86 protein-coding genes, 13 tRNA genes and 1 pseudogene are annotated in these 94,689 nt (G+C 35.5%); 37 read left to right on the top strand and 63 right to left on the bottom strand.

Annotated elements, in window-relative coordinates; genetic code table 11:
* From NYG92_RS05000 to NYG92_RS04985, 4 genes are all read left to right on the top strand, one after another.
* On the top strand, window positions 1–1,037 hold a 1,037-nt coding region (locus NYG92_RS05000), incomplete at its 5' end, for a hypothetical protein (protein WP_289233698.1).
* 496 nt (window positions 1,038–1,533) lie between these two features.
* The gene (locus tag NYG92_RS04995) at window positions 1,534–2,088 is read left to right on the top strand and encodes a Coiled-coil domain-containing protein (protein ID WP_289233697.1); all 555 of its coding nucleotides are present in this window, start codon (window positions 1,534–1,536) and stop codon (window positions 2,086–2,088) included.
* Window positions 2,089–2,101: 13 nt separating this feature from the next.
* The gene (locus tag NYG92_RS04990; protein WP_270976970.1) at window positions 2,102–2,458 is read left to right on the top strand and encodes a hypothetical protein; all 357 of its coding nucleotides are present in this window, start codon (window positions 2,102–2,104) and stop codon (window positions 2,456–2,458) included.
* A gap of 11 nt (window positions 2,459–2,469) precedes the next feature.
* The gene (locus NYG92_RS04985; protein ID WP_270976968.1) at window positions 2,470–2,799 is read left to right on the top strand and encodes a hypothetical protein; all 330 of its coding nucleotides are present in this window, start codon (window positions 2,470–2,472) and stop codon (window positions 2,797–2,799) included.
* Here NYG92_RS04985 and NYG92_RS04980 read toward each other — a convergent pair.
* From NYG92_RS04980 to guaA, 3 genes are all read right to left on the bottom strand, one after another.
* Window positions 2,776–3,336, bottom strand: coding sequence for a hypothetical protein (locus NYG92_RS04980; RefSeq protein WP_270976966.1), 561 nt, complete (start codon window positions 3,334–3,336; stop codon window positions 2,776–2,778). The genes NYG92_RS04985 and NYG92_RS04980 overlap by 24 nt on opposite strands.
* A gap of 120 nt (window positions 3,337–3,456) precedes the next feature.
* Window positions 3,457–4,065 (bottom strand): DNA cytosine methyltransferase, encoded by a 609-nt coding sequence (locus NYG92_RS04970; protein WP_270976964.1) that lies wholly within the window; start codon window positions 4,063–4,065, stop codon window positions 3,457–3,459.
* A gap of 3 nt (window positions 4,066–4,068) precedes the next feature.
* Window positions 4,069–5,622 carry a glutamine-hydrolyzing GMP synthase gene (gene guaA / locus NYG92_RS04965; protein ID WP_289233695.1) on the bottom strand — a complete coding sequence of 518 codons (1,554 nt, stop codon included), beginning with the start codon at window positions 5,620–5,622 and terminating at the stop codon, window positions 4,069–4,071.
* Window positions 5,623–5,757: 135 nt separating this feature from the next.
* On the opposite strand from guaA, the gene NYG92_RS04960 reads away from it, so the two are divergent.
* The 9 genes from NYG92_RS04960 (at window position 5,758) to NYG92_RS04920 (ending at window position 16,800) form a co-directional block, all read left to right on the top strand.
* Window positions 5,758–6,219, top strand: a complete 462-nt coding sequence (locus NYG92_RS04960; protein ID WP_004277716.1) for a hypothetical protein — start codon at window positions 5,758–5,760, stop codon at window positions 6,217–6,219.
* Window positions 6,212–7,996, top strand: coding sequence for an excinuclease ABC subunit UvrC (gene uvrC, locus NYG92_RS04955; protein WP_289233694.1), 1,785 nt, complete (start codon window positions 6,212–6,214; stop codon window positions 7,994–7,996). Before NYG92_RS04960 ends, uvrC begins: the two co-directional genes overlap by 8 nt.
* Entirely contained in the window at window positions 7,996–9,162 is a 1,167-nt protein-coding gene (locus NYG92_RS04950; protein WP_289233693.1) for a hypothetical protein, read from the top strand. Before uvrC ends, NYG92_RS04950 begins: the two co-directional genes overlap by 1 nt.
* Window positions 9,163–9,171: 9 nt before the next feature.
* Window positions 9,172–10,197 (top strand): pseudaminic acid synthase, encoded by a 1,026-nt coding sequence (gene pseI / locus NYG92_RS04945; RefSeq protein ID WP_289233692.1) that lies wholly within the window; start codon window positions 9,172–9,174, stop codon window positions 10,195–10,197.
* A gap of 6 nt (window positions 10,198–10,203) precedes the next feature.
* Complete coding sequence (locus NYG92_RS04940; protein ID WP_289233691.1) at window positions 10,204–11,925, top strand: motility associated factor glycosyltransferase family protein; 1,722 nt, start codon at window positions 10,204–10,206, stop codon at window positions 11,923–11,925.
* Between the two features lies 1 nt (window position 11,926).
* Window positions 11,927–13,573: a motility associated factor glycosyltransferase family protein gene (locus NYG92_RS04935; protein ID WP_289233690.1), complete on the top strand. Its 1,647-nt coding sequence runs from the start codon at window positions 11,927–11,929 to the stop codon at window positions 13,571–13,573.
* Window positions 13,540–13,869, top strand: coding sequence for a hypothetical protein (locus NYG92_RS04930; RefSeq protein WP_027303656.1), 330 nt, complete (start codon window positions 13,540–13,542; stop codon window positions 13,867–13,869). Before NYG92_RS04935 ends, NYG92_RS04930 begins: the two co-directional genes overlap by 34 nt.
* Before the next feature lie 2 nt (window positions 13,870–13,871).
* On the top strand, window positions 13,872–15,776 hold the full coding sequence (locus tag NYG92_RS04925; protein ID WP_289233689.1) for a motility associated factor glycosyltransferase family protein: 1,905 nt from the start codon (window positions 13,872–13,874) through the stop codon (window positions 15,774–15,776).
* A 79-nt stretch (window positions 15,777–15,855) separates the two neighbouring features.
* Window positions 15,856–16,800, top strand: a complete 945-nt coding sequence (locus tag NYG92_RS04920) for a hypothetical protein (RefSeq protein WP_270965919.1) — start codon at window positions 15,856–15,858, stop codon at window positions 16,798–16,800.
* Between the two features lie 4 nt (window positions 16,801–16,804).
* Here NYG92_RS04920 and NYG92_RS04915 read toward each other — a convergent pair whose 3' ends face one another.
* Both NYG92_RS04915 and NYG92_RS04910 read right to left on the bottom strand, forming a co-directional pair.
* Window positions 16,805–17,377, bottom strand: coding sequence for a YceI family protein (locus NYG92_RS04915; RefSeq protein ID WP_270976954.1), 573 nt, complete (start codon window positions 17,375–17,377; stop codon window positions 16,805–16,807).
* 57 nt (window positions 17,378–17,434) lie between these two features.
* On the bottom strand, window positions 17,435–17,800 hold the full coding sequence (locus NYG92_RS04910; protein ID WP_270965921.1) for an HIT family protein: 366 nt from the start codon (window positions 17,798–17,800) through the stop codon (window positions 17,435–17,437).
* A gap of 74 nt (window positions 17,801–17,874) precedes the next feature.
* On the opposite strand from NYG92_RS04910, the pseudogene NYG92_RS04905 reads away from it, so the two are divergent.
* Both NYG92_RS04905 and NYG92_RS04900 read left to right on the top strand, forming a co-directional pair.
* Window positions 17,875–18,518 (top strand): annotated as a pseudogene (locus NYG92_RS04905) (putative metalloprotease CJM1_0395 family protein).
* The gene (locus tag NYG92_RS04900; RefSeq protein ID WP_289233688.1) at window positions 18,518–19,390 is read left to right on the top strand and encodes a DMT family transporter; all 873 of its coding nucleotides are present in this window, start codon (window positions 18,518–18,520) and stop codon (window positions 19,388–19,390) included. Before NYG92_RS04905 ends, NYG92_RS04900 begins: the two are co-directional and overlap by 1 nt.
* A 13-nt stretch (window positions 19,391–19,403) precedes the next feature.
* Here NYG92_RS04900 and tupA read toward each other — a convergent pair whose 3' ends face one another.
* Window positions 19,404–20,210 carry a tungstate ABC transporter substrate-binding protein TupA gene (tupA, locus tag NYG92_RS04895; RefSeq protein WP_270976950.1) on the bottom strand — a complete coding sequence of 269 codons (807 nt, stop codon included), beginning with the start codon at window positions 20,208–20,210 and terminating at the stop codon, window positions 19,404–19,406.
* Between the two features lie 77 nt (window positions 20,211–20,287).
* Here tupA and tupB point away from each other — a divergent pair, with 77 nt between their 5' ends.
* Together tupB and tupC are read left to right on the top strand one after the other, a co-directional pair.
* On the top strand, window positions 20,288–20,977 hold the full coding sequence (gene tupB, locus NYG92_RS04890; RefSeq protein WP_289233687.1) for a tungstate ABC transporter permease TupB: 690 nt from the start codon (window positions 20,288–20,290) through the stop codon (window positions 20,975–20,977).
* Window positions 20,974–21,918, top strand: a complete 945-nt coding sequence (gene tupC, locus NYG92_RS04885) for a tungstate ABC transporter ATP-binding protein TupC (RefSeq protein ID WP_270965926.1) — start codon at window positions 20,974–20,976, stop codon at window positions 21,916–21,918. The genes tupB and tupC overlap by 4 nt, the downstream gene beginning before the upstream one ends.
* A gap of 78 nt (window positions 21,919–21,996) precedes the next feature.
* Here the strand turns inward: tupC and NYG92_RS04880 are convergent, their stop codons facing one another.
* Genes NYG92_RS04880 through NYG92_RS04865 form a run of 4 tightly spaced genes read right to left on the bottom strand, consistent with a single transcriptional unit; the run spans window position 21,997 to window position 25,865 of the window.
* Window positions 21,997–23,019, bottom strand: coding sequence for a DNA adenine methylase (locus tag NYG92_RS04880; RefSeq protein WP_270965927.1), 1,023 nt, complete (start codon window positions 23,017–23,019; stop codon window positions 21,997–21,999).
* Window positions 23,016–23,507, bottom strand: coding sequence for a hypothetical protein (locus NYG92_RS04875; RefSeq protein WP_289233686.1), 492 nt, complete (start codon window positions 23,505–23,507; stop codon window positions 23,016–23,018). The genes NYG92_RS04880 and NYG92_RS04875 overlap by 4 nt, the downstream gene beginning before the upstream one ends.
* Window positions 23,456–25,048, bottom strand: coding sequence for a hypothetical protein (locus NYG92_RS04870; RefSeq protein WP_289233685.1), 1,593 nt, complete (start codon window positions 25,046–25,048; stop codon window positions 23,456–23,458). Before NYG92_RS04870 ends, NYG92_RS04875 begins: the two co-directional genes overlap by 52 nt.
* 10 nt (window positions 25,049–25,058) lie before the next feature.
* Window positions 25,059–25,865, bottom strand: a complete 807-nt coding sequence (locus tag NYG92_RS04865) for a DNA methyltransferase (protein ID WP_270983551.1) — start codon at window positions 25,863–25,865, stop codon at window positions 25,059–25,061.
* A gap of 239 nt (window positions 25,866–26,104) precedes the next feature.
* Between NYG92_RS04865 and acs the strand changes: the two genes are divergently transcribed.
* Window positions 26,105–28,069 (top strand): acetate--CoA ligase, encoded by a 1,965-nt coding sequence (gene acs / locus NYG92_RS04860; RefSeq protein ID WP_432264803.1) that lies wholly within the window; start codon window positions 26,105–26,107, stop codon window positions 28,067–28,069.
* On the opposite strand, the gene NYG92_RS04855 is transcribed toward acs, so the two are convergent.
* Window positions 28,056–29,360, bottom strand: coding sequence for an MFS transporter (locus NYG92_RS04855; RefSeq protein WP_289233684.1), 1,305 nt, complete (start codon window positions 29,358–29,360; stop codon window positions 28,056–28,058). The two genes, acs and NYG92_RS04855, sit on opposite strands and share 14 nt — an antisense overlap.
* Window positions 29,361–29,462: 102 nt before the next feature.
* Here NYG92_RS04855 and rdgB point away from each other — a divergent pair, with 102 nt between their 5' ends.
* A complete protein-coding gene (gene rdgB, locus NYG92_RS04850; RefSeq protein ID WP_289233704.1) occupies window positions 29,463–30,074 on the top strand; it encodes an RdgB/HAM1 family non-canonical purine NTP pyrophosphatase in 612 nt (203 codons plus the stop codon).
* Between the two features lie 39 nt (window positions 30,075–30,113).
* On the opposite strand, the gene NYG92_RS04845 is transcribed toward rdgB, so the two are convergent.
* The 7 genes from NYG92_RS04845 to mqnE are packed head-to-tail and all read right to left on the bottom strand — an operon-like array spanning window position 30,114 to window position 40,134.
* A complete protein-coding gene (locus NYG92_RS04845; protein WP_289233703.1) occupies window positions 30,114–32,564 on the bottom strand; it encodes an efflux RND transporter permease subunit in 2,451 nt (816 codons plus the stop codon).
* On the bottom strand, window positions 32,561–33,130 hold the full coding sequence (locus tag NYG92_RS04840; RefSeq protein WP_289233683.1) for an MlaC/ttg2D family ABC transporter substrate-binding protein: 570 nt from the start codon (window positions 33,128–33,130) through the stop codon (window positions 32,561–32,563). The genes NYG92_RS04845 and NYG92_RS04840 overlap by 4 nt, the downstream gene beginning before the upstream one ends.
* A gap of 8 nt (window positions 33,131–33,138) precedes the next feature.
* Window positions 33,139–33,831, bottom strand: coding sequence for an MlaA family lipoprotein (locus NYG92_RS04835; RefSeq protein WP_432264802.1), 693 nt, complete (start codon window positions 33,829–33,831; stop codon window positions 33,139–33,141).
* A gap of 8 nt (window positions 33,832–33,839) precedes the next feature.
* Entirely contained in the window at window positions 33,840–34,280 is a 441-nt protein-coding gene (locus tag NYG92_RS04830) for a phosphoribosyltransferase (RefSeq protein WP_214146026.1), read from the bottom strand.
* Between the two features lie 5 nt (window positions 34,281–34,285).
* The gene (locus tag NYG92_RS04825; protein ID WP_289233682.1) at window positions 34,286–35,641 is read right to left on the bottom strand and encodes an NCS2 family permease; all 1,356 of its coding nucleotides are present in this window, start codon (window positions 35,639–35,641) and stop codon (window positions 34,286–34,288) included.
* A 46-nt stretch (window positions 35,642–35,687) separates the two neighbouring features.
* The gene (locus NYG92_RS04820; RefSeq protein WP_289233681.1) at window positions 35,688–39,047 is read right to left on the bottom strand and encodes a S8 family serine peptidase; all 3,360 of its coding nucleotides are present in this window, start codon (window positions 39,045–39,047) and stop codon (window positions 35,688–35,690) included.
* Between the two features lie 22 nt (window positions 39,048–39,069).
* Entirely contained in the window at window positions 39,070–40,134 is a 1,065-nt protein-coding gene (gene mqnE / locus NYG92_RS04815; RefSeq protein WP_270982016.1) for an aminofutalosine synthase MqnE, read from the bottom strand.
* 108 nt (window positions 40,135–40,242) lie between these two features.
* Between mqnE and NYG92_RS04810 the strand changes: the two genes are divergently transcribed.
* Window positions 40,243–42,546: a [protein-PII] uridylyltransferase family protein gene (locus NYG92_RS04810; protein ID WP_432264801.1), complete on the top strand. Its 2,304-nt coding sequence runs from the start codon at window positions 40,243–40,245 to the stop codon at window positions 42,544–42,546.
* 2 nt (window positions 42,547–42,548) lie between these two features.
* A complete protein-coding gene (glmS, locus tag NYG92_RS04805; RefSeq protein ID WP_289233680.1) occupies window positions 42,549–44,345 on the top strand; it encodes a glutamine--fructose-6-phosphate transaminase (isomerizing) in 1,797 nt (598 codons plus the stop codon).
* Window positions 44,346–44,369: 24 nt separating this feature from the next.
* On the opposite strand, the gene fumC is transcribed toward glmS, so the two are convergent.
* The 15 genes from fumC to NYG92_RS04730 all read right to left on the bottom strand — a co-directional run bounded on the left by fumC (window position 44,370) and on the right by NYG92_RS04730 (window position 56,707).
* Complete coding sequence (fumC, locus tag NYG92_RS04800) at window positions 44,370–45,761, bottom strand: class II fumarate hydratase (protein ID WP_270976934.1); 1,392 nt, start codon at window positions 45,759–45,761, stop codon at window positions 44,370–44,372.
* A 387-nt stretch (window positions 45,762–46,148) separates the two neighbouring features.
* Window positions 46,149–46,225: transfer RNA gene (locus NYG92_RS04795), tRNA-Arg, on the bottom strand.
* Window positions 46,226–46,363: 138 nt separating this feature from the next.
* Complete coding sequence (locus NYG92_RS04790; RefSeq protein ID WP_289233679.1) at window positions 46,364–46,513, bottom strand: hypothetical protein; 150 nt, start codon at window positions 46,511–46,513, stop codon at window positions 46,364–46,366.
* Window positions 46,491–46,622 (bottom strand): hypothetical protein, encoded by a 132-nt coding sequence (locus tag NYG92_RS04785; protein ID WP_289233678.1) that lies wholly within the window; start codon window positions 46,620–46,622, stop codon window positions 46,491–46,493. Before NYG92_RS04785 ends, NYG92_RS04790 begins: the two co-directional genes overlap by 23 nt.
* 13 nt (window positions 46,623–46,635) lie before the next feature.
* A complete protein-coding gene (gene fusA, locus NYG92_RS04780) occupies window positions 46,636–48,711 on the bottom strand; it encodes an elongation factor G (protein WP_289233677.1) in 2,076 nt (691 codons plus the stop codon).
* A 9-nt stretch (window positions 48,712–48,720) separates the two neighbouring features.
* Complete coding sequence (rpsG, locus tag NYG92_RS04775; RefSeq protein WP_115633150.1) at window positions 48,721–49,191, bottom strand: 30S ribosomal protein S7; 471 nt, start codon at window positions 49,189–49,191, stop codon at window positions 48,721–48,723.
* A 68-nt stretch (window positions 49,192–49,259) separates the two neighbouring features.
* Complete coding sequence (rpsL, locus tag NYG92_RS04770; protein ID WP_034958830.1) at window positions 49,260–49,643, bottom strand: 30S ribosomal protein S12; 384 nt, start codon at window positions 49,641–49,643, stop codon at window positions 49,260–49,262.
* A gap of 139 nt (window positions 49,644–49,782) precedes the next feature.
* Window positions 49,783–51,222, bottom strand: coding sequence for an aldehyde dehydrogenase (aldA, locus tag NYG92_RS04765; protein ID WP_289233676.1), 1,440 nt, complete (start codon window positions 51,220–51,222; stop codon window positions 49,783–49,785).
* A 10-nt stretch (window positions 51,223–51,232) separates the two neighbouring features.
* On the bottom strand, window positions 51,233–51,550 hold the full coding sequence (locus NYG92_RS04760) for an L-rhamnose mutarotase (protein WP_027304867.1): 318 nt from the start codon (window positions 51,548–51,550) through the stop codon (window positions 51,233–51,235).
* Window positions 51,526–52,320, bottom strand: coding sequence for an amidohydrolase family protein (locus NYG92_RS04755; protein WP_289233675.1), 795 nt, complete (start codon window positions 52,318–52,320; stop codon window positions 51,526–51,528). The genes NYG92_RS04760 and NYG92_RS04755 overlap by 25 nt, the downstream gene beginning before the upstream one ends.
* A gap of 1 nt (window position 52,321) precedes the next feature.
* The gene (fucP, locus tag NYG92_RS04750) at window positions 52,322–53,566 is read right to left on the bottom strand and encodes an L-fucose:H+ symporter permease (RefSeq protein ID WP_270976923.1); all 1,245 of its coding nucleotides are present in this window, start codon (window positions 53,564–53,566) and stop codon (window positions 52,322–52,324) included.
* A gap of 10 nt (window positions 53,567–53,576) precedes the next feature.
* The gene (locus NYG92_RS04745; RefSeq protein ID WP_270976921.1) at window positions 53,577–54,362 is read right to left on the bottom strand and encodes an SDR family oxidoreductase; all 786 of its coding nucleotides are present in this window, start codon (window positions 54,360–54,362) and stop codon (window positions 53,577–53,579) included.
* 14 nt (window positions 54,363–54,376) lie between these two features.
* On the bottom strand, window positions 54,377–55,543 hold the full coding sequence (locus tag NYG92_RS04740) for a UxaA family hydrolase (RefSeq protein ID WP_027304863.1): 1,167 nt from the start codon (window positions 55,541–55,543) through the stop codon (window positions 54,377–54,379).
* Window positions 55,521–55,802: a UxaA family hydrolase gene (locus tag NYG92_RS04735; RefSeq protein WP_270960966.1), complete on the bottom strand. Its 282-nt coding sequence runs from the start codon at window positions 55,800–55,802 to the stop codon at window positions 55,521–55,523. The genes NYG92_RS04740 and NYG92_RS04735 overlap by 23 nt, the downstream gene beginning before the upstream one ends.
* Window positions 55,799–56,707 carry a dihydrodipicolinate synthase family protein gene (locus NYG92_RS04730; RefSeq protein ID WP_270976920.1) on the bottom strand — a complete coding sequence of 303 codons (909 nt, stop codon included), beginning with the start codon at window positions 56,705–56,707 and terminating at the stop codon, window positions 55,799–55,801. The genes NYG92_RS04735 and NYG92_RS04730 overlap by 4 nt, the downstream gene beginning before the upstream one ends.
* A 222-nt stretch (window positions 56,708–56,929) precedes the next feature.
* Here NYG92_RS04730 and NYG92_RS04725 point away from each other — a divergent pair, with 222 nt between their 5' ends.
* Window positions 56,930–57,703 (top strand): IclR family transcriptional regulator, encoded by a 774-nt coding sequence (locus NYG92_RS04725; protein ID WP_289233674.1) that lies wholly within the window; start codon window positions 56,930–56,932, stop codon window positions 57,701–57,703.
* 20 nt (window positions 57,704–57,723) lie between these two features.
* Here the strand turns inward: NYG92_RS04725 and rpoC are convergent, their stop codons facing one another.
* The 20 genes from rpoC to NYG92_RS04625 form a co-directional block, all read right to left on the bottom strand.
* The gene (gene rpoC, locus NYG92_RS04720) at window positions 57,724–62,277 is read right to left on the bottom strand and encodes a DNA-directed RNA polymerase subunit beta' (RefSeq protein WP_289233673.1); all 4,554 of its coding nucleotides are present in this window, start codon (window positions 62,275–62,277) and stop codon (window positions 57,724–57,726) included.
* Window positions 62,270–66,403: a DNA-directed RNA polymerase subunit beta gene (gene rpoB, locus NYG92_RS04715; protein ID WP_289233672.1), complete on the bottom strand. Its 4,134-nt coding sequence runs from the start codon at window positions 66,401–66,403 to the stop codon at window positions 62,270–62,272. The genes rpoC and rpoB overlap by 8 nt, the downstream gene beginning before the upstream one ends.
* Window positions 66,404–66,503: 100 nt before the next feature.
* On the bottom strand, window positions 66,504–66,881 hold the full coding sequence (rplL, locus tag NYG92_RS04710) for a 50S ribosomal protein L7/L12 (protein ID WP_139454754.1): 378 nt from the start codon (window positions 66,879–66,881) through the stop codon (window positions 66,504–66,506).
* Between the two features lie 14 nt (window positions 66,882–66,895).
* On the bottom strand, window positions 66,896–67,378 hold the full coding sequence (gene rplJ, locus NYG92_RS04705) for a 50S ribosomal protein L10 (protein WP_082199261.1): 483 nt from the start codon (window positions 67,376–67,378) through the stop codon (window positions 66,896–66,898).
* A gap of 143 nt (window positions 67,379–67,521) precedes the next feature.
* The gene (gene rplA, locus NYG92_RS04700) at window positions 67,522–68,223 is read right to left on the bottom strand and encodes a 50S ribosomal protein L1 (RefSeq protein WP_139454753.1); all 702 of its coding nucleotides are present in this window, start codon (window positions 68,221–68,223) and stop codon (window positions 67,522–67,524) included.
* 53 nt (window positions 68,224–68,276) lie between these two features.
* A complete protein-coding gene (rplK, locus tag NYG92_RS04695; RefSeq protein WP_131936996.1) occupies window positions 68,277–68,702 on the bottom strand; it encodes a 50S ribosomal protein L11 in 426 nt (141 codons plus the stop codon).
* Window positions 68,703–68,725: 23 nt separating this feature from the next.
* On the bottom strand, window positions 68,726–69,259 hold the full coding sequence (gene nusG, locus NYG92_RS04690; RefSeq protein WP_289233671.1) for a transcription termination/antitermination protein NusG: 534 nt from the start codon (window positions 69,257–69,259) through the stop codon (window positions 68,726–68,728).
* Window positions 69,260–69,271: 12 nt separating this feature from the next.
* Window positions 69,272–69,451 carry a preprotein translocase subunit SecE gene (secE, locus tag NYG92_RS04685; RefSeq protein WP_270976907.1) on the bottom strand — a complete coding sequence of 60 codons (180 nt, stop codon included), beginning with the start codon at window positions 69,449–69,451 and terminating at the stop codon, window positions 69,272–69,274.
* Window positions 69,452–69,469: 18 nt separating this feature from the next.
* Window positions 69,470–69,545, bottom strand: a tRNA-Trp gene (locus NYG92_RS04680).
* A gap of 10 nt (window positions 69,546–69,555) precedes the next feature.
* The gene (gene rpmG, locus NYG92_RS04675) at window positions 69,556–69,714 is read right to left on the bottom strand and encodes a 50S ribosomal protein L33 (RefSeq protein WP_004275236.1); all 159 of its coding nucleotides are present in this window, start codon (window positions 69,712–69,714) and stop codon (window positions 69,556–69,558) included.
* Between the two features lie 50 nt (window positions 69,715–69,764).
* Window positions 69,765–70,964 (bottom strand): elongation factor Tu, encoded by a 1,200-nt coding sequence (gene tuf, locus NYG92_RS04670; RefSeq protein WP_289233670.1) that lies wholly within the window; start codon window positions 70,962–70,964, stop codon window positions 69,765–69,767.
* A 62-nt stretch (window positions 70,965–71,026) separates the two neighbouring features.
* Window positions 71,027–71,101: transfer RNA gene (locus tag NYG92_RS04665), tRNA-Thr, on the bottom strand.
* 91 nt (window positions 71,102–71,192) lie between these two features.
* Window positions 71,193–71,269 (bottom strand) — tRNA-Gly (locus tag NYG92_RS04660).
* Between the two features lie 7 nt (window positions 71,270–71,276).
* Window positions 71,277–71,361, bottom strand: a tRNA-Tyr gene (locus NYG92_RS04655).
* Between the two features lie 50 nt (window positions 71,362–71,411).
* Window positions 71,412–71,487 (bottom strand) — tRNA-Thr (locus NYG92_RS04650).
* Window positions 71,488–71,555: 68 nt separating this feature from the next.
* Complete coding sequence (locus NYG92_RS04645) at window positions 71,556–72,008, bottom strand: glycosyltransferase family 25 protein (protein ID WP_289233669.1); 453 nt, start codon at window positions 72,006–72,008, stop codon at window positions 71,556–71,558.
* The gene (locus tag NYG92_RS04640) at window positions 71,959–72,324 is read right to left on the bottom strand and encodes a glycosyltransferase family 25 protein (RefSeq protein WP_289233668.1); all 366 of its coding nucleotides are present in this window, start codon (window positions 72,322–72,324) and stop codon (window positions 71,959–71,961) included. Before NYG92_RS04640 ends, NYG92_RS04645 begins: the two co-directional genes overlap by 50 nt.
* 16 nt (window positions 72,325–72,340) lie before the next feature.
* Window positions 72,341–73,078: an amino acid ABC transporter ATP-binding protein gene (locus tag NYG92_RS04635; RefSeq protein WP_289233667.1), complete on the bottom strand. Its 738-nt coding sequence runs from the start codon at window positions 73,076–73,078 to the stop codon at window positions 72,341–72,343.
* A 1-nt stretch (window position 73,079) separates the two neighbouring features.
* Entirely contained in the window at window positions 73,080–73,736 is a 657-nt protein-coding gene (locus tag NYG92_RS04630) for an amino acid ABC transporter permease (protein ID WP_289233666.1), read from the bottom strand.
* Window positions 73,729–74,430 carry an amino acid ABC transporter permease gene (locus NYG92_RS04625; protein ID WP_289233665.1) on the bottom strand — a complete coding sequence of 234 codons (702 nt, stop codon included), beginning with the start codon at window positions 74,428–74,430 and terminating at the stop codon, window positions 73,729–73,731. Before NYG92_RS04625 ends, NYG92_RS04630 begins: the two co-directional genes overlap by 8 nt.
* Before the next feature lie 148 nt (window positions 74,431–74,578).
* On the opposite strand from NYG92_RS04625, the gene folD reads away from it, so the two are divergent.
* The 9 genes from folD to NYG92_RS04580 all read left to right on the top strand — a co-directional run bounded on the left by folD (window position 74,579) and on the right by NYG92_RS04580 (window position 76,978).
* Window positions 74,579–75,436, top strand: coding sequence for a bifunctional methylenetetrahydrofolate dehydrogenase/methenyltetrahydrofolate cyclohydrolase FolD (gene folD, locus NYG92_RS04620; protein ID WP_289233664.1), 858 nt, complete (start codon window positions 74,579–74,581; stop codon window positions 75,434–75,436).
* Between the two features lie 8 nt (window positions 75,437–75,444).
* Entirely contained in the window at window positions 75,445–76,272 is an 828-nt protein-coding gene (gene lepB / locus NYG92_RS04615; protein ID WP_004277770.1) for a signal peptidase I, read from the top strand.
* Window positions 76,273–76,390: 118 nt separating this feature from the next.
* Window positions 76,391–76,466: transfer RNA gene (locus tag NYG92_RS04610), tRNA-Lys, on the top strand.
* Window positions 76,467–76,471: 5 nt separating this feature from the next.
* Window positions 76,472–76,547, top strand: a tRNA-Val gene (locus tag NYG92_RS04605).
* Window positions 76,548–76,560: 13 nt separating this feature from the next.
* A tRNA-Asp gene (locus tag NYG92_RS04600) sits at window positions 76,561–76,637 on the top strand.
* A 5-nt stretch (window positions 76,638–76,642) separates the two neighbouring features.
* Window positions 76,643–76,718: transfer RNA gene (locus NYG92_RS04595), tRNA-Lys, on the top strand.
* 13 nt (window positions 76,719–76,731) lie between these two features.
* Window positions 76,732–76,807 (top strand) — tRNA-Arg (locus NYG92_RS04590).
* A gap of 5 nt (window positions 76,808–76,812) precedes the next feature.
* Window positions 76,813–76,888, top strand: a tRNA-Val gene (locus NYG92_RS04585).
* A gap of 13 nt (window positions 76,889–76,901) precedes the next feature.
* Window positions 76,902–76,978 (top strand) — tRNA-Asp (locus NYG92_RS04580).
* 4 nt (window positions 76,979–76,982) lie between these two features.
* Here the strand turns inward: NYG92_RS04580 and NYG92_RS04575 are convergent.
* Window positions 76,983–79,538, bottom strand: a complete 2,556-nt coding sequence (locus NYG92_RS04575) for a YhdP family protein (RefSeq protein ID WP_289233663.1) — start codon at window positions 79,536–79,538, stop codon at window positions 76,983–76,985.
* On the opposite strand from NYG92_RS04575, the gene mltG reads away from it, so the two are divergent.
* Window positions 79,453–80,448 (top strand): endolytic transglycosylase MltG, encoded by a 996-nt coding sequence (mltG, locus tag NYG92_RS04570; RefSeq protein ID WP_289233662.1) that lies wholly within the window; start codon window positions 79,453–79,455, stop codon window positions 80,446–80,448. The two genes, NYG92_RS04575 and mltG, sit on opposite strands and share 86 nt — an antisense overlap.
* Window positions 80,449–80,451: 3 nt before the next feature.
* Window positions 80,452–81,615 (top strand): MFS transporter, encoded by a 1,164-nt coding sequence (locus NYG92_RS04565; RefSeq protein ID WP_289233661.1) that lies wholly within the window; start codon window positions 80,452–80,454, stop codon window positions 81,613–81,615.
* On the opposite strand, the gene NYG92_RS04560 is transcribed toward NYG92_RS04565, so the two are convergent.
* From NYG92_RS04560 to rplI, 8 genes are all read right to left on the bottom strand, one after another.
* Entirely contained in the window at window positions 81,608–83,389 is a 1,782-nt protein-coding gene (locus tag NYG92_RS04560) for an aminopeptidase P family protein (protein ID WP_289233700.1), read from the bottom strand. The genes NYG92_RS04565 and NYG92_RS04560 overlap by 8 nt on opposite strands.
* Before the next feature lie 13 nt (window positions 83,390–83,402).
* Window positions 83,403–84,956 (bottom strand): peptide MFS transporter, encoded by a 1,554-nt coding sequence (locus NYG92_RS04555; RefSeq protein WP_289233660.1) that lies wholly within the window; start codon window positions 84,954–84,956, stop codon window positions 83,403–83,405.
* A gap of 105 nt (window positions 84,957–85,061) precedes the next feature.
* Window positions 85,062–85,616 carry a hypothetical protein gene (locus tag NYG92_RS04550; protein ID WP_270969067.1) on the bottom strand — a complete coding sequence of 185 codons (555 nt, stop codon included), beginning with the start codon at window positions 85,614–85,616 and terminating at the stop codon, window positions 85,062–85,064.
* Window positions 85,609–86,706, bottom strand: coding sequence for a hypothetical protein (locus tag NYG92_RS04545; protein WP_289233659.1), 1,098 nt, complete (start codon window positions 86,704–86,706; stop codon window positions 85,609–85,611). The genes NYG92_RS04550 and NYG92_RS04545 overlap by 8 nt, the downstream gene beginning before the upstream one ends.
* On the bottom strand, window positions 86,696–87,571 hold the full coding sequence (gene era, locus NYG92_RS04540; RefSeq protein ID WP_270976865.1) for a GTPase Era: 876 nt from the start codon (window positions 87,569–87,571) through the stop codon (window positions 86,696–86,698). The genes NYG92_RS04545 and era overlap by 11 nt, the downstream gene beginning before the upstream one ends.
* Window positions 87,568–88,887 (bottom strand): ATP-dependent protease ATPase subunit HslU, encoded by a 1,320-nt coding sequence (gene hslU / locus NYG92_RS04535; RefSeq protein WP_289233658.1) that lies wholly within the window; start codon window positions 88,885–88,887, stop codon window positions 87,568–87,570. Before hslU ends, era begins: the two co-directional genes overlap by 4 nt.
* Window positions 88,884–89,429 (bottom strand): ATP-dependent protease subunit HslV, encoded by a 546-nt coding sequence (gene hslV / locus NYG92_RS04530; protein WP_270976861.1) that lies wholly within the window; start codon window positions 89,427–89,429, stop codon window positions 88,884–88,886. Before hslV ends, hslU begins: the two co-directional genes overlap by 4 nt.
* Window positions 89,429–89,872, bottom strand: a complete 444-nt coding sequence (gene rplI, locus NYG92_RS04525; protein ID WP_289233699.1) for a 50S ribosomal protein L9 — start codon at window positions 89,870–89,872, stop codon at window positions 89,429–89,431. Before rplI ends, hslV begins: the two co-directional genes overlap by 1 nt.
* Window positions 89,873–89,989: 117 nt before the next feature.
* On the opposite strand from rplI, the gene pseB reads away from it, so the two are divergent.
* The 4 genes from pseB to NYG92_RS04505 are packed head-to-tail and all read left to right on the top strand — an operon-like array spanning window position 89,990 to window position 94,215.
* Window positions 89,990–90,988 carry a UDP-N-acetylglucosamine 4,6-dehydratase (inverting) gene (gene pseB / locus NYG92_RS04520; RefSeq protein ID WP_270965951.1) on the top strand — a complete coding sequence of 333 codons (999 nt, stop codon included), beginning with the start codon at window positions 89,990–89,992 and terminating at the stop codon, window positions 90,986–90,988.
* Entirely contained in the window at window positions 90,988–92,112 is a 1,125-nt protein-coding gene (gene pseC, locus NYG92_RS04515) for a UDP-4-amino-4,6-dideoxy-N-acetyl-beta-L-altrosamine transaminase (RefSeq protein ID WP_289233657.1), read from the top strand. The genes pseB and pseC overlap by 1 nt, the downstream gene beginning before the upstream one ends.
* Window positions 92,093–93,442, top strand: coding sequence for a DUF4910 domain-containing protein (locus tag NYG92_RS04510; RefSeq protein ID WP_432264800.1), 1,350 nt, complete (start codon window positions 92,093–92,095; stop codon window positions 93,440–93,442). Before pseC ends, NYG92_RS04510 begins: the two co-directional genes overlap by 20 nt.
* Window positions 93,439–94,215 (top strand): AAC(3) family N-acetyltransferase, encoded by a 777-nt coding sequence (locus NYG92_RS04505; protein WP_289233655.1) that lies wholly within the window; start codon window positions 93,439–93,441, stop codon window positions 94,213–94,215. Before NYG92_RS04510 ends, NYG92_RS04505 begins: the two co-directional genes overlap by 4 nt.
* A 4-nt stretch (window positions 94,216–94,219) precedes the next feature.
* Here the strand turns inward: NYG92_RS04505 and NYG92_RS04500 are convergent.
* On the bottom strand, window positions 94,220–94,689 hold a 470-nt coding region (locus NYG92_RS04500; protein ID WP_289233654.1), incomplete at its 5' end, for a DUF2920 family protein.

The raw sequence follows: 94,689 nt of genomic DNA, 5'->3' as shown, positions 1-94,689 counted from the left end.
AAGCCGAGCGAAAGCTAGTTAATGAAAACTTTAAAGAAAGCGTTTTGACGCGTTTGCAAAATACAAATTCAAATATTACCATTTTAATGCAAAGATTAGGCTACGAGGATTTATGCGGATTTTTGCTTGATAAACGCAATTTTGAGGAAAATATCATAAACGAGTGGAAAATCCTTAAACTTGAAGCCTTAAATAAGGAAGCTAAGATTTATCAAATAGGAAGCTTTTCTTATGAAAGAAAGGCTAATGAACCACTTTTTGCTAAAAAGCACGACTTAGCACAGTTAAAAGAACTTGAATTACAAATGGGAATCGATGCCTTTACGACCCAATATCAACAAGAGCCTCAAGCAACAGAAGCGGGCTTTTTTGAAGCGGTGTATTTTAAAGAAATACCAAGCTATGAGCTAAATTTGCATAATGAATACATCTTTATCGATAATGCTTTAAGCGTGGAGAAAAATGCCGATAATAGAGCCGTTGTAGTGATAGGTGTGGATAAAAACGAGCAAATGGAGCGTTACATCGTAAAAGACTGCTTTTTTGGCGTTTGGGACGAGGAAAAGACTTTAAGCGTGATAATTGAGGCTTTAATCAAATATAAAAAAGCAAAATGCTACATAGAAAACGAGGGGGGAGGAATACTACTTACAAGGCTTTTAAATAAGGAAATCATAAAGGTCAATGAAAAGCTTAAAAGGCAAAATTTAGAAATAATAACAAATGAAATAATCCCTTATAATGCAAATAGAAAAATAAGCAAGGTGGAAAAAATCAAGGCGATGAAGCCTTATTATAATAGTGGTGCTTTGCTATTTTTAAACACGGCACAAGGCTTAGGACAGATAAAAAAAGAATTGCTAGGCTTTAATCCCGCAAAGCCTTTCAGAAAAGATGACTGCATAGACTGCATTGCTAGTGCGATGAGTTTAAGCGAAGTAAAAAGCCCTTATATTGATGAAAATAAAGAGTATGAAGAAAGTCCTATGCAAAAATTAAGAAAAAAAAGCTATTATGAAAGTAGGTGGAATATTTAACAAAATATGCTATAATTAAGCGTTTAGGCTAGAACTTCTGAGCTTATAAGCTAAAGGTTGAATAAGATAACTAGAATTATCGTTTTATGGTAGTCTTAGTTTGCCTTATTTTAGTGTTAAAAGCTAAAATAAGAGACTAAAAGTAAAACAAAAAATTTTACTTCACTCTACTTAGTTAAGCCTAACGCAATCTTTTTGTCTCTTTGTAGAGTGGGAGGCAATCTGTAAATTTTTAAAAATCCTTAAAAAATCTTAATTTTCTTAACCCTTTTTTTCTTTTGCACTTTTTTCTAAGATTTTAAAAAATGTTTTACTGCGTTATTAGGTCGCTTCGGCTTTAAAAGCTTTGTAATGACGGACGGCGTGGGTGGATTTGAGAGTTGTGGGCGTAACGCGTGGCTTTTGCGTTAGCAAAAGGGTGGGCGCCCTTAGGTTTATTACTTTAACGGTGCTTTACTTCACGGTGAAAGTAAATTAAAAAAAGGAAAGGATAATAATGGAGGACTTTAACACAAATATCGAGGAGCAAGAATTAAGCGCCTTAGAAAATGAAATAAGTCAAGCAGAGGCGAGTTTGGAGCAAGATTTCGCAAAATATGTCGCAGAAAAATTAGCTAATGATGAAACTTTAGAAGAGTTATTTTTCGAAGATAAAGAGGACTTTGTCTTGCAAATTTTACAAATGCAAAATGACTTTTTAAACGAGGGCTTAAGAGCAAAAATGCAAAGAGCTAATAGCTTAAAAAGTGATATTGAGGGCAAAAAGCAAATGCAAGGCATTGAAGCGGCACAAAAAGAGTTTTTGCAAACGCATCCAGACGCCAATATGGACGCTTTAATGGAATTTTACGAGGAGGAATTGGGAACAAAATATAAAAAAGAATTAGACAAATTAGAGCCAAAAGACTTTTTTACGACCCTTTATGAAATTTATCAAATGAGAAATAAAAAGGGCGGTGAGGAGCATTTGCCTAGAGAGCTTGAAGCAAATGAGGCAGATGCAAGTTTAAGCAGTGTGGGCAGTGATGATATGCCTATGAATAGATTATAAAAAAGGAGTAAAGATGTATCGACAAAGGGTTAAAAATGTATCTTACCTTTCTAAAATCGTTGTAGATTTAGATAGCGTTGGGACGGAGTATGAAGCCTTAGTTTTACCAAGAGGGGCGGAAGTTTTACAAGTGAGCCTTGAGGTTTTAGAGGAAGTTAGTGGAACTTTAGATGTAGGTTTAAATGAAACGCAAGATTTTTTCATAAATGATTTAAACTTAAATCAAAAAAATGTTAGCGTGAGTGCTAAGGTGTGTGAGATTAAGGAAGTTAGTTTTGTAAAACTTAAATTAACTAATGAGGTGGCAAGTGGTAAGGTGGCTTTAAGGGTGCTTTACTTCTTACCTAGTGAAGTTATGACTGAATATTAAAAGGAGTGAAAATGCCATTAAGCGATTTGAATAAGATAAATTTGAGCGATTGGAAAAACGACCCGAGCGTTGGGGTAAATATAGGCAAGGTGATAGAAAAAGCCTCTTGGAAAAAAAGCATTTGGCAGCCTTTCGTGGGTGCGGGTAATGATAGAGGGATAAGAACCTATAAGGTAAGCGATGACCAGCCTTACAGACCGCGCTTAAAAGCACAATTAACGGGAAGCGGTGTTAAGGGGAATGCGGATTTTGATACAAATTTCGATAATTTAGAAATTTTAAGTCAAACGGTATTTCCAGAAGTGATAGGTAATGCGCTAAAAAGTAAGCTTTCTACTTAACTCTAAAAGCTCTTTAGAAACTAAGCTTTTAGGCTTTTTAATTAATTTTGTCTGAATGTTCCTTTGTATATGGATTTGGCATATTTGAAATGGTATAGGATATAGTATTTTAGTAAGTCCTTTAAAGCCATCTGCTGCTATTACTACTTTAATGACATATCCTTGTTCTAAATACCACAAAAAGCCTAATACATAATCTTTTATTTTTTCTTTATGCTCTATAAAATTCCACCATATAAACTTCTTAGATATAGCGTCTTTAAATACAACTACTCCAAAGTTTAATCCCCAGTAAGTTACATCTATTAAGAGTATTATTTCTTTTAGATTTAGTTTTGATGGCTTTGGTGTTTCTATGCTTTTTATGTAATTTTGAAGCGTTTTCATACAGATATTATTTTCTTTAGCAAGAATACTTAGGATTTTCTTTTTTGCAATGTATGAATTAAATAATTTTTGGCTTGAAATTGTGCTTTTAAATACAAATATTTTAGAGCAATTTTTGCATTTATATCTTTGTGAATTACTTTTAGTCAAACCATTTTTTACTACTAAAAAACTACCGCAATTTGGACATTTTTTTGTTCATATTTTTCAAGCCCCTTAAATGATGAATTTAAGGGATATTTTAGCAGTTTTTATCAACACTTTTTACCATTAAGCCGAAATTTGTGGCTTTTTTAAAATCAATAAATCAAAATCAAAAACTTTTTTTTGTGAAGCAATAATAATAATGCGTTCCCTATTTTGCGGCACACCAAAATCTTTGGCATTTAGTAATTTAAAGCTCACTTCATAGCCTAAATTTTGTAAATTTTGTAAAATAATCTTTAGTGTTTGCCCCTTATTGTGGTGGATTAAATGCTTTACATTTTCAAGCAAAACTACCTTTGGTTTTTTCTCATCAATAATCCTACAAATATCAAAAAATAGCGTTCCCCTTGTATCTTCAAAACCTTTTTTCTTACCTGAAATGCTAAAAGGCTGACAAGGAAACCCAGCACAAAGCAAATCAAAATCAGGCAAAGATTTAGCTTCAATTTGTGTAACATCACTTAACGGACTTTCTTTAAAATTTGCTTCATACACTTTCGCAGCTTTTTCATTGATTTCACTTGAAAACACACATTTACCACCAGCATTTTGCACCCCCATTCTAATGCCACCAATCCCAGCAAACAAATCAATAAAGCTAAAATCTTTTTGTATAAAATCACTTTTTTTTCTTTGCTCCAAAATAGCGTTAGAAAATAAATTTGCAGTCATTCCCTACTCCCACTCAATAGTCCCCGGGGGTTTTGAGGTGATGTCATAGACTACGCGGTTAATCCCTGCTACTTCGTTGATTATGCGGTTTGAAACGGCTTCTAAAAATGCGTGGGGTAAGTGTAAGAAACTCGCCGTCATTCCATCCATTGCTTCTACCGCTCTTACACAAATAGTATTATCATAAGTGCGGTTATCGCCCATTACGCCTACACTCCGCACATTTAAAAGCACGCAAAATGCCTGCCACACGCTATCATACAAGCCCCATTTATGCAGCTCTTCTATGAAGATAGAATCCGCTTCTTTTAATAGCTCTAAATCCGCCGCATTTACTTCACCCATAATGCGTATGGCAAGTCCGGGTCCTGGGAATGGGTGCCTCATAAGCATAGATTCTGGCATTCCTAATTCCCTGCCTAACGCCCTTACCTCGTCCTTAAACAGCTCTCTTAAAGGCTCGATTAGCTCAAACTTCATCCACTCAGGCAATCCGCCGACATTATGGTGGCTTTTTATCGTCTTACTTGGTCCCTTCACGCTCACAGATTCAATCACATCTGGGTAGAGTGTGCCTTGTGCTAGAAATTTTATCTCGCCTTTTGTATTGTGCTTTTTAGCTTCAGCTTCAAAGACTTCTATAAAGGTTTCGCCGATGATTTTTCGCTTTTTTTCTGGATCTGTAACGCCCTTTAACCTTCCTAAAAATAGCTCTCTCGCATCGGCTACAATCAAAGGCACTTTTAGATTTTCCCTAAACATCGCTTCTACCGCTTCTCTCTCCCCCTTTCTTAAAAGCCCGGTATCTACAAAAACAGGGATTAGATTCTCTCCTATGGCACGATATAAAAGCGTTGCCACCACGCTAGAATCTACTCCCCCACTCACAGCACATAAAACCTTGCCGCCATTGCTGACCTTTTCTCTCAATCTCTCAATCTCACTTTCTGCAAAATTGTGCATATTCCAGCTTGTATCTGCTCCGCAAATTTTCACAGCAAAATTTTTTAGAATCTCCCCGCCGCACTCACTATGCACCACTTCTGGGTGAAACTGAAGCGCATAAATTTGCCGCTTAAAATCCGCAATAGCACAATAATGCGTATTTCCACTTTTGGCTAACTCCACAAAGCCACTAGGTAAAGACTCCACTTTATCCGCGTGGCTCATCCACACGATAGAATCTTGCTTGATATTTTCAAACAATGGCGTGTGCAAATCGCTAATTTCTAGCACCGCTTTGCCAAATTCCTGTGCCTTAGCTCTCACCACGCTTCCACCAAAAAAATGTGCGATATATTGCATACCATAGCAGATTCCAAGCACAGGCACACCCATATCAAACACGCCAGAATCCGGCTTATACGCCCCCTCTTCATACACACTCGCAGGTCCGCCACTAAGGATAATGCCCTTAGGATTTTTGCTTTTTATAGAATCTAGCTTTTCAAAGTAAGGAACAATCTCCGTATAAACGCCATATTCACGCAATCTTCTAGCGATGAGTTGTGTGTATTGTGAGCCAAAATCTAAAACCAAAATTAAACTATTCATCATCTACCACCTATTTAAAGTTTCATATTTTTTAATACTTTTTACCGAGCCATTTTGCTCATAACTTGTATAAGTTGGCTCTCCTTTATATCCACAAGCACTTAGAAATATTAAACAAAAAAATGCTAAAATTCCTTTATGAAAAAGATAAAAACCGCGACCAATGTTATTGTTGAAATGGCAAATCAGCCTCATTATACTCCCCTAAAAGATCGATTTTACTATAAAGATTTTTTACTCTTAATGCCAGAAAAACACAGGCGCCACATTGCTAAGATTTTCATCAAAAATGACACTCTAAACATCATAACGCTTAATCACATAGGCTACCAAGAATTAAACCACGATGATAGCAAAAATTACATTAAAATTCTTATAAAGCTTTACGCGAAAGAAAATCCAAACAGCAAATTTATCGATGTGAAAAATCTTAGAATTTTTTCCCAGCGTTATGAAAAAACTAAGCTAAAATTAGAAAATAGTCCTAAAAAAATTCGCCCCTATATCGAGCTTTCTTTAGGGAAATTTAAAAATCCTTTCGAAAATAAGACTTTATATGACAAATTTGAAGCCTTGAGAAAAGTAATACAAAATGCTTGAAAAAGACCTTATGAGTTTGCCAGAAAGTGCGGGAGTTTATCAATATTTTAACAAAGAAGGGAAACTCCTTTATGTCGGTAAGGCTAAGAATTTAAAAAAACGCGTTAAAAGTTATTTTAGCTTTAATCCTCTAAGAGCAAATTCTAAAAATAGTCTAAGAATTCAAAAGATGATTAATGAGGCAGCACATTTAAAATTTATCAGCACTAAAACAGAAGCTAACGCTCTCATTTTAGAAAATTCTCTCATCAAACAACTGCACCCAAAATATAATATTTTACTAAGAGATGATAAAACCTATCCTTACATTTATATAGATTTAAATGAAAAATTTCCGCGTTTTGAGCTGACGCGTAAAATTATCAAAAAGCCCAAAATTAAATACTATGGACCCTTTTTTAAGGGAGCAAAAGAGCTTTTAAACGCCCTTTATCTTTACTATCCTTTAAAACAAAAGAAAAATTGTAAAAAACTTTGTATTTTTCATCAAATTTCAAGGTGTAGTGGGGTTTGTGAAGGTTTAGTGAGTGAGGAAAATTATAAAGCAATTTTAACAAATGCCACAAAAGCCCTTTTAAATCCCAGTCTTTTAATCAAAAATTTAGAACAAGCTATGCTTAAATACGCTCACAATGAAAATTACGAAGAAGCCGCTAAAATCCGTGATGAAATTAACGCCATAAAAGCCTTAGAAACAAAAGTTCAAATTGATTTAGCAAGGCTTGAGGATTTTGAAATTTTTGCCCTTGCTAGTGAAAATGGTATTTGCTCCACTTTGCGTTTTATTATACAAGAGGGTAAAATCATCAGCACCCATTCAAAAATTCACATTTTAAAAGAAAAAGAAATCAATACAAATGAAATTTATAAACAAGTGCTTTTAGAAAGCTTTAATCAAGACAGCCCCCTCGTCTCAAATCAAATCTATACTTATGAGGACTTTGAGGATAGAAAGCTTTTAGAGGAATTGTTAAGTGAAAGATTTGCTAAAAAAATTCATATCCAAGTCCCACAAAAGGGTGAAAAAAGAAAAATTTGCGATCTTGCTTTTGAAAATGCCTTGCTTAATATCAATATCCATCTTAAAAATAATGATTTAAGCTTAATAGAGGAATTAAAGCATTATTTTGAGCTTGAAAATGTGCCTCATTGCATAGAAATTTATGATAATTCTCACCTACAAGGCGTAGCAAAAGTGGGTGCTATGGTGTGTTTTAAAGACGGCAAATGGGAAAAGAAACATTACCGCAAATTTCATCTTCAAGGCAAAAGCGATTATGAGCAAATGAAGGAAGTTTTAATAAGAAGAACGAAAGACTTTGAAAGCCTTTCACCTCCTGATTTATGGCTCATAGATGGAGGTAAAGCCTTGCTTGATTTAGCAAATAACATTATCAAAAGCACAGGTGCAAATGTCGATGTTTTAGCTATTTCAAAAGAAAAAATCGACTTTAAAGCACAGCGTTCAAAGGGAAGTGTTAGAGATAAAATCCACTCGCAAAAAGGCGAATTTTTACTTAAAACAGATGATAAAAAGCTACAATTTTTACAAAAATTAAGAGACGAAGCGCATCGCTTTGCTCTTTCTTTTCACAAAAATACTAAGAAAAAACAGGATTTAAAAAGCTCTAAACTCTTAAATTTAGGCATTAGTGAGGGGTATTTGCAAAAACTACTTGCTTTTTATGGAGATTTTGAGAGTATTTATGAGGCAAATTATGAGGAACTAAAAATGCTTACAAATGCAAAAATAGCTCAAAAAATTAAGGATATGTAATGATATTAAGCTTTTTGATTTTAATTTTAAGCACTTTTTCACTTTTTTTAAGTGTCGATTTTAACGCTCTTGCTAACACAGACGAACAGCTTAAACTTAGTATTTTTCTTAGCATTTTACTTTTGGGTGGGGTTTTGTGCGTTACGCTTTTTAGAAAAGAGCGTTTTTTGCAAAGACTATTTTATAAAATTTCCCTCCTTGAAAAAAGCGAAAATGAAAGCGTAGAAAGGGCTTTAGACGCCTTAAAAGAACGCTTAGAAATGCAAAAATACCACATCAAAAAAGCAAATTTAGAAAAACAAGAAAAGCTTTCTTTGCTAGAAGAGCTTTATTATCATCTAGGTAATATTCAAAACGCTCTTTATTACATAGAGGCTGATGAAAAATCTCTCTCTCTTTTGCTAAATGCCCTACATAAGCAAAAAGAAACACTTCGACTAGCTATCAATCACCCCATAAGCTATAACAAAAGCTTAGGCGGACATAAGGATAAATTTTTGCGTTATGAGGCTAAAATCGCCCTCGTTAATAATGATGATTTAGAAAATTTTCTTATCCAAAATATCTTGGCGTATTTTGGGATACAAAGCGTTTTTTTTAAAGAAATTAGCTTTGATAGAAATGATTATCATCTCGTTTTCATTAAAGACGAACTTTATCAAAAATTAGTCAAAAAGGAGGAGGATTTTATCGTTTTTGGGAGGGATAAAAATTTAAGTTATCCTTGCTTTTTACCTATGCCACTTGATAAAAAAATGCTCGAAATTCTTCTTAAAAAACGGCTCGAAAAATTAACACCAAAGCAGTTTGAAAAAGGCGTTTTAAACAATGTGCTTTTGTTTAAGCAAAATGAATTTGATGCGAATTTATTTTTTAGCATTATAGAAAAACAATGCTCGCAAAATACTTTAGTAAATTCTTTATCAAAGCTTAAAGAGTGCTTGAGTAAAGAGAGTTACCGCCTCGTTTTGCTTGATTATGATGTGATTAAATTTGATTTAGAACAAGTTAAAATTTTACTTCATATCTATAAAAATCACAACCCACAAAGCCACATCATACTTTTTACTCAGGAAAAAATCACTGAATTTGACTGCATTAGCGAGGTTTTAAGCTCCATTAGCAAAAATGAGCTTATCGCACTTTTACGCAAGTATTTAAATTAAGGACTTACGATGCTTATTAGAGATTTTGACACGACAAAAGGTGTTTTCATCATCGCAGAGCTTTCAGCTAATCATTCTGGCAGCTTAGAACTTGGACTAAAAACCATCAAAGCCGCCAAAGAAGCAGGGGCAAATGCAGTTAAAATTCAAACCTACACGCCCCACAGCCTTACCCTAAAAAGTGATAAAGACGATTTCATTATTAAAGGAGGACTTTGGGACAAAAGAAGCTTTTTTGAGCTATATGAAAAGGCACAAACGCCTTATGAGTGGCACTCCCAGATTTTTGAAGCCGCACAAAATGAAGGACTACTATGCTTTTCAAGCCCCTTTAGCGAGGAGGATTTAATTTTCTTACGCCGTTTTGACCCACCAGCCTATAAAATCGCCTCTTTTGAGGCAAATGATGAAACTTTTGTGCGTTTAGTAGCAAGAGAAAAAAAGCCCACTTTTGTCTCCACAGGGGTGATTGATGAGAGTGAAATTGCAAGAATTTGCGAAATCTTTAAGGAAGAAGAAAACGAAAATTTATGCCTTTTAAAATGCACCTCCGCCTACCCTGCCGAGTTAAAAGATATGAATTTAAACGCCCTTTTAAGCCTTAAGCAATTTGGCTATGAGGTGGGATTAAGTGATCATAGCAAGGGGCATTTAGCGGCGACTTTAGCAGTAGCTTTGGGGGCTAGGGTGATAGAAAAACATTTCATACTAGATAAAAGTATCAAAAGTGAGGATAGTGCTTTTAGTCTTGATTTTAGCGAATTTAAAGCCTTGGTTAAAATGATAAGAAATGCCGAGCTTTGTTTAGGGAAAAAAGATTTAAATTTAGATGAAAAAAGCTTAGAAAATAGGCGTTTTGCGAGAAGTTTATATGCGAGTAAGGACATTAAAAAAGGCGAAATTTTTACTAAAGAAAACATAAAATCCGTGCGACCTAGCTTTGGCTTACACCCTAAATTTTACCCACAAATTTTAGGTAAAAAAGCAAAAAGAGATATAGAATTTGCCACGCCTTTAAAGGAATGGGATTTATAAAACACAATGAATTTAGCTAAAAATATCAAAGCTCTAAAGCAGAGCAACCCTAGCCTAAATTTACCTCAAAAGCAAGATAAATTCAGCCTTGATGAAAGCTTAAATCTCTGCTTTCAAGAGGGTAAAATGTATTATAATGTCAAAGAGGAGCTTAGCCAAAAGCTTATTTATATCAAGCAAAACTATGCGTATTATCCCCTGCTTTATTTTTACGGCTTTGGTAATGGCACGCTTTATAAAATTTTATGTCAAACACAGACTAAAATCGTTGTTTTTGAGGACGATTTAGAGCTTTTAAGCCTTGTGTTTAGTTTGATTGACTTTAGTGAAGAATTGCAAGATAAAAGACTTGTTTTAATCACAAATTTAGAAGAGCTTAACGCCCTTTTTGAGGATGAGCTTATTCAAACAAGTTATAAAATTTACACGCTTTTTTCACATTGTGCCTTTTATGAAAATGAGAAATTTGAGCTATTACACGCTAAATTTAAAGAGCATTTTGACTTTTTGCTTTTACAAAAGGGTAACGACCCCGAGGACACGCTCGCAGGTATGAAACACACGCTTATCAATCTTAAAACTATGCTTGAAAAACCTAAATTTAAGGACTTTTTAAACACTTACCGCTTTCAAAATCAAAATGCTATCATTGTCAGCACAGGACCAAGCCTTTCTAAACAACTTCCGCTTTTAAAAGAAGTGCAAGAAAAAGCCGTGATTTTCGCCGCAGATAGTGCCTATGCTATCTTAAAAAAAGAGGGCATAAGGGCGGATTTTGTTTTTTCTTTAGAAAGGCTAGAGCTCACAAGTGAGTTTTTTAACGAAAACTCTACAAAATTTGATGAAGATACCCTTTTTATCATCTCTTCCCTGACTCACCCAAACACCTTAAAATATCTTAAAAATCAAAATTTTCTCCTTGTTTTGCGACCCTTTTATTTTGAAAAGGCTCTAAAATGCGATGAATTTGGCTATTTGGGTGTGGGGGCTAGTGTGGCAAATATGGCTTATGAGTGTGCGGCGGCTTTAAGGTTTGAAAATATCATCTTCATAGGACAGGACTTAGCCTACGATGATATGGGACTTTCACACGAAAAAAGCTATACCTTACTTTCCTACCATAAAAATGACTTTCAAAACGATAAAGATAAATTTTTATGCGAGGCTTATGGCGGGCAGGGTTTGGTGCAAAGCTCTTTGGCTTGGACTCTTTTTAGACTAGGACTTCAAAGAGATATACTAAATGCTAAAAAGCTAAATATCAACACCTACAACGCCACAGAAGGCGGTGCGAGGATAGAGGGTTGTATAGAAAAAAACTTTGCTTGGTGTTGTGAAAATTTACTTCAAATAAAAAAGAAAAAACTCCCCATAAAAAGCGTAAAAATATCCACTACAAACGCTTTTTTAAGCCTTAAAAACTTACTTGAAAAAGGAGAAAAATTTGAAGCTAAACTTGAAACAATTTTGTGTGATTTAGAACAAGCTCTAAGTAAAGAACAAAATTTGGAATACTTTTTGCATAGTTTAGAAAAATTAAGCGAGGAATTTAAAAAGCAAGAAATTTGCACGGATTTATTCTTAGCCTTGCTTTTTGATTTAGAAAGCGAAAGATTAAAGTTAAGGGCAGAAAATGCCGATATTTTAACAAATTTAAAGACACAAAAAGGCTATTTTGCCAAGCTTTTAAGACTTTTAAAGAAGCAAAATGCACTTTTAAAGGAGTAAAATGAGCTTATATGAAAAAAATTTAAAGGCACTTAGAAACATCGCCTTAAAAGAGGCTTTAAGCAAGATAAAAGCACCAAGGCATTTTAAGCTTATCACGGGAAGCGATTCTTTGGATATAAATTTACAGGATTTAAGGGATAATTCTTTGCTCTATCAAAACCCTATGCAAGAATTAAACGAGGCTATAAAGCTTTATAATGAAACTTATCCGCTTTATCCTGTGCTTTATTTTTACGGCTTTGGTAATGGGCTTTTGTATAAGGTTTTAGCGCAAAATGAAAATCATCTTTTATTTGTCATTTTTGAAAGCGAGATTGAAATCATTTATCACATTTTTCATCTTGTCGATTTTAGCAAAGAGCTAGAAAAAGGTAAATTGATATTTTTAAATCCAAAAAATGATATTAATTTAGAAGTGCAAGCTTTATTGGGCGAATTTATGCCCGCTTTTTACTCTTCTAGGGTGTATTTTTTAGAGCTACACTCAAAATATTATGAAAAATTTAAAGAAAATGTTAAGCAAACAAATGAAATCCTCACTCTTACCATTAAAAATACTATCAGTGCTTATGGCGATGATCCTTATGATGCTTTGCTTGGCATCAAGCAACATAGCTTTAATTTAGTCGAAATGATAAGCCACCCCACCATACAAGAATTACACACAAAAAGAAAAGGCGAATTTAAATCCTGTGTGATAGTTAGCACGGGACCTAGCCTTACTAAACAGCTCCCGCTTTTAAAAGAAGTGCAAGATAGGGTTGTGATATTTGCAGCGGACTCGGCTTATCCTATCTTAATGCAAAATGACATTGTGCCTGATTATGTGTGTATGGTGGAGCGCACGGATTTTACAGCGGAATTTTTTAAGCACGATTTTGGAAATAAAGATGATAAAACGACCTTTTTACTCGCCTCCCTCGTGCATCCAAACGCTATAAGCTACTTGGAAGCACGAGGGAAAAATTATATGCTCCTTGAAAGACTACTAGCCTTTCACGCCTATACCGCATTAAAACAATGGGGCTATATCAACGAAACCATAAGTGTCGCACATATGGCTTTAAGTGTGGCGAGTTCTTTGGATTTTAGAAATATTGTTTTCATAGGGCAGGATTTAGCCTTTGCTAAAGACGGAAGCTCTCACGCTAAAAATTATCAAAATGGAGAAAATTTTGAAAGCGGATATTATGAAGATGAATTTGAAGTAGAGGGTTATGGCGGAGGGAAAGTAAAAACGCACTTTTTATGGTATATGTTTAAACATTTTTTAGAAAAACATATTAGTGAGTTGGCGAAAAAATATATATTTTTTAACGCCACCGAAGGGGGCGTTAGGGTGCAAGGGACTATAGAAAAGCCTTTTAAGGAATGCTGTGAAGAATTTTTCACAGAAGAAAAGGGTGATTTAGAAAAGTTAGAGAGCCTAAATCAACAAAAGCAAAATGAATTACTTCTTAAAAGCTTATATAAACTTTATCAAGCTAAAAAAAATTGCTTAAAATTTAGAACATTTTTAAATGAGAATTTAGATGAGCTTAATGAGCGTCTAAAGCCTTACGCAAATCAAATCAATCCTAGCTTATTACACGGGGGGGGGGGGGTAGTATTATGCAACAAAGTATCGAACAGATTATGCAAATAAGAGAAGAAATACAAGGCGTAGGACTTGAGATTATAGAGCTAATCCAGCCTCTAAAGGCACAATTTGACCTAAATTTAGGGCGTTTAGTTAGCATAGTTGTAAAGGATAATGAGACAAATTTGCAAAAAAATCTTTTTTGGATTAAGGAGCATTTGTATTATTTTGAACTCATTGCAAAATATGTCAAAGATGAGGAAAAAGAGCTTCAAGCCGCCATTTTAAAACTTGAAAATGAGCTTAAAAATAGAGGCTTAGAAAAAAGAGTAGAAAAATTAAAAACTAAATTTAAGGATTAACAATGCTAAAGAGTGAATTTTTTGACAAAAATATCAAGGCTATGAAGATGAGTTTTAATGCTGAACTTGGCAAAAAACTCGGCAAGATAAAAGAAGCTAAAAAATTTGACCTCATCTTTAACAAAGACCCACTTAATCTCAACATCATCGAACTAAAAACGAGAGAAAAAATATATCAAAACCCTCTTAAAGAGCTGGAAGAAAAGCTAAAGTTTATCGATGAAAAAAGGTCGCTTAATCCTGTTTTATTTTTTTACGGAGTGGGAAATGGCTTTTTATATAAAGCCTTGTTGCAAAATAAAACACATCAAAAAATTATCATTTTTGAAAAGGATTTAGAGCTACTTTTTCTAGCCTTAAATCTTTCTGATTTTAGCGAGGATTTAGCAAATAATAGGCTCATTTTTATCCAAAATAAAGAAATGAGCACGAATCCTTTAAGAGCTTTCCAACTCTTTCAATACCATATGTCATCTTTACTTTACCGCTCTTATTTTTTAGAAATTCATAGCATTTATTACGAAAAACAAAGAAAGGACATTTTAGAACTTAACCGCATTAATAAAAACGCCATCATAGACCTTTCTTTAAGAAATGGCAATGATCCAGGCGATGCCACTCAAGGCATTAATCAATTTATCCAGCACCTCCCTAAAATGCTAACGCACCCTACCCTACACAACCTACTTGACAAAAGACAAAATAAGGCTGAAACCGCCATCATAGTCGCCACTGGACCAAGTTTAACCAAACAACTTCCCTTACTTAAAAAATATGCCAAAAGAGCCAGTATATTTTGTCTTGATGCAAGTTATGCAATTTTAGCAAAAGAAAACATTAAGCCTGATTATGTATTAAGCCTTGAAAGAGTGGAGGCGACTAGCAAATTTTTTGATAATGATTTTAAAGAATTTGACAAAGATGTGCTTTTTATCCTACCCACACTAACGCACCCAAAAACGCTTAGTTTCATAGAAAAAAACCGCAGGGAATATATGCTAGTGCCAAGGCTTCTCCCCCTAGCACAAGAGCTCAAACTAAAAGAATTTGGCTTTGCAAATGGCTGGAGCGTCGCACATATGGCTTATTCTTTAGCGTGGGCTTTAGAACATAAAAATATTATCTTAATAGGACAGGATTTAGCCTTTGCCAAAGACGGAACCACACACTCAAAAAACTATCCAAGAGGCTTAGACACAGCAAAAAGAGAAATTAGCACTTTAGAACAGAGAGAACTTAAGGCTTACGGAGGCAAGGGTAAGGTTAAAAGCACGAAAATTTGGAGTCTTTTTAGGGATTTTTACGAACAACTTATCTATCTTTCTAAAAATCAATGCACGACCTACAACGCCACAGAAGGCGGTGCGAGGATAGAAGGAGCGATAGAAAAGCCCTTTAAAGAGCTTTGCGAAACCTTATTAACAAAGGACATTAAAAAACCTCTTCCTAAGCCAAAGGCTCTTCCAAGAAATAAGCAAAATGAACTTATGTTACAATCTTACAAAAAGCTTAAAAGCTTTATAAAATCAAGTGAAAATTTAGGCAAAGAGTGCAAAAGACTCTCTAATCAAATCAAGACAATCACGCAGGGTAACACACAAAAGCACTCCCTTGAAAGCATTTGTCAAAATATCGAAACCTTTAAAAACAAAATAGGACAAAAAAGATATTACTATCTTAGTGAAATTTTAGGTCCTAGCACCTTTCATAGCGAAAGTTTACTCTCCCCACTTTATCTAAGCTCGGTAAAAAACGACTCCGATAGGCAAAATAAGCTTGTAGCGTGGATTTATGCTAATGAGGCGTGGGTTGATGAAATTTATAATCTTATCTTTATGCAAAATGGCGTGATAAAAAGAGCCGTAGTGCCCTTAAGAGAGACTTTAGAAAAGAGAAAAGTGCTTTAATTTGGCTAGGTTTTATCCTAGCCTTTCACATCTTCATTTAAAAAATGCTGTTAAAATTAGCAAAAATTAAAGGTATGTTTTGGATTTTCTTTTCATTTTTAGTTTATTTTTTGAATTTCTTGCTTTATTTTTGGCATTTTATTTTCACGATGTAAGAATTTTCTTTTTAAGTCTTAGTTTGCTTGTTTTAAGAGTAGCTTATCTTTTTAGCCCTGTGTTTCAGGCACATTTGTTTTTAAGTTTGTTTTTGCCACTTATTTTTTTACTTTTTTATCTTAAGAATTTTTCCAAATTCATCTTTTCTAGGCAAAATATTCAAGCTTTTTTATTCCTTATTTTAGTGGGAATTTTAGCCTTTATCTTACCGCAAAACACACATTTTAATGCGACAAATTTAAACTATGAGCTTTTTAGTTTTTACACTCCGCTTAATGAGCTTGGCTTTGTGTTTTTTCTCTTAGCCTTATTATTTTTAGGTTTAAAAGGACTTAAAAATTTAGATTTTACTCCGCTTTTAACGCTTTTTGGCGCTTATGTAAGCTTTTTAATCAAAGAGTTTTGGAGCTTTAAATATTTTGAATTCGCAAGTTTTATTTTTTGCTTTATCTTGCTTTTTAACGCCTATAAAATGCTTTTTTTTGATAGTCTTACTAAATTTGGGAATGAAAAAAAACTCTCCCTTTATCTTAAAAATAAAGAAGAGTATTTTATAGCCTTACTTCATTTTGACGAACTTAGCAAGGCAAAAGAAAGTTATCAGTCTCTCATCTTAAAGCAAATCGCTAAAATTCTAAAGCGTCTTAAAGCTCAAATTTTTTTTATTGATAAAGATTTTATTTTGATTTTTAAAGATGAAGAAAGTGCGTTAAGGCATTTGGGCTATTTAGAGTCTTTACTCAAAAATACAAATTTAAATTTAGAAAATGAAAATTTTAAGCTTGAATTTAAGCTCGTTTGGCAAAAAAATGAAGGGGGTCTTTGGCAGAATTTACAAAGCCTCAAGGACAAACTCCTTAAGGCTTAAAGGCTTATTTTTCGTTAGCTTCAACCTCAACGCTAATTTTCACTTCATCGCCTAAAGTAAGATTTGAAGTGCTTGGAGCGAATTTAAAATCGCTTCTTTTAATCTCACTTTCCAAAGTAAAGCCAACCTTCTCTTTACCATCTTTACCCTTAGCTATGCCACCTATTTCAGTGTCAAAAACGATATCCTTAGAAACGCCAACTATGGTTAAAGTGCCGCTCATCTTACCTTCGCTATCGCTTGTTTTTTCATATTTTTTCATCACAAAACTCATTTCAGGGTGGCTTTTAGCTTTGAAAAAATCATCTTGCAAGAGGTGATTATCTCTTGTTTTATTATCTGTATCCACAGAAGCGATCTTAACTTTTGCTTCAAATTTTTTAAATTCATAAGTCGCAGGGTCAAAGTCAATCACCGCATCATAATCCTTAAAATTTCCCTTAACATTACTAATTTGCAAATGCTTAATCTTAAAGCCAACATCAGTATGAGTCTTATCAAGCACATAATCCTTAGCCATAAGAGCAGGACTTAGCAAAGAGACTACCAAGAGCGAACTAAACAACATTTTTTTCATTTTTTCTCCTTTATAAATTAAATTATAGAAATTTTAATCTATTTTAAATAACAAATGTTATTTTTTTAACCTTGCTCTTAAAAATTCCTCAAATTCCTCAAACGAAGGCAAATTAAGCTCCTTAAATTCCCTTTGCTGCTTTCCCCACATACACTCAGGGAAAAAAGCGTCTTCTTTAAAACGCGCCATAATGTGAAAATGGACTCTTGGGACATAGTTTGCAAAAGAAGCGATATTAATCTTTTCAGGCTGATAAAATTCCAACATTGCTTTTTCGCAAAGCAAAATCGTATCAAAAAGCTCTTTTTGTAGGGGCGTAGGACAATGGCTTAATTCCTTGTAATTTTCTTTTGTAAAAATTTTAATCCAAGGCACTTGCGACTCTTCTTTTTCTATATAAATTAACGCATTTTCATAAAGCATTATTTCTCCTTTTTGTATATTTTATAGTAATTTAAATAATTTGATGTAAAATATAAAAAATAAAGGATGTAAAGGTGATTATTAGTTCAAATTATTCAAACTATAATTATTACAAGCCTCAAAGCTATGAAAAAAATGCAAATTCTTCACAATTTAACACCGAAAATTCAAACGAAAAAGATTTTGATGAAAAAGATCAAAATTCCGCTGAAAAAAACAGCAAACGCAGATGATTAACGGCGTAGAACTTACGATGAAGGAAGTGCAGCTTGTAAGAGAGCTTCAAAGTATAGACAGAAATGTCAAAGCCCACGAAGCGGCACACCAAGCAGTGGGTGGGGGCTTGGCTGGAGCGGCTAGCTTTAGCTACACTAAAGGACCTGATAATCAAATGTATGCCACAGCCGGTGAAGTGCCAATAAGAATGCAAAAGGGCAATACGCCCGAAGAAACCATAGCCATAGCTCGTCAAGTCGTAGCTGCTGCTATGGCACCAGCTGATCCTAGCCCTCAAGATTATAAAGTCGCAGCTAATGCGACAAAAATGGAAATTGAGGCAAGAGCCGAAGCGACTAAACTAAAAGCCGAAGAAGCAAAAGAAAAAAACAAAGAAGAAGAAAAAAGACAAGAAGAAAGTGAAAAAAAAGGCTTTAAAGAGCAGATTCAAAAAGCTTATGATTTAAGCGAAGATTCCTTAGGGCTTAACATCGCTTCTTAATGAAACAAAGCTATCTTTACCTCTCTCTCATCATCGCTATGTTTTTATGGGGTATGTCCTGGCCCACTTCTAAAATTTTAAGCTCTTATGCTAATGTGGAATTTGTTGTTTTGTGGCGATTTTTCTTTGTGCTTGTGGGATCTTTGCCTATCTTATTGTTTTTAAAAATTTCCTTAAAAATTTCTAAAAAGACACTCAAATGGCTTTTCATGGCAGGAGGCTTAAATGCCCTTTATGCTTTTATCTTTTTTCTAGCCTTGCGTTATGGCACGGCTGGTAAAGGCGGAGTTTTGGTTACGACTATGGTGCCTATTTTTTCCTATCTTTTTTTATTTTTAGGTTTAAAAAAAAGCTATAAACTAAGCAAATATGAAATTTTTGGACTTTTCATAGGCATTATTTCAGGGCTTTTTTTGCTCAATTTAAATTCTTTCGAAGAGCTTTTTGGACGCTTTAATGTGCTATTTTTACTTTGTGCTTTTATTTGGGCTTTGATGAGTCTTTGCACACATAAAACTAAAGGTGAGCATCCTTTGAGTGTGAATTTTTATGTTAATTTTATTTCCTTTTTGCTTTTTACCCCACTTTTTTTAAATGATGAAAGTTTTTTTATTTTAGAAGCAGATATGAAATTCTGGCTTAATATGTTTGTCGTGGCATTTTTATCCACTGTGGTGGGAACGAGCATTTATTATTATGGAATTCACATTTTAGGAAGTGTAAGGGCAAATTCTTTTATACTCGTAACGCCTGTGAGTGCTTTATTTACAAGTTTTTTAATCTTAGATGAAGTGCCAACGCCTCTTACCTTAGTGGGCGGTGCTTTGGCTATTGTGGCGATTTATTTTATGGGAAAAAAGGGTAAGGCTTAAGCCCTACCACAAATTATTCTTTTCTGCTCTTTGCATCAACGATAAATAAAGGCTTATTGAGTAGTTTAAAGTCTTCAATCGCCTTTAAAGTGCCATCACTCACAAGCCATTTTATAAATTTGCTCGCTTCTTCATAATTGACATTTTGGCAATGCTTAGGACTTACTGCTATAACGGAGTAAAAATTCTTTAAGCTATCATCACCCTCACTCACAATAACTAAATTTGGATTAGCTTTTGCGTCTGCTTCATACTTGATATAAGTGCCGCGGTCTGTTAAAATCACACCCTTTTTCTCTTCGGCTATCTTAATGCTAGCTAACATTCCCTGTCCGCTTTGTATATACCAGCTTTCTTTTTCAGGCACACCTCCTAAATTTTTCCACAAACCTTTTTCTTTATTATCAGTGCCTGATTTATCCCCTCTTGAGATAAAAGGCATTTTTTCAGCTTTTATAAGCTCCAAGCTTTCTTTAAGATTCTTGCCCTTAAATTTCTTAGCCAAGCTCTTATCAGCCACGATAATAAAGTCATTATACATCACAGGCGTTCTATCGACACCAAAACCCTTGCTAACAAATTCCTTTTCTACCTTAGGAGAATGCACAAAAAGCACATCAGCATTACAGTCTTGTCCAAGCTTTAAAGCTGCTCCTGTTCCCACAGCAACCCATTTTAAGGTATTGCCACTCTCTTTTTCATAAAGAGGTTTTAAGGCGTCTAAAAGTCCTGTATTATCAGTGCTTGTAGTTGTCGCCATCTTTAATTCTGCTGCACTAAGGCTTAGTGCTACTAAAGCGGATAGAAGAATTTTTTTCATCGCTTTTCCTTTCTGTTTAAAATAAAATGCAATTTTAGCATAATTATGCTAAAATCACGCCTATTTAAGGATACATTTTGGATTATATATTTAACGCCTTTAAAGAAGCTTTAAATTTACTTTTCAATGCCGATGAAAGCGTCATTTCAGCCATTAAAACAACGCTTTTAAGCTCAAGCACTTCTATCATTTTAGCTCTTATGGTAGGCTTTCCACTTGGCTTTTGTTTAGGATTTTTTAATTTTAGACTTAAATCGAGCTTAAAACTACTTGTCAATACCAGCCTCTCCTTTCCTACTGTGGCTGTTGGACTTATCATTTATGCCTTTATTTCTAGTAGGGGACCTTTGGGGGAATTTGGCTTACTTTTTACTATAAAAGCTCTCATTTTGGGGCAGTTTGTTTTAGCCCTACCCATTGTCATCGCCCTCTTTTCAAATTTAATAGAAAATATGGACAAAAAGCATTTTTTACTCATAAAATCCTTTCATTTAAGCGCATTTAAGCTTGTTTTAACCATCATTTATGAATTACGCTTTGCACTCATTAGCATTATAGCTCTAGCTTATGGCAGGATAGTCGCTGAAGTGGGCGTAGCGATGATAGTAGGGGGGAATATCAAATACCACACCAGAACCATAACAACAGCCATTTCCCTTGAAGCAAATAAAGGCGAATTTGAACGCGGCATAGCCTTAGCCTTAGTTTTAATCAGCATAGCCTTTGTGCTAAATTTTCTTATCCACAGCTTAAAGAAAAATCGATGATAGAAATTAAAAATCTTAGCTTTTCTTATGGGACAAAAGGCATTTTGAAAAATCTTAATCTAAACCTTGACACTAGCAAAATAAGCATTTTAATGGGTGCAAATGGGAGTGGGAAATCAACTTTTTTAAGGATTCTTAATTTTTTAGAAGGCGATTTTCATCAAAATATTAGCTATTTTAAAAAAAACATCTTAAACCGCGAGGAAAAAAGATGGCTTTATTTACTTTTTGCAGAAGCTTGTTTGCTAAATAGAAGTGTCGAAAATAATCTTAAATTTATCCAAAAAACCTACCAAATCAAGGGCGATTTAAAGGGCTTTTTAAGTGAAATTTACACACTTTTGGAGCTTGATAAAAGCTTGCTTAAAAAATATCCCGGAGAACTCTCCTCAGGGCAAAGACAAAAAATAGCCTTTGCTATGGCTATGGCGGCTAGGGCGCGTTATTATTTACTTGATGAGCCGAGTGCTTTTTTGGATAAAAAGACCTCTTTTTTACTTAAAAACGCTATCTTACATCTTAAAAAAAGTCTAAATTGCGGTTTTTTAATTGCAAGTCATGATAAAGAATTTTTAGATTCTTTGGCTGAAGTGAAACTCTATCTTAGTGATGGAGTGATTTTAGAATTTGAAAATACAAATATTTTTGAATTAAATCATCAAATTTTACATTTTGAAAATCCAATTAAATTTGACAAAATAGCTGACAAAATAGCCCTTAATCCTTACAAAATCAGCCTTTTTTCAGGACAAAAATACTGCATTAAAAATGCTAAAATCATAGCCTTAAGAACGCGTCAAAATGATGTTTTCATTAGAATTATTTCAGGGGATAAAATTTTAGAATTTGCCCTCGAAAACGAAGCGTTTAAAAAAGCAAATTTAAATCTTTATCAAAATTTAAGTCTGGGCTTCAATGAAGACGCACTTTGCTTTTTATGAAAAATTATTTTCATAATGCTAACTTCATTTTCATAACATTTTGTTCTATAAATTTTTATAAAAATTGTTTATAATTACCTATTTTTTAACTATAAACAAATGCTCTATTGTTTTATCATCACATTGTTTATATTGTCGTTTTTCATGATTTTTTTCAGTGCGAAATCTTCGATAATGTGTCGTATATTCTTTTACTTGACCAATGGCATTTAGCGTTTTTAAAATATGCTCTCGTGGGATTATGCCCTCATTATTGTAACTTAAAATAATATATTGTGATTGTATATTGCTTATCAAATCACTAAATACTTCCATTGCTTTGCCTTTTTGACAATAAAGAGATTTTTGATGCTCATAATCTCTAAGTCCGCCTTTACCTTTTAGCTCTTGCTTGTCCCACACGGCTAAACTCTCTAAAAAATGAAAATTTGGAGCATATTGTCTATGATTATAGGGTGGGTCTATATAAACAATATCACCACTAAGCTCTCGCACAAAAGCATTTGAGTCTAATTGAAAGCTTTTATTATTTAAATGATTGTTTGTTATATTTGGTGGCAAAAGCTTTATGTCTTTTAATGCCATACTTCGCCAAATTTTTAAATAAGCTCCGTAAGTTCCAGAAATATTAGCAACAAAATCTGCCGCATCTATTAATGAAACCAAAAGCACTAAAAATTCATTTTCATCTATTATATTTTCTCTTAACCATTGTTGAATTTTCTCTCTAATAAAGTCAATTCTCATAGCATTTTTATCGCTAAAATACTGCCTATTAAATTTACCGCCTGGAGCATAGTTTTCATACACATATCCTTTTAAATAATGCTCTTTATTTAGCAAATTTAACGCCTCATCTAAGCCATTTAGTTTGGTAAATTTTGGCATTTCGTTTAATTCTATAAGCACTTTTGAAAAAATATATGAATATGCCATAAAATCATTTGTGATTACTTTATATCCTTTATTTTTAAAATGCTTTGCTACCGAATTAGTCCCAGCAAATAAATCAATAAATATGCCGTTTTTACAGACACCAAAATTATCCATAGATTCACTAATAAAATTTAAAAGTCTAGTTTTATTACCTATGTATTTCATAGAAACTCTTTTATTAATTTATCTTGCAAATTCTTATCAAAATCATTAGAGAAAACTAACTTAAATTTTGTGTGATTACGCGAATCCAAATACACAATAATAATTACAAAATCTTTATGAAAAACAATATCATTAAAATGCCCCATTTTTATCGCTCCTAAAATTGTATTAGCTTTGCAGTCTGCATAATACTCAGGATCTTTGCTGGGTGTAGTCGCTAAATTAAAAATCAGTGCATCAAATTGTAAGTTTTCCCCATCATACATTTGATTTATAATTGCACTTGAATTTTTCATAGCACTTTTAATTTTACTATCTTTTAAAATCTCGTTATATTGATTTTTGCCTTCAGCCAACATAAACACATTTTTATCTTGCATAATCAAATCTAATTTAGTGGAAACTCTTGGTATTTTTTCTTGCTTATTATTTATCGTTATTTGTTGCCACGATGAGTGATGTGTGTGTGTATAAAGCATAAATTCCACTCTGCTTTAATAGTGCTTTGATTTAGATATGTAGAGACTATTGCTACTTCTTCATTTATATTTTTTGGAGCTATGTTTAAATTGCATGGATAATAATTGTTTTGAATGGGCAATGAAATTTCAAAGCTAGTAATAACTTCTTTATCATTTAAAATTAAAATATCAATATAATTTGCTAACGCTTTATAAATTTTAGTATCCATCTTTTTAGCAAAATCAAAATCACTGGATGTATCTACAAAACAATAACCGATAATTTTATACCGCTTTTGCCCATCCAATCCATAGCCAAATAACTCGCTATAAGCTACAATTTCGCCACTTTCTGGATCTGGCAAAAGTGTTAATTTGCCATTAGAATTTTTGTGGATTCTAAGTGGTAATAATAGTGATGATTTTGAAATTAAAATAGACTCAATCTCTGCTTTTTTGTGTCGAAATTTATCACCTAAAAACTTAGCGGTTAATTTAGAATCTACAAAGCCTATTTTTGCCCTTGAAATGTAACTTTTAGCCGCATTATTATTTAGCTTTAAAAATGTTAATAAATTCCCCAAGTATTGATATGATTTATAAAATGTCCATTCTTTTAACTTATCAAAATCAAAACTTGAAACATCAAATTGTGCCATAAAATCATCATTATTATTGTAAATATAATCCATCAAGCTATTTACAAAATTTTCACTATCTCTTAAAATACCTTGCCTTATACTATTTGTCATTATAGGCAAATCGCTAATAATGCGTGGCTCGTTAGAAACAATCTCCTTTTTATCACTATACTTTCCCTCTTTTAAATAGTTGATAATATGCATAAAAAATTCTTTTTCTAGCTTAATCTTAGTGTTTAAAAATTGCGGATTTACACTAGATAGCAAAACAGACTTAATATATTTTATAAATAATTCTTGTGAATCAATGGGATTTCTTATCCTTGTGGTAGAGCCGTGAAAATTATTTTCAAAATATGCTATTAAATTTGGTGATTTATATCGTGCTGAATATAAAATAGCATTATACGCTTGTAAAGCATTTGGCTCCCTTATCGTATCTAGAGATTCATCTTTTCCGCTATAAAATGTTTGATAAATAAAAGGGACTCTAAGCTTTGCTGCTGCAATTTTTCTACCCTCTCTCTGCCACTGTGAATTACCAACTGAAGCCGTTTCGGTATTTTCTCCTGCTAAAATTACCTTGCTATGCTGTATAGAGTAAAAAATGTAATCAGGTAAATCAACAAATGATTTTATAAAACTAACATCATTTGGCAAATTCCATTTATCATAATGTCCGCATATTTTAATAGCATAAAAATTATCAGACTCTCTAAAAATATATATAGGACTATCATAAGGCTCATAAACAACGCCATAAAATGCCAACAAATCATCATTTAGCGTTAAATTATTTAAAAGAGATATGCCCTCCAAAATGTTGTCGCCATAAAGTATAAATTCAAATGGTTTGCTTAATTTTTCATAATCTTTTAGCGTTATTATTTTGTCTTTTATGCGTGGATTTACTAATAAATCTTGCATTACAAGTTCCTTAACTTTCTTTTCTAAAGATCAAAATATGCTGATGAATTAAAGACGGTATATAAGCAAAAGGATAGCCGTAAATATGCAGCATTTTTGTATTATCTTGCCAAATAATATCTGCCTTTAAAGTAAAACCACTAATTTCACTAATACTTTTTGCTAAATCAGCAGATAAAAAATGAAACTCCTTGCCGCGATACATATCGCCAATAAATACTGCCATATAGCCATTATCTTTAAGCGTTGGAGCTACATTGATAAAAATTTGCTTCATCTCACTTAGCCAATCTTCCTTGCTTTGCAAATCTTTATCATTAAATTTTGTTAGCTTAGATTCGCGAATGGAAGACTTTGAGCGAGTTTTTTCTAGCTTATCCATTATCCAATATGGCACATCAGTTAGCACAAAATCTACACTATTTCTATCAATTTCTTTTAACTTATCATTTGCATCTCCTAACAACACACTAAATTCTTTTAAATTTTCTAGTCTCGCTACTTGTTTATAAATATCTATCCATTGCTGATTTATTTCAATCCCCAATGCTTCCCTATCACATAACGCAGCACCTAGCAATGAACCTCCCACACCACAAAGTGGATCAAGCACAAGTTGCCCCTTTTTTGTAAAAACTTGTATCAAATCGGCACATAATTGCGGTGGCTTTTGTCCTCCGTGCTTTGAGCGTAGATTATGTTGCATATTTGATGGATAGTTTGTATTAATGACGCTTTTTGTGAAAAACTGCCACTGTGAGCCATTTAAATCGTTTAACTTGTTGCGTGGATCATATTGCCCTTTTGTTTTTGTCATAAAATTCCTCTATATTAATCGCCATAGTTAGGTCTATTATATAGTTGTTTTCATAGAATCACTATAACAAAATGGAACTTAAAATTCAACATTTACATAGAAACAGAGACGATTTGTTACCAAAATTAACATAAAGATAAATTTTTTCTTAAATAAGTCTAAAAATACTCAATAAATCCATTAAACTTTCATACAATTAATTTTAATTATATATAAAATAAATTTTTTAGGAGTGGATAATGTATCAAAACGACACACAACTCATCAAGCCCAATAAAGAATTTGCAAAAAAGGCACGCATTAAAAATATCTGTGAATACTATGAACTTTACGAAGAGGCTAGTGAAAATTTTGAAAATTTTTGGGGGAAAATGGCTTTGGAGAAAATCGACTGGTTTAGTCCTTTTTCTAGAGTTTTAAATGAGAATAATCCTCCATTTTATAAGTGGTTTGAAGGGGGGACTCTAAATGTAAGCTATCAATGTCTTGATCGTCATATGAAAACAAGGCGTAATAAAGCTGCCATAGTATTTGAAGGAGAGATGGGCGATTATGAAGTTTATACTTATAGAAGACTTTTTCACGAAGTGTGTAAGGCAGCAAATTTACTAAAGCGTTTTGATGTCAAAAAGGGCGATAGAGTCGTGCTTTATATGCCTATGATACCAGAAAGTGCGATTTTAATGCTAGCTTGTGCGAGGATAGGGGCTATTCATAGTGTTGTATTTGGCGGTTTTTCTCCAGAAGCTTTGAGAGATAGGATTATCGATGCGGGCGCAAAACTTGTCATCACAGCAGATGGAGCTTTTAGACGCGGTAAGCCTTATATGCTAAAACCTGCCGTGGATAAGGCTTTAAGTGAGGGGTGTGAGTGCGTGGAAAAAGTGCTTGTTGTCATACGCAACAATGAGCCTATTAACTATGTTAAAGGGCGTGATTATGTTTATAATGAACTAGTCAAAAATGAATCTTATAAGTGTGAGTCTGAAATTATGGATAGTGAGGATCTGCTATTTTTACTTTACACTTCAGGCTCGACAGGTAAGCCTAAGGGCGTAATGCACGCAAGTGCTGGCTATATTTTATGGGCTCAAATGACTATGGAGTGGGTTTTTGATATAAAAGATTATGATAATTATTGGTGCAGTGCGGATATAGGCTGGATTACAGGGCATACTTATGTCGTTTATGGACCTCTAGCTTGTGGAGCGACTACGATAATGTATGAGGGAACGCCAACTTATCCAAATTCTGGTAGATGGTGGAGAATGATAGAGGAATATCAAGTGAGTAAATTTTACACATCGCCCACTGCCATTAGAATGCTTTACGCAGATGCACCAAATGAGCCTAAAAATTACGATTTAGGCACTCTTGAAGTTTTAGGGACTGTGGGAGAACCGATAAATCCTAGTGCTTGGAACTGGTTTTATGAAGAAGTTGGAAATTCAAAATGTGCGATTGTAGATACTTGGTGGCAAACAGAAACTGGAGGACATATGATCACGCCTTTGCCCGGTGCTACGCCTTTAAAGCCTAGTTGTGCGACTCTACCTTTACCGGGAATTTTTACTGAAATCATCGATGAGGAAGGAAATAAAAAGAGCATAGGTGAGGATGGTTTGCTTTGCATTACCAAGCCTTGGCCTTCTATGATAAGAGGAATTTGGAAAGATGAGGAGCGTTATAAGGAAAGCTATTTTTCTCAAGCTAAAAAAGATGGAAAGCCTGTGTATTTTAGCGGGGATGGAGCTTTTTATGATGAAAGAGGCTACATTACCATTACAGGACGCACGGATGATGTGGTTAATGTCGCTGGACACCGTATAGGCACAGCAGAGGTTGAGTCAGCACTTGCCAAACATAAAAATGTCGCAGAATCTGCTGTTGTGAGCGTTTTAGATAGTATTAAGGGTGAAAGTTTATTCGCCTTTGTTGTTTTAAATTCTAATGCAAGTTGCGATTTAGGAAGTGAGCTTGAAACCTTAAAAGAACTCAATGACATTTTAAGAGCAGAGATAGGACCTATCGCTAAAATAGAGCAAATTCTTTACACGCCGGGCTTACCAAAAACAAGAAGCGGTAAGATTATGCGAAGAATCTTACGCGCCATAGCAAGAAAAGAGGAATTAAAACAAGATATTTCTACCCTAGAAGATTCTGCTATTGTAGCAAGTATCATCAAATTAGCTAATGAGCAATGACCTTGCCCATTAGCCCCTCTAATTCTTTTTGAGAAAGTTGTGCTTTATCAAATTTTACCACTAAATGATGGTGATTTTTATACACTTCCAAAACGCCCTTTAGCTTTGAAACAGCGTTTATATCGAGCTTGGTATCAAGGGGCAAATAAAGATTTTTAAGGTCAAATGGATTTTTTAAGAAAAATAAAGAAAAAAGCCAAAAAAACGCCAAAATAATCATAATCAAAGCTAAAATTTTCAACGCATCAAAATGTAAAAATATCCCACCTATTACGCCGCCACTAAAACTTCCCGCATAACCAAAGGCATTAAATGCACCTAAAGCTTTGCCTTTTTCATTGACCTTGCAAAATTTAGAAGCACAAGATTGCATAATAGGCTCGTGCAAATTAAAACCTAGAAAGAAAATCACTACAGCAGCGATAAAAATTGTTAAATGGTCAAAAAAGGCAAAAAGTATGTAAGAAAAAATGAAAAAAACAACCCCAGCTAATAAAATGTGCTTTGCGAGTCCTCTTTTCTCTCCCAAAGCCCCAGCAAAGCCCATAGCCACGAATCCCACAAGCATAGAGGCAGTATAAACAAGCCATAATTTATCATAATGAAAACGCTCAACCAAAATAATAGGGATAAGCAAAAAGGCTATGGACATAAGCATTTTTTGCATAAAATTTGTCGCATTCATTAGGGCTAAATTTTTTTCTTTAAGCAAAGCTAAAAGTGGAGTTTTGCTATTTTCGTGTGTGATTTTAGGCTCTTTTGGCACAGCAGTATAAAGCAAAATAATGCAAAGAAGAGATAAGGCAGCACTTAAATCAAACAAACTTGAAAGCCCATATTTAGCACTCATTATAGGTGCTAAAACCATAGAAAGTGCAAAAGCTATACCTATAAAACCTCCCATCATCGCCATAGCCTTGCCTCTTTGCTCTTCGCTTACAAAATCGCTTATCATCGCACTTGCCACAGCACCTATCGCACCAGAGCCTTGCAAAATGCGTCCTAAGAGCATAGTATAAATGTCATTTGCCAAAGAACAAATTAAAGAACCGATGATAAAAAGCATTAAACCTAAAAGCATCGTTTTTTTACGCCCTATTTTATCACTAAGCATCCCAAAAGGCACTTGAAATATGACTTGCATTAAGGCATAAACACCCACAAGCAAACCGACCAAAAAATCGTTTGCATTTTCAAGTTTTAAGGCGTATAAACTCAGCACAGGCAAAACGATAAAAAGCCCAAAAAATCGACTCGCAACAATGAAAGAAAGAACTAAAATACTACGCATTGCTTATCCTTGATTGAAAAGGGCTTATTTTACTTAAAAAGCTTTAACGCTTTATTAAGTTTAAAAAAGTAAGATTAAGCCTTAATAAAATAAGGATAAATGATGAAAATTATTTTAGCAAGTTCCAACGCACATAAATTAAAAGAATTCAAAGAGCTTTTAAATGACTATGAAATTTATAGCTCAAACGACTTCATTGCACCTTTTGAGATAGAAGAAAATGGCAAAAGCTTTAAGGAAAATGCCAACATCAAATCAAAAGCAGTTTTTGAAAAATTAAACTCAAAGGAACAAGAAAAAAGCATAGTTTTAAGCGATGATAGTGGAATTTGCGTTAAGGCTTTAAATAATGCACCCGGAATTTACTCGGCGCGCTATTCTTTAAAAGCCGATGATAAAAATAACCGCTTAAAGCTCATTGAAGAATTAGAAAAATTAAGCCTTAAAGAAAGTCTTGCGTATTATGTTTGTGCTTTAAGTCTTAGTTCTAAATTTGGCACTTTTAGTCTAAGTGCTAAAATGTATGGTAGGGTTATCACTGACGAAAGGGGTGAAAATGGCTTTGGTTATGATAGTCTTTTTATCCCTGCAAATTATGATAAAACCTTAGCTCAGCTAAGTAGCTTGGAAAAAAATGCCATTTCCCACCGCTTCAAAGCTCTAAAACTTGCTAAAATTTTCTTAAAAACACTCAAAAAGGCTTATCAATGCTAACTTTTTTAAAATATCTTAGTATAGCCACCGTTGCTTATATTATTTTAGCACTTTTGGCTTATTATTTCTCTTAGCATAAAAGCTAATTAAAAGACTAGGTAGCAAAAATAAACTGCCAAACAAAAGCAAAATCATCACCAAAGTCGTTAAAATCCCAAAATAAATGGTCGGGATAAAATTACTACTCATCATCACGCTAAAGCCCAAAACAATGCTAATACTCGTATAATAAAGTGCCGTCCCTATGAAAAGATGTGAATTGACAATGGCTTTTTTCACACTATTATGCTTAAGCTCTTCTTTAAAGCGGTAAATATAATGCAAAATATCATCAACCCCTATGCCTATGGCAATTGCAGCTATGGTAATGCTCATTAAATCAAGAGGGATATCTAAAAAGCCCATAAAAGCAAAGACTAAACTTAGTGGGATAAGGTTACAAATTATGGCTATGGTAGCTATTTTAAAACTTCTAAAAATAAGCACAAAAAGCATAAAAATCGCCAAAACCACAAAGGCTAAAGTATCAAACTGCGAGGAAAAAAGACTTTGAAGCATATTATTATAAAGGAGCATTATGCCAGTGATTTGCACCTCTACGCCTTCATTTTTTAAAAGCTCATTAAGCTCATTTTCCAAATTCTTTAAAAAGGTATCGCGTTTTAAATTGGGATTAGAATCAATGACGCGTATGCTAAATCTAAGCTCATTTTGCTTGATATTTACAAAAGGAGAAAGCAAGTCTTGCTTAAAATTCGGTGGTAAATTTTCATTTAAAAACGCCAGAGCAAAATCGTCCAAATCTTTACCATTATTAATACTTTTGCCTAAACTTAAAAGACTATTAAGGCTCAAAACAGAGCCTACAAATTCTTTATTTTCCAAAAAATGATGCACCTTCTTAGCAATACGCGTTTTTTTAGAATCAAACCAGTAAGTATCTTTTAAGGCAAGACTTTCAAATTCATCTTCAAAACTATCTAAATTTTCGCCCTCTTTCATTTGACTTTTTTGCTGCTCTTTAAAACGGATAATAATATCAAGCGGCAGGGTTCCACCCAAATCTTTATCGATGACAAGTAAGCCCTCTTTAATGGCACTGCCATCTTTAAAATAATTCACAAAAGAATTTTCCACCTTCAACTTAGGAATTCCTATAAAGGCTAAAATAAGCGTTATAAGAGCTAAAGCATAAATAAATTTCTTGCGTTTTATGCTGACATTAGCACACCAAAGCAAAAAGGAAAGTTTAAATTCTTTTTGCGTGAAATTTTGCTTTTTTAAAAGCATTAAAGCACTAGATAAAAAAAGATAAGATAAGATAAGTCCCAAGCCTATGCCAAGACTCATCATAATCCCAAGCTTAATAATAGGCTCAATATGCGAAAAAATCAAAGAAAAAAAGCCTATCATAGTCGTAAAAATGGCAAAAAAACTAGGTTTTGCCTTAGCAAGTAAGGTCTGTAAAACAAGTCTTTTTTGCGTAGTATTTGGGTAAAGGCGTGAAATTTCTATAAAATGCGTTATCAAATGCACAACAACAGAAAGCGTGATGATGAGCATTAATGGGGCATAATTAGACGAAATAACAGTTACAGGAAAATCAAGCAGAGCAAAAAGCCCGCTAGCCGAGCTTAAAGAGATAAAACAAATAAAAAGCGATAAAATCATCAAAGAAAAGGAGCGGAAAAAATACCAAAGTGCAAATCCTAGCAAAAATACTAAAGAAATTCCATAAAGCTTTAAATCGTCCTTAATGTAGCTTATCATATCATCGCTTATCATATTCACGCCACCAAGATAAAGCCTCGCTCCATCTTTTTCATAGCCGCTCATTATGGTGCGAATTTGTGTTAAAAGTGCTTTATTAAAAGCATTTTGCGTTTCTTGGTGCGTTTTAATTTGCGTCCTTAAACGCTCTTTTTCATTTTCATCTTTTGCCCCATCTCTTGCTTCGATTAAATCGATATAGGTCAAATCGGGCTTAAGATAGATAATTAAAGCTGTGGTTTTTCCGTCTTTTGCGATGATGTTATTTTGATAAAAGGGGCTGGTGAGAATTTCATCTTTTGCCCTGCTTTGATTAATGTCCTTGCTTGTGATATTTGGGATATTTTGCATTAATTCTTTTAAGTCTTTATTTTCACTACTTAAAAGCAAGGGTGCATTAATAATGCTAAAAACCCTCTCCACGCCCCTCACACCCTCAAGTTTTTGATGTAAGCTTTCTAAATTCTTTAAGCTTTCCTCGCTAAAAGGATTTTTATCATTTGGCTTAAAGGCTAACATTAAAAAATTATCACTCTTATAATGCTTAGAAAGCTCTCTAAAAATCTTTAAATCTTTGTCATCTTCTAAAAGCAAACTTTCAGCACTCGCATCAATATGCAGTTTAAAAGCGAAAAAGCTTAAAAACACACAAAAAAGCAAGGTAAGCAAAAAGGTGCTTTTGGGATGATTAATGAGAAATTTTAAGAAAAAAGCCATTATTTGATGACGATGTCATTAAGCTTGTTTAATAAATCTTTAAAGGTGCCATTTTCTAAAATATCGCCAAATTGCGAACGATAGGTTTGTATAATGCTAACGCCCAAAACATCGACATCGTAAATCAGCCAATCATCATTTTCTTTATAGAATTTAAAAATAATAAATTTTTTTTCTCCATCGACTAGCATAGAACTTGTGAGAAAATAACGCTTTTCATTTTTCTGCTCTCCGCCTTCAACTTTTAAAATTTGATCCTTATAAAGCTCGAGCTTATCAGTAAAGCTTTTTTTAAGACTTGCCTCAAAAGCCTTGTTAAATTCCGCCACTTCATCTTGGCTTAATTTTTGATAATATTTAGATAAAGACAATTTTGCCATTAATTTATAATCAAAAACTTCGTCAAAAAGCTTAAAAATATTCTGTGCGGCGACTTTTTTATCGCCTTTTGTGTTTTGTAAGATTTTTAAACTCTCATTGATATTGTTTTGCATAAAACTTTCAATTTCATTTAAATTAAGTGCAAAAGCACTCAACGCTACTATGAGTAATAATAAGATTTTTCGCATTTTTCTTCCTATTTGCTAAGTTCTTTACGCCTTTGCTCGTAAGCATCACGCAAAAACGGATATAAATTCGGCGTATTATAATAAATTTCATCAATTTCATCAAGACGGAAGGAAAGCTCATTGGCAAAGCCGTAAGCCCCCACCAAAAAACTAGCATAATCAGGCTCAATATAAGCCGTAGGCATAGCATACCAAAGTGCTGGTAAGCTTAAAGTATCTCTTAAATTACTCGGTCCTAAAATAGGTAAAACGATATGAAAGCCCTCACCCACTCCCCAATGTGCCAAAACAAGTCCTAAATCTGCAGGATGCTTTTCTATCCCCATTTCACTAGCGATATCCCTAAGCCCACCAAAGCCCATAATGGAATTTGCGATAAAACGCTTAAGCTCATCACCAGCATTATCAAATTTAAGTTGCAAAACATTTCCCACTACACGAAAAGGTGCTAGTAAATTATCAAAAAAATTCCTCACACCAGAGCGCACGAAACTGGGTATTATAGCATTATAGCCCTTTAACGCAGGACGCATTACATAAGTATAAAGTCCGACATTAAATTCTGTTATCATTTTATTATAACCAGAAAGAGGGTCGCTAACTTCATATTGTTGATACTCTTTTTCAAAATCTTCCAATTTCTCAGCCACACTAACGCTAACAAAACCACAAAATAATAATAAAAATAATATCTTTTTCACACTTTTCCTTAAAGTTCAATATCCCAATAAAACTCCACCCATTCACTAGCCTCCTTAACGCTAAATTCAGGTTGTAAAAGGGCAGTTTTTTTGTAAAAAATCGTCGCAATTTTAAGCTCTATATGTGGAAATTTCGCCTTTAAAATTCTCTTAATTTCGCTCAAACTTTCCCCACTATCAACAATATCATCGATCAATAAAACTCTCTTATAAGCACTTAAATTTGGGATATTAAAAACCTCAACGCTATCAAGTTTTTTCGTATCATCATAATGGATACTATTTAAAGCAAATAAATTTCTAGTCTTTAGTGCTACCGCTAAAGAATGTCCAAGACTAAGTCCTCCTCTAGCTATGGCGACTAAGGCATCTGGTGCAAATTCCTCTTTCACTTTTTTTGCTAAAAATTTCACATCTTTTTCGAAATCTTCATAAGCGTAAAACATCATTTTCCTTAATTTAAAGCAATTAGTAAGAAATTTCCTAAAGAAATCAAGCTCAAAACGACAATCCCTACATTAATCTTATCCCACTCTCTTTTAAAAATTCTCACTAGCAAAAAGCTAATAAAACCAAAAGCAAAGCCCGAAGTTATCGAATAAGTCAGTGGCATCATAATGATAGTAAAAAAAGTGCCAACCACAATAGCACTATCACTAAAATCAATATTTTTCACTTCCATAAACATCAAAATTCCTACCATCACAAGCACTGGATAAATGGCATTTGGCGGTATAGCCTTAAAAAGTGGCAGTAAAAAAAGTGTAAAAGCAAAACAACAAGCCACGACAATAGCAACAAGCCCTGTCCTACCTCCACTCTCAACCCCTGTCGTGCTTTCCACAAAAGCCGTAACGGTCGAAGTGCCAACACCAGCCCCCAAAACCGAACTTGCCGCATCAGCCATTAAAGTTTTACCAAGCTTTTTTTCTCCCTCTACAGGCTTATCAAAAATTTTTCCCCTTGCCCCAACACCTGTAATCGTGCCAATGCTGTCAAAAAGCTGCGTAATAAAAAAAGTTAAAATCACAGGGATCATTGCCACGCTTAAAGCGCTTTTAATATCAAGCTCAAAAGCGATAGCGCCAAGTCCATTTTCTCGGCTAAAATTTGGTAAAGAAAAAATTTCATTAGGAAAAATTGCCCCTTCGATATTTAATTTTACTCCGTAATTTTGCATTAAATAAAATGCCACACTCCAAAGTGCTAAAGAGCTTAGTAAAACACCCAAAATAAAAGCCACTCTAAGTTTTAACGCCCAAAAAAATACGACTAAAATTAAAGAAAAAATTCCAAAAAGCACACTAGGATCTTTAAAATTTCCCACACCCACTAAAGTTGCATCATTTTTAACAATAATGCCCATCTTTTGAAGTCCCAAAAATGCTATAAAGCATCCTATACCAGCACAAATAGCAAGGCGTAAATCTTTAGGGATATTGCGTATGATCCAAAGGCGAAAATTTGTAAAAGAAAGAATTAAAAAAATAAAGCCTGATAAAAACACCGCCCCCAAAGCACTCTGCCAAGGAATTTGCTGTGCTATACAGACTGAAAAAGTGAAATAAGCGTTCATTCCCATACCCACACTCATCGCCACAGGGGTGTTTGCAAAAAGTCCGTTAAGTGTGCTTGCAATGATGGTGATTAAGGCAGTAGCGGTAATCAAAGCCTCCAAAGGCATACCTGTATTACTCACAATGTGAGAATTAACAGGGACAATATAAATCATCGTCAAAAAGGTCGTAATACCTGCTAAAAGCTCTGTTTTTACATTTGTGCCATTTTCTTTAAGCTTAAAAATACTCATTGATAATCCTTACATAAACTACACATCAATTTTGACATCAAAAGACTTAAAAATAAAAACCAAATTGACCCAAAACATTAATATTATATTGATCGCTAGCAAATTCATTAACTACATTAAATCCATAAAAAAACGAATTAGGATAAATAAAATGCGAAGTTAGCCCCCAAGTGATAAGATTAGAGTTAAGACGGTGATACTGCACGAAATCTTGATTAGGAAAATCTTTGAAACGCACATTATTTTCAATCGTTTTCCCACTTAATTTATATTCATAAATAAAAAAACTTCCAAGCTTTGTTTGCATCGCTTCTTGTGCTAAAAGATAAGACAAATTTAATCCACCAGCCAAAGAAGTGGTATGATGATTGATCGTATCGTAAGATTTAGCAAAGACAAGATTACCATTTTCACTAAAAGCATCTTGCTTGATAAAATTATAATTAAAATACGCCAAAGGCGTCAAAGTCAAATTATTAAAAACTTGAAAGTCCTTAGCTAGTCCTAATTGTAAGGAGCTAAGTAGATTGTCATAATTTGAGCTTAAAGAGCCATTTTGTCCTATAATTGTTCTTGTCATATCATTACTTGCTCTTGCTAAACTCGCACCGCTTAGAATTTTAAAATTTTGCAAATCTAAAATGTGATTAAATGAAAAATTAAAATATTTATTTTTCAAATTTGCATTTTCAAAATCAAGCCTAGTATCACTCACATCTAACCCAAAGCTTAATAGGGAATTTTCATTAACTGCCCCGCCTATGGTAAGATTTAAGCCCGTGCTTCGTCCGTGAAAATCATCGCCGTTAATTTTTTTGTAATTAGGGCTAAGATTCCAAATATACCTTTTATCAGCTCTATCCAGCAAGCCCAAATCCATAAAAACATCACTCTCAATACTAGCTGTTAATAAAGGATTTTTTTCTAAACTTGCCATTAAATTCCCGGAAGTAAAGCTTGGATTAAGAGCGCTCATCATATTTCTTTGTGCCAAAATGTGCTGCTGATAATAAAGTCCGGAAGCACTTTGCATATAGCTATTAGCCTCCAAACTTTCTAAAGTTTTCTCCATAGTTTTCGTATCTGTATTATCCAAAAAGGCAAAATAGTCTTTATATCTATCTTGTAAATTATGAATAGAGCGAATGCTTCTTAAGGATCGCCCTATAGTGCTATTCGCACTCTCATATGCGTCTTTTTTAATAACTGGCTTAACAATGATATGATTAGGTGGTGGCGTGGTCGTTGGTGGAGTAGTTGTTGGTGGTGGTGTAATTGGGCTTGGCTGGGGTTGTGGAGGCTTTGTAATGTCTGGTTGCGGAGTTGGCTGGGGTTGCGGAGCCGGTTGGGGCATTTTATCTTTATTAATGCTTGTTTTATCATTATCCAAAACAGCTACAAAATCCACAGCATTATTGCTTACTACCTCAACCGCTCCAAAACTACTTAAATGCGTTCCTAAATCTCCCAAATCAATGCTAACATAATGCCCACTTGTAAAAAATTTCGGCAAAGGGATATATTCTAATTTTCCGCCTTTAATCTCATAAGAATTTGCGATAAGCTTGGAATTTTTATCATTGCCAAAATCAAGTTGCAATTTAGAATTTTGCCCCTCTTGCGTGTATTTACCCTTAACGATCAAATCACTCAAATCTTCATTTCCAGCCCTTACTATGCCTTTATTTTCGAGGTTTTTACCCACTTCGCCATTACCGCTAAATAAGCCTCCCTCTAAAACTTTAACATCACCTGCTATTCTAGCTTTTTCCTTTTCGCTTTTATTATTTAAAGCTAGGCTACCATTTTTAATAATGGTCGCTCCCTCATAGCTATTATTCCCCGTTAAGATGAGCTTACCGCTACCCTCTTTGATAAATCCTACATTAAGATTTGCTAAATTTGTCGGTAAATTGATTGCGTCTTTTTTATGTAAGCTTTCGTCCCACTTTTTTTGGCTAATGTCATTACTAAAAGTTGCGTTGTGATTTTGCGTATCAAGGGTATAATACACCTCATTTTGCCCAGCGTAAGTGTTTGAAACATCGCTATCATTAAGGCGGTTAGCGTCCAAAGTCGCCAAGCCTTTCATAGCCTTAGCCACATCTAAAATTCCCTGCCCAAAAAGACTTTCTTTGCTGACTTTTTGAATAGAGGCATATTTGCTTTCGTCCACTCCGTAATATTCTGTGATGGGAGTATAAAATCTAGAATAACCCGCTTGAGAAAGGTCTCTTTTGACTTGATCTTTATCGATACTGCCGTCTGCTTTTTTAGGAATTTCTGTATCAATGTAAAAAATGGTATGAAAAGTTTTTTCCATAAGTATAGGTCTTTTACCAAGATATTCTACAACCTTTAATTTTGTCTCTTTTACCGTGAGTTTAGGAGCTATATAGTCTTTATTTGCCGTGCTTAAAAGCACATCGGCAATTTGTTTGCCATTTAAAAAAGGAAAGCGTTGTGCCACCAAAGCCGCTCCTCCACTTACCATAGGCGCTGCCATTGAAGTCCCACTTTGTGTGCGGTATAATTTTTGATCCACACGCCCAAAACTAGGTTTTTGCATATAAGCAGCATTAACATTGCTAATATTAGAACCCGGTGCAACTAGGCTAAAATTTTCCGCTCCCAAAAGTCCATTACTAAAACCAGACAAACCTTTACCATTAACCACAAGTTTGCCATCTTGATTTTTTGTAATTTGCGAAGAATCCACAGAACCCACTGCTAAAAAAGAACGCAATTCCTCATTATAAAGAGGGCTTAAAGCCATAATGCCAGGACTTATAATACCCTCATTACCCGCCGCAAAAACAACGAGAGTTTTATTTTCTTTTGCGAGTTGATTGAGTTGCTTGGCTGTAGAGTTTTGCTGAATTTGCTCAAAAAGCTCGTTAGAAGACTTATTTTTATAGGCATCAAGATAAAGCCCTGTTTGAGTCATACTTACAACAGGATAATTGGTTGAATTCCAGCTATTATTGATGATTTTGACATTTTTATCTTTAAAATAATCATAAACATTAGGGGCATTAAAGCTTCCACTACCCTTATTATTGCCAAAAATTTGCACCCCATAAAGTTTAGCATTATAGGCTACGCCGTGAGGATTATTCTCAGCTATATACTTAGCCCCTATAATGCCTGCGACATGGCTTCCGTGCGTATCTACGGAGTAATTAGGCGTGTAAGTCTTGCCATTAACCGTAGAAAAAGTTTGCTCTAAAACCTTATCTTTTAAGCTAGGATGCTCACCATTGATCGCCGAGTCTATAACCCCAACCCTAATCCCATCTCCGGTAATCGTTAGCTCATAAGCCTCTTTTGAGCCGATAAGCTCTTGATCGCTAAGGGCGTGAAGATTTAGAATTGTTACAAAAGATAAAAAAATACTTTTTTTCATTATTTCATTATGTCCTTATGTTTTAATAAATTTTAAGCTCGTTATAAAGGCTATCCCTTTCCACAGGGATTAAATTTGAGGTTTTAATCAGCTCAATGAAAGTCTCAAGCTTTGTCCCTTTAGCACTCTTAGCCCCACCCGCACTCTGTATGCTTTCTTTTTCTATCGTGCCGTCTAGATCATTTGCTCCAAATTCCTGTGCTACCATAGCTAAATTTAAACTCATAGTCGCCCAGTAAGCCTTAATATTTTTGATATTATCAAGCACCAGACGCGAAATGGCTATGGTTTTAAGAATCTCTTCGCTATCAAGCTGTTCTTTAACATCTAAAAAGCTATTATCCTTTTGCCATACAAGTGGGATAAAGGCGTTAAAACCACCCGTTTCATCTTGCAAGGCTCTAAGCCTTAGCATATGATCGATTCTATGTTCTCTTTTTTCTATATGCCCATAAAGCATAGTGGCATTACTTTGCCTACCCTTTTTATGCCAAATTTTGTGAATTTTAAGCCAATTTTCACTACTTACTTTACCTTTGCAAATTTTAGCGCGTATCTCTTCGTCAAAAATTTCAGCTCCTCCTCCGGGCATAGAATCTACGCCGTATTCTAGCATTTTCTCGACCACTTCTTCATAACTAAGTCCCCACCTACGATGGATAAAGTCAATTTCCGCTGCTGTTAGAGCTTTGATGTGAATTTGTGGGTAATTTTGTTTGATTTTTTGAAAAATTTCTAAATACCACTGCCAAGTTGTGTCCTTATTGTGTGCTGAGACGATATGCACTTCCTTTGTGCCGCGTTTTTGTGTGTCAGCAACGATGTTTAAAATTTCTTCGTGGCTCATTAGATAAGGATTAGGATTTTTCCTATGGGCTGAAAAGGCACAAAATTTACAAGTATCCGCACAAATATTTGTTGGGTTAATATGACGATTAAGATTAAAATACACCTTTTTGCCGTGTAGGGCGGTGCGTTTTTGATGAGCGAATTTTGCTAGGGTAAATAAGTCTAAATCATAAAGCCTATAAGCATCTTCTTCGCTAAGTCTTTCTTTACTTTCTAATTTTTGTATTAAATCACGCATTGCTTTCACTTTTATTTTTTTAAAAGCCTTATTATAAATTTTTCTTCTTAATAAAAGTTCATAAAAAGAATTTTGCTAAAATAATTTCAAATTTGAAAAAGGAACAATTTGCCAAGACAAAAATTAAAAGACGAGATTAAGCATTACAAAAGCTCCTGCCATAAGCTTTTTTTAAAGCAAGGTTTTTTTAGTATGCATCATAGTAAGCATATAGATGATTTTATCAACCGAGCTTTTATGATTGTTTTGGAGGAATTTTTTGAAGATTTTTTGCCGACTAAGGAGTTTGTGCCTTTTTGCATAGTGGCGAGGGATTATTATGCGAAAAATCATTTATGTTTTGATGAACCTATACCCTTACTTTTTGTGTATAAAAATTTAAAAATTTATCATTTAAAGCCTCTCATTAAAGCCTTGATTGAACTTTTAAATGATGTAGGTTTAAGGCTTGATTATATGATTTTAGAAAATGAAGGCTTAGGATATATTAGCGAAAAAGAGCTTTTAAATTCTCTCATACAAATGCGTTTTATAGGTGGCTCAAAGCTTTTATTTAAAGAAAGTAAAGCAAGGGTTCATTTGACGCTTAAAAAGCACTTAAACGCCCTTGCCTCAAATCTTTTTAAACCTTGCAAATTAGCCTTTTTAAAGCAGGATTTTAATATCCAAAAAGAGGACGGAGGATTGCAGGATTTAAGAAATTTAGATAATCTACTCACGCTTTTTAAAAAAGATAGTTCTAATTACGCACTTGCTTTCATCAATGAAAAAAATCTTAGCGAACTACGGCTAGCAAGTGAGTTTTTACTCTCTTTTAAATCCGCCCTTAATCTTCAAAGTCAAAAGGATAATAATGAATTTTCCCTTAATCACTCTCAAGATTTAGCAAATTTAATGTATAAAAGAGAAAAGAAAAATTTAAAAGCTAAAGAAAATTTAGTGCAAAAAATCTTAAATTCTATGCACACCATAAGCCTTTACAACGCCTTTTTAACGCAACAAATTCAAAATGAATTCGTTGGAGAAACAAATCAAAAGTATCATTTTTCTAGCTTTTTAAAGGCTATGGAATTTTTAAACTCACTTAAAGATGAACCGCATCATTTAAATATCAATTTAATTTTCGCACTCAAAGAAACACCCTTTTTAAAGGAAGAAAATGAAAAAATCCTAGAGCTTTTTAAAGGATTTTTTGAAAGAAAACATAGCTTTTTTATCTTAAAAATTTTGCTTGATAGTGGGAAATTAAAAGAGCTTTTTAAGCCTATGGTAAGGTTTTTAAGTAACGAAGAAAGTGATTATTGCTTCGATGTGGAGGCTTTTTTGGTGCTAGAAGAATTTGAAAAAAGGGATTTAGCACTTAAAGAAAATGCTCTTTTAAAACTCGTCATACTTTTTAGCAGCGTTAAAGAAGAAAACGAACTTTCTATGGGCGGGGTTTTTAGGGCGTTTGGTGCGAAATTGAAATTAGAAAATAAAGCATTAGAATTAGGACTTAAACTTTATAAAAATTTTGGCGCCTTAAAAGAGCTGGTCGAAAAAGAAGATATTTATAATCCTCTCATTTTATCCGCCCTACTTTCTAAGCTAGAAAATCTTAAAATCTTAGAGCTTTTAGCCCTTTTAACCAAAACAAAAGCACAAATTTCAAATGCCTCGCCCTTTTTTTACAAAGCCTTAGATAAGCTTTTAATCAATGCCAAATACGGCTTTGAAGATGCTAATTTACTAGAAGAAAGCACAAGAAGGGTTAAAAAAGAGCAAACCCTTAGAAGAACTAAGGCTTTTTTAGACTTAAATCCTCTTTTGCAAGATAAAATCACACATATTAAATCCAATCTTTTCATCATCAAAAACCCTTTTGAAGATATTATCAAAATCGCCCAAATTGCCCTTCATCAAAATTTTAAATTCTGGCTTAATACAGAAAGTAATTTAAGCCTTGAAATCATTTGTCAAAAAGACTTTAAAATCGAGCATTTTTTATATGCTTTGAGCGAATTTAATCTCATTTTTATGAGCTTTTATGAGCTTTTCGGTGATAAAATTTATCTTAAATTTGAATATGAAAATATCATCAATCAAACGCAAAAAGAAAGACTTTTAACACTTTTAAATGCAAATTTAAATTTAAATCACAAAAGAAAGATGAAAAAGCCAATCATTAAAAAAGATGAAGTAAAATTGGATTTAAATTATTCTAAAACTTATGCGAAATTAAATCTTAATACTAAAGACCAACAAGGTTTAATGGCATTTATAATGAATATTTTTCGTGGCTATGGCTTGCATTTAAGCACGGCTAAAATTCAAACCATACGCCAAAGGACACGCAATAGCTTCATTTTTGAAAAAAACGAAGCTATTTTGCAAAATCAAGACAAAATAATAAATTCTTTAATAAGCGAGTGAAAATGTGTGGGATAGTCGGCTACATCGGTAAAAATGAAAAAAAGCAAATCATACTAAATGGACTTAAAGAGCTAGAATATAGAGGCTATGATAGTGCGGGTATGGCTGTGATGAGTGAGGGTGAGCTTAGCTTTTTTAAAGCGGTTGGTAAGCTTGAAAATTTGGCAGATAAATGCAAAGAATTTCATAGCGAGGGCTTTGGCTTTGCCATAGGACACACAAGATGGGCGACACACGGAAAACCCACAGAAATCAACGCTCACCCACATTTAGGGCAGTATTCTTGCGTGATACACAATGGCATTATTGAAAACTACAAAGAGCTTAAAGACGAACTTGAAAAAGAGGGAGTGCAGTTTTTAAGCCAAACAGATACCGAAGTCATCGTGCAGCTTTTCGAATTTTACGCACACCATTTAGAAGCAAAAGAAGCCTTTAAAAAAACTATTTCGCGTTTAAAAGGAGCTTTTGCGACCTTGCTAATTAGCAAAAAAGAGCCAAATACTATCTTCTTTGCCAAAAATGCCGCCCCGCTTATCATAGGTAAAAACGCTCAAAATGAACTTTATTTTGCTAGTGGGGACGCTCCATTAATAGGCAATGTTGATGAAGTGATTTATTTAGAAGATTTAAGTTATGGCTATGCGGGGGAAAATGAACTTGTCATTTTTGAAAATGACAAATCGCTAAAACCTAGCTTTGTCAAACTTTCAGGCGATAAAGCTTATGCGAAAAAAGACGGCTTTCGCTTTTTTATGGAGAAGGAAATTTATGAACAAAGTCGCGTTTTAAGCGAAGTTTTAATGGGACGCATTGAGGGCGATAAGGTCGTTTTTGATGAACTTGAAAAAGAGGATTTAACACACTTTAGCGAAATCACTCTTTGTGCTTGTGGGACAAGCTATCACGCCGCTTTGGTAGGAAGCTATCTTTTAGAAAGAGTGGCTAAAATTCGCACAAAGGTAGAGATAGCAAGTGAATTTCGCTACCGCGAAGCTTTAATCGACCCTAACTCCCTTTTCATCGTCATCTCACAAAGCGGCGAGACAGCCGACACCCTAGAAGCCCTTAAAATCGCCAAAAATGCGGGAGTTAAAAGCCTTGCTATTTGTAATGTAGATAATTCCAACATCGTGCGTTTAGCAAATTTAAGCCTACTTACGCGTGCTGGCATAGAAAAGGGCGTAGCTTCCACTAAGGCTTTTGCGACACAGGTTTTAACGCTTTGGATGTTAGCCATTTTCATCGCACAAAAGAAAAATTTACCGATACAAGAGGATATTAAAGCTCTTTTGCATACGCCAAATTGTGTGCTTGTGAAGCAAAATTTACACGAAAGAATTCATCGCCTTTCTAAACGCTATTTAGACGGACACGGCTTTTTCTTCATCGGGCGTGATGTTTTCTACCCTTTAGCACTTGAGGGTGCTTTAAAGCTTAAAGAGCTTTCCTATCTTCACGCAGAGGGCTATCCAGCTGGAGAGATGAAGCACGGACCCATAGCCTTAGCAGATTCTAAACTCTACACCATAGCATTAATGCCTGAAAATTTACTCTATGAAAAAACGAAATCTAATGTCGAAGAACTCATCGCTAGAGATTCCACTCTACTTTGTATCTCACCTCTTGATTTTGACTTAAGTGATGATTTTATCAAAACAAAACAGCAAAGCCACTATATGTGTGAATTTTTCGAAATGATGCTTATCACGCAACTTTTAGCTATGGAAATTTCTATCCGCTTGGGTAATGATGTGGATATGCCGCGTAATCTTGCAAAAAGTGTAACGGTAGAATAAGCCCCAAAAAGGGGCTTTATAAAACTAAGCCTTAGGTCCTATCATCTTGCTAGGATCGACAAATTGGTTAAAATCTTGTTCACTCACAAGCCCTAATTCCATAGCACTTTCTTTAAGAGAAATGCCCTTTTTATGTGCGTTTTTAGCGACTTTAGCGGCATTTTCATAGCCTATGTGAGGATTAAGTGCGGTAACTAGCATTAAAGAATTATGCAAATTATGATCGATCCTTTCGCGATTTGGCTCTATACCCACAGCACAATGGATATTAAACGAATGTATAGAATCGGCTAATAAATCAAGACTTTGCAAGAAATTATAAATAATCACAGGCTTAAAGACATTTAGCTCAAAATTCCCTTGCGAAGCAGCAAAGCCTATCGTAGCGTCATTTCCCATTACTTGCACAGCGACCATAGTAAGAGCTTCACACTGGGTAGGATTAACTTTTCCCGGCATAATAGAGCTTCCCGGCTCATTTTCTGGGATTAAAATCTCGCCTAAACCACATCTAGGACCACTTGAAAGCCATCTTACATCATTAGCGATTTTCATCAAATTTGCCGCCAAGCCCTTCATCGCTCCGTGTGTGAAATTAATCGCATCGTGGCTTGTGAGAGCGTGGAATTTATTAGGACTTGAGACGAATTTCGTGCCTACAAGTTTTGTTAGCTCTTCGCTCACTTTTTCACTAAGCTCAGGATGTGCATTAAGCCCTGTGCCGACAGCCGTCCCACCGATAGCAAGTTCTCTTAAAGTAGGCAAAGAAGCGATGATTTGCTCTTTTGAGTGTAAAAGCATAGACAAATAGCCGCTAAATTCCTGTGCTAAAGTGAGTGGAGTAGCGTCTTGAAGGTGCGTTCTGCCTATTTTGATAATGCCATCAAATTCCTTCACTTTCTTTTCGAAAGTCGCAATCAAACCATCAAGAGCTGGGATAAGCTTTTTCTCCACTTGCTCCACAGCCACTATACTCATAGCCGTTGGGAAAGTATCGTTTGAGCTTTGACTCATATTAACATGATCATTAGGATGCACTAATTTTTCTTTACGAAAATCCCCACCCATAAGCTCTGTCGCTCTATTTGCAATGACTTCGTTCATATTCATATTGCTTTGTGTGCCAGAGCCTGTTTGCCAGATAGCGAGAGGGAAATTATCGTCAAATTTACCAGCTATGATTTCATCACAAGCTTTAATAATGGCATTTTTTTTAGCTTCATCAAGTTTGCCTAGCTTATGATTAACGATAGCAAGAGATTTTTTGAGATTTGCAAAAGCATAAATTAAAACCTTAGGCATTTTTTCGCAGCCTATTTTAAAATTCTCAAAACTTCTTTGCGTTTGTGCGCCCCAGTGCTTATCATTTGGCACTTTAATCTCACCCATAGTATCATGTTCGATTCTATATTCCATTTTCACTCCTTGTAAGAAATTCCTTAAATTTTAACACAATAAAGTTGAGTTTGTATAAATCAAACAAACAAACAATGAGATTAAATTTCTCATCATTTTATTTAAAAAATCCTATTTGCCCTATGAAATTCATCTATATTTACGAAAAAATTTTCATCAATTCCTCATCATTTTTTATATCTAACCACCACTTAGCATACCCTTTTGACACTTCCTTATCATCTGTGATAAACCATAATTGAACTTGAATTTTTTCTTTATTTTTATCACATTTATCTTTATCTCGCTTGTCATTTTAACTCCTGCTTAATAACTGACATTGTGGGTATTTTGGCAAATAGGCTTAAATGCTGAGGATTTTTTAAGATAAATTTTAGAATTTATAAATGGTGTCCACGGCGAGATTCGAACTCACGACCTCAAAATTAGGAATTTTGCGCTCTATCCAGCTGAGCTACGAGGACACAGGGTTGTAAAACAACCCTTAGTAAAGCTCTAAAGCCTTAAGCTCATCTTTTAAAATATCTTTTTGAGCTTTTAGCTTTTCTTTTTTAAATTTGTATTCTGCCTTAGGCATAGAATCTTGATTATCGCTTAATGTATCAAGCTCCTTTTTCTAAGGCTTCTAGTTTTGTGAGCTTATCTTGCTTGATTTGCAAAAGCTCTTTGTAAAAATTTGGATTATCCTTGCACTTTGTCTTCAGCGTAACAATGGCATTTTCCAAATCTCTAGCCCTTAAATTCGTTATCATATTTTTTAGCGTATTCTAATTCTTTTTCAAGCTTAAGAATTTTCTCTTCGCACTCATTTGCAAAGCTAAAACCCAACGCACACAATAAAAAAATAACAAATTTCATCATAGGCTAAATTTCCCTATCCGTTTCTTTTTTTAATGATTTCTTCAGAAACATTTTTAGGCACTTCATCATAGTGATCAAATTCCATAGAATAAGTCGCCCTGCCTTGAGTTTGAGAACGCAAATCGGTAGAATAGCCAAACATCTCAGCCAAAGGACAAAAGGCTGTGATGACCTTATTTCCACCACGCTCGTCCATAGAATTCACCTGACCGCGTCTTTTATTCAAGTCGCCTATCACATCGCCCATATAATCCTCAGGCGTTTCCACCTCCACCTTCATCATGGGCTCTAAAATCACAGCTCCAGCCTTCCTAGCACCCTCTTTAAAGCCCATTGAGGCAGCAAGTTTAAATGCCATTTCCGAAGAATCCACCTCGTGATAGCTCCCATCATAAACGCTCACCTTGACATCTTCCACAGGATAGCCCGCCAAAACTCCATTTTGAAGGGCTTCTTGTATGCCCTTATCCACGGCTGGAATGTATTCTTTTGGGATCACCCCGCCCTTGATGTCATTGACAAATTCATACCCACTACCCGGCTCCAAAGGCTCAAGACGCAAGAAAACATGCCCATACTGACCCCGACCACCCGATTGCTTGGCGTATTTGTATTCTTGCTCTACGGCTTTTCTTATAGTTTCTCTATAAGCAACTTGTGGCTGTCCGACTTCGGCTTCGACTTTAAATTCTCTAAGCATTCTATCTACGATAATTTCAAGGTGCAATTCACCCATACCAGAAATGATCGTTTGCCCGCTTTCCTCATCTGTTGAAACCCTAAAGCTTGGATCTTCTTGGGCGAGTTTATTGAGAGCGATGGACATTTTTTCTTGATCTGCCTTAGTTTTAGGCTCAACGGCTACGGAGATAACCGGGTCTGGGAAGTCCATTCTCTCTAAAATAACCTTATCTTTCTCACTGGCTAAGGTATCTCCTGTGAGCGTATCTTTAAGCCCCACCACCGCGCCGATTTCACCCGCATAAAGCACCTTTATCTCTTCTCTTTTATTAGAGTGCATTTTCAAAAGTCTGCCTATACGCTCTTTTTTATCCTTGGTGGAATTATAGGCATAAGAGCCACTTTCAAGGCTTCCGCGATAGACGCGCACGAAAGTCAGCTGTCCCACAAAAGGATCAGTCATTATTTTAAAAGCGAGTCCTGCAAATTCGCCATCATCAGTAGAAGTTACTGAAACTTCGCTTCCGTCTTCATACTCGCCTTTAATGTTAGCCACCTCATCAGGTGCTGGTAAATAGGCTATGACTGCGTCAAGTAGGGGTTGAACGCCTTTATTTTTAAAGGCTGTTCCACAAAGCATAGGCACCATAGAAAGGCTCAAACAGCCGGCTTTTATCCCTGCTTTAATCTCCTCAAGGCTTAAATCCTCGCCCCCCAAATACTTCTCCATAAGCTCATCACTCGTCTCGCTTACTGCTTCTATCATTTTAACGCGGTATTCTTCAGCCTTTTCCTTAAGCTCGGCTGGAATTTCTTTCTCTACATAGTCAGTTGGCTTGCTTTCATCCTCCCAAACAAGAGCCTTCATCGTGATCAAATCAATCACGCCCTTGAAATTATCCTCCGCACCGATAGGAATTTGAAGAGGGACAGGATTTGCCTTAAGGCGGTTACGAATTTGCTCCTCCACATTGTAAAAATTAGCACCGATTCTATCCATTTTATTGACAAAAACTATTCTTGGAACGCCGTATTTGTTCGCCTGCCTCCAAACGGTCTCACTTTGAGGCTGCACCCCGCCCACAGAGCAAAACACTGCCACAGCTCCGTCCAAAACACGCATCGACCTTTCAACTTCGATAGTAAAATCCACATGTCCGGGAGTGTCTATAAGATTGATTTGAAAATTTTTCCAAAAACAAGTGGTCGCTGCGGAAGTTATCGTAATGCCTCTTTCTTTCTCTTGCTCCATCCAGTCCATAGTCGCAGCCCCATCATGCACTTCGCCTATTTTATGACTCATACCTGTGAAAAAGAGTATCCTCTCGCTTGTCGTTGTTTTGCCCGCATCGATGTGAGCAGCTATGCCTATATTTCTAACCTTTTTTAAAGGGGTCGTTCTTGACATCTTAGCCTCCTACCAGCGATAATGTGCAAAAGCTTTATTTGCTTCAGCCATTTTATAAGTGTCCTCTTTCTTTTTGAAAGATGCACCCTTAGAATTTGCCGCGTCCATTAATTCGCCAGCTAACTTTTCTATCATCGTTCTTTCGCTTCTTTTTCTAGCAAAAGAAATAATCCAGCGAATCGCCAAGGCTTGTTGCCTAGCAGGACGCACCTCAACAGGCACTTGGTAAGTCGCACCACCCACACGGCGTGATTTAACTTCAAGTAAAGGCTTAATGTTTTCAATAGCATCGTTAAAAATATCAATGCCCTTTTTCTCGCCACCTTTTTTATCAATAGCCTCTAAAGCACCATAAAGTATAGTTGTAGCGGTGCTTTTTTTACCATCATACATTAAAGAATTAATAAATTTTGTAATGATTTTATTACCATAAATTGGGTCGGGTAAGATTTCCCTTACGGGAGCTTTTCTTCTTCTCATTTTTTTCCTTCAAATTTAAAATTTTACTCAAACAAAATCAAATCAAACGGATTTGCCTGTTTTAACAATTATTTCGCGGCAGCTTTTGGACGCTTCGCACCATATTTAGAACGAGAAACCGTTCTCTTAGCCACGCCAGCAGTATCTAAAGCACCACGCACGATGTGATACTTCACACCCGGTAAGTCTTTCACCCTACCGCCACGCACTAAAACGATGCTATGCTCTTGGAGGTTATGACCCTCACCGCCGATATAGCTTATCACTTCAAAGCCACTAGTAAGTCTTACTTTGGCAACTTTTCTTAAAGCGGAGTTTGGTTTTCTAGGGGTTGTAGTATAAACCCTAGTGCAAACGCCTCTTCTTTGCGGACAATTTTTAAGCGCTGGAGACTTAGACTTTTCTAAGACCTTTTTACGCTCTTTACGAACCAACTGATTTATGGTAGGCACAATCATTCCTTTCTTAAAATGTAATAAAACTTGCGATTGTAGCTAAAATTTTCTTACAAAAATATAAACTATGATGAATTTGCAATAAGTTTTGGTATATTTGGATAAAATCCTATCTAAATTTAGATAGGATTAAAGATTATTGCTTGTTGGTATTATACTGCACATAAACCATATGAGTGGCTAAGTATTCCTCAAGTCCGTGCTTACCGTCAGCTCCACCTATGCCACTTTTACGCCAACCAGCGTGAAATCCTTGCATAGCTTCAAAATTTTCGCGGTTAATATAGGTTTCACCAAATTTAATTTCCCGACTAGCTCTCATCGCCACATCTAAATTTTGCGTATAAATAGAGCTTGTGAGACCATATTCGCAATCATTTGCCATATCAATAGCCTCATCAAGCGTGTCAAATTTAGCAATAGGCAAAATCGGTGCAAAAATTTCTTTTTGCATAATCTCATCTTCGTGTTTGACATTTGTAAGAACACTTGCAGGAAAATAATAACCACTCTCATCTGTAATTTTTCCACCACACTCTACCACAGCTCCTTTAGCTTTAGCTCTTTCAAGTATAGCTAGAGCATTATCGACTCCTGCTTGATTGACAAGCGGACCCATATCAAAATTTCCTTTTAGCGTATTTCCAACACTTACCTTACTCATAGCCTTGACAAATTTATCAACAAATTCATCATAAACGCTGCTATGCACATAAGCCCTTTCAGCGCAATTACAAACTTGACCATTATTACAAATTCGACTCGCCTTAATTGCTTCCACAGCTAAGTTAATATCCGCATCCTTACACACTATGGCAGGGGCTTTTCCTCCAAGCTCTAAAGAAACTTTGATGATATTTTTTGCGGCAGCTTCCATAACCCTCACTCCCGCCTCAACACTTCCCGTAAGGCTTACCATTCCTATATTTTCATTACTTGATAGTTCTTGTCCTACTACACTACCCTTACCTACGACCAAATTAAACACGCCTTTTGGCAAGGAGCTTTGTGAGACAAGTTTTGCAAATTCAAAGGCGTTGTTTGGAGTTTCACTACTTGGCTTGATGACTATAGTATTACCCGTTAGTAGAGCTGGAGCTAATTTCCTAACTATCAAAAAGAAAGGAAAATTCCAAGGCAAAATTCCACCTATTACGCCTATGGCACTTTTATACAAATAAATATGCTCATTAGCCCTATCACTTTGTATAATTTCACCCTCATATCTCCTAGCCCATTCAGCTGTATAATCCATATAATCAGCACTAAAAAGAATCTCCACACTAGCCAAAGCCCTAGTTTTCCCCTGCTCTTGCATTAAAACATTTGTCAAAAAATCAGCATTTTTGCGTATCAAATTTGCAATTTCTCTTAGATGATTTGCCCTCTCAATGGCAGGCTTTGCCTCCCAAGCTTTTTGTGCTTTTTTAGCCGCGTCAATAGCCCTTTGTGTATCTTCTAAAGAAGCACTAGCTACCCTTGAGATAAGCTCCTTTGTAGCAGGATTTAACACCTCGATAAATTCACCCTTATGTGGCACAAATTCCCCATCAATAAAATTATAATAAGTTGTCATTTTCTCTCCTTTAATCTAAATGAAACACTTCTTCCATATTAAGCCATTTTTGACCAGCATAACCTAAAGAGATTTGGCAAGGATCGGTTATTTTCCACCATTTTTGTGTGTTTTCGTCCCTTGCCATTTTAGCCATATCTGCTTCAAAATCAGCACCCACATACTCAAAATACGCAAATAAATATTCTCCAAATAAATAAATGGAGTAATTTTGGATATTACACGCCTTAATCATCTCACAAACGCCCTCATAAGGTTTTGCGTGAAGGGCTTTATATTCTGCTATTTTTTCCTTTTTGATTTTTATGATTTGACCGTATCTTTGCACCTATCCTCCTTGTAAAGTGATAAAGCATTTTTGTAAAAAATCTTATCTAAATTTTCAAAAATCCCGCTTTGTATGATAAAACTAGCCCATAAACTAGGGCTTAGTTTAGATACTGGATAATTACTCCCGAAAAGCAATCTTTCCTCACTGAAATTTTCCTTCAAAAAAGCAAAAAGCTCGAAAACAAATTCCTTTGAAATTTGAGGGCAAAAATCATCAGGAGCTGAAAGCTTAATGTATAAATTTGGGAAATTTTTTAAAAGACTTAAGGTTTTTTTATGCTCGTTAAGATGATTGATTTTAGGGTTTCCTAGATGATTTAGAATGACTTTTAAGCTTTTATTTTCTCTCAAAAAGGCTTCTAAATGATCGAGCTCGTCATTTTTCATACAGGCTTCAAAAGGAATTTGAAAGTTTTTTAAAATTTCTATTTTCTTTTTAAAATCTGCTTCAAATAGCCTTTTAGCACCCTTTTGACTGGTATGTAAAACCTCTCTAAATGAGCTAAGATTTTCTTTGTATCTTAAATCCGCCAAGCAAAGTAAAAGGCTATGAGTTTGCTTTAAAGAAAGAGCGTAAAGGCTTTCCTTATCTATATCATCGCCATTACACTCCACATATAAAGCACCTAAAAACTCGTAATTTTCATATTCTTTTTTCATCCTTGAAAAATCATAATTTTGATTGAGCCTTTCATCATCTTTTAGCCAAGAAATGGGAACTTCGTTTAAGTCCCAAAGATGCAAATGTGCATCGAAAATCTTTTGCATCTTAGGTCCTTATTTTAGAGCCAAAAAAGCCATACCAAGCCACATATAAAAATAAAGGCGCTAAAGATAAATACCCCATACTTGTGCCAAAACTATCATTAATCGCTCCCACAATAATAGGCATAATCGCCCCACCAACTATACTCATCACTAAAAGTGAGCCGGCTAATTTGACTTGATTAAAGGGAAGATTTTTAGTAGCAACGGCAAAAATAGTAGGAAAAGAAATACTCATAAAGAAAAATAAAGCTATGAGCAAAATAACACTTGAAATTCCACTTGAAAAATAAAGCCCCACGCAAATGAAAACATTGATTAAAGAATAAAGCCCTAAAATATACTCTCCTTTAATCTTTTTCATCAAAGGCGTAGAAACTATCCTACCAACCATAAAAGCAACCAAAGCAAGAGAAAAATAATAAGCCGCCTTTTCATCACTTAAGCCCTCATAATGCTCGGTAGCATAATTGATAAAAAATGCTCCTGCGGTGACTTGATTGGCAATGTATAAAAATTGTGCTAAGAGTCCTTTATTAAAATGACTATGCTTAAATACACCCAAAGGCTTAGAATCATCTTTTAAAGCATATTCATCACTCACCGCAGCACCTTCTGGAATTTTATTAAAAGCAAAAAGCGCAAGGATTAAAAGCACAATGATCGCAATACCAACATAAACAAGCTGGACATTACCCATATTTGCGACTAAGGCTTGCTCTATCATTTCCTTACTAGCACCTTCTTCTTGCTTAGTGATGGATAAAAATAAAGCACCGCCGATTAAAGGTCCTACAAACTGCCCTAAGCCGTTAAAACTTTGCGCGGCATTGATTCTAAAGCTGGCATTTTTTTCATCGCCAAGCTTTACCATATAAGGATTTGCACTTGTTTCTAAAGAGCCTATGCCACAAGCTAGAACAAAAAATGCAAATAAAAACAAATGAAAACTTGCTAAATTGGTCGCTGGTATAATGAGTAAAGCCCCTAAAGCATAAAGGGCTAAACCGAAAATAATGCCTATTTTGTAAGAAAATTTAGAAGCAATATAACCTGCTGGTAGGGCGATAACAAAATAAGCCCCAAAATAAGCAAGCTGTAAAAAGCCACTTTCGTGCTGGGTGATGTGAAGGTGATTTTGAAAATTCTTATTCATCACATCGATTAGTCCATAACTCACTCCCCATAAAAAGAAAAGCGAAGTAACTAAGATAATAGCGATTTTGATATTTTTTGATTGTGTTGTCATCTTTTCTCCTTTAGTTGAAATTTAAAGCCCTATCTAAATGCACATAGCCCCCATCAACAAAAAGAATTTGCCCAGTGGTGTGCGAAGCTAGGGGACTTAGCGTGAAAACTGCGGTATTTGCTATTTCCTCTATGCTAGTAAAACGCTGTCCTAGCGGTATGGTTTTAGCTATTTTTTCATATTGCTCTTTAGGATTAGGGAAATTTTGAAGCCATTTTTCATAAAGTGGTGTCATCACTTCAGCGGGTGCTAGGGCATTGACACGCACTTCATCTTTAGCAAAAGCACAAGCCCACTCTCTTGTAAAGCCTATTTGAGCGGCTTTTGCTGAAGCATAGGCGCTAGTTCTGCCCTGTCCTGTGAGTGCTGTTTTACTGACTATGTTTAAGATGCTACCTTTTTCTTTTTTGATATAGGGTAAGCATTCTTTTGCTAAGGTGTAGTAATGAAAGAGATTGTTTTCATAAGATTTGATTAAATCCTTAGTGCTTGTATTTTCTATGTGGAGATTATCATTTGCTCCGGCATTATTTACAAGGGCGTAGATTGAGCCGTATTTTTGATGAATTTCTTTGATGAGACTTTCGATTTTTTCATATTCTTTTAAATCGATTTGATAAAATCCAAATTTCCCACATTCTTCTTTAAATTCTTTTTCCAAATTCTTATCTATAGATGAGCGTGATAAAATCACAGGGATTCCTCCTTCTTTCGCCCAAAGTCTAGCTATACCAAGTCCTATGCCCTTAGCACCACCGCTAATGATACAAATTTTATCTTTAATCTTTAAGTCCATATATCCTCCTTTAATTAGCAAGTTGTAGCAAGTCGCCACACGGAAAAGTCATTTTGCTCGTTAAGCTCTGCTTTAACTAAATGTCCATCGCCTATTTTGACAATAAGCTCTATGAGTTCATCTCTTATATCTTCTTTAGTTTTCGCTCCGTCTAAAATTTCTCCTGCGTTAATGTCAATACAATCGTTCATATTTTGATAACAAAAGCTATTTGAACTCATCTTAATCGTAGGCACTATGGCTGATCCTGTTGGTGTGCCTCGACCTGTGGTAAAAACGCAAATATTAGCCCCGCCAGCGACCATAGCACTAAGCTGCTCTATGTCATTACCTGGAGTATTCATAAAGGTAAGCCCCTTAGAAAGCACAGGCTTAGCATAATCAATCACATCCATTAAGGTTCTTGTCCCAGCCTTATAAACACAGCCTAAAGATTTCTCCTCTATGCTACTTAGCCCTCCTGCTATATTTCCTGGGCTTGGATTTGCTCCTCTTATATCAGCGTGAAAAGATTTAACTAAATTCTCATAATTTAAAATCGTATCATAAACTTTTTTCGCCACTTTATCATTTTTTGCTCTTTTAGCAAGTAAGGCTTCACAGCCTATAAGTTCCGTAGTTTCTGCTAAGATAACTGCTCCGCCTTCATCGATGATAAAATCACTCAAACTCCCCAAAGCGGGATTAGCACTAAGTCCGCTATAACTATCACTTCCGCCGCACTCCGTGCCTAAAATCAAATCGCTAAAATCGCCTTCGCTTTTTTGAAAATTCGCCGCTTCTTTTAGCATAGCATTGATTATTTTTACTCCTTTTTCTATGCTTTTTTGGGAGCCGCCTTCTTCTTGTATGACTAAAAATTCGACCTTTTTATAGGGCGTGGCTTCTTTGATTTTTAAAGCAAGCACTTCAGCTTGTATGACTTCACAGCCAAGACCTACGATTAAAACGCCAAAAACATTAGCATTTGTGCCATGACCTATTAAAACATCTCTTGTTTGTAAAGCGTCAAATTCAAGCTGGGAGCAGCCGTGCTGGTGATTGATATATACAGCACCATCGCATTTTTTAGCGATATTTTCGCAGACCTTATTCGCACAATGCACGCTAGGTATGATGATGACTTTATTTCTTAGTCCAAATTTGTCATCTTCTCTTCTATAACCCATTATTTTTTTCATTTTTATCTCCTCGACCTCTAATGCCACTGGTATTATGGATATGCACCCATTCCCCCGCTTTAATATCACAATTTGCGCTTGCTATTGCTTGAGCGTATTTAATGACCTCTTCATTTTCTTTAATATCCCTTAAAGCAAATTTATGTCCGCTTGCTATATCGTTTAAAAGTTTTATGTTTTCTAGGATTTCTCCTTTTTGTAAATTGCGTAAAGCAGTGGCGACATTATCCTTTTCATTGATAATAATATAAGCTTTCATAATGCTACACCCGTTTCTTTTTCTATGCTTTTAATAAGAACTTTAGCCTCATCTAAACGCAAATTTAACGCCTCTTTTGTGCTAGGCGATAAAGGATGGACACTAGTATTTGCAAAGTCAAAGCCTCTTGCCTTTAAAAGCAGAGCAAAGCCCATAGGAAAAGTCAAGCTCATAGCAAATCTTATAGCCTTTAGTAAGCTTTTTTGCACTAATAAGGCTCTTTCGTAATTTTTTGTATCCATAGCACGATAAATTTCACTCATCAATTCAGGGAAAATCCCACCCATACTCGTCATAGAGCCTTTAGCGCCAGCTAATAAAGCTCCGGCATAAAATTCCTCCCTCCCCACAAATACATCAAAATTTGTAGGAACGACATCCAAGATATGATTTAAAAGCAGTGCATCTCCGCTACTATCTTTAATCCCAACAACTCCATCAAGCTTTGATACTTTTTCGATCAAATTTAAGCTCAGTGCTGGAGCAAACAAAGGGATATTATAGATATAAAGGGGGAGTTTAATGCTTTGTGTTAAATTTTTCACATATTCAAAAAGCGTTTCTTCATTGAGTTTGTAATAATAGGGCATAGCAAGCAATAAAGCATCAAGTCCTAACTCATAAGCTTTTTGAGCTAAAATAAGCGTATTTTGATACACAGGCGAAGCTATACCTGTAATGATGGGCTTATCATTTTTAGCAACTTTTTTAGTTAGCTCCATCAGCTTTACTTGTTCTTCTAATCCCAAAGCTTGAGAATCGCCAACGCTACCATTACAGAACAAGCCATCTAAACCCTTAGAAATTCCAAATTCGCAATAACGCATAAATTCTTTTTCATTAATGCTTTTGTCATTTTTGTAAGGTGTTAGTAAGGCTGGTAAAGTTCCTTTTAAAATTCTCATTTTGTATTCTCCTTTTGTATATACAAAAATATATTTATATACAAAAAATATAACAATTTTTTTTAAAAAATACAAATGAAATCAATCAAGCATTTTTTACTATTTTTAAATTCAATGTGCCTAAAATAAGCACTTGACTAAAATAATAAAAAAATAAATTTTTGTGAAATAATGTTACTAAAAGTAAAATATGCTAAAATTAACAGCAAAAAAAGGAGTATTTTGAGCTTACATCAACCCACTTTAAGAGTATTAAAAATTTTAGAACTTCTTGCTAACTCACAAGAAAGACTTACTTTAAGCACCATAGCCAAAAAACTAAACATTCCCACAAGCACCATTTATCCTATTTTACAAACCCTACAAGAAAAACAATATATTCAGTGTGATTTAAAGCATAAAACTTATCATTTAGACTTTCAAATTCTTGCTTTATCAAATCACATCAAAAGCGAAAATAAAGTCCTTGAACTGATTAAAAAGCATATGAAAACCATAAGAGATTTAACGCAACAAACTTGTCAAATGGGAATTTTAAAAGAAGGCAATGTGCTGTATTTGGAAAAAATAGACGCTAATAATCAAGTCCAACTCAAATCCTTCATAGGCACTTCTTACCCAGCTTATGCGACCTCTTTAGGCAAGGCTTTACTAGCAAATAAAAATAAAAATGAATTAAAAAAACTTTACCCACAAGCTTTTCAAAAAATCACAACAAAAACACTCAATAACATCGAGGAATTATATCAAGAATTAAAAAGCATCAAAAAAAATAAAATCGCCTTAGAAAGTGGCGAAATGAATCCGCAAATTGAATGTATGGCTATAGGGATAGAGCATAAAGGCAAGATTATAGCCGCCATTAGCATTTCATATTTGCTTTATTATTCTAATGAAAAATTTAGAGAAACAAATAAAAAAATTTTACAAGAAGAAAAAAATAAGATAGAAAAAGAGCTTAGCTTTAGTTTTCCGGATTTAGATGCTATTTATTAAAATAGCCCAAAAAAGGGCTATTATTCTTGTTCTTTAAGTTTTAAATTTTGCTCACCATAAAGTCCCGTTCCAACAGGGATAATACGACCCAAAATGACATTTTCCTTCAAGTCCTCTAAATAGTCAAATTTACCCGCTATACTTGCTTCTGTTAGCACCTTAGTCGTTTCTTGGAAAGAGGCTGCTGAGATGACACTATCACTTCCTATGGCTGCTCTAGTTACCCCTAAAAGCACAGGCTCTGCTATGGCTGGTTCGCCGCCCATTTTGACGATTTTTTCATTTTCTTCGCGGAATTTACGGCGTGAAACTAAATCTCCCTCGATAAATTTAGTATGCCCGCTATCGACCACCCTAACCTGCCTTAACATTTGAGAAACGATAACTTCAATATGTTTATCAGAGATCACAACACCCTGTCCGCGATACACTTGCTGAATTTCGCTAATAAGATAATAATGCAAAGCCTTTTCGCCTAAAATTTTAAGCACATCGTGGCTTGAAATCAAGCCGTCTGTAAGCTTTTCTCCAGCGTGGATAAATTCGCCATCTCTCACTTGGATATGCTTTGACTTATCGATAAGGTATTCTGCACTTGAACCATCTTCTGCCTCAATAATAATTCTTTCTTTAGAACGCAAAGGCTTGTCAAAACGCACAACTCCGTCAATCTCTGCTATCACAGCGGCATTTTTAGGCTTTCTCGCCTCAAAAAGCTCACTTACACGCGGCAAACCACCTGTGATGTCTTTAGATTTAGCCACCGCTTTTGGCGTTTTAGCTAAAACATCAGCTTGTGAAACTTTGTCTCCATCGTGGATAAAAATCACCGTTTTTGGCTCAAGCTGATAACGCGCAACTTTATCTCCCTTTCCAGCTATAAGTAAGGTAGGACGCACTCCACTTGGCAAATATTCATTAATCACCAAAGAACGCTTACCAGTCGCCTCGTCTAACTGCTCATCTGCACTATATCCAGCTTCAATATCCTCAAAGCTCACCACCCCATCAATCTCCGCTATGATAGTATTATTATACGCATCCCACTCGGCTATCACGCTTTTATCTTTTTTTGCCGCACTAGCTATAATGGCATTCACATCGTCTATAACCGCACTATCATCAAATTCTATTTTAGACTCTCTAGGGATATAATGCCTTTTTGCCTCTCTGTCATTTTCATCGGCAATGACAACAAAAAAGCCTTTTTCTTTGACTATATCGCCCTTTTTAACCTTACGCACTCTATCAAGCCCATCGCCTTTAAGAATGTAAAATTTCAAAGTTCCTGTTTCACCCGCTTTGATATCTTGCACGATAGGATCGCCATCTTTGACTAAAATTTCACTTGCATAAGGAATACGATTTGGCACATTCCAGCCCTCTTTAATCACCTCCACTATACTCTCATTTTCATTGACTTCACTGCCATTTTGGTAAGGCAAATAAAGCTTTCCGTCTATATTTCCGCTCACACCAGCTAACTCATTTGGCTTAGCCAAATCATATTTTCTTAATATAAATTTAGCCTCTTTTTTCTTATCTTTTATCGAAACAATCACATCTTCGTGAATGCTTTCTATGCTAATAGTTCCTTTAAATGGTGCTTTGATTTTTGGCTCCACAAGTAAAATCGCCGCATTTCTACGATTTGCAACGATATTTTTACCCTCTTTATTTTTATAGGTTTTAAGATTATAAAATCTTATAAAGCCCTCTTTTTGCGCACTTACTTGTCTATCCTGTAAGTCTGTGCTAGCCGTTCCACCGCTGTGGAAGGTTCTAAGCGTAAGCTGAGTCCCCGGCTCACCAATAGATTGTGCCGAGATAATGCCCACCGCCTCGCCCGGCTTGACAAGCTTACCTTCACCCAAATTCACACCATAGCACTTCGCACAAATACCCTTTTTAGCCTTACAAGTGATAGGAGTGCGGATATTTACACTCTTAATTCCACTTTCAGTAAGCACTCTAGCCTTCTCTTCGTCAATCAAAGCTCCCTCAGCAAAAAGAACAAAATTTGTAATAGGGTCAATCACATCTTCAGCCAAAACCCTACCCAAAATACGCTCTTCTAAAGTTTCTACTATGGAGCTATCAGCGGTGATTTCGTTAATCTCAATGCCCTCATGAGTGCCACAATCATAAGTTGTAATTTTAACATTTTGTGCCACATCGATAAGTTTTCTTGTCAAATACCCTGCATTTGCTGTTTTAAGTGCGGTATCAGCGAGTCCTTTTCTAGCTCCGTGTGTTGAGATGAAATACTCAAGCACATTAAGCCCTTCACGGAAATTTGAAATAATAGGCGTTTCAATAATGCTACCATCAGGCTTAGTCATCAAGCCTCTCATAGCGGCAAGTTGTGAAATTTGTGCTGCACTACCTCTTGCACCACTATCTGCCATCATATAAATAGAATTAAAACCCTCTTTGTCTTTTTGTACAAGCTCCATCATCTCTTTTGACAAAATATTATTCGTGCTTTTCCAAATATCTATAATTTTATTATATCTTTCGCCGGAAGTTATCAAGCCCAGATTGTAAGAATTTTGAATTTCTCTTACTTGCTTTTTAGCTGCATCAATCGCCTTTTGTTTTTCATTTGGCACGATAATATCAGCTATGGAGATAGAAACGCCTGCCTTAGTCGCATATTCAAAACCTAAATTTTTAAGCTTATCCAAAAAGCTTGCAGTGATCTTTAAGCCACCTTGCTTATAAACATAATCCACCAAAGCGGCAATGTCTTTTTTCTTTAGCACCTTATTCCACATATTTTCAGGGACAAAATCAGGCAAAATAGACTTAATAATCAAACGCCCAGCCGTAGTCGCACATTTACGCCCATCGATAATGGTTTGGATATTTGCATGAATATCAAGGCAATTTGACTCCATCGCCATTACAACCTCATCAATGCCTGTGCAAATTTTATGCGCTCCTTTTGCACCCACTTTTTCTAAAGAAAGATAATAAATTCCTAAAACCATATCTTGAGAAGGCACGGTAACGGATTTTCCACTCGCTGGTAAGAGGATATTCATAGAAGAAAGCATTAAGACCTTACATTCAGCAATAGCTTCTTGAGAAAGTGGCACATGCACAGCCATTTGATCGCCGTCAAAGTCCGCATTAAACGCCGCACACACTAAGGGGTGTAGCTGGATAGCCTTACCCTCGACTAAAACAGGGTGAAAAGCTTGGATAGAAAGCTTATGTAAAGTTGGGGCACGGTTAAGCATTACAGGGTGTCCTTCAACAACCTCTTCAAGGCACTCCCAAACTTCATTTGTTTTATTTTCTATCATTTTTTTAGCTTGCTTAACAGTAGTCGCATAGCCCTTTTCCTCAAGCTTAGCTAAAAGGTGTGGTTTAAAAAGCTCTAAAGCCATTTTTTTAGGCAAACCGCACTGGTCCATTCTAAGCTTAGGTCCTACAACGATAACGCTACGACCAGAGAAATCCACCCTTTTTCCCAGCAAATTCTGTCTAAAACGCCCTTGCTTGCCCTTAATAATCTCACTCAAAGACTTAAGCGGTCTTTTGTTTGCTCCCTTGACGGCATTTGCACGGCGACCATTATCAAATAACGCATCAACTGCTTCTTGAAGCATTCTTTTTTCATTTCTAATGATAATTTCAGGCGCGTCAAGTTCGATGAGTTTTTTAAGTCTTGTGTTTCTATTAATCACGCGGCGATACAAGTCATTAACATCACTAACCGCAAATTTACCTCCATCTAAAGCAACAAGAGGGCGTAAATCAGGTGGCAAAACGGGTAAATTTGTAATCATCATCCACTCAGGGCGATTTGGCACTGCGTCTTCGCTGTCAATATTTGCATTAAGATTAGAATTTAAGAAATTTTCTACCACTTTCAAACGCTTAATAATAGTCTTTTTCTTCGCTTCGGAATTTGTCGCTTGCATTTGCTCTTTGAGTTGATTTAATAAAGCAACTAAATCTAAATTTGCAAGCAAATCACGCACGACCTCTCCGCCCATTCTAGCTTTAAAATCGGTATTTTCATAGCGTTGCATTAAGCTTTGATACTGCTCTTCATTTAAAACATCACAAAATTCGACTTTTTTGGAATTTTCATTGTCATAATAAGCCTCGCCCGGATTCTCTACAATGTAAGCTTCATAGTATAACACACGCTCCAAATCCTTCATCTTAACACCAAGCAAAGTTCCTATACGACTTGGCAAAGAATTAACATACCAAATATGAGCCACAGGTGTTACAAGCTCGATATGCCCCATTCTAGAGCGACGCACTTTAGAATTTGCGACTTCAACACCACATTTTTCGCATTTTACGCCCTTAAAACGCATTTTTTTATATTTACCACAAAGACATTCATAATCTCGAATCGGTCCAAAAATTTTTGCACAAAAAAGTCCATCTCTTTCAGGTTTTAAAGTGCGATAATTAATCGTTTCAGGTTTTTTAACCTCACCGTAAGACCAAGATTTAATACGCTCAGGACTGGCTAATCTTAACTGAAACGCTTCAAAATCTCTAGGGCGATTTTCTTCTTTTATCTCTATTACTTTAAATTTACTCATTCTCTTCATCCTTATCAAAAATCTCAACATCTAAAGCCAAAGATTTAAGCTCGTTGGTTAAAACAAAAAAGGTTTCAGGTATGCCTGTGGCTGGGACATTTTCTCCCTTAGTTAAAGCCTTGTAGGCACTAAAACGCCCTTCAACATCATCGGATTTTATTGTTAGCATTTCGCGCAGGGTGTGCGCCGCGCCGTAAGCCTCCAAGGCCCAAACCTCCATTTCTCCAAATCTCTGTCCTCCAAAAAGTGCCTTACCACCCACAGGCTGTTGCGTTACAAGACTATAAGGTCCTGTGCTTCTTGCATGCACTTTTTCATCGACAAGGTGATGAAGTTTAAGCATATACATACATCCTACATGCACACGCTCAACAATCTTCTCCCCAGTGCGTCCGTCATAAAGTTCTGTTTTGCCGTCCATATCCACTTTAGCCATTTCAAAAAGTTTGGCAAATTCCTTTATATTAACCCCCTCAAAAACAGGAGTAGCAAATTTCACACCCCTACTCCAATCTCTTGCATAGTTTAAAAGCTCATCATCGTTTAAGCCCTCAACAAAGGCTTTTTCATTTGCAAGACGCGGGATAGAACAAATTTCTAGCATTTTCTTGCGTAAAGTCTTAACAAAATCTTTTTGCTTTTTATCAAAAATTTCTTGGATTTGCTCACCTAGTTTTAAGCCCACAAGTCCCAAATGGCTCTCTAAAATTTGCCCGATATTCATACGGCTAGGCACACCAAGCGGATTTAAAGCAATATCAACGCTTTTACCATTTGGAAGATAAGGCATATCCACCTCAGGCACTATGGTAGAAACGATACCTTTATTTCCGTGTCGTCCCGCCATTTTATCGCCAACCTTGAGTTTTCTTTTTGTCGCAATGTAAATTTTAACAAGTTTAACAACCCCACTTGGCAAGATATCATCTTTGTCTAAAATTTCAAGCTTTTCATCGTGTTCGGCTTTAAGCTTTTTCTTTTCATCTTGGAAGTGATTTTTTAAATCATCATACTGCTTTTGTATCTCTTTAGAATAAGCTTTTATGAGGCTTGTTAAGATAAAACGATTAACTTTTTCTAAATCCTCCCTAGCAACTTTTTGCCCCTTTTTATAGCTCTTACTACCTACTTTTTGCTCACTATTTAAAGGTGCCTTAGCTAAAAGAGCATAAACTCTTAGCATTTCCTCTCTATCCATCATTAAAAGTCTGTCGTGATACTCTTTTTCTAAAGCCATTTTTTCTTTATCATAAGACTTTAAGGCTCTATCATCTTTTTCATAACCTTTTTTAGTGAAAATTTTCACATCAACAACCACACCCTCTAAGGAAGCAGTAGCATATAAAGATTTATTAACAACATGCCCAGCTTTTTCTCCAAAAATAGCTCTTAAAAGCCTTTCCTCTGGCGTAGGCTTTACTTCCCCTTTAGGAGAAACCTTACCCACTAAAATCATACCCGGCTTTATATGAGTTCCAATTTTTGCGATACCGCTCTCATCGAGGTGTGCCACATCATCTTCTTTGACATTTGGAATATCTTTAGTAATTTCCTCAACGCCGTCTTTTAACTCTCTAGCCTCTATTTCTTTTTCATAAATATGCACACTTGTAAAAGTATCCTCACGGATAATTCTTTCACTCACAACAATGGCATCCTCATAATTGTAACCGTTCCAAGGCATAAAAGCGATAAGGGCATTTTTGCCTATAGCAAGTTCACCTTGGTCCATACTAGGACCATCGGCTATAACCTGCCCCGCTTCGACCACATCACCCTTTTTAACGATAGGATGTTGAACATAATTAGTATTTTGATTTGTTCTTAAATTCTTTTCTAGACTATAGTGGTCGATAAAAGGACCTTTTTCATCTTCACCTAAAATAAATATGCTTTTATTATCAACCTTTTCTATCACTCCCCCACGCTTAGCCTTAACAGCCTCCCACGCGTCCCTTGCAATAATTCTTTCCATACCAGTTCCCACTATAGGTGCAGAAGAAGTAAGCAGTGGCACAGCTTGGCGTTGCATATTTGAACCCATTAAGGCTCTGTTGGCATCATCGTGCTCTAAAAAGGGTATGAGCGAGGCGGCAACCCCCACCACCATACCCGAGCAAAGGTCTATGAGTCCGACCTCCTCGCGCCGCGCGAGTGTGGTTTCGCCATCCTGCCTCACCTCTACAAATTCCTCGAGGATATTGCCCTTGGAGTCGAGCTTTGTCGAAGCTGGAGCGATGAAAAGCCCCTCTTCTTGAGTAGCAGTGAGATAAACGACCTCATCACTCACTTTACCATTTTCCACCTTTCTATAAGGTGCTTCGACAAAGCCAAGCTCATTAACCTTAGCATAGGTAGAAAGGGTATTAATAAGACCGATATTTTGACCTTCTGGAGTTTCAACAGGACAAATTCTGCCATAATGAGTCGCATGCACATCACGCACCTCAAAACCTGCCCTTTCTTTCACTAAACCACCCTCGCCTAATGCAGATAAACGGCGTTTGTGAGTTACCTCACTTAAAGGGTTTGTTTGGTCCATAAATTGCGATAATTGCCCACCTGTAAAAAATTCCAAAATTGTTGTCGTAATCATCTTAGGATTAATCAAATCATAAGGCATCACCTTATCTAAATCCGCATTTAAAGAGCTAAATTTATCTCTAATCGCCTTTTGCATTTTTGTAAGCCCTAAGTGAAGCTCATTTGCTAAAAGCTCACCTATGGAGCGGATACGGCGATTACCTAAATGATCTCTATCATCGATATAACCCTTACCATTTTTAACCTTTATGAGATATTTTGCAGTCTTGATAATATCTTCATTTGTTAAAACTGTGGTGTATTCGGGCACATCAAGGGCTAATTTATGATTCATTTTCATACGACCAACTTTAGTCAAATCATATCTTTCTGGATTAAAAAATAAATCATTTACAAAAGCCTTAGCCGCATCTTTAACCACAGGCTCACCCGGACGCATAACCTTATAAATTCTAATCGCCGCCAAATCGTTTTCATCTTCTAAATTTTCGCTTTGCTTAAGTAATTTTAGAGTTTCACTATCTTGCATAAAAGAATTAATAATCGCCGCATCCACGCCATTTGCCAAATCATTAGCTATATTAAAGCTTTTTTGCTCTTTAATTTTAGCAAGTTTTCCCTCATCAATCAAAGTCAAAGAGTCAAAAAGCACTTCTCCGCTCTGCTTATCAACAATAGGACTTGCTAAGTATCTATTTATAAGAACTTCTAAAGGGTATTCCACCCATTTTAATCCATCTTTAACAAGCTGTTCAATTTTCTTTTTTGTTAATCTTTTACCAGCTGGATGAACAACCTTGCCTTTTTCATCTTTTATGTCATATTCTACTCTATCAACAAAATCATTTGGGTTAAATTCCGTTAAAAATTTATCTTTTTTCACATGAATGGTTTGGATAGGATAAAATAATTTTATAATATCTTGTTTTTTATATCCTAAAGCCCTAAAAAGCATAGTTATAGGCACTTTTCTTCTTTTATTTATCCTAACATAAAGCACATCTTTAGCATCATATTCAAAATAAAGCCACGAACCACGATCTGGTATGATTTGAGCAGTATAAACAAGCTTATTTGCCACCGTGGAGCTTTCCTCTTCTTTAAAAATCACACCCGGACTTCTATGAAGCTGATTAACCACAACTCTTTCTACACCATTAATAATAAAGGAAACTCTATCTGTCATTAAAGGAATTTCGCGTATAAAAATCTCTTGTTCTTTAATATCCTTAATGCCAACCTTTTCACCTGTTTTTTCATCTTTTTCGTGAAGAGTAAGACGAATTTTCATTTTCAAATTTACCGAATAAGTTAGCCCTCTTTCCATACATTCTCTTATGGTATATTTTGGCTTACCTATTTCACTACTTACATATTCTAATGAAAGTCTATTTTGTGGATCGTGGATAGGAAAAATGGATTTAAACACTTTCTCTATACCGCTTTCGCTTTTTGTATCACTAAGATTTAAAAAATAATCAAAACTTGCTTTTTGTAATTGAAGAAGATTTGGAATTTCAATTTGTTTGGAAATATTGGAGAAATCTACCCTAAAACGATTTCCTAATTTATTATTTAACATATATCTATACCTCATTGGTAAATTTGTAAATTTAAAAAGAAGACCTAAAAAATTTAGGTAAAAAAGGGAATTTGCAATCAATTCCCTTAAACATTAAAGCTTATTTTAACTCTACCTTAGCCCCAGCCCCTTCGAGTTGTTTTTTAGCCTCTTCAGCATCGGCTTTGGCCACGGCCTCTTTGAGGGTTGAAGGCGTTTGCTCAACTGCATCTTTTGCCTCTTTAAGTCCAAGACCTGTAAGAGCACGAACGATTTTAATAACTTCGATTTTCTTCGCACCGCTATCAGTTAAAACGATATCAAATTCAGTTTTTTCTTCAGCCGCATCAGCACCGCCAGCACCAGCAGCACCGCCAGCCACCATCACAGGAGCAGCAGAGACGCCAAATTTTTCTTCAAATTCTTTTACAAGTTCTGATAATTCAAGAACACTTAAATTTGAAATATACTCTAATACATCTTCTTTAGAAATTGCCATTTTTTATCCTTTTATTAATTTTCTGTTTCTTTTTTATTTTTTAACGCATTTAAACCAATGGTAAAATTGGTAATCGGCGCATTCCAAACTTGCAAAAGCATAGCAAGCAACTCATTGCGTGAAGGCATTTTAGCCAAAGCTTTAACCTTAGCGACATCTGCAACTTCGCCATCAATAAAGGCGGTTTTAATTTGAAACAAATCATTATTTTCTTCAAATTTTGCCGCGACTTTAGTTACGCTCAACTGGTCTTCGCCCCAAAGATAAATATTTGTATCTTTAAGAACTAAACCTGTTTTACCGGAATTATTGAGAGCAATGTTAGCCAAAGTGTTTTTAATGATTTTAACTTCAACACCATTTTCTCTTGCATTATTTCTAAGCTCTTCAAGTTTTTTTGTGCTAAGTCCCTTGTAGTTACATACCACAATGGCTTCACTTGCTTTAAAACCCTCTTCAAGCTTAGCGATAACTTCTACTTTCTCGCTTCTAGTCACATCTTCTCCTTTCCGATTGAGATTTCAAGCAGAGCGATTTCTCATTTAAGTCCTAAGACCTCGGCTATCTTCAATCTAAAATAAACATTTCAAAGAAAATCTTTCTCTCAAATGTTTATTTATAAGAGTTGTTTTCACAACTCTTATTTCATATCTAAAAGCTCTTGAACTTCAAGCTTTACAGATGGACTCATCGTTAAAGAAAGTGCAGCGTTTTTAATATATCTTCCCTTTGCAGCAGCTGGTTTATGCTTATTAATCGCCTTAACAAAGGTGCTAATATTTTCCAAAAGTTTTTCTTTTGTAAAGCTTACTTTTCCAAGTCCTGCGTGGATATTTCCTTGCTTATCAACGCGGAAATTTACCTGTCCGCTTTTTGCATTATGCACAGCTTGTGCCACATCCATAGTTACCGTGCCTGTTTTGGGATTTGGCATTAAACCCTTAGGTCCTAAAATTCTACCAACTTTACCCACAAGTCCCATTAAATTTGGTGTTGCAATTAACACATCGAAATTCATATTACCCTTTTGAATTTCTTCCACCAAATCATCGCTTCCTACTATATCCGCTCCAGCAGCTTGCGCTTCATCAGCTTTTGCATCTTTAGCAATCACAGCCACACGGACTTTCTTACCCGTTCCAGCAGGTAAAACTACCGAACCACGCACCATTTGGTCAGCGTGTCTTGGGTCAACATTAAGCTTTAAAGCAATCTCAACTGTCTCATCGAATTTAGCTGAAGCAAGAGTTTTTACAGCATCTACCGCTTCATTTAAAACATAATTTTTTTCAGAATCAATCTTTTTCGTTAATTCTTTTAATCTTTTTGTAATTTTCGCCATTATTTTCTCCGCATTTAAAGTGCTACCGCCTTAATCCCAGCGGTAAGGATTTATCAATCTACGATTTCAACACCCATAGAACGAGCCGAACCCGCAATAATCTTAGCAGCTTGGTCTCTATCTTTAGTGTTCAAATCCGCAAGTTTTTTATCTACTATATCCAAAACTTGCACACGAGTTAGCTTACCAACCTTATTTTTAAGTGGGTTGTCCGCACCTTTACTAATACCCGCTGCTTTTTTAATCAAATCCGTAGCAGGAGGCTGTTTAGTAATAAAAGTAAAGCTTTTATCTGCATAAACTGTAATTACAACAGGGATATTAAAACCTGCCATATCCTTTGTTCTTTCGTTAAAAGCTTTACAAAATTCCATAATATTAACACCTTGCTGACCTAAAGCTGGACCAACAGGAGGTGATGGATTCGCTTTTGTAGCAGCGATTTGCAATTTAATTTCGCCTACGACCTTTTTAGCCATAACCAATCTCCTTTAAAAAAAATTTAAATGACTTTCTCAACTTGAGAATACAAAATTTCTACTGGTGTCGAACGCCCAAAAATAGAAACATTAAGCTTTAATAAACCACGAACCATATCATATTCTTCCACTATGCCCGTAAAATTCGCAAAAGGACCCTCTATAATTCTTACATTTTCGCCCGCTTCGAAAGAAATTTTAGGCTTAGGAGCAGCTTTATTATAAGCTTTTTCTAAGATTAAATTAATGTCTTTTTCGCTTAAAGGCGTGGGTTTTTTAGACTCGCCTATAAAACGCCCCACTTTTGGTAAAGACTGAATGCGATGCCAAAGCTCTGTATCTAGGTCCAAATTTGCAAAAACATAACCAGAATACAAACTTCTTTCGCTAATTTTTTCCTTACCATTTTTAAATTCAATCACATCTTCGGTTGGAACGACAATTTCTTTTAATCGCTCTTCAATTTTATTATCTTTAACTAAATTCTCAATAGCCCTCTTCACAGCCATTTCGCTACCAGCATAAGTTTGGATGGCATACCACTTGTGATTACTCATTATCAGTCCTCATCAAACAACAGAAGAAACAACAAAAGACATCAACCAATCCACCAATGCCAAAAACAAGGAGATGACGCTAACTACCACGAAAACAGCAATATAGGCATTACGAACCTGTTCTTTTAAAGGAAAAATGACCTTTCCTAATTCAGCTTTCGATAATTTAAAATAAGCTACGAATTTTTCCATCTACAAAACCTCTAATCATGGCAGGGCAAGAGGGATTCGAACCCCCAACCATCGGATTTGGAATCCGGCGCTCTACCGTTGGAGCTATTGCCCTAAGGACAAGCTTAACTTTTTAGCTTAACTTCTTTATGAAGTGTGTGTTTTTTTAATCTTGGACAATATTTCTTAAGCTCTAATTTTTCCGTAGTATTTTTGCTATTTTTATAAGTGCTGTAATTAATATCTCCACATTCTTCACACTTTAAACCAACTTTAACTCTCATCTAACTTTCCTTAAAATCAAAGCCAAGCTTTTAAACTTGGCTTTTTAAATTTACTTAATGATTTTAGAAACAACCCCAGAACCTACAGTCTTACCACCTTCACGGATAGCAAAACGCGTTCCTTCTTCAAGAGCTACTGGAGCAATGAGGCTAACAGTAATTCTTACATTCTCACCCGGCATAACCATCTCAACACCATCAGCCAGCTTAATAGAGCCTGTAACATCCGTTGTTCTTACATAAAATTGCGGACGGTAATTGTTGAAAAATGGAGTGTGGCGACCACCCTCATCTTTATTTAAAATATAAACTTCTGCCTCAAAATCCGTATGTGGAGTGATAGACTTTGGTTTAGCAAGAACCATACCACGAAGAACCTCTTCTTTTTTAGTTCCTCTTAAAAGCACACCGACATTATCGCCTGCCTCGCCTTGATCCATTTCTTTTCTAAACATCTCAACGCCTGTAACTGTTGTAGTTTGAGTATCTTTAATGCCAACAATTTCAATAGTATCGCCGACTTTAACCACACCTTTTTCAATTCTACCTGTTACAACGGTCCCACGACCTGAAATTGAAAAAACATCTTCAATAGGCATTAAGAAATCTTTTTCAGTATCTCTCACAGGAGTTGGGATATACTCATCAACTGCTTTCATAAGCTCCAAAACTTTCGCCGACCACTCGCCATCTTGACCTGCCTTAGCCTCTTCTAAAGCTTGGAGGGCAGAGCCTGAAATGATAGGCGTATCATCACCAGGGAAATCATAAGAGCTTAATAACTCTCTAATCTCCATTTCAACTAGCTCTAAAAGCTCGGCATCATCAACCATATCTGCCTTATTCATAAAAACCACAATGTAAGGAACGCCTACTTGACGCGAAAGCAAAATGTGCTCTCTGGTCTGTGGCATAGGACCATCTGCAGCAGAAACGACCAAAATCGCTCCGTCCATTTGCGCAGCACCTGTAATCATATTTTTAACATAGTCCGCGTGTCCAGGACAATCCACATGCGCGTAGTGGCGATTTTCTGTCTCATACTCAATGTGAGAAGTCGCGATGGTAATGCCACGCTCTTTTTCTTCGGGAGCGTTGTCGATATTGTCATAGTCTTTAAGCTCCGCCAAACCCTTTCTTGACAAAACAGCAGAAATTGCAGCTGTCAAAGTAGTTTTACCATGGTCCACATGACCGATGGTGCCGATGTTGACATGTGGCTTGTTACGAGAAAATTTTTCTTTAGCCATTTTATTCCTCCGTATAAAAATTAAATAAGCAAGTCTAAATTTATCTAAATTTTTTCAAATTATGGAGCTCATAGCGGGAATTGAACCCGCGACCTCTCCCTTACCAAGGGAGTGCTCTACCTCTGAGCCATACGAGCGCTCAGAAAAATTTACACATAAATAGACAACTAAAAACTCTTCAATAGGGAAATTCTGTAAGTATCATAAATACAGCTCCCAGTCAAACTTTGGAGCGGGAAACGGGACTCGAACCCGCGACCCTCAGCTTGGAAGGCTGATGCTCTAGCCAACTGAGCTACTCCCGCAAAGCCATGGTGGTGAGTCGTGGATTCGAACCACGGAAGGCAAAGCCAGCAGATTTACAGTCTGCCCTCGTTGGCCACTTGAGTAACTCACCTAAAAAATAACGCTAAAAACGATATCTGGTCAAACACTGCTAAAATTCAATGGAGCTGGTTAAGGGACTTGAACCCCCGACCTGCTGCTTACAAGGCAGCTGCTCTACCAACTGAGCTAAACCAGCGAATAAAAGTTGCAATTCTACCTTAAAAAAAATTTTTTGTCAAGAACTAGAAAAGGCAATCTTAAATTTTATGATTTTAAAGACTTCATTAAGAAAAAAACATAAAAACGCAAATGCCAATAAAGCTTCCAAAAAGGTCGCACTAATTTAGCTATAAAGAAAAATCGACTTTTAACTTGAGAACCGATGACGCTTTGCTCATTTTCTGGAAATTTAAGACTAAAACTCTCATCGACCCAAATATAACTCATAACCTTGTGGATATAAAACATATCTGTATAAAAATCTATGGGATAATACATCTTTTTTAAATTATCAAGCCATTTTAATGCGGCACTAGGTTTGATATAATAGGCAAAAGCACCAAAAGAAAATCTTTTTTCACAAAGATAAAGTTTATCCTTAATGTGCTTATAGCCGTAATTGCGGAATTTAACCTTTACAAATTCATAAGGGGTCTCTTTTAAAAAGTTAAGAAATTCGGCGAAGTCCCCCCCCCCCCCCTTCAAAATAAAAATCATCTTCTAAAATCAAGACCGCCTCATTAAGCTCTACACATTTTTGCCATAGGCTAAGATGACTTGCAAAGCAAGCAAGTTCAGTATCTAAAATGCCACAACCCCCTCCTCTACCACAAAAAGCAAGAGAACGAAATTTAGGAAAATAAGAGGTAAATTTTTCCATATTTTCTTTTATTTTCGCATCTATGGCTTCAAAAAATTCAAAGCTTATCTCATCTTTTAAATTTGGATAATTTTCAAAAAATCTTTCTATTTGTTTTTGCATAAGCTTTTTACGCTCCAAGCTTCTTTTTAAATTGATAATAAAAATTTTCATACTTTCCCTTATAAAATCATTGATGAAAATCAAAAAGATTTAAAAATTTCTTCGCTCTCTGGGTTTTTGGGCTTTGAAAAAATTCTTCGGGCTTAGAAATTTCGACTATCTCGCCATTATCCATAAAGACGATTTTATCCGCCACAGCCTTAGCAAAGCCCATTTCGTGCGTAACAATAAGCATAGTCATACCCTCTTTAGCAAGATTAAGCATTACCTCTAAAACCTCCCTCACAATCTCCGGGTCCAAAGCCGCCGTAACTTCATCAAAAAGCATTAGCATAGGATTCATACAAAGGCTTCTCACTATGGCGATGCGTTGCTTTTGTCCTCCGCTAAGTTCTCTTGGATAAGATTCAAGCTTATGTGAAAGTCCTACCTTTTCAAGCCAAATTTTAGCCTCATTTAAAACCTCTTCCTTATCTCTCTTTTGCACTTTTAAAGGTCCTAAAAGTATGTTTTCTTTCACACTTAAATGCTCAAAAAGCTCGTAAGATTGAAACACCATACCCACTTTTTGTCGTATTTTTGTCCATTGCTTATAATCTTTAGTAATTTTCTCCCCATCAATGTAAATCGCCCCAGAGGCAATCTCCTCAAGTCCATTAATGCAACGAAGTAGGGTCGATTTCCCACAGCCACTTGGTCCTAAAATAACAACAACTTCTTTTTGTTTAACTTCTAAATTGATATGATTTAAAGCCCTATGTGAGCCATAAAATTTCACTAAATTTTCTATCTTTAATATACTCATCTTAATTCCACCTTTTTTCCAACCTACCAGCATACAACGACAATGGATAACAAATGATAAAATAAAGCATAAAAATTAATCCATAAATCACAAAGGGCGCAAAATCATTTTGATTATGAAATTCTATGATTTGCTGTCCTACTTTGACAAGCTCAACCGCACCGATTAAATAAGCAAAAGTTGTGCTTTTTATCATACGCGTAAGTAAATTCATACTAAGAGGCGTAAGTCTTCTTAAGGCTTGCGGAATGATGATAAAAATATAAGTTTGTAGAGGATTTAAACCTAGTGCAGTGGCGGATTCGTATTGATGTTTGGGTATGCTTTGCAAAGAGCTTCGCACCAAGTCCATCATTTCAAAACTCCCCCAAATGCTAAAAACGATAATAGACGCTGCTACGCTACTTAAATCAAGTCCAAGCCATCTTGAAAAGCCAAAATATACAATAAAAAGCCACACCAAAAGTGGCATCACACGCACAAATTCCAAGCCAAAACGACAAATTACATAAATATAAGAATTCTTAAGACTCATCAAAATCCCAAGCAAAAGCCCACCAAAAGAAGTGATAACAATGCTCACAAAAGAAATTTCAAGAGTGATGAAAAGCCCCTCGCCAAGTCGCGAAAGGCTATTTAAATTTAAAATTTCAAGCATATCTTAGCCTTTTTTCTAGCCAAGAAAGTGTTAAAGAAAGCGGTAAGATAATCAACAAATAGCCCAAAAATAACATTAACAAAAGCTCATCTGTTTTATAAGTGAGCGAATTTAAACCTTTCATCAAAGTTACTAAATCAGGCAAAGCTATAATACTAACGACCGAAGTTTCTTTAATGAGAAAAATGATATTTGCACTAATGCCACTCATCGCCACTGCTAAAGCCTGAGGCAAAATCACATAACGCAAATTTCCAAAAGCACTAAAACCAAGGCTAAGCCCCGCCTCAAACTGCTGCTTCCTTACAGACTCTAAACCCGCCCTTAAAGCCTCCGCCATATAAGAACCACCTAAAAAACTAAGTCCCACAATGGCACAAGCAAAAGCCGGTCTTAAACTCTCATCGACACTAAGACAAAGTAAATTTAAAGGAAAAATATTTTCAAGATGAAGTCCTAGTTTTGGCAAGGCATAATATAAGAAGAAAAGTTGGATTAAAAGGGGAGTATTACGCGAAAATTCTATGTAAATTTTACATAAGTTTTCTAGAAATTTCAACTTAAAAAAACTCATCAAAACGCAAAAAAAGCCTATGATTAAAGAAAATACTATACCCCAAAAACTAAGCTTTAAAGTAAGCCAAGCCGCCTGTAAAAAAGCGGGAGTGTGCGTTAGTATAAAATGAAAATCCATATCTTTCCCACAAAATTTAACGATAATTTTAATCTTAAATTGTAACAAAAAATTGTTGCAAATTTCTTATGAAAAAAGTTCAATTTGCTTTAAATTTGCTATTTTGCATTATAATCTCGCAAAATATTATCAAGGTATAAGGATAAAGATGATTTTGCTTGATGGCAAGGCTTTAAGTCTTAAAATAAAAGACGAGCTTAAAAATATGAGTTTGACACTGAAAACTAAGGGCGTTGAGCCTTGCTTAGCGGTCATTTTGGTAGGCGATGATGAGGCGAGCAAAACCTATGTCAATGCTAAAGCCAAAGCTTGTGAGGCTTGTGAAATCAAATCTTTAGTCTATAAACTAGATATTAACACGACACAAAATGAACTTTTAGCCCTCATCAACACACTCAATTACGATGATAGTGTGCATGGCATTTTAGTTCAGCTCCCTCTACCACCGCACATTAATAAAAATTTAATTTTAGAAAGCATATTAAGCTCTAAAGATGTCGATGGTTTTCACCCCATCAATGTAGGCTATTTAAATTTAGGTATTGAAAGCGGTTTTTTACCTTGCACCCCTTTGGGAGTGATGAAGCTTTTAAAAGCTTACAATATCAATCTGGAGGGTTTAGATTCTGTAGTAATCGGTGCTTCAAATATTGTCGGTCGTCCTATGGCAACGATGCTTTTAAATGCGGGTGCTAGCGTAAGCATTTGCCATATCAAAACAAAGGATTTAAGGCTTTACACGCAAAAAGCGGACTTAATCATAGTCGCCACGGGCTGCGTGAATTTACTCAAAGAAGATATGGTGAAAGATGGGGCAATTATAGTCGATGTGGGGATTAACCGCATTGACAACCGTCTAGTGGGCGATGTCGATTTTGACAAAGTCTCCAAAAAAGCAAGTTTCATAAGTCCTGTTCCTGGCGGTGTAGGACCTATGACAATCGCGATGCTACTTGAAAATACTATTAAATCCGCCAAAAATAGACTTTTAAATCCTCAAATTTAAGGATCACTATGAATTTTCTTAAAAAATTTTATACTTTTTTTAATTCTTGGACTGGGACGATTATTTTTGTATTGCTTGTGATTTTTTTCTTTGTGCAAGCCTTTATTATCCCTAGTGGTTCGATGAAAAATAGCCTTTTAGTTGGAGAAATGCTTTTTGTGAAAAAATTTAGCTATGGGATTCCAACTCCACATATTCCTTGGCTTGAAATTCCTATTTTACCAGATTTTGATGATGATGGACATTTGATTAGCGGAGATGGTCCTAAAAGAGGAGATATAGTCGTTTTTAGATACCCTCACGATGAAAAAATTCATTTTGTTAAACGCTGCGTAGCTAAGGGTAATGATAGGGTTATTTATGCGAATAAAACGCTTTATGTGAGTATGAGTGAGGGAGAGGATTTTATGCGAGAAAATTATCCCAAAGATGACCTTATAAAACTTGGCGGACGACTTTTTGTCAAAGAGCCTTATAAACAAAAGGGAATTCACTATGAAGAGCAAGTTAATATGGATGATCTTATAGAAAAATATGCTCTCTTAGGGCAGTTTGCTATGACGAAAATTAATCTTAAAGAACTTGGAAATGCTTATGTTTTCGATGTGCCAGAAAATGAATATTTTATGATGGGAGATAATAGGGACTTTTCTTCGGATAGTCGTTTTTGGGGTTCTGTGCCTTATAAACTCATCGTAGGACAGCCTTGGTTTGTGTATATGTCCTTTGACAAAAACTATAATATACGCTGGGAAAGGATAGGACGCTTCGTAGATAGTTTAGAAAATGAAGAAAAATTCATCAAAGATGATGATAGTGGGGATACTTTAAGCTAGTCAAGGAGCGATTGATAAATTGCTCCTTTTTACACCAAACGCTTAAAAAAAACTGATGAAAAAATGAAAAATACTTGACAAATTAAAGAACTTTTTGGCATAATCACTTCTTTTATTTGTCTCCTTAGCTCAGCCGGTAGAGCATCTCCCTTTTAAGGAGGGGGCCGTTGGTTCGAATCCAACAGGGGACACCATTTTGGGTCGCTTAGCTCAGTTGGTAGAGCGCCACCCTTACAAGGTGGATGTCATAAGTTCGAGTCTTATAGCGACCACCATTGCTTCTTAGGTGCAGCGGTAGTTCAGCTGGTTAGAATGCCGCCCTGTCACGGCGGAGGTCGCGGGTTCGAGTCCCGTCCGCTGCGCCATTTATGTCTCCTTAGCTCAGCCGGTAGAGCATCTCCCTTTTAAGGAGGGGGCCGTTGGTTCGAATCCAACAGGGGACACCACTCTTTAGGGTTTGACTCTTTCGTCTAGTGGCCCAGGACAACACTCTCTCTGTGTGGAAACAGAGGTTCGAATCCTCTAAGGGTCGCCAAATTTGGTCGCTTAGCTCAGTTGGTAGAGCGCCACCCTTACAAGGTGGATGTCATAAGTTCGAGTCTTATAGCGACCACCATTGCTTCTTAGGTGCAGCGGTAGTTCAGCTGGTTAGAATGCCGCCCTGTCACGGCGGAGGTCGCGGGTTCGAGTCCCGTCCGCTGCGCCATAGTTTAATTAAACAAATTCACGGGAAGTTGTATAACATTTTTTATAAGATTAAAGGGTGTTTTAAGCGTATCAGCTAGAATTTGAGTTTGAAATTTAGGGTCATCAAGTGAGCCATTGACTTTGATATTTGTGCTAATTTCTTGATTTTTCCCTAAAATCACATAATTTAAAATCGGCACTTTAGAAATGGTATCAGAAGCCGACTTTAAAGTCTTAAGTTCTAAATTTAAATCTAGACTATTAAGTCTTAAATTTGCACTTCCTAAGCCAAATAAATCCACACTATCGCCATTAAGATTAATCGCAGTGAAGCTAAGTAGGTCTTTTTTACGATTAAATAGCACTTTACCATCTTGTATATGAAGTCCTTTTTGATTAAAAGTTGGTGCCCTAAACATCACTAAAGACGGCACAGTATCTATAAAAGAAACCAGCTGATTAATCCCTTTTAAATCCTTAACATAAGTATTTTTAACTTCAAATTCTCCCTCAAAAAATTCATCGCCACTTCCCTCGACTTTTGCATTAAAAACTCCCTCCCTAAAAGCCTCTTTTTGTAAAAAGAGATTTAAAAATTCATCATCCATATTATTTACCACTAAATTTAATCTTTGGGGAGATTTATGAAAAGTTATTTGTGCTTTACCGCTACTCGCATTAGCATTAAGGACGGCTTTATTTAAAGAAGCTTCCAAACGCTCAAAATGTAAAGTTTTATTCATATCTAAAAGGATAACACCTACATTTGCTCCGCCGATTTTAATATTGTGCGGATTTGTCTCCAAAGCAAAGCTTTTGTCGCTTTCTCCCTTTTCGTAAAGATAAGTGAGATTTTTAAAATGCAATTCTTTTAAAGCTGGAGTGAAAGTCGCACTTATCAAGTTGCTTTTTGAACGCAGTGTTAAATTCCCTCCCAAACCTTGAATTTCGAAGCTGTCGCTAGTATAAGGAACTTTTGCATTGATTAAAAAACGCCTCTCAAAACTCGCCTCATCAATGCTTACATTAAAATCATTAAAATTTCTACTCTTATAATGCAAACGCCTAATATCCCTTAATTCTAAACTTTTTGCTACACTCAAATAAGGCATAAAAATTTGTAAATTTTCTAAAGTTAGCTCTAGCCCTTCGCTAAAATTTAAATTTGCATTCCACGCGGGGATATAAAGCTTCACCGCTTCTTTATAATCTAGATTAAATTTCACATTTTGATTTCTCATATCAAAATAATCATCATAGTGAAGCCTTAAAAGCTCCGTGTCAAACACGCCATTTTTTTGCTCTAAATCAATATTTGCCTTTAAATTTGCACTTAAAAAATCGTTACTAACTCCATTTGCATTGATATTTAATTGACCATTATTAAATTGCACTGAGGCGGAGTTGATATTAAAATTTGCCAAAGAAAGCGTGGCATTACTTAAGGTCAAATCGCCCTTATAAAAAGTTTTTGCATTTTCATTAAAGCTTATTTTTAATTCCACGCTTCCGCTTGTTTTGCCACTTTTTTGATAAAAAGGCAAAGAAAAATCATAATTTTTCAAAGCATTGGCTAATTTTTCATCAAAAACGACCGCCCCACTTTTAATCAAAAGGTAAATTCCTGCTTTTTTAGAATCCAGCAAATCATACAAATACACCTTACTTCCACTTAAATTTGCTCCGTTATAACTTGCTTTTTCAAAATTTAAATCAAGCTTTTGTTTAGAAAAATTGATAGTAAGATTAGGGATTGTAATGGGCGTCATTTTCTCATCTAAACGCACCGATACATTTTTCGCAAAGCCTCTTGCCTTAAGTTCATCTAAATAATACTCTTTTTTGGAAAAGTCTGCAAAACCCTCCAAAAAATCCAAATGATAAAATTCTGCCTTAGCTCTTTCAAAAAGCCATAGGTCAAGCTCCTTTGGAAGCTGAGTTTGTTTTTTTATGTGTTTTGATAAAAGATTGATATTTTTAAGATTCATATCTTCAATTTTATAAGAAAGCTGCCCATTTTTAAAAGATAAAGTGGTATTAAAATCTAAAAAAGAAGAATCTGCCCTCGCTTTTAAATGATAAAATTCGCTTTTTGCATTAATATTTAAATCGCCCACTATATTAATGCCATATTCTTTTACGAAAAGCTTTTGAATTTGTGCCTTAAGCTCATCTTTTTCACGCTTTAAATCAAGCTTTAAAAAAAATAAATCTCCATCGACAAAAAATTCCTTACCATCAAAATAAATTTGCACCTTATGTTTGTCAAAAACAAGATTTTCCACATTGATCTCTTCAACAAAAGTATAAAGATATTTCAAATTCTTCGTAATTTTTAAAAGTTCTTTAGAGGCGAAATTTTGATTGTTTTTATTAGAATTTGCAGAAAGATTATTTTCATTAATGATAATATTTTTTGCTCTCACTATTAATTTTTTATCCATTTTTATATATAATTGCTCCAATTTTAAAAAATCAAATTGGACACTTGAGATGGAAATTCCGTTTTTAAGCACTAAAAATGCGATAAATATTAATCCTAAAATCCCTAATATAAAATATAAAATTTTCTTTTTCATACGCAACTTCTTTTTAATTTTCACTCTAGGGCTTGGGTTTTATCTTATCCAACCCTTGCCGAGCAATTCTGTCGTTCATATCCCTAAAGGCTCAGTAGGACAAATTATAACACATTTAAGGCAAAATCATTACGAATTAAGTGCGATTGATAAATATGTCCTCTTTTTGCTAGGACATCCACAATCAGGCTGGATTAATATAGGCACAAAGCCCCTAAATAGAGCCGAATTTTTACACAAGCTTACCATTTCAAAGGCAGCCCTACAAATCCTCACTTTAATCCCGGGCGAAACTAGCGTAGTATTTTTAGACCTTGTCGCACAAAAATTAGATTTAAATAAAGAAAAACTTTTAGCCGAATTTAAAAAACAAGCCCCTTATGAAGAAGGCGTTTTTTACCCTGAAACTTACAAAATTCCAAAAGGCATTACAGAAGACTTACTTATACAAATTCTACTTTCTTACGCACAAGCTCATTATAAAAAAACGGCGGAAAAAATTTTTGGTGAATATAACGCTAAAAAATGGCATCAATACATCATCACCGCTTCAGTGATTCAAAAAGAAGCTGCAAGTGAAGAGGAAATGCCCGTAGTCGCTAGTGTGATTTATAATAGACTTAAAATTGGCATGAAACTACAAATGGACGGGACTTTAAATTACGGCATTTATTCTCATGCTAAAATCACGCCCCAAAGAATAAGAGAGGATAATAGCCCTTATAATACTTACAAATTCGAAGGTCTGCCTAAGGAAGCCGTATGTAATGTCTCTTTAGCGGCGATTCGTGCGGCGATTTTCCCACAAAAAACAAATTATTTATATTTTATGCGTGATAAAAAGACAAAAAAACACATCTTCACAACAAATTTAAATGATCATAATAAAGTCATCAAAGAACAAAGATAAATAATGCAAAAAAAGATTTTTTGGCTTAATCTTTTCATCGTTATCATTATAGCCTTTAACCTCCGCTCTCCTATTACCTCAATAGGACCTGTGATTGATATTATCGCAAATTTTTACACACTTAATTCTACCTTTGCTGGTATTTTAACGGCTCTGCCCCTCGTAGCCTTTGGGACCATTTCTTTTTTGGTTGGTTATTTTTCACCACTTAAGGCTATTATTGTTGCCTTACTTTTAATCATAATAGGAGAATTAATCCGCTCTTATTTTGGACTTTTGGGGCTTTTTAGCGGTATGTTTTTATTAGGCTGTGGTATAGCCTTTGCAAATGTTTTGCTCCCTAGTTTCATTAAGGAAAAATTTCCCAATCAAATTTCCTCCTTAATGGGAATTTACAGTCTTGTTTTAAGCGTTTCCTCCATTTCTGGCATAGCCCTTGCAAGTCCGCTTTTAAAGCTTTTTGAAGTGCCTGAAGCTATGGCTTTTTGGCTTATTTTTGCTTTAATTGCTCTTTTTGCCTATTACCCACAAATGAAAAATGGCAGAATTAAACGCAAAAAAAGCAAAATTCCACTTAAAATCAAACTCTACACTCACAAAACCGCTTGGAAAATCACACTTTTTATGGGAATGCAAAGCTTCATAGCCTATGCTTTATTTTTTTGGTATGTGCTTTTCATCACGGAAAAGGGTTTTGATAAAAATTTCGCTACTAATGCCGTTTTACTTGCTCAGCTCGTAGCTCTACCCGTTTCGCTTTTTGGACCCTTACTTTTAGGCAAACTTCCACTTAAATTTCACACAAGCTATATTGCAAGCTTATGTGCTTTATATGTGGTGGCTCTTTTCATACTTTACGCCTTTGATAGTGCTTTTATGGTGCTTTTAAGTGCCTTTATTATGGGAATTCCTTGGGGTGGGGTTTTTGGCATAGCCTTGCTTTTCATCGCACAAAAAAGTCAAAATGCTAAAATCGCCACCAAGCTTTCGGCTTTTGCTCAAGGATGTGGTTATTTAATCGCCGCACAAGCACCTTGGATTATAGGCTTATTGCGTGATATTTTTCATACTTTTTCTTGGGGAATTTTGCTTTTAGTTTTTGTAGGCATAGGTGTTAATATCTTTGGCTACCTTGCCTACAAAGCTGATAAAATAAGTTTTAAATAGCTCTCACTCTTGTCTCTAGCCATTTGAGTGCTTTGGGATCATCTTGAAGGCGTGGAGCAAGCTTTTCTTTTACTTTTTGATGATAGGCATTAAGCCACCCTTTTTCTTTTTCATCAAGTAAATTTACATCAATGCAACTAAGCTCAAAAGGACAAAGTGTAACAGGTTTAAAATATAAAAATTCGCCATAAGCTGAGTTTTTAGGATTTTCTACCTTAGTATTAACAACTAAATTTTCAAGTCTCACACCCCATTTTTCCGCCTTATAAATCCCCGGCTCTATGGAGGTAAGCATACCTTCTTTAGCCCTTGTTTTTTCAAGCACAGGAGCAAAGTATGAAAGCACTTGCGGACCCTCATGAACATTTAAAAAATAGCCCACTCCGTGTCCTGTGCCGTGGATATAATCAAGCTGCTCCTCCCACAAAGGCTGCCTTGTAATAGCATCAAGTAAAGGCATAGCAATGTTTTTAGGAAAAATTGCTCTAGAAATGGCAATATGTGCCTTTAAGACAAGAGTGTAATCGTGAATTTGCTCCTCACACAAAACACCCACAGGCACAACCCTAGTAATGTCTGTCGTGCCGTTTTTATATTGTCCGCCTGAATCAATAAGCAAAAAGCCGTCTCCCTCAATATCTAAGCAGTTTTGCCTCTCTGCTTTATAATGTGGAAAAGCACCATTGCCCTTAAAAGCTGCTATGGTCGCAAAGCTATTACTAATATAAAAAGGACTTTTAGCTCTAAATTCCGTAATGCGCGTATCTATATCGACTTCATTAATTTTTTGCTTTTGTTCTAAAGCCTCTTCAAGCCACGCAAAAAAACGACACAAAGCCACGCCATCTTCTACCATCGCATCTTCTATGTGAGAAATTTCCCTTGCACCTTTAACCGCCTTTAAATGTGTGCTAGGATTAATCTCCTCTACAAGCTTAACGCTAGAATTTAAAGCTTCCACAAGTAAGGCTGTCATTCTAGTTGGCTCAATCAATAAGGTTGTATTTTCCAAGCTTTTTAACTCTTTAATGACACTCTCATAAGCACAAATTAAAACTCCCTCACTCTTAAGCTCTTCTTTTAAAGCACTAGAAATTTTACCCTCATCGACAAAAAGCAAAGTTTCATTTTGTTTAATTAATAAATGACTTAAAAACACAGGATTATACTCTACATCCGCACCCCTTAAATTTGTAAGATAAGCAATATCATCAAGACTTGAGATGAGATGATTTTCCGCTCCTAATTCACACATTTTTTGACGGACTAAAGCTATTTTTTCTTTAGCACTTAAGGCACAATATGCCTTTTCGTGAGCGTAAATTTGAGCCTTAGGTAAAGAGGGGCGATCGCTCCACATTAAGGCGATTAAATCGCAATGCTTAAGTGTGCAAAAGTCCTCTAGCTCTTTCTTAAGAGCAAGATTAAGCACGGCAAAATCACTGCCTAAAATTTGACCTTGTTTTAAATTTTTCTTAAGCCAATTTTGAAAAGTATTTTCTTTATCTTGCTTTTGCAAAACTACACCACTTCCCTCAAGCTGCTTTTGTGCCTGAAGCCAATACCTTCCATCCACCCACAAATAAGCCTCTTTTTGCGTAAAAAGCAAGGTCCCAACAGAACCCTTAAAACCGCTTAAAAAATCCTTAACCTTATAATAATCACACAAATACTCGCTTAAATGCGGATCCGCACTTACCACAAGATAAGCATCCACGCCATCTTCTTGCATAGCTTGGCGTAGCTTTTCTACCCTCTTTGCAAATTCGCTCATCATAGCCCCCACATTATCTTTCTAGTTTTTTGATGAATTTTTTAAGAATTAAAAGCACCACAGCCACGCCAAATAAAATCCACACGCATTGATAAAATAAATCAGGCAGGGTGGCTAAATTTTCTTCATTAGCATGCCCACCTATAAGTCCTGCTAGCACATTTCCCACTGAAATGCTTACAAACCAAAGTCCCATAACTTGAGATTTAATAGCACTAGGAGCGATTTTTGTCATAATAGAAAGTCCCACAGGTGAAAGGCAGAGCTCACCAAGGGTTAAAAATAAAAGGCTAAACACTATCCACCAAGGAGAAACCAAAAACGCACCTCCACTAGCCACAGCATTTGTAGCATTTTCAACGCCACCATTATTTGAAATGATACTACCTGCCGCAAAAGCCATAATCAAAAAGCCCACTCCAGCACCGATCAAGCCCAAAGAGAATTTAGTTAAAGAAGAAAACTCACAATTTCTTTTTGCCAAAAAGACCCAAATGCCCCCTATCACAGGTGCCAAAAAAATAACAAAGAGTGCGTTGATAGATTGAAGCCACACGGTTGGAATTTCATAGCCAAAAACCACTCTATCAGTGAGTTTATCAGCGAAAAAATTATAAGTGGTGTATTGTTGTTCAAAAACCGACCAAAACACAGCCGCAGCGAAAAATAAAACCACAAAAAGTATTAAATTTTTCTTTTCATCTTTTGTAAGAGAGGTTAAAAAGAAAAGATAAAGAAAATAAAGCCCAGCACACCATAAAATCACCATAGTCATACTTTTTGCAATCGCGACAGGATTAAGATTGATAACGCCACTCACACTTAAGATAGCGATACCTACAAGAGCGATGAAAAACACCGCGATGAAATAAGGAGCGTTTTTGTTATATTTTGTAGGCTTGTCCCAAGCCTCGTCCATACCGACCTTCTCATCAAATTCTTTAAAATCAGGCATAACCTTAAAAGCAAAAATTAAAAGCGCGATAAGCATACCAACGCCCCCGGCACCAAAGCCCAAATGCCAACCATACTGCGTTTGCAAAAAGCCTGTAACCAAAGGAGCCACGAAACCGCCTATATTAATCCCCATATAAAAAATCGTAAAGCCTGAATCGCGCCTAGGGTCGTTTTTATCATACATCATGCTCACCATAATCGAAGCACAAGTTTTAAAAAGCCCAGAACCTATAACAATAAGTGCTAAGCCCACAAAAAACAAAGCGGTATTAAAATAAGAAAGCCCTATACTCAAATGCCCCAAAGCAATGATAATAGAGCCTATGAAAACGGCTTTTTTTTGCCCTAGATAATTATCCGCCAACCAGCCACCCGGTAAAGTAGCCAAATAAATACAACCCCCAAAAATCCCAGCAATTGCCGAAGCCTCTTCCTTACTCATACCAAGTCCGCCGCTTAGCAAGGTCGCACTCATAAAAAGCACAAGCAAAGGACGAATTCCATAAAAAGAAAATCTCTCCCAAAGCTCGGTCATAAACAAAGAAAAAAGCGGCTTAGGATGTCCTAAAAATGCTTTATCGAGTTTTTGTGTATTTTGTTCTTGTTTCATACCACTTCCTTTTATTATTCGATAATCATTTTAATTATAACAAAAAATGTAGATTTTAGTAATATTTTAGATGAAATTATTTTAAGTTGTTACGATTTTACATATTTATTTTAAAGTGATTAATATTAAATTTAAATGGAGGCTTAAACTTAAGGCTTTTGCATTTTGCAATTCTATACTTTCAAATTTGAAAGCAAAATTCGAATTCTCAAGCTCATAAATAAATAGCAAAAGTTTTAAAAAATCGCCACTCAACTCCAAATCTAAAAAATGTTTTTGCAATAATTTTTCATCTTTGTAAGTATTTTGCAAATGGTTAATCAATAAATGATGCTTCCTACTTAACAATTCTATAAAATCCAAATAATCCTCATAATTTTTACTAAAAAATGCAATTTTTCCAAGCCCCTCTTCAAGCTTTAAATTTTGCTCCTTAAGTTCTATTTTAAGGTTTTTTTCTACATTTTCTAAATGCTTAATTTGCGATTTTCTTTCCAATAAAGTCTCGCCATTTAGACCTATAATTTCCTCCAAAAATCGCCCAGAAAAACTCTCATATAACTTAAATGCCAAAAATATCCCTAAAAATCCTAGCAAAATAGCAAAAAGTATCTTTTCTCTTAAATTTAAATTTTCCAAAAATGCTACCAAACTACTCATTTTTTAACTCCAAAATGAGTTCCTTAGAATTTGCATTGATAATTTCAAACATATTGTTTTTTTCTATTTTTTCCAAAGCCTTTATATAATCATTTTCCGCGTTAAAAACCAGTCTAATGCTATCTTTTAAGCTTAACGAAGAAATTTTAAGTCCATTTTGATTAAGAAAGCTAAAAATTTCATAAAGCTTAAGACTTTTCGCCTCATCTTTTTTAAAGTGTATCGCTAAAGCCGCTAAAAGCTCTTCATTTTGTCTTAATAAAAGCGTATTGTTTTTATAAGTTCGATTCAAATCTTTTAAATTTTCCTCCAAAATGAAAAGATTCTCATTGAGTTTTTTTAAATCAGCTTTTAAATTTTCATTATTTTGTTTGGTGATTTTATTTTGCGTGTATTTAGGATAATCTTTCCAAAATAAAACGCCCAAAGTCCCTAAAAAACAAGATAAAAATAATAAAAAAGCCAAAATAAAAGGCTTTAAATTCAATTCATTTTTTTTAATAAAATCTGTCTCATTAGAAAAATGACAAAGAGAGCAAAGCGTCTTTTGTGGCTCTTCTTTAAAAAAGCTCTCCACGCTTAAATGTCTATGATACCCACTAAGCCACACGCCAAAAGCGAATTTATCATTGACACTTAGCACTAAATCATTTTGCTCTAAAAGCTCTAAAATTCCATAATTTTGAAAGAAAAGATCCTTATTTTCTTTCAAATCTAAATCCCTCAAGCTAAATTGCGGTAAATTTTTAAGCTCTGTAAAATAGCCATTTTTAAAATAACTTATAAAACTTAATGTTTCTCCAAAAAATACAACGCAAAATTTTTTCTCTTGGATAAATTTAGGGGTTAAAGCACTAAAAATAAGAGGCTGGGGATAAACGCTTTCTTTTTTGTCTAAATTTTTAATATGTGTTAAGAAAATATGAGCGTTTTCATTTTCCCTAAAAACACTCATTTGATATTCAAAAGCATTATTTAAATGAAGCTCCTCCACGACACTTTCAAACAACACATCATTTTCTAAAAATGCGTCTTTTTTCACATAAAAAAGCTTATCAAAACTTATAAATTCACGCTTTTTACTCTTCATACTCTAGCATTTTTTTTAGAAAATTTTCATCTTTTTGCCAAGCCTTTTTTACCACAACAAAGAGTTTTAAAAGCACCTTTTTTTGCGTTAAATTTTCTATCTTAATTCTTGCTTTTTGCCCTATTCTTCTAAGAGTCGCTCCCTCTTTTCCTATAATCATTGCTTTGTGAGAATTTGTGTCGGTGATAATTTGCGCGTGGATAATGAGAAGATGTGGCTTTTCTTTTACATTTTGCATTAAAACCTCACTACAATAAGGCAGCTCCTCGCTTAAATTTTCATACAAACTCTCTAAAATAAAATCTCTAAAAAGCTCTTTTTCGCTACTTGGCGTTAGAAATTCGCTATTATAAAAATGTGTGTGAGAAGGAAGAAGTTTTACAATTTCATCTAAAAGGGCTTTTTTATAGCTTTTTTGCTTACAAGAATAAGGCAAAATAGCCTCAAAATGACTGCTAAATTTCGCATATTCGCTTAATTTTTGAAGCACTTCCTCATTTTTAGCTAAATCGACCTTATTTAGCACGACAAGGTGCGGAATTTGCGGCTTTAAAGCAAGGAATTTTTCATAATCATTTATTTCATCAAAAATACTCGCCACAAAAACGATGACATCACAATCTTTCATAGCCTTTAACGCACTTTGGATTAAAAGCTGATTAAAAGAAGCTTTGCTTTCGTGAAGACCGGGCGTGTCGATAAAGATGAGCTGATTATCTCCTTGCATTACTATGGCTTTGATTTTGCGTCTTGTAGCGTTTTGTTTGTGAGAAACAAGGGCGATTTTTTCCTCAAGTAAGGAATTAATCAGCGTGCTTTTACCTGCATTTGTGCGACCTATGAGGCTTATAAAGCCACTTTTCACAAAATATACCTTGCTAAATCTTTATTTTCTACAATAGAGCTTAATTTTTCTTCAACCATCTTTTTATCCACAACGAAGCTTTTGCCAGCATACTCATCAGCCTCAAAACTTAAGTCCTCAAGTAATTTTTCTATTACCGTATGCAGTCTTCTTGCCCCTATATCTTGCATTTCTTCATTAGCTCTTGAAGCGATTTTAGCGATCTCTCTTATAGCCTCATCGTCAAATTCTAAGCTTAAATTTTCTGTTTTTAAAAGCTCTATATATTGCTTTAAAAGGGAGTTTTTAGGACGGGTTAAAATGGCATATAAAGCCTCATCATCAAGGTTATCAAGCTCCACTCTTAAAGGAAAACGCCCTTGAAGTTCTGGGATTAAGTCGCTTGGTTTGCTAAGATGAAAAGCCCCCGCCGCGATGAAAAGGATATGATCGGTTTTTACAATTCCTAGCTTAGTTTGTACGCTTGAGCCTTCTACTATGGGGAGTAAGTCCCTTTGAACGCCCTCTTTGCTAGGGTCTTGGCGGTTAGAATTTCCGCTTGAAACGGCGATTTTATCTATCTCATCGATAAAGATAATCCCCTCATTTTCCACACGCCTTAAAGCCTCGCTTTTAATGTTTTCTGTGTCTAAAATTTTATCACTCGCCTCGCTTTTAAGGGTATTTCTAGCGTCCTTTATCTTCATCTCTTTTTTGACTTTTTTACTGCCTACGCCTATGACCTTTACCATATCTTGCATTGCACTCATTTCAGGGGGGAGGTTTGGATTAGTATCGAACATATTTTGCGAAATTTCAAGCTCTATCACACTCTCATCTAAGTCCCCATTTTTAAGCTTAACTCGCATTTTTTCAAGGCTGTTTTGATACTCTTCTTGTTTTTCCTCGCTCACGCCTTTAGGAAGAGGTGGTAAAAGCTTTTCTAAAATTTTATCCTCAATATAAGCTTCGATTTTATCTTGATTTTTCTCTCTTTGCTCGTTTTTGACTAAATTTAAAGCTGTATTTGCAAGGTCTCTTACCATACTTTCGACATCACGCCCTACAAAGCCTACTTCTGTATATTTACTCGCTTCGATTTTGATGAAGGGAAAGCCCATCATCTTAGCCAAACGCCTCGCAATCTCCGTTTTACCCACGCCCGTTGAGCCTATCATCAAAATATTTTTAGGCATTATGTCATCTTGAAGTTCGGGGCTAAGTTTCATTCTGCGGTAGCGGTTTCTTAGGGCTATGGCGATGATTTTTTTCGCATTTTTCTGCCCTATGACATAATCATCTAAAAATTTAACAATTTCTTTTGGGGTTAAATTCATTTTTCATCCTCAATTACATAAGTTTTAATGTTGGTATTTGTATAAACACAAATTTCTCCAGCTATCGTTAAGCTTGATTTAACCAGCTCTTCTTCGTCTAAATTTTGGGCGTGTTTTTGTAAGGCTCTAGCCGCTGAAAGTGCGTAATTTCCCCCACTTCCTATGGCTGCGATTTGCCCGTCTTCTGGCTCTACCACATCACCCGTGCCAGAAAGTAAAAAGATATGCTTTCTATCAAGCACGAGCATCATAGCTTCAAGCTTTCTTAAATACTTATCCTTACGCCATTCTTTAGAAAAGTCAATCGCCGCTTTAAGCAAATCGCCCTTAGAGCTTTGGAGCAAATTTTCAAACATATCAAAGAGATTAAAAGCATCCGCCGTGCTACCTGCAAAACCTGCCAAAACCTTGCCATTATTTAATTTGCGGATTTTGACGGCATTGCCTTTCATTATGGTATTTCCAAGGCTTACTTGCCCATCGCCGCCGATGACGGATTTATTTTTACCCTTATAAGCTAATATCGTTGTAGCGTGAAACATTACTTCGCCTTAACTTCAATCTTAAATTCCGCGTGGATGGCGTGTCCTAGCTTTACGCTGATAGTATGCAAACCTAGATTTTTAATTGTCTCACACTCTAAACTTTTCTTGTCTAGCTCGATACTTGTTTGATTTTTAAGGGCTTGAGCGATATCTTCTTTTGTAACCCCACCAAACAAACTACCATTTGCCCCCACAGGCTTAGAAATTGTAAGCGTAACTTTGGCAAGTTCGCTTTTAAGCTTTTCCAAATTTGCAAGTTCAAAACGCAAATTTTCCGCCTCTTTTTTCTTATCACTTTCATATTTTCTTAAAACTTCAGTTGTAGCGGCTTTAGCAAAACCTTTAGCGATGAGAAAATTCTGCCCATAGCCGTCCTTGACTTCCTTGACCTCTCCAGCCTTACCCAAACTTTTCACATCTTTAATCAATAAAACTTTCATCATTTTTCCTTATAAAATAAAAACTAATTCTAACGCAAATTTATAAACAAATTTGAAAATTCAAAGCTGGAACGCTTTTTGCTGGGTTTTAAGAGATATTGAAATGAAGGCAGTGAAATGTTTAATAATAAAGTTATTTTAATCACAGGCGGAACAGGTTCGTTTGGCAAGACCTACACTAAGGTTTTATTGCAAAACTACAAGCCCAAAAAAATCATCATTTATTCGCGTGATGAGTTAAAGCAATTTGAAATGGCAAGTATGTTTAACGCCCCTTGTATGCGGTATTTCATCGGCGATGTAAGAGATAAAGAAAGGCTTAAAAAAGCGACTAAAGATGTGGATTTTATCATACACGCTGCGGCAATGAAACATGTGCCAATAGCTGAATATAACCCTATGGAGTGCATTAAAACTAATATCCACGGCGCACAAAATGTTATTGATGCTTGTTTTGAAAATGGCGTGAAAAAGTGCATAGCCCTAAGCACGGATAAGGCTTGTAATCCTGTGAATTTATACGGAGCGACTAAGCTTGCTAGTGATAAGCTTTTTGTCGCAGCAAATAATATGGCAGGGGAAAATCACACACGCTTTAGCGTTACAAGGTATGGTAATGTCGTAGGTTCAAGGGGTTCTGTGGTGCCGTTTTTTAAAAAACTCATTAATGAGGGAGCAAAGGAGCTTCCCATCACAGATGTTAGAATGACGCGTTTTTGGATAAGCCTTGAAAATGGTGTGAAATTTGTGTTTGAAAATTTTAAGGCTATGCACGGCGGCGAAATTTTTATCCCTAAAATTCCCTCAATGAAAATCGTTGATTTAGCCCACGCTTTAGCACCCAAATTAAAGCATAAAATTATAGGTATTAGAGCGGGGGAAAAATTACACGAAATTATGATTTCAAGTGATGATAGCCACTTAACTTATGAGTTTGAAAACTACTATGCCATAAGTCCTAGTATTAAATTTATCGACACGCACACGGATTTTAGTGTCAATGCTTTGGGCGAAAAGGGGCAAAAAGTGCCAAATGGCTTTTCTTATAGCTCGGATAATAATCCTTTATGGGCGAGTGAAAAAGAGCTTTTAGACATCATTAATGAGGGGTTTTAATGCTATCTTATTCTCATCAAAACATTACCCAAGATGATATTGAAGTCGTTATAAGAGCCTTAAAAGAGGATTTTTTAACCTGTGGGGCTAAGGTAGAGGAATTTGAAAAAGCCTTAGCAAAATATGTAGGCGTAAAAGCCGCTTGTGTGGTAAATTCCGCCACTTCGGCACTGCATTTAGCCTATCTTGCTTTAAATGTTAAGGGCAAAATTGTTCTTACCACGCCTCTTACCTTCATCGCCACTTCAAATGCCGCTTTAATGGCAGGAGCTAAGGTGGAATTCATCGACATAGGCACGGACGGCAATATTGACGCTAAAAAGCTAAGAGCTAGGCTTGAAAAAGGAAGTGAAAATATCGGTGCGGTGGCGGTGGTGGATTTTGCAGGGCAAAGCGTAGAGATAGATGAAATTTCCGCACTTTGTGAGGAATTTAAACTCCCCTTGCTTGATGACGCTTCTCACGCCTTAGGGGCGGAATTTCGTGGTCAAAAAGTCGGCTCTTTCGCAACTTTGAGCGTATTTTCCTTTCACCCTGTAAAGCCCATTACAACCTTTGAGGGCGGGGCTGTGGTAAGTGATGATGAGGAATTAATTGAGCATATTAAAAGGCTAAGAAGTCATAGCATTATAAAAAAAAGGCTATGGGATAGCGATAGTTTCGAGCTTGGCTTTAATTACCGCCTAAGTGATGTCGCTTGTGCTTTGGGGATTAATCAGCTTGCAAAACTTGATATGAATTTAGAAAAAAGGGAGAAAATTGCTAATTTTTATGATAAGGAATTTGAGAAAAATCCCTATTTTTCCACGCTTAAAATCCCTGCTTATAAAAAAAGCTCAAGACATCTTTATCCTATACTTTTATACCCTGAGTTTTGGTGTCAAAAAGAAGAGATTTTTAAAGCACTTTTAAAGCGTGAAATAGGCGTTCAAGTGCATTATAAACCTACTTATGAATTTAGTTTTTATAAAAAAGAACTTCCAAATTTACGCCTTGAAAATGCGGATAATTTTTATAAAGCCGAGCTTTCTATTCCTTGTCATCAAGAAATGAGTTTAGAACAAGCAAAATTCGTCAAAGAAAGCCTTTTTGAAGTGTTTGAAAATGGGGGATATTGTGGATAGTTTAGATTTTCGCTCCGCCTCCTTTTCAAAGACTTCAAAGGCTCTTTATGCCTTAGCTACAAGACTTTTTCCAATATGTCGTTCTATCACAGGTGAGGGTTTTAGAGCTAGTCTTGAAATTTTAAAAAAAGAATTTGAAAACACGGGGGGGGGGGGGGTAAGCCCATTTCAAATTCACGCCCTAGCCTCTGGAAGTAAAGTTTTTGACTGGATTATTCCGCCTGAGTGGAGTGTAAAAGACGCTTATATCATCACGCCACAAAATGAAAAAATTTGTGATTTTAAAAAACATAATCTTCATCTTTTAAATTACTCCACCCCCATAAATACAGAATTAGATTTTGAAGAGCTTGATAAACATCTTTATTCCTTAAAAGAGCTGCCAAATGCTATCCCTTATGTAACGAGTTATTATAAAAGGCGTTGGGGATTTTGCCTATCTCATCATCAAAGATTAAAGCTTAGCAAGGGAAAATACCGCGTTTTTATAGATTCTAAGCACGATGAAAACGGAGTTTTAAATTATGCGGATATTGTGATACCAAGCACCACAGGCTTAAAAGATGAAATTCTCATATCCACCTATCTTTGCCACCCATCTATGGCAAATAATGAATTAAGCGGTCCTTGCGTAGCTATCTTTTTAGCAAAATGGCTTCACACGCTAAACACTCGCAAATACAATTACCGCTTTGTTTTCGTGCCTGAAACCATAGGAAGCATAGCTTATTTATCGAAGCATTTAAAGCATTTGCAAAAGCACACAAAAGCAGGTTTTGTTCTAAGCTGTGTGGGCGATGAAAAAAATTATTCACTAATCCACAGCCCAAAAGCTAATACTTTAAGCGATAAAGTCGCCTTTCATACCCTTAAAAACAAGAAAAATTTTAAAGAATTTAGCTTTTTATACCGCGGCAGTGATGAGAGGCAGTATTGTAGTGCTTTGGTGAATTTACCTGTGGTTTGCGTGTGTAGGACGCGTTTTGGGGACTTTAAGGAGTATCATACGAGCTTAGATGATTTAAGCTTTATCACGCCTAAAGGTTTGGGTGGGGCTTTAGGGGCTATGGAGGAGATGATTTTAAATTTAGAAAATAATGCCACTTACAAAAGCACCACTTTTTGTGAGCCAAATTTGGGTAAAAGAGGGCTTTATCCAACACTTAATCTACGCAATCAGCCTCCACAAATTTCCACCTTTTTAGCCCTTTGTGATGGCGAAAATGATGTTTTAGACATTGCACAGATGATGAATTTACAAGGCTATGAGCTAGAAAATATCATTAAGGATTTACTAAAATACAATTTAATCAAAAGGATAAAGCCGTGAATTTTTTACAAGCTAAAGATAAAATTTATAGCAAAAAAGATTTTTATGAAGTTTTAGAGCGTGTAGGGATAGGGCGTGGGGACTGCATTTGTGTGCATACAGAGCTTTTTAATTTAGGCATAGCTTTGGTGGGGCGTGAGGAATTTTTGGGCATTTTACTGGAAGTTTTTAAAGAACTTTTAGGAGAAAATGGCACACTCATTATGCCGACTTTCACTTATGATTTTTGCAACGGCAGAGATTTTGATAAAAAAAATCACAAAAGCACTATGGGCGTTTTGACAGAATTTTTTAGATTGCAAGAGGGTGTTTTACGCAGTGATGACCCTATTTATTCTTTTGCGATTTGGGGGAAGGATAAGAGGGATTTCTTAAGCCCAACGCCTACTTGCTTTAGCGAAAACTGCGTTTATGACATCTTGGCTAAAAAGGACGGCAAAATCGTGCTTTTAGGCACGGATAAGGTGGGTTATACCTTTACGCATTTTATTGAAGAAAGGGCAAGGGTGAGTTACCGCTATTATAAAGAATTTAGCGGGAAAATCATCGATGAAAGGGGCTTGGTGCGTGAGAAAAGCATACAATTTTATGTAAGAGCTTTGAGGCAAGAAAAAAGTATTTTTTCTGTGCCAAAACAAGTTGATATTTTAAAAGCAAATCATAATTTTAGGCGTGAAAGCTTTGCAAATGCTTGTATAGTCAGCATAAAAGCAAAAGCCTATTTGAAGGATACTTTAAGCATTTTAGCTCAAGATGAAAAAGCCCTTTTGTAATGCTTTAAGCATCTTCTACCTTTGAAATTTCTAGCTGCATTTTAGCATTTTTTTGCGAAAAATGATAAAGCAAATCATCACTTGGATAGCTTATGCTTTTGTTTTTACAAGGGGGTTTTGGGTGGGTGGAAATTTGGGTGAGCATTGGGGGAAGTTCTTTATTGATGAGAGATTTTATAGACATATCTAAGCCGTGTTCTAAACTTTTAATGAATTTGCCATCAATTTGACTTTCCTTTTTTATTAAATTTAATTTTGCCTTAAAACCTAGCTTTTCATAAAGGGCGTAAAGCTCTTGTTTTTCATCAGGCGGAGCGATGTCCTTATCCTGTATGGAGTGATAGCTCACATAAATGGGTTTGGGATAGTTTGCTTGAATTTCAAGGTGCTTTGGCTCTAAAATATAGCGGATTTTTCTTCTTGCAGGGGAGAAAAAATTAGGCGAATACCGATTAGAAGTCCAAAAGGTTTTAT

Origin of the sequence: Campylobacter felis, from assembly GCF_030250085.1 — a bacterium.
Taxonomy (GTDB): domain Bacteria; phylum Campylobacterota; class Campylobacteria; order Campylobacterales; family Campylobacteraceae; genus Campylobacter_D; species Campylobacter_D upsaliensis.
This window is presented reverse-complemented; position numbering and strand designations above follow the sequence as displayed.

What these genes read in the sequence shown, in the direction of transcription:
- NYG92_RS04995 (WP_289233697.1), top strand. Translation starts at nt 1,534, where the DNA reads ATGGAGGACTTTAACACAAATATCGAGGAGCAAGAATTAAGCGCCTTA.
- NYG92_RS04990 (WP_270976970.1), top strand. Translation starts at nt 2,102, where the DNA reads ATGTATCGACAAAGGGTTAAAAATGTATCTTACCTTTCTAAAATCGTT.
- NYG92_RS04985 (WP_270976968.1), top strand. Translation starts at nt 2,470, where the DNA reads ATGCCATTAAGCGATTTGAATAAGATAAATTTGAGCGATTGGAAAAAC.
- NYG92_RS04970 (WP_270976964.1), bottom strand. Translation starts at nt 4,065, where the DNA reads ATGACTGCAAATTTATTTTCTAACGCTATTTTGGAGCAAAGAAAAAAA.
- guaA (WP_289233695.1), bottom strand. Translation starts at nt 5,622, where the DNA reads ATGATGAATAGTTTAATTTTGGTTTTAGATTTTGGCTCACAATACACA.
- NYG92_RS04960 (WP_004277716.1), top strand. Translation starts at nt 5,758, where the DNA reads ATGAAAAAGATAAAAACCGCGACCAATGTTATTGTTGAAATGGCAAAT.
- uvrC (WP_289233694.1), top strand. Translation starts at nt 6,212, where the DNA reads ATGCTTGAAAAAGACCTTATGAGTTTGCCAGAAAGTGCGGGAGTTTAT.
- NYG92_RS04950 (WP_289233693.1), top strand. Translation starts at nt 7,996, where the DNA reads ATGATATTAAGCTTTTTGATTTTAATTTTAAGCACTTTTTCACTTTTT.
- pseI (WP_289233692.1), top strand. Translation starts at nt 9,172, where the DNA reads ATGCTTATTAGAGATTTTGACACGACAAAAGGTGTTTTCATCATCGCA.
- NYG92_RS04940 (WP_289233691.1), top strand. Translation starts at nt 10,204, where the DNA reads ATGAATTTAGCTAAAAATATCAAAGCTCTAAAGCAGAGCAACCCTAGC.
- NYG92_RS04935 (WP_289233690.1), top strand. Translation starts at nt 11,927, where the DNA reads ATGAGCTTATATGAAAAAAATTTAAAGGCACTTAGAAACATCGCCTTA.
- NYG92_RS04930 (WP_027303656.1), top strand. Translation starts at nt 13,540, where the DNA reads ATGCAACAAAGTATCGAACAGATTATGCAAATAAGAGAAGAAATACAA.
- NYG92_RS04925 (WP_289233689.1), top strand. Translation starts at nt 13,872, where the DNA reads ATGCTAAAGAGTGAATTTTTTGACAAAAATATCAAGGCTATGAAGATG.
- NYG92_RS04915 (WP_270976954.1), bottom strand. Translation starts at nt 17,377, where the DNA reads ATGAAAAAAATGTTGTTTAGTTCGCTCTTGGTAGTCTCTTTGCTAAGT.
- NYG92_RS04910 (WP_270965921.1), bottom strand. Translation starts at nt 17,800, where the DNA reads ATGCTTTATGAAAATGCGTTAATTTATATAGAAAAAGAAGAGTCGCAA.
- NYG92_RS04900 (WP_289233688.1), top strand. Translation starts at nt 18,518, where the DNA reads ATGAAACAAAGCTATCTTTACCTCTCTCTCATCATCGCTATGTTTTTA.
- tupA (WP_270976950.1), bottom strand. Translation starts at nt 20,210, where the DNA reads ATGAAAAAAATTCTTCTATCCGCTTTAGTAGCACTAAGCCTTAGTGCA.
- tupC (WP_270965926.1), top strand. Translation starts at nt 20,974, where the DNA reads ATGATAGAAATTAAAAATCTTAGCTTTTCTTATGGGACAAAAGGCATT.
- NYG92_RS04880 (WP_270965927.1), bottom strand. Translation starts at nt 23,019, where the DNA reads ATGAAATACATAGGTAATAAAACTAGACTTTTAAATTTTATTAGTGAA.
- NYG92_RS04870 (WP_289233685.1), bottom strand. Translation starts at nt 25,048, where the DNA reads ATGCAAGATTTATTAGTAAATCCACGCATAAAAGACAAAATAATAACG.
- NYG92_RS04865 (WP_270983551.1), bottom strand. Translation starts at nt 25,865, where the DNA reads ATGACAAAAACAAAAGGGCAATATGATCCACGCAACAAGTTAAACGAT.
- acs (WP_432264803.1), top strand. Translation starts at nt 26,105, where the DNA reads ATGTATCAAAACGACACACAACTCATCAAGCCCAATAAAGAATTTGCA.
- NYG92_RS04855 (WP_289233684.1), bottom strand. Translation starts at nt 29,360, where the DNA reads ATGCGTAGTATTTTAGTTCTTTCTTTCATTGTTGCGAGTCGATTTTTT.
- rdgB (WP_289233704.1), top strand. Translation starts at nt 29,463, where the DNA reads ATGAAAATTATTTTAGCAAGTTCCAACGCACATAAATTAAAAGAATTC.
- NYG92_RS04840 (WP_289233683.1), bottom strand. Translation starts at nt 33,130, where the DNA reads ATGCGAAAAATCTTATTATTACTCATAGTAGCGTTGAGTGCTTTTGCA.
- NYG92_RS04830 (WP_214146026.1), bottom strand. Translation starts at nt 34,280, where the DNA reads ATGATGTTTTACGCTTATGAAGATTTCGAAAAAGATGTGAAATTTTTA.
- NYG92_RS04825 (WP_289233682.1), bottom strand. Translation starts at nt 35,641, where the DNA reads ATGAGTATTTTTAAGCTTAAAGAAAATGGCACAAATGTAAAAACAGAG.
- NYG92_RS04820 (WP_289233681.1), bottom strand. Translation starts at nt 39,047, where the DNA reads ATGAAAAAAAGTATTTTTTTATCTTTTGTAACAATTCTAAATCTTCAC.
- mqnE (WP_270982016.1), bottom strand. Translation starts at nt 40,134, where the DNA reads ATGCGTGATTTAATACAAAAATTAGAAAGTAAAGAAAGACTTAGCGAA.
- glmS (WP_289233680.1), top strand. Translation starts at nt 42,549, where the DNA reads ATGTGTGGGATAGTCGGCTACATCGGTAAAAATGAAAAAAAGCAAATC.
- fumC (WP_270976934.1), bottom strand. Translation starts at nt 45,761, where the DNA reads ATGGAATATAGAATCGAACATGATACTATGGGTGAGATTAAAGTGCCA.
- NYG92_RS04790 (WP_289233679.1), bottom strand. Translation starts at nt 46,513, where the DNA reads ATGATAACGAATTTAAGGGCTAGAGATTTGGAAAATGCCATTGTTACG.
- NYG92_RS04785 (WP_289233678.1), bottom strand. Translation starts at nt 46,622, where the DNA reads ATGATGAAATTTGTTATTTTTTTATTGTGTGCGTTGGGTTTTAGCTTT.
- fusA (WP_289233677.1), bottom strand. Translation starts at nt 48,711, where the DNA reads ATGTCAAGAACGACCCCTTTAAAAAAGGTTAGAAATATAGGCATAGCT.
- rpsG (WP_115633150.1), bottom strand. Translation starts at nt 49,191, where the DNA reads ATGAGAAGAAGAAAAGCTCCCGTAAGGGAAATCTTACCCGACCCAATT.
- aldA (WP_289233676.1), bottom strand. Translation starts at nt 51,222, where the DNA reads ATGACAACTTATTATAATTTTATTGATGGGGAATTTGTGCCACATAAG.
- NYG92_RS04755 (WP_289233675.1), bottom strand. Translation starts at nt 52,320, where the DNA reads ATGCAAAAGATTTTCGATGCACATTTGCATCTTTGGGACTTAAACGAA.
- fucP (WP_270976923.1), bottom strand. Translation starts at nt 53,566, where the DNA reads ATGACAACACAATCAAAAAATATCAAAATCGCTATTATCTTAGTTACT.
- NYG92_RS04745 (WP_270976921.1), bottom strand. Translation starts at nt 54,362, where the DNA reads ATGGACTTAAAGATTAAAGATAAAATTTGTATCATTAGCGGTGGTGCT.
- NYG92_RS04740 (WP_027304863.1), bottom strand. Translation starts at nt 55,543, where the DNA reads ATGAAAAAAATAATGGGTTATAGAAGAGAAGATGACAAATTTGGACTA.
- NYG92_RS04735 (WP_270960966.1), bottom strand. Translation starts at nt 55,802, where the DNA reads ATGAAAGCTTATATTATTATCAATGAAAAGGATAATGTCGCCACTGCT.
- NYG92_RS04730 (WP_270976920.1), bottom strand. Translation starts at nt 56,707, where the DNA reads ATGAGAATTTTAAAAGGAACTTTACCAGCCTTACTAACACCTTACAAA.
- rpoC (WP_289233673.1), bottom strand. Translation starts at nt 62,277, where the DNA reads ATGAGTAAATTTAAAGTAATAGAGATAAAAGAAGAAAATCGCCCTAGA.
- rpoB (WP_289233672.1), bottom strand. Translation starts at nt 66,403, where the DNA reads ATGTTAAATAATAAATTAGGAAATCGTTTTAGGGTAGATTTCTCCAAT.
- rplL (WP_139454754.1), bottom strand. Translation starts at nt 66,881, where the DNA reads ATGGCAATTTCTAAAGAAGATGTATTAGAGTATATTTCAAATTTAAGT.
- rplA (WP_139454753.1), bottom strand. Translation starts at nt 68,223, where the DNA reads ATGGCGAAAATTACAAAAAGATTAAAAGAATTAACGAAAAAGATTGAT.
- rplK (WP_131936996.1), bottom strand. Translation starts at nt 68,702, where the DNA reads ATGGCTAAAAAGGTCGTAGGCGAAATTAAATTGCAAATCGCTGCTACA.
- nusG (WP_289233671.1), bottom strand. Translation starts at nt 69,259, where the DNA reads ATGAGTAATCACAAGTGGTATGCCATCCAAACTTATGCTGGTAGCGAA.
- secE (WP_270976907.1), bottom strand. Translation starts at nt 69,451, where the DNA reads ATGGAAAAATTCGTAGCTTATTTTAAATTATCGAAAGCTGAATTAGGA.
- rpmG (WP_004275236.1), bottom strand. Translation starts at nt 69,714, where the DNA reads ATGAGAGTTAAAGTTGGTTTAAAGTGTGAAGAATGTGGAGATATTAAT.
- tuf (WP_289233670.1), bottom strand. Translation starts at nt 70,964, where the DNA reads ATGGCTAAAGAAAAATTTTCTCGTAACAAGCCACATGTCAACATCGGC.
- NYG92_RS04645 (WP_289233669.1), bottom strand. Translation starts at nt 72,008, where the DNA reads ATGATTTTTATTTTGAAGGGGGGGGGGGGGGACTTCGCCGAATTTCTT.
- NYG92_RS04640 (WP_289233668.1), bottom strand. Translation starts at nt 72,324, where the DNA reads ATGAAAATTTTTATTATCAATTTAAAAAGAAGCTTGGAGCGTAAAAAG.
- NYG92_RS04635 (WP_289233667.1), bottom strand. Translation starts at nt 73,078, where the DNA reads ATGAGTATATTAAAGATAGAAAATTTAGTGAAATTTTATGGCTCACAT.
- NYG92_RS04630 (WP_289233666.1), bottom strand. Translation starts at nt 73,736, where the DNA reads ATGCTTGAAATTTTAAATTTAAATAGCCTTTCGCGACTTGGCGAGGGG.
- NYG92_RS04625 (WP_289233665.1), bottom strand. Translation starts at nt 74,430, where the DNA reads ATGGATTTTCATTTTATACTAACGCACACTCCCGCTTTTTTACAGGCG.
- folD (WP_289233664.1), top strand. Translation starts at nt 74,579, where the DNA reads ATGATTTTGCTTGATGGCAAGGCTTTAAGTCTTAAAATAAAAGACGAG.
- lepB (WP_004277770.1), top strand. Translation starts at nt 75,445, where the DNA reads ATGAATTTTCTTAAAAAATTTTATACTTTTTTTAATTCTTGGACTGGG.
- mltG (WP_289233662.1), top strand. Translation starts at nt 79,453, where the DNA reads ATGGAAATTCCGTTTTTAAGCACTAAAAATGCGATAAATATTAATCCT.
- NYG92_RS04575 (WP_289233663.1), bottom strand. Translation starts at nt 79,538, where the DNA reads ATGAAAAAGAAAATTTTATATTTTATATTAGGGATTTTAGGATTAATA.
- NYG92_RS04565 (WP_289233661.1), top strand. Translation starts at nt 80,452, where the DNA reads ATGCAAAAAAAGATTTTTTGGCTTAATCTTTTCATCGTTATCATTATA.
- NYG92_RS04560 (WP_289233700.1), bottom strand. Translation starts at nt 83,389, where the DNA reads ATGAGCGAATTTGCAAAGAGGGTAGAAAAGCTACGCCAAGCTATGCAA.
- NYG92_RS04555 (WP_289233660.1), bottom strand. Translation starts at nt 84,956, where the DNA reads ATGAAACAAGAACAAAATACACAAAAACTCGATAAAGCATTTTTAGGA.
- NYG92_RS04550 (WP_270969067.1), bottom strand. Translation starts at nt 85,616, where the DNA reads ATGAGTAGTTTGGTAGCATTTTTGGAAAATTTAAATTTAAGAGAAAAG.
- NYG92_RS04545 (WP_289233659.1), bottom strand. Translation starts at nt 86,706, where the DNA reads ATGAAGAGTAAAAAGCGTGAATTTATAAGTTTTGATAAGCTTTTTTAT.
- hslU (WP_289233658.1), bottom strand. Translation starts at nt 88,887, where the DNA reads ATGAATTTAACCCCAAAAGAAATTGTTAAATTTTTAGATGATTATGTC.
- hslV (WP_270976861.1), bottom strand. Translation starts at nt 89,429, where the DNA reads ATGTTTCACGCTACAACGATATTAGCTTATAAGGGTAAAAATAAATCC.
- rplI (WP_289233699.1), bottom strand. Translation starts at nt 89,872, where the DNA reads ATGAAAGTTTTATTGATTAAAGATGTGAAAAGTTTGGGTAAGGCTGGA.
- pseB (WP_270965951.1), top strand. Translation starts at nt 89,990, where the DNA reads ATGTTTAATAATAAAGTTATTTTAATCACAGGCGGAACAGGTTCGTTT.
- pseC (WP_289233657.1), top strand. Translation starts at nt 90,988, where the DNA reads ATGCTATCTTATTCTCATCAAAACATTACCCAAGATGATATTGAAGTC.
- NYG92_RS04510 (WP_432264800.1), top strand. Translation starts at nt 92,093, where the DNA reads ATGGGGGATATTGTGGATAGTTTAGATTTTCGCTCCGCCTCCTTTTCA.